97 protein-coding genes and 10 pseudogenes (1 of these 107 running past the window's edge) are annotated in these 115,343 nt (G+C 63.4%); 63 read left to right on the forward strand and 44 right to left on the reverse strand.

Features of this window, described 5'->3' with window-relative positions:
* The 8 genes and pseudogenes from Y900_RS28425 to Y900_RS28455 all read left to right on the forward strand — a co-directional run.
* Window positions 1-289, forward strand: a pseudogene (locus tag Y900_RS28425) (ArsR/SmtB family transcription factor); the annotation flags it as partial.
* Window positions 286-930 carry a cation efflux transmembrane domain-containing protein gene (locus Y900_RS28430; RefSeq protein WP_036349152.1) on the forward strand — a complete coding sequence of 215 codons (645 nt, stop codon included), beginning with the start codon at window positions 286-288 and terminating at the stop codon, window positions 928-930. The pseudogene Y900_RS28425 and the gene Y900_RS28430, both read left to right, overlap by 4 nt.
* A gap of 203 nt (window positions 931-1,133) precedes the next feature.
* A pseudogene (locus Y900_RS33855) lies at window positions 1,134-1,832 on the forward strand (IS256 family transposase); the annotation flags it as partial.
* 101 nt (window positions 1,833-1,933) lie between these two features.
* Window positions 1,934-2,409, forward strand: a pseudogene (locus Y900_RS33860) (transposase).
* A gap of 39 nt (window positions 2,410-2,448) precedes the next feature.
* Window positions 2,449-2,997, forward strand: coding sequence for a cadmium resistance transporter (locus tag Y900_RS28440; RefSeq protein ID WP_036349154.1), 549 nt, complete (start codon window positions 2,449-2,451; stop codon window positions 2,995-2,997).
* 661 nt (window positions 2,998-3,658) lie between these two features.
* Window positions 3,659-3,844 (forward strand): transposase, encoded by a 186-nt coding sequence (locus Y900_RS31370; RefSeq protein ID WP_109751301.1) that lies wholly within the window; start codon window positions 3,659-3,661, stop codon window positions 3,842-3,844.
* A 102-nt stretch (window positions 3,845-3,946) separates the two neighbouring features.
* Window positions 3,947-4,880, forward strand: a pseudogene (locus Y900_RS28450) (IS3 family transposase).
* A 65-nt stretch (window positions 4,881-4,945) separates the two neighbouring features.
* Window positions 4,946-6,136, forward strand: a complete 1,191-nt coding sequence (locus tag Y900_RS28455; protein ID WP_051660563.1) for an IS110 family RNA-guided transposase — start codon at window positions 4,946-4,948, stop codon at window positions 6,134-6,136.
* A 189-nt stretch (window positions 6,137-6,325) separates the two neighbouring features.
* Here Y900_RS28455 and Y900_RS28460 read toward each other — a convergent pair.
* The 4 genes from Y900_RS28460 to Y900_RS28470 all read right to left on the reverse strand — a co-directional run bounded on the left by Y900_RS28460 (window position 6,326) and on the right by Y900_RS28470 (window position 10,358).
* A protein-coding gene (locus Y900_RS28460; RefSeq protein WP_085977995.1) for an IS3 family transposase occupies window positions 6,326-7,554 on the reverse strand; the annotation gives its coding sequence in 2 pieces (ribosomal slippage) (window positions 6,326-7,242 and window positions 7,242-7,554; 1,230 coding nt in all).
* Window positions 7,529-7,774, reverse strand: a complete 246-nt coding sequence (locus tag Y900_RS32830) for a hypothetical protein (protein ID WP_192827624.1) — start codon at window positions 7,772-7,774, stop codon at window positions 7,529-7,531. The genes Y900_RS28460 and Y900_RS32830 overlap by 26 nt, the downstream gene beginning before the upstream one ends.
* 485 nt (window positions 7,775-8,259) lie before the next feature.
* Window positions 8,260-8,880: a copper resistance protein CopC gene (locus tag Y900_RS31375; protein WP_081845432.1), complete on the reverse strand. Its 621-nt coding sequence runs from the start codon at window positions 8,878-8,880 to the stop codon at window positions 8,260-8,262.
* A 287-nt stretch (window positions 8,881-9,167) separates the two neighbouring features.
* The gene (locus Y900_RS28470) at window positions 9,168-10,358 is read right to left on the reverse strand and encodes a L,D-transpeptidase (protein WP_272945588.1); all 1,191 of its coding nucleotides are present in this window, start codon (window positions 10,356-10,358) and stop codon (window positions 9,168-9,170) included.
* Window positions 10,359-10,768: 410 nt separating this feature from the next.
* Between Y900_RS28470 and ripB the strand changes: the two genes are divergently transcribed.
* Entirely contained in the window at window positions 10,769-11,461 is a 693-nt protein-coding gene (gene ripB, locus Y900_RS28475; RefSeq protein ID WP_036349158.1) for an NlpC/P60 family peptidoglycan endopeptidase RipB, read from the forward strand.
* A 15-nt stretch (window positions 11,462-11,476) separates the two neighbouring features.
* Here the strand turns inward: ripB and Y900_RS28480 are convergent.
* Window positions 11,477-12,135, reverse strand: a pseudogene (locus tag Y900_RS28480) (DsbA family protein).
* 242 nt (window positions 12,136-12,377) lie between these two features.
* Between Y900_RS28480 and Y900_RS28485 the strand changes: the two are divergent.
* Window positions 12,378-12,755 (forward strand): ArsR/SmtB family transcription factor, encoded by a 378-nt coding sequence (locus Y900_RS28485; protein WP_036349467.1) that lies wholly within the window; start codon window positions 12,378-12,380, stop codon window positions 12,753-12,755.
* Window positions 12,748-14,874, forward strand: coding sequence for a heavy metal translocating P-type ATPase (locus tag Y900_RS28490; protein WP_051660564.1), 2,127 nt, complete (start codon window positions 12,748-12,750; stop codon window positions 14,872-14,874). Before Y900_RS28485 ends, Y900_RS28490 begins: the two co-directional genes overlap by 8 nt.
* A gap of 126 nt (window positions 14,875-15,000) precedes the next feature.
* Here Y900_RS28490 and Y900_RS28495 read toward each other — a convergent pair whose 3' ends face one another.
* The 4 genes from Y900_RS28495 to Y900_RS33295 all read right to left on the reverse strand — a co-directional run bounded on the left by Y900_RS28495 (window position 15,001) and on the right by Y900_RS33295 (window position 17,795).
* On the reverse strand, window positions 15,001-15,345 hold the full coding sequence (locus Y900_RS28495; protein ID WP_036349160.1) for a DUF3703 domain-containing protein: 345 nt from the start codon (window positions 15,343-15,345) through the stop codon (window positions 15,001-15,003).
* A gap of 368 nt (window positions 15,346-15,713) precedes the next feature.
* On the reverse strand, window positions 15,714-16,658 hold the full coding sequence (locus Y900_RS28500) for a M56 family metallopeptidase (RefSeq protein WP_036349162.1): 945 nt from the start codon (window positions 16,656-16,658) through the stop codon (window positions 15,714-15,716).
* Window positions 16,655-17,038 carry a BlaI/MecI/CopY family transcriptional regulator gene (locus tag Y900_RS28505; protein ID WP_036349165.1) on the reverse strand — a complete coding sequence of 128 codons (384 nt, stop codon included), beginning with the start codon at window positions 17,036-17,038 and terminating at the stop codon, window positions 16,655-16,657. Before Y900_RS28505 ends, Y900_RS28500 begins: the two co-directional genes overlap by 4 nt.
* 112 nt (window positions 17,039-17,150) lie before the next feature.
* Window positions 17,151-17,795, reverse strand: coding sequence for a M23 family metallopeptidase (locus Y900_RS33295; protein WP_237752793.1), 645 nt, complete (start codon window positions 17,793-17,795; stop codon window positions 17,151-17,153).
* A gap of 823 nt (window positions 17,796-18,618) precedes the next feature.
* Here Y900_RS33295 and ctaD point away from each other — a divergent pair.
* From ctaD to Y900_RS28525, 3 genes are all read left to right on the forward strand, one after another.
* Window positions 18,619-20,331 (forward strand): aa3-type cytochrome oxidase subunit I, encoded by a 1,713-nt coding sequence (ctaD, locus tag Y900_RS28515; RefSeq protein ID WP_036349475.1) that lies wholly within the window; start codon window positions 18,619-18,621, stop codon window positions 20,329-20,331.
* Between the two features lie 208 nt (window positions 20,332-20,539).
* A complete protein-coding gene (locus Y900_RS28520; RefSeq protein WP_237752794.1) occupies window positions 20,540-23,095 on the forward strand; it encodes a heavy metal translocating P-type ATPase in 2,556 nt (851 codons plus the stop codon).
* 198 nt (window positions 23,096-23,293) lie between these two features.
* The gene (locus tag Y900_RS28525) at window positions 23,294-23,506 is read left to right on the forward strand and encodes a hypothetical protein (RefSeq protein WP_131536352.1); all 213 of its coding nucleotides are present in this window, start codon (window positions 23,294-23,296) and stop codon (window positions 23,504-23,506) included.
* 117 nt (window positions 23,507-23,623) lie between these two features.
* On the opposite strand, the gene Y900_RS28530 is transcribed toward Y900_RS28525, so the two are convergent.
* The 7 genes from Y900_RS28530 to Y900_RS30635 form a co-directional block, all read right to left on the reverse strand.
* A complete protein-coding gene (locus Y900_RS28530; RefSeq protein ID WP_131536354.1) occupies window positions 23,624-24,097 on the reverse strand; it encodes a hypothetical protein in 474 nt (157 codons plus the stop codon).
* A gap of 333 nt (window positions 24,098-24,430) precedes the next feature.
* Complete coding sequence (locus tag Y900_RS33300) at window positions 24,431-24,598, reverse strand: ATP-binding protein (RefSeq protein ID WP_081845433.1); 168 nt, start codon at window positions 24,596-24,598, stop codon at window positions 24,431-24,433.
* Between the two features lie 243 nt (window positions 24,599-24,841).
* A complete protein-coding gene (locus Y900_RS28535; RefSeq protein WP_036349173.1) occupies window positions 24,842-25,114 on the reverse strand; it encodes a hypothetical protein in 273 nt (90 codons plus the stop codon).
* 240 nt (window positions 25,115-25,354) lie between these two features.
* Window positions 25,355-26,395, reverse strand: a complete 1,041-nt coding sequence (locus tag Y900_RS28540) for a tyrosine-type recombinase/integrase (protein ID WP_036349174.1) — start codon at window positions 26,393-26,395, stop codon at window positions 25,355-25,357.
* Window positions 26,396-26,577: 182 nt separating this feature from the next.
* Window positions 26,578-27,498: a tetratricopeptide repeat protein gene (locus tag Y900_RS28545; RefSeq protein WP_036349175.1), complete on the reverse strand. Its 921-nt coding sequence runs from the start codon at window positions 27,496-27,498 to the stop codon at window positions 26,578-26,580.
* A 39-nt stretch (window positions 27,499-27,537) separates the two neighbouring features.
* Window positions 27,538-28,743: a tetratricopeptide repeat protein gene (locus Y900_RS31385; RefSeq protein ID WP_157838300.1), complete on the reverse strand. Its 1,206-nt coding sequence runs from the start codon at window positions 28,741-28,743 to the stop codon at window positions 27,538-27,540.
* A complete protein-coding gene (locus Y900_RS30635; protein WP_192827625.1) occupies window positions 28,740-30,698 on the reverse strand; it encodes an alpha/beta fold hydrolase in 1,959 nt (652 codons plus the stop codon). Before Y900_RS30635 ends, Y900_RS31385 begins: the two co-directional genes overlap by 4 nt.
* A gap of 123 nt (window positions 30,699-30,821) precedes the next feature.
* On the opposite strand from Y900_RS30635, the gene Y900_RS28560 reads away from it, so the two are divergent.
* The 8 genes from Y900_RS28560 (at window position 30,822) to Y900_RS28595 (ending at window position 39,929) form a co-directional block, all read left to right on the forward strand.
* Entirely contained in the window at window positions 30,822-31,979 is a 1,158-nt protein-coding gene (locus Y900_RS28560) for an AAA family ATPase (RefSeq protein ID WP_081845435.1), read from the forward strand.
* Between the two features lie 56 nt (window positions 31,980-32,035).
* A complete protein-coding gene (locus Y900_RS28565; RefSeq protein ID WP_131536358.1) occupies window positions 32,036-34,354 on the forward strand; it encodes a S8 family peptidase in 2,319 nt (772 codons plus the stop codon).
* Between the two features lie 14 nt (window positions 34,355-34,368).
* Window positions 34,369-35,340: a hypothetical protein gene (locus tag Y900_RS33305; RefSeq protein WP_036349181.1), complete on the forward strand. Its 972-nt coding sequence runs from the start codon at window positions 34,369-34,371 to the stop codon at window positions 35,338-35,340.
* A gap of 193 nt (window positions 35,341-35,533) precedes the next feature.
* On the forward strand, window positions 35,534-36,235 hold the full coding sequence (locus Y900_RS28575; protein WP_237752795.1) for a hypothetical protein: 702 nt from the start codon (window positions 35,534-35,536) through the stop codon (window positions 36,233-36,235).
* A 136-nt stretch (window positions 36,236-36,371) separates the two neighbouring features.
* A complete protein-coding gene (locus tag Y900_RS33310) occupies window positions 36,372-37,274 on the forward strand; it encodes an ImmA/IrrE family metallo-endopeptidase (RefSeq protein WP_237752796.1) in 903 nt (300 codons plus the stop codon).
* Between the two features lie 107 nt (window positions 37,275-37,381).
* Complete coding sequence (locus Y900_RS31405; RefSeq protein ID WP_081845436.1) at window positions 37,382-38,029, forward strand: multiubiquitin domain-containing protein; 648 nt, start codon at window positions 37,382-37,384, stop codon at window positions 38,027-38,029.
* Window positions 38,026-38,427, forward strand: a complete 402-nt coding sequence (locus Y900_RS28590) for a hypothetical protein (RefSeq protein WP_109751293.1) — start codon at window positions 38,026-38,028, stop codon at window positions 38,425-38,427. The genes Y900_RS31405 and Y900_RS28590 overlap by 4 nt, the downstream gene beginning before the upstream one ends.
* A 14-nt stretch (window positions 38,428-38,441) precedes the next feature.
* Window positions 38,442-39,929 (forward strand): ThiF family adenylyltransferase, encoded by a 1,488-nt coding sequence (locus Y900_RS28595; protein WP_237752797.1) that lies wholly within the window; start codon window positions 38,442-38,444, stop codon window positions 39,927-39,929.
* A 367-nt stretch (window positions 39,930-40,296) separates the two neighbouring features.
* Here Y900_RS28595 and Y900_RS28600 read toward each other — a convergent pair whose 3' ends face one another.
* A complete protein-coding gene (locus Y900_RS28600) occupies window positions 40,297-41,430 on the reverse strand; it encodes a hypothetical protein (protein ID WP_036349192.1) in 1,134 nt (377 codons plus the stop codon).
* Window positions 41,427-42,710 carry a hypothetical protein gene (locus Y900_RS28605; protein ID WP_051660572.1) on the reverse strand — a complete coding sequence of 428 codons (1,284 nt, stop codon included), beginning with the start codon at window positions 42,708-42,710 and terminating at the stop codon, window positions 41,427-41,429. Before Y900_RS28605 ends, Y900_RS28600 begins: the two co-directional genes overlap by 4 nt.
* 1,674 nt (window positions 42,711-44,384) lie before the next feature.
* On the opposite strand from Y900_RS28605, the gene Y900_RS33315 reads away from it, so the two are divergent.
* A complete protein-coding gene (locus Y900_RS33315; RefSeq protein ID WP_237752798.1) occupies window positions 44,385-44,738 on the forward strand; it encodes a hypothetical protein in 354 nt (117 codons plus the stop codon).
* 226 nt (window positions 44,739-44,964) lie between these two features.
* Here the strand turns inward: Y900_RS33315 and Y900_RS28615 are convergent, their stop codons facing one another.
* Complete coding sequence (locus Y900_RS28615; protein ID WP_036349198.1) at window positions 44,965-45,429, reverse strand: SRPBCC family protein; 465 nt, start codon at window positions 45,427-45,429, stop codon at window positions 44,965-44,967.
* 712 nt (window positions 45,430-46,141) lie between these two features.
* On the opposite strand from Y900_RS28615, the gene Y900_RS28620 reads away from it, so the two are divergent.
* Entirely contained in the window at window positions 46,142-47,461 is a 1,320-nt protein-coding gene (locus Y900_RS28620; protein ID WP_013472279.1) for an IS256 family transposase, read from the forward strand.
* A protein-coding gene (locus tag Y900_RS28630; protein WP_420329855.1) for an IS3 family transposase occupies window positions 47,458-48,656 on the forward strand; the annotation gives its coding sequence in 2 pieces (ribosomal slippage) (window positions 47,458-47,746 and window positions 47,746-48,656; 1,200 coding nt in all). The genes Y900_RS28620 and Y900_RS28630 overlap by 4 nt, the downstream gene beginning before the upstream one ends.
* Window positions 48,657-48,687: 31 nt before the next feature.
* Here the strand turns inward: Y900_RS28630 and istA are convergent.
* Window positions 48,688-49,428: pseudogene (istA, locus tag Y900_RS28635) on the reverse strand (IS21 family transposase); the annotation flags it as partial.
* A 186-nt stretch (window positions 49,429-49,614) separates the two neighbouring features.
* Between istA and Y900_RS28640 the strand changes: the two are divergent.
* From Y900_RS28640 to Y900_RS28710, 14 genes are all read left to right on the forward strand, one after another.
* On the forward strand, window positions 49,615-50,895 hold the full coding sequence (locus tag Y900_RS28640) for an IS256 family transposase (RefSeq protein WP_036348825.1): 1,281 nt from the start codon (window positions 49,615-49,617) through the stop codon (window positions 50,893-50,895).
* A 217-nt stretch (window positions 50,896-51,112) separates the two neighbouring features.
* Window positions 51,113-51,622, forward strand: coding sequence for an aromatic-ring-hydroxylating dioxygenase subunit beta (locus tag Y900_RS28645; RefSeq protein WP_011777800.1), 510 nt, complete (start codon window positions 51,113-51,115; stop codon window positions 51,620-51,622).
* Between the two features lie 122 nt (window positions 51,623-51,744).
* Window positions 51,745-53,517 carry an FAD-binding protein gene (locus Y900_RS28650; protein WP_011559041.1) on the forward strand — a complete coding sequence of 591 codons (1,773 nt, stop codon included), beginning with the start codon at window positions 51,745-51,747 and terminating at the stop codon, window positions 53,515-53,517.
* Window positions 53,514-53,804: a 4Fe-4S dicluster domain-containing protein gene (locus Y900_RS28655; protein ID WP_011559042.1), complete on the forward strand. Its 291-nt coding sequence runs from the start codon at window positions 53,514-53,516 to the stop codon at window positions 53,802-53,804. The genes Y900_RS28650 and Y900_RS28655 overlap by 4 nt, the downstream gene beginning before the upstream one ends.
* Before the next feature lie 195 nt (window positions 53,805-53,999).
* Window positions 54,000-55,460 carry an aldehyde dehydrogenase family protein gene (locus Y900_RS28660; RefSeq protein ID WP_011855464.1) on the forward strand — a complete coding sequence of 487 codons (1,461 nt, stop codon included), beginning with the start codon at window positions 54,000-54,002 and terminating at the stop codon, window positions 55,458-55,460.
* A 557-nt stretch (window positions 55,461-56,017) separates the two neighbouring features.
* On the forward strand, window positions 56,018-56,527 hold the full coding sequence (locus tag Y900_RS28665) for an aromatic-ring-hydroxylating dioxygenase subunit beta (protein WP_011891542.1): 510 nt from the start codon (window positions 56,018-56,020) through the stop codon (window positions 56,525-56,527).
* A gap of 62 nt (window positions 56,528-56,589) precedes the next feature.
* A complete protein-coding gene (locus Y900_RS28670) occupies window positions 56,590-57,966 on the forward strand; it encodes an aromatic ring-hydroxylating dioxygenase subunit alpha (protein ID WP_011855462.1) in 1,377 nt (458 codons plus the stop codon).
* 19 nt (window positions 57,967-57,985) lie between these two features.
* Window positions 57,986-58,813 (forward strand): SDR family NAD(P)-dependent oxidoreductase, encoded by an 828-nt coding sequence (locus Y900_RS28675; protein WP_036349220.1) that lies wholly within the window; start codon window positions 57,986-57,988, stop codon window positions 58,811-58,813.
* A gap of 57 nt (window positions 58,814-58,870) precedes the next feature.
* A complete protein-coding gene (locus Y900_RS28680; protein WP_011559050.1) occupies window positions 58,871-59,896 on the forward strand; it encodes a 2,3-butanediol dehydrogenase in 1,026 nt (341 codons plus the stop codon).
* Window positions 59,893-60,996 (forward strand): beta propeller repeat protein, encoded by a 1,104-nt coding sequence (locus Y900_RS28685; protein WP_225933555.1) that lies wholly within the window; start codon window positions 59,893-59,895, stop codon window positions 60,994-60,996. Before Y900_RS28680 ends, Y900_RS28685 begins: the two co-directional genes overlap by 4 nt.
* Entirely contained in the window at window positions 60,993-62,174 is a 1,182-nt protein-coding gene (locus Y900_RS28690; RefSeq protein WP_011777805.1) for an aromatic ring-hydroxylating oxygenase subunit alpha, read from the forward strand. The genes Y900_RS28685 and Y900_RS28690 overlap by 4 nt, the downstream gene beginning before the upstream one ends.
* Window positions 62,168-62,665, forward strand: coding sequence for an aromatic-ring-hydroxylating dioxygenase subunit beta (locus Y900_RS28695; protein WP_036349222.1), 498 nt, complete (start codon window positions 62,168-62,170; stop codon window positions 62,663-62,665). The genes Y900_RS28690 and Y900_RS28695 overlap by 7 nt, the downstream gene beginning before the upstream one ends.
* A gap of 377 nt (window positions 62,666-63,042) precedes the next feature.
* Window positions 63,043-64,167 (forward strand): epoxide hydrolase family protein, encoded by a 1,125-nt coding sequence (locus tag Y900_RS28700; protein ID WP_036349499.1) that lies wholly within the window; start codon window positions 63,043-63,045, stop codon window positions 64,165-64,167.
* Between the two features lie 74 nt (window positions 64,168-64,241).
* A protein-coding gene (locus Y900_RS28710) for an IS3 family transposase (protein ID WP_085977995.1) occupies window positions 64,242-65,470 on the forward strand; the annotation gives its coding sequence in 2 pieces (ribosomal slippage) (window positions 64,242-64,554 and window positions 64,554-65,470; 1,230 coding nt in all).
* Here Y900_RS28710 and Y900_RS28715 read toward each other — a convergent pair.
* From Y900_RS28715 to Y900_RS28725, 3 genes are all read right to left on the reverse strand, one after another.
* Window positions 65,425-66,561, reverse strand: a complete 1,137-nt coding sequence (locus tag Y900_RS28715) for an FAD-dependent oxidoreductase (RefSeq protein ID WP_131536360.1) — start codon at window positions 66,559-66,561, stop codon at window positions 65,425-65,427. The genes Y900_RS28710 and Y900_RS28715 overlap by 46 nt on opposite strands.
* 82 nt (window positions 66,562-66,643) lie before the next feature.
* Window positions 66,644-67,183 (reverse strand): nitroreductase/quinone reductase family protein, encoded by a 540-nt coding sequence (locus Y900_RS28720; protein ID WP_081845437.1) that lies wholly within the window; start codon window positions 67,181-67,183, stop codon window positions 66,644-66,646.
* 33 nt (window positions 67,184-67,216) lie between these two features.
* Complete coding sequence (locus Y900_RS28725) at window positions 67,217-68,035, reverse strand: maleylpyruvate isomerase N-terminal domain-containing protein (protein WP_036349225.1); 819 nt, start codon at window positions 68,033-68,035, stop codon at window positions 67,217-67,219.
* A gap of 61 nt (window positions 68,036-68,096) precedes the next feature.
* Between Y900_RS28725 and Y900_RS28730 the strand changes: the two genes are divergently transcribed.
* From Y900_RS28730 to Y900_RS28750, 6 genes and pseudogenes are all read left to right on the forward strand, one after another.
* The gene (locus Y900_RS28730) at window positions 68,097-68,720 is read left to right on the forward strand and encodes a PadR family transcriptional regulator (protein ID WP_036349227.1); all 624 of its coding nucleotides are present in this window, start codon (window positions 68,097-68,099) and stop codon (window positions 68,718-68,720) included.
* A gap of 364 nt (window positions 68,721-69,084) precedes the next feature.
* Window positions 69,085-69,780, forward strand: a complete 696-nt coding sequence (locus Y900_RS28735) for a GAF and ANTAR domain-containing protein (RefSeq protein WP_237752800.1) — start codon at window positions 69,085-69,087, stop codon at window positions 69,778-69,780.
* A 121-nt stretch (window positions 69,781-69,901) separates the two neighbouring features.
* Window positions 69,902-70,038: pseudogene (locus tag Y900_RS31970) on the forward strand (IS256 family transposase); the annotation flags it as partial.
* Window positions 70,039-70,908: 870 nt separating this feature from the next.
* On the forward strand, window positions 70,909-72,144 hold the full coding sequence (locus Y900_RS28740) for an IS256 family transposase (protein WP_036341372.1): 1,236 nt from the start codon (window positions 70,909-70,911) through the stop codon (window positions 72,142-72,144).
* Window positions 72,145-72,246: 102 nt separating this feature from the next.
* Complete coding sequence (locus Y900_RS28745; RefSeq protein ID WP_036349230.1) at window positions 72,247-72,834, forward strand: TetR/AcrR family transcriptional regulator; 588 nt, start codon at window positions 72,247-72,249, stop codon at window positions 72,832-72,834.
* 238 nt (window positions 72,835-73,072) lie between these two features.
* Window positions 73,073-73,288, forward strand: a complete 216-nt coding sequence (locus tag Y900_RS28750) for a hypothetical protein (protein ID WP_036349232.1) — start codon at window positions 73,073-73,075, stop codon at window positions 73,286-73,288.
* Window positions 73,289-73,544: 256 nt separating this feature from the next.
* On the opposite strand, the gene Y900_RS28755 is transcribed toward Y900_RS28750, so the two are convergent.
* The 7 genes and pseudogenes from Y900_RS28755 to Y900_RS28780 all read right to left on the reverse strand — a co-directional run bounded on the left by Y900_RS28755 (window position 73,545) and on the right by Y900_RS28780 (window position 79,787).
* Window positions 73,545-73,820: a hypothetical protein gene (locus tag Y900_RS28755; protein ID WP_051660575.1), complete on the reverse strand. Its 276-nt coding sequence runs from the start codon at window positions 73,818-73,820 to the stop codon at window positions 73,545-73,547.
* 465 nt (window positions 73,821-74,285) lie between these two features.
* Window positions 74,286-74,771, reverse strand: a complete 486-nt coding sequence (locus Y900_RS28760; RefSeq protein WP_051660576.1) for a CAP domain-containing protein — start codon at window positions 74,769-74,771, stop codon at window positions 74,286-74,288.
* Between the two features lie 11 nt (window positions 74,772-74,782).
* Window positions 74,783-75,136 (reverse strand): DUF732 domain-containing protein, encoded by a 354-nt coding sequence (locus tag Y900_RS28765; protein ID WP_036349519.1) that lies wholly within the window; start codon window positions 75,134-75,136, stop codon window positions 74,783-74,785.
* Between the two features lie 119 nt (window positions 75,137-75,255).
* Window positions 75,256-75,824: pseudogene (locus tag Y900_RS31415) on the reverse strand (transposase family protein); the annotation flags it as partial.
* A gap of 122 nt (window positions 75,825-75,946) precedes the next feature.
* Window positions 75,947-78,850 carry an MMPL/RND family transporter gene (locus Y900_RS28770; RefSeq protein WP_036349233.1) on the reverse strand — a complete coding sequence of 968 codons (2,904 nt, stop codon included), beginning with the start codon at window positions 78,848-78,850 and terminating at the stop codon, window positions 75,947-75,949.
* Complete coding sequence (locus tag Y900_RS28775; protein WP_051660577.1) at window positions 78,847-79,287, reverse strand: MmpS family transport accessory protein; 441 nt, start codon at window positions 79,285-79,287, stop codon at window positions 78,847-78,849. The genes Y900_RS28770 and Y900_RS28775 overlap by 4 nt, the downstream gene beginning before the upstream one ends.
* 14 nt (window positions 79,288-79,301) lie before the next feature.
* Complete coding sequence (locus Y900_RS28780; protein WP_036349235.1) at window positions 79,302-79,787, reverse strand: MarR family winged helix-turn-helix transcriptional regulator; 486 nt, start codon at window positions 79,785-79,787, stop codon at window positions 79,302-79,304.
* 1,355 nt (window positions 79,788-81,142) lie between these two features.
* Between Y900_RS28780 and Y900_RS28785 the strand changes: the two genes are divergently transcribed.
* Window positions 81,143-81,874 carry a TetR/AcrR family transcriptional regulator gene (locus Y900_RS28785; RefSeq protein WP_051660613.1) on the forward strand — a complete coding sequence of 244 codons (732 nt, stop codon included), beginning with the start codon at window positions 81,143-81,145 and terminating at the stop codon, window positions 81,872-81,874.
* Here the strand turns inward: Y900_RS28785 and Y900_RS33320 are convergent.
* Together Y900_RS33320 and Y900_RS28790 are read right to left on the reverse strand one after the other, a co-directional pair.
* A pseudogene (locus Y900_RS33320) lies at window positions 81,822-82,167 on the reverse strand (relaxase domain-containing protein); the annotation flags it as partial. The gene Y900_RS28785 and the pseudogene Y900_RS33320 sit on opposite strands and share 53 nt — an antisense overlap.
* 131 nt (window positions 82,168-82,298) lie before the next feature.
* Entirely contained in the window at window positions 82,299-84,008 is a 1,710-nt protein-coding gene (locus Y900_RS28790) for a diguanylate cyclase domain-containing protein (RefSeq protein ID WP_109751296.1), read from the reverse strand.
* Between the two features lie 952 nt (window positions 84,009-84,960).
* On the opposite strand from Y900_RS28790, the gene Y900_RS28795 reads away from it, so the two are divergent.
* The gene (locus tag Y900_RS28795) at window positions 84,961-85,404 is read left to right on the forward strand and encodes a nuclear transport factor 2 family protein (RefSeq protein ID WP_036349237.1); all 444 of its coding nucleotides are present in this window, start codon (window positions 84,961-84,963) and stop codon (window positions 85,402-85,404) included.
* A gap of 690 nt (window positions 85,405-86,094) precedes the next feature.
* Here the strand turns inward: Y900_RS28795 and Y900_RS28800 are convergent.
* Entirely contained in the window at window positions 86,095-86,736 is a 642-nt protein-coding gene (locus Y900_RS28800; RefSeq protein WP_079481877.1) for a cadmium resistance transporter, read from the reverse strand.
* Between the two features lie 138 nt (window positions 86,737-86,874).
* Window positions 86,875-87,264 carry a heavy metal-responsive transcriptional regulator gene (locus Y900_RS28805; RefSeq protein ID WP_005148625.1) on the reverse strand — a complete coding sequence of 130 codons (390 nt, stop codon included), beginning with the start codon at window positions 87,262-87,264 and terminating at the stop codon, window positions 86,875-86,877.
* Between the two features lie 56 nt (window positions 87,265-87,320).
* Between Y900_RS28805 and merA the strand changes: the two genes are divergently transcribed.
* From merA to Y900_RS28830, 5 genes are read left to right on the forward strand one after another with little or no spacing between them, the layout of a single operon-like run.
* The gene (gene merA / locus Y900_RS28810) at window positions 87,321-88,724 is read left to right on the forward strand and encodes a mercury(II) reductase (RefSeq protein WP_005148655.1); all 1,404 of its coding nucleotides are present in this window, start codon (window positions 87,321-87,323) and stop codon (window positions 88,722-88,724) included.
* Window positions 88,725-88,750: 26 nt separating this feature from the next.
* Window positions 88,751-89,392, forward strand: a complete 642-nt coding sequence (gene merB, locus Y900_RS28815) for an organomercurial lyase MerB (protein WP_005148656.1) — start codon at window positions 88,751-88,753, stop codon at window positions 89,390-89,392.
* 32 nt (window positions 89,393-89,424) lie between these two features.
* Window positions 89,425-89,715, forward strand: coding sequence for a mercuric ion transporter MerT (locus Y900_RS28820; RefSeq protein ID WP_005148657.1), 291 nt, complete (start codon window positions 89,425-89,427; stop codon window positions 89,713-89,715).
* On the forward strand, window positions 89,708-90,262 hold the full coding sequence (locus tag Y900_RS28825; RefSeq protein ID WP_005148658.1) for a TlpA family protein disulfide reductase: 555 nt from the start codon (window positions 89,708-89,710) through the stop codon (window positions 90,260-90,262). The genes Y900_RS28820 and Y900_RS28825 overlap by 8 nt, the downstream gene beginning before the upstream one ends.
* Window positions 90,259-91,107 (forward strand): cytochrome c biogenesis CcdA family protein, encoded by an 849-nt coding sequence (locus Y900_RS28830; RefSeq protein WP_024444598.1) that lies wholly within the window; start codon window positions 90,259-90,261, stop codon window positions 91,105-91,107. Before Y900_RS28825 ends, Y900_RS28830 begins: the two co-directional genes overlap by 4 nt.
* Window positions 91,108-91,243: 136 nt before the next feature.
* On the opposite strand, the gene Y900_RS33325 is transcribed toward Y900_RS28830, so the two are convergent.
* From Y900_RS33325 to Y900_RS28855, 5 genes and pseudogenes are all read right to left on the reverse strand, one after another.
* A complete protein-coding gene (locus tag Y900_RS33325; RefSeq protein WP_225503056.1) occupies window positions 91,244-91,675 on the reverse strand; it encodes a hypothetical protein in 432 nt (143 codons plus the stop codon).
* Window positions 91,676-92,087: 412 nt separating this feature from the next.
* Window positions 92,088-93,015 (reverse strand): annotated as a pseudogene (locus Y900_RS33865) (ATP/GTP-binding protein).
* Complete coding sequence (locus Y900_RS28845; RefSeq protein WP_005148662.1) at window positions 93,003-94,967, reverse strand: TnsB C-terminal domain-containing protein; 1,965 nt, start codon at window positions 94,965-94,967, stop codon at window positions 93,003-93,005. The pseudogene Y900_RS33865 and the gene Y900_RS28845 overlap by 13 nt, the downstream one beginning before the upstream one ends.
* 123 nt (window positions 94,968-95,090) lie before the next feature.
* On the reverse strand, window positions 95,091-95,831 hold the full coding sequence (locus Y900_RS28850; RefSeq protein ID WP_011894084.1) for a TnsA-like heteromeric transposase endonuclease subunit: 741 nt from the start codon (window positions 95,829-95,831) through the stop codon (window positions 95,091-95,093).
* Window positions 95,832-95,993: 162 nt separating this feature from the next.
* A complete protein-coding gene (locus tag Y900_RS28855; protein ID WP_051660579.1) occupies window positions 95,994-96,713 on the reverse strand; it encodes an IS110 family transposase in 720 nt (239 codons plus the stop codon).
* A gap of 129 nt (window positions 96,714-96,842) precedes the next feature.
* Here Y900_RS28855 and Y900_RS28860 point away from each other — a divergent pair, with 129 nt between their 5' ends.
* A complete protein-coding gene (locus Y900_RS28860) occupies window positions 96,843-98,162 on the forward strand; it encodes an IS256 family transposase (protein WP_013472279.1) in 1,320 nt (439 codons plus the stop codon).
* Here Y900_RS28860 and Y900_RS31440 read toward each other — a convergent pair.
* Together Y900_RS31440 and Y900_RS32590 are read right to left on the reverse strand one after the other, a co-directional pair.
* On the reverse strand, window positions 98,124-98,570 hold the full coding sequence (locus Y900_RS31440; protein ID WP_081845443.1) for an IS110 family transposase: 447 nt from the start codon (window positions 98,568-98,570) through the stop codon (window positions 98,124-98,126). The two genes, Y900_RS28860 and Y900_RS31440, sit on opposite strands and share 39 nt — an antisense overlap.
* Window positions 98,571-99,427: 857 nt before the next feature.
* Window positions 99,428-99,628 carry a hypothetical protein gene (locus Y900_RS32590; protein ID WP_157838301.1) on the reverse strand — a complete coding sequence of 67 codons (201 nt, stop codon included), beginning with the start codon at window positions 99,626-99,628 and terminating at the stop codon, window positions 99,428-99,430.
* Window positions 99,629-99,717: 89 nt separating this feature from the next.
* On the opposite strand from Y900_RS32590, the gene Y900_RS28875 reads away from it, so the two are divergent.
* The 6 genes from Y900_RS28875 (at window position 99,718) to Y900_RS28900 (ending at window position 105,545) form a co-directional block, all read left to right on the forward strand.
* Window positions 99,718-100,029, forward strand: coding sequence for a hypothetical protein (locus tag Y900_RS28875; protein WP_036349252.1), 312 nt, complete (start codon window positions 99,718-99,720; stop codon window positions 100,027-100,029).
* A 208-nt stretch (window positions 100,030-100,237) separates the two neighbouring features.
* On the forward strand, window positions 100,238-103,219 hold the full coding sequence (locus Y900_RS28880; RefSeq protein ID WP_081845445.1) for a DEAD/DEAH box helicase: 2,982 nt from the start codon (window positions 100,238-100,240) through the stop codon (window positions 103,217-103,219).
* A 131-nt stretch (window positions 103,220-103,350) separates the two neighbouring features.
* Entirely contained in the window at window positions 103,351-104,340 is a 990-nt protein-coding gene (locus Y900_RS31975) for a hypothetical protein (protein WP_109751297.1), read from the forward strand.
* A 75-nt stretch (window positions 104,341-104,415) separates the two neighbouring features.
* Window positions 104,416-104,667, forward strand: coding sequence for a type II toxin-antitoxin system ParD family antitoxin (locus Y900_RS28890; protein ID WP_036349254.1), 252 nt, complete (start codon window positions 104,416-104,418; stop codon window positions 104,665-104,667).
* Window positions 104,664-104,960 (forward strand): type II toxin-antitoxin system RelE/ParE family toxin, encoded by a 297-nt coding sequence (locus Y900_RS28895; RefSeq protein ID WP_036349256.1) that lies wholly within the window; start codon window positions 104,664-104,666, stop codon window positions 104,958-104,960. Before Y900_RS28890 ends, Y900_RS28895 begins: the two co-directional genes overlap by 4 nt.
* A gap of 351 nt (window positions 104,961-105,311) precedes the next feature.
* Window positions 105,312-105,545 (forward strand): hypothetical protein, encoded by a 234-nt coding sequence (locus Y900_RS28900; protein WP_237752803.1) that lies wholly within the window; start codon window positions 105,312-105,314, stop codon window positions 105,543-105,545.
* Between the two features lie 330 nt (window positions 105,546-105,875).
* Here the strand turns inward: Y900_RS28900 and Y900_RS32255 are convergent, their stop codons facing one another.
* Complete coding sequence (locus Y900_RS32255; RefSeq protein WP_131536368.1) at window positions 105,876-106,925, reverse strand: hypothetical protein; 1,050 nt, start codon at window positions 106,923-106,925, stop codon at window positions 105,876-105,878.
* A gap of 367 nt (window positions 106,926-107,292) precedes the next feature.
* Between Y900_RS32255 and Y900_RS28910 the strand changes: the two genes are divergently transcribed.
* From Y900_RS28910 to Y900_RS28925, 4 genes are all read left to right on the forward strand, one after another.
* On the forward strand, window positions 107,293-108,858 hold the full coding sequence (locus Y900_RS28910; RefSeq protein ID WP_081845446.1) for a PPE domain-containing protein: 1,566 nt from the start codon (window positions 107,293-107,295) through the stop codon (window positions 108,856-108,858).
* A gap of 312 nt (window positions 108,859-109,170) precedes the next feature.
* Window positions 109,171-109,962: a hypothetical protein gene (locus Y900_RS28915; RefSeq protein WP_131536370.1), complete on the forward strand. Its 792-nt coding sequence runs from the start codon at window positions 109,171-109,173 to the stop codon at window positions 109,960-109,962.
* A gap of 148 nt (window positions 109,963-110,110) precedes the next feature.
* Window positions 110,111-111,496 (forward strand): hypothetical protein, encoded by a 1,386-nt coding sequence (locus Y900_RS28920; RefSeq protein WP_036349263.1) that lies wholly within the window; start codon window positions 110,111-110,113, stop codon window positions 111,494-111,496.
* Window positions 111,497-111,568: 72 nt separating this feature from the next.
* A complete protein-coding gene (locus Y900_RS28925) occupies window positions 111,569-113,077 on the forward strand; it encodes a serine/threonine-protein kinase (RefSeq protein ID WP_081845465.1) in 1,509 nt (502 codons plus the stop codon).
* On the opposite strand, the gene Y900_RS28930 is transcribed toward Y900_RS28925, so the two are convergent.
* Both Y900_RS28930 and Y900_RS28935 read right to left on the reverse strand, forming a co-directional pair.
* Window positions 113,074-113,709: a hypothetical protein gene (locus Y900_RS28930; RefSeq protein WP_051660581.1), complete on the reverse strand. Its 636-nt coding sequence runs from the start codon at window positions 113,707-113,709 to the stop codon at window positions 113,074-113,076. The two genes, Y900_RS28925 and Y900_RS28930, sit on opposite strands and share 4 nt — an antisense overlap.
* A gap of 540 nt (window positions 113,710-114,249) precedes the next feature.
* Window positions 114,250-115,343, reverse strand: the final stretch of a protein-coding gene (locus Y900_RS28935; protein ID WP_051660582.1) for a helicase-like domain-containing protein. 4,324 nt of this gene lie beyond the right edge of the window; the window shows 1,094 of its 5,418 coding nt (coding positions 4,325-5,418); the start codon falls outside the window, past its right edge; it ends in the stop codon at window positions 114,250-114,252.

The following is a 115,343-nucleotide window of genomic DNA, read 5'->3' on the forward strand; positions in this document are numbered from 1 at the left end:
CCCACCCGCCTGGCCATTGTGCGCAGACTGGCCGCTGGCCCGCGCGCGTCGTCGAGCTGGTGCAAGCGGTGGGGTTGGCTCAGTCCACCGTCTCCAAACACCTTGCCTGCCTGCGGGAGTGCGGTCTGGTGGACTCCGCGCCGGTCGGCGGGCCTCGCTGTTTCGGCTCACGCAGCCCGCACTGATCGACGTACTGGCCTCGGCCCAGATCGTGCTGGACGCCACGGGCGAGGCCGTGGCCGTCTGCCCGACCTACGGCATCGACGGCTGCGCCAACGAAACGCCATGACCAACATCAGCGGCGCACCCACGGACGCTGAAATCACGCGGCTCACCCGCAAGGCCCTACGCCTAGCGCGATTCACCATCGCCTACAATGTCGCCGAAGGCGTCATCGCTGTAACAGCCGGACTGGTCGCTGGACTCATATCGGTCATCGGATTCGGATTCGACTCGGCCATCGAGTCCCTCACCGCGATCTTGGTCGCCCTGCGCCTGTCCGCCCGCCTGCGCCACGGGGTCGCTGATGAACGTAAAGAACGTCAAACCCTGCGGCTCGTCGCCATCTCGTTCTTCATCCTCGCCGCCTACGTCACCATGGAAGGCATCCGCAACATCACGACCGGCGAGAGGCCACACAGCTCCCCACTGGCGCTTATCCTGCTTGTGGCATCGCTCATCGTGATGCCCGTCTTGGCGGCAGCGAAAAAGCGCATCGGGCTAGCCCTGCACGACAACCTCGTCCTGGCTGACGCCGCCCAGACCAAAATCTGCGTACTGCTCAGCATTTCCACCCTGCTCGGCGTGGGCCTATTCGAACTCACCGGAGCCGCGTGGCTCGATCCGGCAGCTGGGTTCGTCATCGCTGCCTTCGCCATCCACGAAGGCCGCGAAGCGTGGCACGGCGAACTGGTCTGCGACGACGACTAACCCTGTCACATCGACAACTACCGCAGTGCGCCACTATCGACGATTCACCGCCAGCACAAACGCGAGAGGCGCAGCCAGTGGACTGGACGCTAACTGGAAAGGCTGCGTCGATATTCGCCGTCACCAACATCGACGGGACTGTGGATCTAACGGTGTTTCCGGCACTGACACGCTGAGTGATGCTCGGCGAGAAAGGTGCCGTGATGACGACACTGGACGATGTGGCGAAGAAGAAGGCGGCTGAGCAGTCCGAAGGCCAGAAGGCTGCGGTCGAACTGGTCCGATTGGCCCAGGAGCAGGGCTTGTCGCTGACCGGGCCCGACGGGCTGCTCAAGCAGTTGACCAAGACGGTCCTCGAGACCGCGCTCAATGAGGAGATGACCGAGCACCTCGGCTATGAGAAACACGACCCGCCCGAGACGGGGTCGGGCAACATCCGCAACGGCACCCGCACCAAGACGGTGCTGACCGACACCACCGGCCCGGTCGAACTTGACGTGCCGCGCGATCGGGCATCGACCTTCGAGCCTCAGATCGTCAAGAAACGCCAACGTCGCCTGAACGGCGTGGACGAGGTCGTGCTGTCGCTGTACGCGAAGGGCTTGACCACCGGTGAGATCTCGGCGCACTTCGCCGAGATCTACGGGGCGTCGGTATCCAAAGAGACGATCAGCCGCATCACCGACAAGGTGCTTGAGGAGATGAACGACTGGTCGGTGCGACCGCTGGATGAAACCTACGCCGCGATCTTCATCGACGCGATCGTGGTCAAGGTCCGCGACGGCCAAGTCGCCAACCGGCCGTTCTACGCTGCCATCGGGGTCACCCTGGCCGGGGACGCGACATCCTCGGCTTGTGGGCCGGCACGCGCGGGGAGGGCCGCCAAGTTCTGGATGAGCGTGCTCACCGACCTACGCAACCGCGGCATCAAGGACACCTTCTTCGTCGTCTGCGACGGCTCAAGGACTGCCGAGGTGGTGGGCAATGTGTGCCGCAGGCGATCGTGCAGACGTGCATCATTCATCTGCTGCGCAACACTTTTCGGCTCACGTCCCGCAAGTACTGGGACGAGATCAAGGGCGACGTCAAGCCGATCTACACTGCGGTCAACGCGACCGCGGCTCGGGCGGCGTTCGACGAGCTGGCCGAGAAATGGGGCAGCGCTACCCGGCAGTGATCCGGCTCTGGGACAACGCCTGGGCGGAGTTCATTCCGTTCCTGGACTACGACGTGGAGATCCGGCGAGTGATCTGCTCGACGAACGCGATCGAGTCGCTCAACGCCCGCTACCGCCGCGCGATCAAGGCCCGCGGACACTTCCCCTCCGAGCAGGCGGCGCTCAAGTGCCTGTATCTGGTGACCCGATCACTGGACCCGACCGGTGTCGGCAGGGCACGATGGACGATGCGGTGGAAACCTGCCCTCAATGCGTTCGCGATCACCTTCGCCGACCGATTCCCGGCAGCCGAAACCTACTGATGAAAAACGCCGGAAACACCGTTAGCGAGATAGACCCACATCGACGACATAGTCGTGTTGGCGGTGTTCTTTGGCCAAGCAGGGCCGTCACGCGCAGCGGCAATTCGAGTCGTGTTGGGACAGTACGTCGGCTTCGCTGCGATCCTCGCCGTTTCCGTGGCCGGCGCACTAGGGGCTGAGCTTCTGCCAAGAGCAGCGATTCCGTATCTCGGGCTGCTTCCATTGCTGCTGGGGGTCCGTGCCGCATGGAAACTATGGCGTGAGCACGGCGAAGAGGACAACCCAAGGGACGCTTCGCCGACCGACAAGGCTGGCGTCATGCAAATCGCCACCGTCACCTTCGCCAACGGCGGCGACAACATAGGCGTCTACGTGCCAGTGTTCTCGGTGACAAGTTTCAGCGGCATGACTGGTTACGTCAGTGTCTTCTTGATTGGAGTGGCGTTCTGGTGCCTGGCCGGCTGGTACTTCGCTAGACACCCCGCTGTCGCACGGATACTCACCCGCTGGGGCCATTTCATTCTGCCGGTCGTGCTCATCGGCATAGGCCTGGTGATTCTCATCGAAGGAGGCGCATTCGGTCTGTGAGGGGGTGGAGGGTGGCCCCTCTGCGCAGCCATGTCACGCCTCGTACGGCCAGCGTCTTCTCTCTCTCCGGCGCGTGTGCGTCCGCAATCCGTCCGCAGTAGCTTCTGTGACGCTCTCAATTCGTCAACGTCGCCAACCCGTTGAACTGCTATTTCTAACGTTCCCAACGCGCCCGACGGTGACAAACCTCCAAGTCGTCTCGTTCGCATCGAGAAGGTCATAGTCCGGTCCGGAATGGTGGCGGCGGCTGGTCTGGCCTTTGCCTTCCGGACACCACCGCCGCCGACGACGAGAAGAAGATGTCCGGTCTCAGTCATGTTGTCATCCGCCATCAGGGATAGTGTCAAGTCGACTGAGACAATCGCGGTCCTGTCGGTCTCAATGAAGTTGTCCTTAAGTTCGTAGGTGCAGTTACTGCGTGTTGTTACGTTGTGCTGTGACCCGAGTGGGTCGGGTGAGGCTGTGATTGTTGTTGCCGGCCTTTGGTGCGGCTTGAAATGACTGGCCGCCCGGCCTGCTTGGACTTCCTCGGGCTGCTGATTGAGATCTGCGATGTGATCGCTTGTTTAAGGAAACGCTGGCGGGGTTGTCCGTGTGGTTTGTGTTGGCAGACAAGTGAGGTTCCCCCGGGAGCGTGGAGGCATCCACAATAGGGGTCGAGATGCCAGAGAAACGCAAGAAGTACGACCGGGCGTTCCGTGAGGGCGCGGTGCGGATCGTGCACGAGACAGGGAAGCCGATCGCGGCGATCGCGCGGGAGCTCGGGGTCAACGAGGGGCACCCTCGGGAACTGGGTGACCCGGGACCGCGAGGCCCGGGAGGGGCGCGGGGAGTTGACCCGCGATGACATGGACGAGCTCAAGCGCCTGCGCAGCGAGAACGCCGAGCTGCGGATGGAGCGCGATGTCCTCAAGCGATCCGTGGTCCTGTGGGTGAAGGAGGCGACGAAGTGAGCGTGGCACGCTTTGTCGCTGACCAGAGGACCAAATACCGAGTGCCCCATACGTTTACCTGTGCGCTGCTGGGAATCAGTGTGTCGTGGTTCTACAAGTGGCTGGCCCGCGCCGGCGACCCTGATGGGGTGCACACCGACTCTGATCGGCGACGCGCCGCCCTCGACGAGGCGGTCCACACGGCCTTCAACACAGCCAAGGGGTTGCATGGTTCGCCGCGGCTGGCGGCCGATCTGCGCGATCTGGGCTGGACGGTGTCGGAGAAGACGGTGGCCGACTCGATGCGCCGTCAGCACCTGGTGGCACGTAAGAAGCGGCGCCGAGGAGGCTGCACTCGGACTGACAAGACCGCACCGAAGTTCCCCGACCTGCTCAAACGCAACTTCACCGCCGCTAGGCCGAACCAGAAATGGGTAGGCGATATGACCGAGATCCCGACTGCTTCCGGGAAGCTGTATCTGGCCACGGTGATCGATTTGTACAGCCGGCGGTTGCTCGGGGCGGCCACCAGTACCCGCGCGGATGCCGGGTTGGCGTGTGCGGCCGTCCAGATGGCCGTGGCCACCCGGGGAGGCCCGCAGGCCATCTGGCGCGACGAGGAGGCCCAGCGGGTCATCTTCCACACCGACCGTGGCGCCACCTACACCGCCAAGGCGTTTCGGCGGCTGTGTGCCACACTCCGGGATCCGGCAGTCGATGGGACGAGTGGGATCGTGTTTCGACAACGCCGCCGCCGAAGCGTTCTTCTCCTCGCTGGAGTGGGAAGTCCTGTCCCGCAACACATTCAGTGATACCATCCAAGCGCGGGCCGTCGTCATCGACTGGTGCTACACGTTCTACAACCACCAACGCCGACACAGCGCCGCCGACGGGCTCTCACCCGTCAACTACGAGATCAGGGAACAACAACCGAAGCCGCAAGCGGCTTAAGAAACCCTCCACGATCTCGGGGGAACCACACAAGCGAAAAGGATTGCGATGGCGACAGACCGGTTGTGGCTGGTGTGGATGTCGGCAAGGAGCAGCATTGGGTGTGCGTGGTCGACGGCAGCGGGGCAGTGGTGCTGTCCCGCAAGCTGTCCAATGATGAGGATCCGATCCGTGCCCTGGTCGCAGAGATCGATGCTTTGGCTGATCAGGTGTGCTGGACAGTGGATCTGAGCACGGTCTATGCCGCGTTGCTGTTGACGGTGCTTGCCGATGCCGGCAAGACGGTTCGGTACTTGGCTGGCCGCGCGGTGTGGCAGGCATCGGGGACCTACCGTGGCGGGGAAGCCAAGACCGACGCCAAAGACGCCCGGGTCATCGCCGATCAATCTCGGATGCGCGGGCAGGATCTACCGGTATTGCATCCTGACGACGACCTGATTGCCGAACTGCGGATGTTGACCGCGCACCGCGCTGATCTGGTGGCCGATCGCACACGCACGATCAACCGGCTTCACCAACAGCTGGTCGCTCTATGTCCGGCGCTCGAACGCGTCGCCCAACTCCGCTCAGACCGAGGCTGGGTCGTGCTGCTGGCGCGCTATCAGAGGCCCAAAGCCATTCGGCAAAGCGGTGTTTCACGCCTGAGCCGGATGCTAACCGATGCAGGTGTTCGAAACGCAGCCATGATCGCCTCGGCTGCGGTGGCTGCTGCCAAGACGCAAATGGTCCGACTGCCCGGTGAAGGCGTGGCCGCCGGGCTGGTCGCCGACCTGGCGAAGGAGGTGATCGCCCTCGATGAGCGCATCAAGACCACCGACGCCGACATCGAGGACCGATTTCGCCGCCATCCGCTCGCCGAAGTGATCACCAGCATGCCCGGTATGGGATTCCGTCTGGGCGCGGAATTCCTGGCCGCGGTCGGTGATCCCGCTTTGATCGGCTCGGCCGACCAACTGGCCGCCTGGGCCGGGCTGGCGCCGGTGTCGCGAGACTCCGGTAAACGCACCGGACGACTACACACCCCGCACCGATACAGCCGTCGGTTGCGGCGCGTGATGTACATGTCGGCGTTGACCGCAGCCCGCTGCGACCCCGACTCGCGGGCCTACTACCAGCGCAAACGACAACAAGGAAAACGGCCGATCCCGGCCACGATCTGCCTCGCTCGCCGCCGCACCAACGTGCTCTACGCACTCATCCGAGACAACCGCAGCTGGCAACCAGAATCACCCCAAATCGCGCCTACGGCAGCTTGACACAGACATTGAGAGTCATTTCCGTAATGGCCAAGCTCAGTGCACCGGAATCGGAATTCATTCTTCCGCGCGAGTTGAGCGATCGGACGTATCAACCGAACGTGGGCGCTGTCAGCCCGCATCTTTGTCGGTATCGAGCAACGACAGCTGATGGGCCTTGCCCCCATGTAGTGGACACGGGATTTGTGGTTATGCGGCTTCGGGCAGCGTAGCCGGTGTCAGGTTCCTTTCGTAGGTCGCGGGGCTGGAATGACGGCAGTAGGAGTGCCGTCGTGTGGTGTTGTAGCGGGCCAGCCACCGAAAGACCTCACGGCGGCAGATCGCCGCGTCCGGCCAGCAGGCACGGTCTTGCAGAATCTCGCGCTTGAGGGCGGCGTTGAACGATTCGGCCAACGCGTTATCGGCACTTGACCCCACCGCACCCATCGACTGGACGACCCCCAGATCGCGGCAGAGATTCGCGAAATCCCGTGAGGTGTACTGACTTCCATGATCTGCATGGAATATTGCACCAGCCAGTGAACCCCGCAGTGCAGCAGCGGCTTTGAGCGCATCGATGACCAGTTCGGTGCGCATGTGATCGGCGATCGCCCACCCGGCGACCCGCCGTGAACAGCAGTCGATCACGGTGGCCAGGTACAGGTTGGCGCCGGTCGCCAATGGCAAGTAGGTGATGTCGCCGACGTAACGGGTGTTGACCTGCGCGGCGGTGAAATCGCGTTTGAGCAGGTCGGGGACCTTCTGGTTCGCCGGGTCCGCCACGGTCGTCTTGACCCGACGTCGGCGTCGATAACCGGCGATCCCGGCGCCGCGCATCACCCGAGCCACCCGCTTGTGGTTGACCCGCTGCCCCTCGGGCGCACCGTCGTTGAGCTCGGCGGTGATCCGCGGCGCCCCGTAGGTGTTGTCCTCGTCGTGGACGGCGCGGATACGCTCGGCCAGCGCCTCGTCAGCAGCCCGACGGGCCGCTCGTCCGTCAGCACCGGCCAACCACGCGTAGAACGACGAACGCGCAACCTCGACGACTGCGCAGAGCCACTTCACCTCGAAGGCGTGCAGGTGGTCGGCGACAAACTGAAAGCGGCTCACCAGTTCGTCTCCCCGGCGAAATATTTGGCCGCCGACCGCAAGATGTCACGCTCGGTGGACAACCGCGCCTCGGTGGCGCGTAACGCCTTGACCTCACTGCGGAGGCGGGCCAGCTCCTGCTCAGGGCTCTCGGCCCCTAGCACAGGCTCGGCCACTACGACACCGCGGCGGTGCCGAATCGGCACCCCGGCCGACTTGCACCACGCCGAGAGCGTGGCCTCGCTGACACCGAGCTCGGCAGCGATCTGGGCGATCGTCGCGCCCTCGGTGTCCCGGTAGAGCGCGACCGCGTCACGCTTGAACTCATCGGGGTAATTTTTCCTTGCCATCGGGTTGGATCATCTCGCTTCCCCCAGCACATTCCTGGGATTGAGCGTGTCCAACACACGGGGTCAAGTCCCGATCGGGGTTGCGCGCCCAATAGATCGGCGTCCCTGGTCCGCTGCGATCGGTGCGGCGTCTTGACAGCTCGTCGATGCTGAATCCGAATTCGTCGCCGAACAAGACCGCCACGCGCACGATCATGTCGACCTCCGCTTCCACCCGCACGCGATTGAGAATGTCGGGATCGCTGATCTACCAAGCTGGCTCGACATCCGTCCCGTTGTCGAGTACGGCCTGGAAAGTGACGGATTGGCCGATGTCGTATTCGACGAGTGTTAGTCCATCGGGGCCAGTCCGCGTGTTGACGGCTTGGAGGAGCCCCGTCCAGTCGCACTCAACAAGCTCGCATTCGTGGACCGCCAGCCAAAGCCCAGGTCTTCGAACTGCGGTTCCAGATCCGCTTGAAAGATTGACATCTGAGCCGCTGCCCTACATATTTCTTGTGTTGGCGATGATGTAGTCACAGAGTTGTCGGTGCTTGACATCATTCGGCTCTGTCGAGGTCAGAAAGGCCATGTCGCTGGGCCCGTCAACCACCGCGTAATGCAAGGGGTTCACCCGCCGCGGTCACCTTCGGTCACGATCAACCCGCCTCCCTGGGTAGTTCGAAGCTGTGGCTCCTATCCCTGACTCGACGCCGAGCTGAGCGTCTAGTCAGCGGGCGGCTTCTTCGGCTCGTGATCCGGAATTGCCATGCTGGTGGACTCCGATTCGCTGAGTGTCGTACGGGCTCGTCGCCGCCGCCACGCTTGCCATAGTGCGATGGCGCCACCCAATGCGAGGCCGGCGCCACCTGCTGCGAGGATCGATGTCTTGGTGTCGGAGCCGGCCGCCGCCGGTGATTGTGGGGCAGAAGTAGTTGTCGGCGCGGCGCCGGACGTCGTGATCGGAGGTTGTGACCCAGCGGGAGGGCCGGCAATCGTGAATGTGTAGGAACCAGAAACCGGGTGCCCATCTGCTGAGACCACGCGGTAGCCAACGGTGTAAACGCCGCTCGTGGGGCGATCTGACCCGACGGTTGCGGAAATACGGGGCCCCTCGACTCGGGGCGGTCCAACTATCCAATTGCGACCGTCTGCGCTGTTGACGACGACGGTTGCGAACGTTGGTTTGATGTCTTCGTTGAAGGTCAAGGTGATGACGCTCGGAGGCGTCGACACTGTGCTATCAGCGGAAGGGTCGGAGCTCACCAGCCCGGTGTGGGCCGAGGCAATCCCATTGCCTAGCCACCAAAGGGTCAGCGCCATCACGGTTGTGGCGAACGTGCGCATCAATTTTCACCGTCCTGTTCTTGCTCGCGCCCGGCTGGCTGTTGGCGGCGCGCTCCGAGTGTATGTTTCGACGTGTTGGGGATGGCGGGGCGGCCGTCGTGCACAGCTGTAGCACTCATCTGCTGCCCATGGTGCCGCGGCCATTCGGCCTAAATACGGCTGAAGGATTCAAAAATATTGGGGAAGTGAACCTTTCGCTTTGCGTTCGAGCCCGCCAAGAATCTATCGCCACGCCCTGTTTGAGTGTCGCGGCGGGGGATGAGTTCATGGAAGCCGGTTGGTCGGCGCTACAGCGCGGCATTACCGGCACTCCATTGGTCCCACGGAACATTCCAGTCGCCGAGCCCGTCGGTCCCTGGCAACGTCGGTCCCACGGTGTTGATGACTTCGACGACATCGCCACGTTTTGTCGTGTCGTAGAACCATTTCGCGTTTTCTGGGCTGACGTTGAGGCAGCCGTGACTGACGTTATTTCGTCCCTGGCTTCCGACGGACCACGGTGCGGAGTGAACGTAGATTCCGCTATAGGACATCTGAGTGGCCCAGTTTACTTCTGTCCGGTACCCGTCCGGTGAGTTGACCGGTACCCCATAGGTCGAGGAATCCATGACGAGCGTGGGGTACCGATCACCGATGATGTAAGTTCCGTTGTCAGTCGGGGTCTTGTTCTTGCCCATTGAGATGGGCATCGTCTTGACCACGGAACCATTCACGCGCACGGTCATCGTCTTGGTGGCGTCGTCGGCAGTCGCAATGACCTCGTCGCCGATCGTGAAGCGAGTCGAGACGTCGTCCTGTCCAAATAGGCCGCCGCCGAAATCGGCGCCGTACGCTTTGACCTGGACGCTGACTGTGGTTCCGGGTTTCCAGTATTGCGCTGGGCGCCAGCGTACTTCGCGGTCGTTCAGCCAGTAGAAGGCTCCGTCGATTGGAGGGTTTGTCGTGATACTGATCGACCGCTGGGCGGCGAGTCGATCAGAAATGTTTTCGTCGAACCGCACTGCGATCGGCTGGCCGACTCCCACAACACTTCCGTCGTTTGGCGACACGTAGGGCATCGTGAGGTTCTGCGGTGAATGTGTCTGGAAGGTGGCGGTTTTCTGTGCCACACCGCTGAGACCCAGCGCCTCAGCGTTCAAGGTGTACGTCCGGTTGTATCCCAGCGGTTCCGTGGATCGCCAGGTCACACCATCGGAGCTCAGTTCGCCGTTCACGACGCGGCCTCGGTCGTTGATCAACGCAACCGGCCCGAGGACGCCGCTCGCTGCGCTGACCGTTATGGGCGACTCGACTGAAACGCCAACTGCACCTTCGCTGACCGACATTTTTAGGCTCGGAACGAGCAGATCGCTGTAGGGGGTGCCTTTTTCCACGATTGCGCCGAGTTGTGATGGCGTAGAGGGCGCCGGACCGCAGGCGCTCACCCCGACGATGGCGGTGATGCCCACTGCCAGCACGAGCCGCGCTGTCCGCCACATGTCTCTGCGTCGCGTAATAGCTGCGGCGCGGATCCGCGTCATGTAATCCATCCTGCCGGTTGCCGTACGTGTTGCCACCCCCATCTTACGTATCAACTACGTAAGAGGTGGGTGGCAGGCTGCCTTCCCGAGATGGCGGTGGTATTGCGTTGCCGGCTCGCGATGGCACGCTTCGCGTGGTGCTTTGCTTCGAACCGACGCGCTGGTGATACCGATTGTTACTCAAGTGATACGACGGGCCGGTGTGAACCCTCGATGTCCGCTGTTACGGTTCGTCAAATACGTAGCAACTAAGTACTGCGTATGACCGTAACACCGCTCGGGTGATGCGGAGATCCGCCTAAACGGCGGACAGTGGCGACGGCGCAATGGCGCGGGTGTCTGTCTAGCGGCAAGGACGGTGAAGATCAATGTTCTACCGGCGAATCGGACGTGTGCTTTGCCTCCTGCTGGCTGTGATCGCTCTGCAAGCCACAGCCTCGGCCGAAGCGAATCCCGGGATCGACACCTGGGATCCCTTACTTCCCCGAGTCGCCAGTGCAGGCGCGCCCGGCGACCCGCTTGCTGTCGCGAACGCATCCCTTCGGGCCGGCACGCTGGCCGCCCAGACAACGATGGACCTCGGTCGGGCGTTCCTTCAGAGCTTGGGGCTAGCGAGTTCCGACGTTGCCGCGCCCACTGGCCTGAACCGTGTCTCTGGAGCACAAGCGATCGAATACGTCATCCGTCGCGCTGGTAGCCAAATCGGAGTTCCTTATTCGTGGGGTGGAGGCAACCTGACCGGTCCTAGCGCCGGGATTGATTCCGGCGCCAACACGATCGGCTTCGACTGCTCAGGCCTCACCCGATATGCCTATGCGGGTGTGGGCATATTGCTCCCGCGGTGGTCGGGTGACCAGTACAACGCTGGCCGCAAAGTTCCTCCGTCGCAGGCAAAAAGAGGCGACCTGTTGTTTTGGGGTCCGGGAGGTAGTCAGCATGAAGCGATCTACCTCGGCGGCGGACAGATGCTTGAGGCTCAACAGACAGGCGTGCCGGTCAAAGTCTCCCCAGTAAGGATGGCGGGGATGACGCCCTATGTTGCTCGGGTCATTGAAGGGTGATCGGCACGGCGTGCGCTACCGCTGCAGCGCCTGATCGATCGCGCTCGACAAGTCGGAGTAGCTCTTGTACTTCAAGCGCTTGCCGTCCAGGAACATGGTTGGCGTTCCGTCGACGCCAAGTGCTTTGCCGTCGGCAACGTCTTGATTGATTCGCGCGACAGTGGCGGGATCGTTGTAGGCTGCATCGAATTTCGTCATATCGAGGCCTAGTTCGGTGGCAAAACCCCGGAATGTCGCGTCTGCTGGCGTCTTCTGTTCTCCCCATTGGCTTTGCGTCTCATACATCTTCTTGTACATCGGCTCGAATTTGCCTTGCTGGGCTGCTGATTCGACTGCGCGAGCGGCTCGTTCGGCGTTGAAGTGGGCTGGGATCGGGAAGTAGCGGACAACGAAGTTGACCCGGTCCCCGTACTGCGACCGCAGCTGCTCGACGAGCGGGAACGCTGCCCGGCATGCTTCCATTCGAAATCGAGGAACTCCACAAAAGTGACGTCGCTGCTCGGAACTGTATTGAGGCGATGACTGTTATCGCGAACCAACTGACCGGCATCCCCGGACTGAGCCTCCGCCACCGCGGGGGCCTGCCGGTCGCGAACCGAGAGGTAGACCCCGACCCCGAGGATGACGGTGATGACCGTGAAAGTAGTCAGCAGAATTCGTGTAAGAGGAGCCATGGGGTTTGTCTTTCACCTACGTAGCCGGGCCTTGCACCCTCACGACAACGACGGTCTGCGAGAGATGCTCAATTGGGGATCGTGCTACGACTATATACGTAGTAAGGCCGTAGGTGGCTCACATCGACTCGAAGCAGATGTGGGGACGGAGGCGCGACCTGGCAGGCAGGGTGAGTCAATAGCCACTTCCTCGGCCGCCGATCGCGGGCTCTTCTCATATCAACATCCGTTAGTGTGTTGTGGTGACTGATCAGCCGATCGACAGCTGCGATCTCCTCTGTCTCGATCTCCCGCACGCCGAAGCCATTCGCGCCACGCTGCCACCCCCGCCGCGGATCGAGGCCGCCGCGGCCGCCGCTCGGGGGCTCGGTGACCCGACCCGCGTGATGATCGCCACGGCGCTGAGCACCGGCGACGAACTCTGCGTGTGCGACATGGCGTGGGTGGTGGGACTGGCGCAGAACCTCGTGTCCCACCACCTGCGCCAGCTCAAGATCGCCGGCATGGTGTCCTCGCGCCGTAGCGGCAAGCTGGTGATGTACAGCCTCACCGAACGCGGCCGCCGACTTATCGGCGCGGTCCTCGATGTGACGACCGATCAAGAGGTCGATCATGTCTGACGCATGCTGCGGACCCGAAACCGGGGAACCCGAGGCTGGGCCGGAACGACTCTGGCAGGTTCGCGAGCTCCAGCTCGCCGCTATCGCCGCAGTGCTGTTGATCATCGGCTGGCTGATCGGACGAACCGGCTATCACCCCTTCGCGGTGGCGTTGGAGCTCATCGCGGCCGGGACCGCCGCGTATACGTTTGTGCCCGACGCGTTGTGCAATCTGCGGCACGGCCACATCAACGTCGGCACGCTGATGACCATCGCGGCAATCGGCGCGGTGGCCCTGGGTCAGTTCCCTGAGGCGGCTCTGCTCGGAATCCTGTTCTCCATAGCCGAGGGTCTGGAGCATTACGCTGTCACCCGGACTCGGCGAGGGCTGCGGGCTCTGCTCACGCTTGTACCGCCGACCGTCTCGGTGATCCGCGGCGGAACCGAATTCACCGTGGCGCCAGACGAATTGGCGTTGGGCGATGTCATGGTGCTGCGGCCCGGTGAACGTGCAGCCACCGACGGGACGATCACCACGGGGCGGACCAGCCTGGATCTGTCGGCGATCACCGGCGAGTCCGTGCCGGTCGAAGCCGGGCCTGGCAGCGATGTGCACGCTGGTGCTATCAACGGCGGTGGCGCCGTCGAAGTCGAGGTCACCGCGCTGGCTGCCGATAGCTCGCTGGCCCGCATCGTGCATATCGTCGAAGAGGCTCAGGAGCGCAAAGGCGCTGGCCAGCGGCTGGCCGACCGCGTAGCCAAACCGCTCGTCCCGGCGATCATGATCCTTGCGGCGGTCATCGCCGGGTTCGGTGCGCTGTTCGGGGATCCGATGCTCTGGCTGGAGCGCGCGCTCGTGGTGCTGGTGGCTGCCTCGCCGTGTGCCCTGGCTATCGCGGTCCCGCTGACGGTCGTAGCCGCCATCGGCGCCGCCAGTCGTCAAGGCGCCCTGGTCAAGGGCGGTGCAGCGGTCGAGGCGCTGGGCCGCATTAAGGTGATCGCCCTGGACAAGACCGGCACGCTGACCGGCAACAAGCCGCAGGTTGTCGAGGTTGTCACTGTCGACGGGGAGACCGAGGTCGACGCGCTGCAGACCGCTGCCGCACTCGAGGTTCGCAGCGAACACCCGCTGGCCCAAGCCATCGTGTCCGCGACCAGCGAGGTGGCACCGGCCAGCGACGTCACCGCAGTGGCCGGTCACGGTATCGAAGGCCAGCTCGGGGACGTCGCAGTGCGTCTCGGCAAGCCCAGTTGGGTGCCGCCGGGCCCGCTTGCCGTCGACGTGACTCGCATGCAGGCCGCCGGTGCAACCGTGGTGGTCCTGGAGCGGGCTGGCGTCGTTCGGGCCGCGATCGCGGTGCGCGACGAACTGCGCCCCGAGGCGCCCGAATCGATTCGGCTGCTGCGCCAAATCGGCGTCGACGTGGCCATGCTCACCGGGGATAACAAGCTGACCGCCGACGCACTCGCCGAGGAGGCCGGTATCACCACCGTGCACTCGGAGTTGCTGCCCGAGGACAAGGCTCGACTGCTGCCTGAGCTGTCCGGTGGGCGGCCCATCGCCATGGTCGGCGACGGCGTCAACGACGCCCCGGCCTTGGCTACCGCCGACATCGGCATCGCGATGGGTGCAATGGGCACTGATGTCGCCATCGAAACCGCCGACGTGGCACTTATGGGTGAGGATCTGCGACACCTGCCCCAGGTGCTGTCGTACGCCCGCCGCGCCCGCCGCATCATGGTGCAGAACATCGGGTTCTCGATGCTGATCATCGCCTCGCTGATCCCGTTGGCTGCGTTCGGCGTGCTCGGCCTGGCCGCCGTCGTGTTCGTGCATGAGATGGCCGAAGTCCTGGTCATCCTGAACGCGATACGGGCCGCGCGCACCCGGCCACTGCCCGGTCTGACGGCTGCACCCGCGCCGACGTCGGCGGTGCATCACGTCGACATCGGCGCACCGCCGGCGCCAGTCGATGCGTGCTGCGCCCTTCCCATCGCGCCCGAGGTGACATCTCGACCGGAACGTCGGAGGCAACCCGTTCTGCTAACCCAAGCCGACGACGAATGCTCCTGCTGCGCACCGGACTCCGACACCGAACTCGACATGAACCAAGCTCAAGAACAAGAGCAGCATCGGTGACCTCGGCCTGCGCCAAAGCGGCTGGGACGCGCCATTTCAACCTGATGGGCGGGTTGGTGTTCTCGACGCTGCACGCAACGACATAGGCACTAATTTCGTCGCACTGTCGTCGAGCACTCTCGGCGATTATTCAACGACGACCAGCACAGCGAGATCGACCGGAATTGGCATTGGCGTCATCAGGCCAGCGCCGACCCGCCCGGTGTTGCCCACCGGGTAGCGCCCAGTTATCGATCCCGGCGCCGCCACGATGAGCCGAACGAGTTGGCCGAGGGCTTCGCGCCGATCACGTTGTCGTAGAGCGAGAGTGAGCATCGCCGCATGATTTTGAGTGTGCAGCCACGGATCTGGTTGGGACAAGATGTGGGCACGTTCGAGGTGCTGCCACCTGAGCGGGGGATTGGCCGCGTCCTTTGCCGCGGCCATCTCGCGGCGGTATCCCTCTCGAGCCCCAGGATGAAGACGGGTCATGACAAATCCCGTCGCAGCCGACGAGTGCAGCGCGGTCGACTGGCGTCCGATGAGATACGAGTTGGGGACCTTCGGCGTCCAGGCTCTTGGGCCTTCACGCACGACGCAGCGCCGAAGGCTGACGGCAGGTTGTTACGCAGCTGGTCTGCGACTAATAGGTCTAGCCGCCCGGGAAAACTGGCGGTCGCTGCCACGGCCATGCAGTCATTCTAACGGACATTGATTCGTTAGAATGTGGCTTTCTTGATGAGTGCACCACCATCGTTCATAGTCACTACGAAGATCAGTGATGCAGGCGGCACGAGATGGTAGGCAGCTACTTTTTAGCTGCGACGTAGGTGTCGACCCACACAACAAAGCTCAGCGAGTTACGCAAAGCAGGCCAAGGCACCGGAAAGCGACAGGGCGACGATAGTCGTCGGTATCGCAGCCATTGCCGCGAGAGCGCCACTCAGCGTTACGCGCGCCCAAAGCTGCGCAAATCCGATCTGCGGAGCGCTGAGACGTTCTGCTCGGACGAGTACGGCGACACTTGCTGCGGCCAAGCCGTGCATAGGTGCAGACGCACCTGCCAATGTGAGCAACCCCGCAAGCAGCGGTTGCCGCCCATGGCGTTGCGCCGCAGCATCATCCGCACACATCTCTAGTAGGAGCGAAATCTGCGTCGCGGCGCTACTGAGGAGCCTGACGCGGGGGAGAGCGGCGGCGAGACCGCGCACCGCAGCGACCACATATGCGTGCCGGCCTCCGAGATGAGCACGCTCGTGAGCGACGACGGCGGCTAGCTGGGTTCCGTCGAGAGCCGCAAGTGCAGCTGTCGTGACGACGATCGCTGGCGGGCGTCCTGTGACGCAATACGCGGCGGCTTCGGCCGCGTCGATGATGACGACATCACCGCCGTCCGACTTGCCGACTAAACGGACGGCGTCCGCGTGCGCAAATGTGTGGGCGCGCATACGTCCTAGGGCGCGGGCCAGTCGGGCACAGGTGAGGACCAAGCAAGCACTGAGGATGGTGACTGCGGCTGTCGCGACCATCCTGGCGGCCCAGCCGCTATGGCCGAGAAGGATCGCTTGCAGCCGGTCAAAGCATGACGCGAGCAATGCATCGGGGCTAACCCAGTGTCCGGCCCCTTCAATCAGCAGCAATACCGTTGCAACGACGGAACATCCGAGGACGGTAATTATTGCTGTCAGCCACGCGGCGATCCCCAGGCGCGGAGCGTGACCGTTGGAGGTCATTGAAGTCAGCAGTCTCGGACCCGCGGATAAGGCAATCATCACGTAGAGCAAGAGGGCGCCGGCGACGGTCATCGTCTGGACCTTCGTGACAGGCGTCGTAACGCGGCGCGCAGATCGGCGGACTCTTCGGCGTCGATCTGCGCGACGAAATGACTCAGTACGGCCTCTGAGCTTCCGCCCCCGTTGAGGGCTTCGAGCATCAAGCGGGCGCTGTGCTCCTCGCGAGTCAACGTCGGGCGGTAGCGATACGCCTTCCCGTCACGTGTCCGGGACAGCCAGCCCTTGCCGTGCAGATTGTCCATCGTGGACATGACCGTTGTGTAGGCGATTTTGCGTTCTGTGCTGAGCGCGTCAAATATCTCGCGGACCGCCGTGTCAGAGTCGGGGTCACGGTTCCACAGTCGATCCATGATCGCTGCCTCAAGTTCTCCAAAGCCACGTACGCGCGCGATGATCCGACCTCCTGAATTAGTCCGTAGATAGCTTACGGTGTCCGGCAGTCAACTCGGGCGTCGAGAGAGCCCTGCGAAGAGGTGGGCTAATCCCGGGGCCCAGCAGGACTGGCTACGCGCTGGTCACGCCCCGTTCGCTCAGCCACGACATGGGGTCCGTCTTGTCCGATCCATTGATATGCACTTCAAAGTGCAGATGCGGACCCGTCGAATTGCCACGGTTCCCCATTGTCGCGATTGGATCACCGGCGAAAACGCGATCGCCAACCTGCACGGTGGCGGTATCAATATGGCCGTACAGCGTGACTGTGCCGTTTGCATCGCGGATCTTGACCCACATGCCGAACCCCGGCGTTGGCCCGGCGGCGATTACCACCCCATCCGAAGCGGCATATATCGGCGTACCGATCGCGTTGGCGATGTCGAGTCCGCCGTGCAGGGTTCCCCAACGGTTGCCGAACTCTGATGTCAAGATGCCGCGGGTGGGGAACACGAACGGTGGGCGCCGCAGTCGGGCTTCGCGCGCGGCTCGCTCGTCGGCGAACGCGACGCCACGGGAGAGTTCCTCTCGGTGGATCGTCGAGTCCGCAGTGTTGCTGACGGCGACGATTTGGACACCACTAGCTTCCTGAGTCTGGGGAGGTTGCGAATTGCGAGCGGAGGCTGAGGCACTCGCCGCAGCTGCCTGTGCTCCTGAGGTGTTGCCTGCGATATTTATTGCCGCAGCGACTGCCCCTGCGGCGACGGCAGTTGCCACCAACGTCCCGCGGAATGCTGCTTCGCGACCCGCTGTGACGTGTTTGCGATGTCTGCCGGCCGCCGATCGATGCTGATGAGCCGGCGTATCCGCATCGCCGGCCCGTATGGATCTGAGGACGGGATTTGGCTTGGGCATGGGTGCTGCATGACGAGTGCTTCGTGGCGGCAGCAGGAAGAGCGGCCATTCGCGGAATAGGTCGCTTGTGTCGTCGAGTTCAGGTGACGCGAGGACAGCGATGTCGGTGGCGAACGGGTTTAAATCTCTTATCGGAGAGGATATTACGTCGAACCTGATGACGGGGAAGACGTCGGTGACCTCAGTGTCACATCGGCGTTTTCGACGCGCAATGGGCTGCCCTGCGCGGAGGTGTGACACCAACTCGAGAGGTCCTTACCGTTACCAGTCTGTTATTTGGTTGACGAGACGCTAACGGAATGAACACCTTTGGGCAAGCGATAATGTGGTCGTTGTTACCCAGGTGACGGTCTGATGCAGAGCTCGTCGCTCGGCCACTCGTGAGACGGCACGACCGGGATCTGCGCCACGAGCGCGATCCGCGGTTTGCTGTACGAACGTAGTAGATACGTGTGAAGATCCCGAGACCCGTCGGGCCGTCGACGGTGCCCGCGCGGATTGGGGGGCCGGGGCGGGTGCGAATAGTCTGCACCCGCCCCAGCGGGGACACCGCAATTGGGGGTATTGCGGGTTGGCGGCTGTCGCCAACAACTACCTAGCATAGTACGTAGCTACTACGTAGTGTACGCTTCGAGCCGGGACGGTCGAACGATCGCTGCGGTCGACGCTTGTGGCAGGAGGACTGGTGGTAACGGAAGCGCTGCCGATCGGACAATTACGGGCGCGCCGCCCATTTCCGGCTCGAATGGCCTCCAAGGGCAATCTGATCTACAAGCTGGTGACCACCACCGATCACAAGCTGATCGGCATGATGTACTGCGTCGCCTGCTTCATCTTCTTCTTTCTCGGCGGATTGATGGCGCTGTTCATGCGTGCCGAGCTAACCGTGCCGGGTATGCAGTTCCTGTCGAACGAGCAGTACAACCAGTTGTTTACGATGCATGGCACGGTGATGTTGCTGTTCTATGCGACGCCGATCGTGTTCGGGTTCGCGAACCTGGTTCTGCCGCTGCAGATCGGAGCGCCGGATGTGGCCTTTCCCCGGCTGAACGCATTGTCGTTCTGGCTGTTCTTATTTGGGGCGCTAATTGCGCTGGCCGGCTTCATTACTCCCGGTGGCGCGGCCGACTTCGGCTGGACTGCTTACACCCCACTGTCGAGCGCCATCAATACCCCGGGTGCGGGTGCCGATCTGTGGATTCTGGGGCTGATCGTCGGTGGTCTGGGCACCATTCTGGGCGCGGTCAACATGGTGACGACGGTGGTCTGCATGCGCGCCCCCGGCATGACGATGTTCCGGATGCCGATCTTCACCTGGAACATCTTCGTGACGTCGATCCTGGTGCTGGTGGCCTTCCCGCTGCTGACCGCCGCCCTGTTTGCGTTAGCTGCCGACCGTCACCTTGGCGCACACATTTTCGACCCCGCCAACGGTGGGGCGATCTTGTGGCAGCACCTGTTCTGGTTCTTCGGGCACCCCGAGGTGTACATCATCGCGCTGCCGTTCTTCGGCATCGTCTCGGAGATCTTCCCGGTGTTCTCGCGCAAGCCGATCTTCGGCTACACCACACTGATCTACGCCACGATCAGCATCGCGGCGCTGTCGGTGGCGGTGTGGGCGCACCACATGTACGTCACGGGCGCGGTGCTGCTGCCGTTCTTCAGCTTCATGACGTTCCTGATCGCGGTGCCCACCGGCATCAAGTTCTTCAACTGGATCGGCACGATGTGGAAGGGCCGGCTCACATTCGAGACACCGATGCTGTTCTCCATCGGCTTCCTGGTGACGTTCCTGCTCGGTGGTCTGTCGGGTGTGCTGCTGGCCAGCCCGCCGATCGACTTCCAGGTCAGCGATACCTATTTCGTGGTGGCGCACTTCCACTACGTGTTGTTCGGCACGATCGTGTTTGCGACCTACGCCGGGATCTACTTCTGGTTCCCGAAGATGACGGGCCGGCTGCTCGACGAGCGACTGGGCAAGCTGCACTTTTGGCTGACGTTCATCGGCTTCCACACCACGTTCCTGGTGCAGCACTGGCTGGGCAATGAGGGCATGCCGCGCCGCTACGCCGACTACCTGCCGTCGGACGGCTTCGAGACGCTGAATATCGTCTCGACGATCGGGGCGTTCATCCTGGGTGTGTCGGTGCTGCCGTTCGCCTGGAACGTCTTCAAGAGCTGGCGCTACGGCGAGGTCGTCGCCGTCGACGATCCGTGGGGCTACGGCAACTCGCTGGAGTGGGCCACCTCGTGCCCGCCGCCGCGGCACAACTTCACCGAGCTGCCCCGGATCCGTTCGGAGCGGCCCGCTTTCGAGCTGCATTACCCGCACATGATCGGGCGGATGCGCCGCGAAGCTCACGTCGGGCGTTTACATGATCCGGGCAACGGCAACTGACGCGCTCCCATGGAAGCGGCATATGAAGGCGGTCCTCGCGAGGCCATTCTCGGTGCGACAGGTCGTTCGTGCTGTTGTCGAGCGAACCGGTGGAGAGTGCCCCGATGACGCTGGGGCACTGGCTGTTTCACATCGGCGCGTCGTCAGTGTCGGGGGCCCTCGCCGAGGGGTTGACCCTAAGCATGTATATATGCGTATAATTGCATTTATGACCGAGCGGGACGACATTGATCGCGGGCGCAACGCCAACGGACAGCCAGCGCACCAGACGCTGGCGCTGGAGCTTGTCGACTTGTTGCCGGGGAGCGATGATCGCTGCGCTGAGCGATTAACGCACGAACTGGCTGAAAACACGGTCGTCGACAAGGTGCATGTCATCGACCGAGACACGCTCAAGCCGCGCCTGTGTGTTCACTACGACGCGGATGCCGTGACGGCGTCAGAAATTCAACGGCATGCGCTGCAGGCGGCGCAGACCATCAACACCGAGTACGGCCACCTTCGTTGGGCGATGGTTGAGACGGAGGGTGTAGCCCCAGCGCAATCAGCCGCCCTCATCGACCGGCTGTCCTCCACGCCCGGTGTTGTGGCCGCGGTCGTCACCCGTGATTCAGTCGAGGTGGAATTCCAACGAACGCGAGTGACCGCTCAGGAACTCGTTGACATCATCGCTGCCGGGCCCGCACCGACACCGCCTGCGTCAAGCGCCACCGCGTTCGACGACCGCCATGCCGGGAAAGCGGACGACCACTCGGAACACGAGCATAGCCACGGCGGAATCTTCGGGGAGCGAAGCGAACTCATCTTTGCAGGACTTGCTGGAGCATTGTTATTGGTCGGGTGGCTGCTGGCCACATTCACCGATACGCCGCGCCCTGCTGAGTTGGTTGTTTATTCTGCGGCATTCTTCTTCGGGGCCTTCTTCACGGTTCAGGAGGCGTTCGCCAGCATCCGACAGGGACGCTTCGAGATCGACTTCTTGATGCTGATCTCCGCGGCCGGCGCGGCTGCACTTGGTGAAGTTCCCGAAGGCGCTCTGCTGCTCTTCTTATTCAGCGTAGGTCACGCGCTCGAGGGCTACGCGATGGGCCGAGCCCGCCGGGCCATCGAGGCCCTCGGGGAGCTTGCCCCGAAGACGGCATTAGTCCGACGTGATGGCACGGGCGAGACCGTGGAGGTGCCTGTGGCCGACCTCCGCATCGGTGACATCGTCGTCGTACGCCCCAACATGCGCCTCGCCGCAGACGGCTTTGTCGTTGCCGGTTCCAGCAGTGTCGATCAGGCCCCAGTGACTGGTGAGAGTGTTCCCGTCGACAAGAAACCGGTACCGGACATCGCGGCGGCTGCCGCGACGCCTGACCTCGTCGACTCGTCGGCTCGGGTGTTCGCCGGAACCATCAATGGTGCTGGTGCCCTTGAGATTCAGGTGACGCGTCTGGCCGAGGACTCCACGCTGGCCCGAGTGGTCAGACTGGTCGCCGAAGCGCAGACCAAGACAACGTCGGCACAGCGATTCACCGACCGGTTCCAACGGATCTTTGTGCCGGCGGTGCTGGTGGGCGTCTTCCTACTGCTGTTCACGGGAGTCGTCGTCGACGAGCCTTTCACGGCAACGCTCTACCGCGCGCTTGCGGTTCTCGTTGCCGCTAGTCCCTGCGCATTGGCGATTGCGACACCGAGTGCTGTGCTTTCGGGCGTCGCCCGCGCTGCGCGGGCCGGCATATTGATGAAGGGCGGGGCGGCACTTGAGGCGCTGAGCCGCGTTGACGTGCTGGCGTTCGACAAGACCGGAACCCTCACCCAGGGCCGACCGCGGATCGCGGATGTCATTGTGGCCGAGGGTGTCGACGAAGTCGAGCTGCTCACAATCGCAGTGGCGGTAGAGGAACAAAGCGATCATCCATTGGCGGCTGCCATCGTCCGCGATGGCCGCGAACGCCTAGCCGGGGCAACGACACCGAAGGCGACCGACGTACGCGCGCTGAGCGGCCTCGGCGTCGTCGCAACCGTCGACGGGGTAGAGGTTCGTATCGGAAAGAGCGAGCTCTTCCTTGATGCGGATCCGCCGCCTACATCCCTCGCGGCGCGGATCGACGGACTTAAGAACGCCGGTCGAACGACCATGCTCGTGCGGGCAGGCGAGCGCTGGCTGGGCGTGATCGGCCTGATGGACGTGCCACGCCCGGAGGCGTCAGAAGTCATCCAACGCCTGCGCGGACTCGGGATCCGCGACACCATCATGTTGTCCGGCGACAATCAGCAGGTGGCCGACGCAGTCGCGGCAGACGTCGGCGTTTCCTACGCTCGTGGCAACCTCATGCCCGAGGACAAAGTGTCCGAGATCGCCGCGCTGGAGGAGCAGCTCGGGCGGGTGGGCATGGTTGGCGATGGTGTCAATGATGCGCCCGCGATGGCGCGGGCAAGCGTGGGAATCGCAATGGGCGCAGCCGGATCCGACGTGGCATTGGAGACCGCCGATGTCGCCTTGATGGCAGACGATCTCAAAGCGCTGCCTTTCGCGGTACACCTCAGTCGGCGCTCCTCACGAATCATCAAACAGAATCTGTGGGCAAGCCTCGGCATCGTCGCGGTTCTGATCCCAGCCACGGTAATGGGCCTCGGAATCGGGCCCGCGGTCCTCATCCACGAGGGATCCACGCTGATCGTCGTCGCTAACGCGCTCCGGCTACTCGGACTACCCATGTTGTCGATTACATCCGCCGGGCAGAGCGTTGAGACTTCGGGACGATCGCCGAACTCCTAAGCCTGACGAGCGAATTTGAGGATATCGGTGATAGAACGCGGGTTGCCGACGTTGGCGAGATCACCTCTCTCGGTCTTGCGAGTCGTTCGCCACAGGAAATCGGTTGATTCGCGAGCGTTGTCGACACTGGACAAGATGAGATGTCGAGCCGATGATCACCTGAGGTAGTCAACTCCACCAAGATCGGAGCAGACTCGAATGAACACGATCCCAGGAATGACATATGCCGGTGCGGCCCTCGGTGTGGCAACCGCGGCCTGGTTCGTCGTCGGTTTTGACAGCCATCCCGATGGCGTCGGCCAATCACTCCAGTACTTGAGCGGTTTCTTCGCCCTGGCGATCGCGACCCTGGCCATAAGCGCTACAGTCGTTGCAGTCTGTGGCGGCTGGATCGCCGACTTCGAGGAGTGACCAACTATCGCGGCGCGTCACCGGCCCGCCCTCGCGGGCAATTGCGTTGGGGCATCATGTGGCGCGCAGCGATTGCTCTAACAGGCGGCGCGGCAGAGCCTCTCGGCTTCTTGCGCATCACTTTTGCGGTGGCATCGGAGATGGCGATGGCGGCGGTGATGATAGCGACGTTCTGGGGCAGAGCGGGTCTACCCAGTCGCTGATCAATTTGTCGTTGGCGTCCGCTTCGGGATCGCCCTTCTGCATGCCGATCGTGGTGACGAAGTGCTCGATAGCGGCCTTCACCGAGTCCGGGGGACCGTACTTTTCCATCACGTCCGCAGCCGCCCGCGCAGCATCGGGCTGTTTGGACAGCATCAGGTCGAGGTAGCCGGTGGCGACATCTGAGCACGCATCAGCGCCGAGCGGATCAGACGGTGGTGGTGGCGTCGCCGACGAAGGTGACACGGAGGGAGGTGATGACGATGCCCGTGAAGCCGGTGATGGCGTCTCCGTCGACGATGAGTTCGGACCAGATTTATCGCTGGAACAGCTCACCGCGATCGTCACCGCGACAATAGTTCCCGCGATCATGATTCCGTTCAACCGCATGCACATTCTCCCTCACATCAGCGAAACAAGCAGGAGCCGCCACTCGCCACGACGGTGCCGAAATCAATGGTTGTGTCGCTTTGTCGGACGCACATCAGAAAACAGCGAAACCCGTTACAAGCGAGTCCTTTAGCCGCAGGCTCACGCGAGCACGCACTTGAAAGCCCACGACCACCGCTGCACCTACCACGATCTACTTAGATAGTACATAGATGATGGCGCTTGGTACACGCCAATCTCTGCTAAACCTTGAGAAATTGGGTTGATGTGCGCCTCAGAATAATTGGCGCAATCGAGGTGCATGGTGGCGTTGCTTTTGATCTCTCCACCATCTCAGCCGCCGGATAGGCTTGGCTGAACCTGCGCGACGGCTTGACATCCTTGGACTGGGAGTTCCACTCGGAACTCGGTACGGCCCGGTTCGGACTCGACCTCTACTTTGCCGTTGTGGGCATTGATGATTGACGCGACGATTGCCAGTCCTAGGCCGGAGCTGTTCATAGCGCTCGATCGTGCTCGGTCTACGCGTACCAGCCTGCCGGAATAGGGCGGGCAGGATTTCGGAGGGGATTCCCGGTCCGTCGTCGATGACCGTGAGCTCTACGGCGTAGGGGAAATGCCGGATAGCGGTAGTGACCGTCACGCCGCCGAAGTGCGCTTCGTCGAGGACGCGCTGCTGCTGTCCCAACTGGAAGAGGCGCAGGATGGCAGACCAACGATCGGAAGCTCAACAAGTTTCTCTGGTTACATCTCGTCGTCGAGACTGGTCAGATCCTCGGCTAGACGCAGGTTCAGATCGATATCCGCGACGGCGGCACTCCAATCGCCGCCGTGAGCTGCTCCGAATCCCTCCAGAGACAGACCAACGAGATACGAGACCGCCTCTTGCAGGTTCGGATCTTTCATTGCGTCGTCTAGCGCCTGCTGGAAGCGGCTTTGCTCCATCTCATGTGCGAGCGAACTCAACAAGCGAAACGCCAGTGCGCGCCGCTCGTAGTCGTTCGGCAGCTCGGTCACGTCATTCCTAACGGATCGTTGCGCGCCGGCATTACGCCGCGACTTGCCAATCCTGTCAGGCCGCGAGCCATGAACGGTGCTGACAGGATGACGCAGTAGTAGTTGTTGTTGGCCGTCCGACTGTTCAGGCATCACGATCTGCGGAACCTGCTGTTGTCCAGGCCCTTTGGCCCCTGCCCACGGCAAGCCAGACACACAGCGGGGTCCCGGGGGCGGCTGTGTGGGGGAGCGGGGTATTCGTCACGTGGCGGGTGTGGGGTTATTTGTGTGGGGTGGTTCGAGGAGCCCGTAGAGGGGGTTTTGGGCTGCCGCTGCGCGGATCTCGGCGCCGGCGGCGGTGACGTAGCGTTGTGAGGTGGCCATGGATTCGTGGCCGAGCAGCTTCATGAGTTGGTAGACGTTGACGCCGCTGTTGGCGAGTTCGGTGGCGAAGCTGTGCCTTAGTCCATGGGTGAGGGCTCCCCGAGCTCTGTCGCTGTCGACGCCAGCGCGGCGGAATGCTCGCAGGATTCGGTATTGCAGTGTGCCGCGGGTGATCCGGTTGCCGTCGGGCCCGACGAACAACGGCGCGGATGGCGCCCACCAGCTTAGGCGGCCCCCTCGGGCCGAACGCCGCTTGACCGTGGCGGGGAACCTGGTCGCGCGACTATCTAGGTAGTCCTCGAGAACCTCGACCAGCGCGGCTTCGATAGGCAGATAGCGGTCTTTGCCGCCTTTGCCGCGGACGTGGATGATCGCGGTGTTGTTATCGGCGGGTCGGACGTCGCCGATGTTCGCGCGGAGAAGTTCGTCGGCGCGAAGCCCCGCGAGTAGAGAGGTCAGGATGATCGCCTTATCGCGGGCCACCCAGTCGCTGGCGCGGTGCTCGCGGTCTTCGCTAAGAGTATCGAGCAGCCGTTTGAGCGTGTTCGGCGCAAGGCTTTTCGGCAGTGTCTTGGCGATCTTGGGTCGGCCCACCATCGGCATCGGATTAGCGGGAATGAGTTCGCAGGTGAAGAGGAAGGCGCACAATACGTTCCAGGTCGACCAGCACCGCTGGATCGAGGCCGCCTCGTGAGTTTGGGCGTACTGCGCGAATGCACCGCGCATGCTTGCAGTTGTTATGTCGCTCAACGCCATTGCTGGCAGGTCGCTGCCGCTTCCGGCGATGAGCGCGGCGATGGCGTCGAAGTCCTGGCGGTAGGCCTTCATCGTGTGTGCTGACGGTTTGCGGGTGCCACGGTCGGCCAGAAACGCCGCGAACCACTCGGGGCGCCCGCGGGGTTCCCCGACACCTTCCATACCGTTAGCCTAGCTTAGTTCGTGGATAACGAATGTTATCCATGAAGCTCGCGTGTCGTCTGCAGGCCGAGCGGGGAAGTGCCCTTCAGCCGGGTTGGGCGTGCAGGGAACGATCGCTTCAGCGGCTTCCGTCTAGCCGTTCGGCGCGAAGGGGAGTGGTGGATCGTCTCAGGCTGGGTCACTTAGGTGTCAGGTATGCCCGGCGTCTGGGCGACAGTTTCCTGAATGCCTGTGATCGATCTGCTGATGGAATTCTGGAACTCATAAGCCTCGGCAAGGTTTTCCTGGGAGGAGACGGTGTCGGGGTGGTCGGGGCCCAGCAGTCGGGTGCGGTCTGCGAGGACACTCTTGAACAGTTCGATGGCGTGCTGTGTTCTGTGCGCCGAGCGATGCACGGCCGCCAGGTTGTGTCGCGCGGTCAGTGTGTCAGGGTGCTCAGCGCCCAGCACTCGGCTCGTATCGGCGACGACTGCTTCGATGAGTGCCCTTGCCTGTTCCAGCTTTCCGGCTTCGCGGTAGGCTCCGGCGACGTTGTTGCGACTGCGCAGAGTTCCTGGGTGGTCAGGGCCAAGTACGTTCGCACGGTCGGCGGCGATCGATGCGAACAGCGGGATAGCCTCATCTGCCTTCCCGGCCGCCATGTAGGCGCCGGCGAGATTGTTGCGGCTTCGAAGAGTAGCGGGATGAGTTCTGCCGAGAATTCGTGTGCGGCCGGCGAGGACAGATTCGAAAAGGCTCGCGGCGTGGTCGAGGTGACCGGCAGATTGATGGGCGTAGGCAAGGTTGTTGACGGAGGCCAAGGTCCGGGGATGATTACTGCCCAGTAGCTGCTGGTGTTCCTCTGCGTTCGACTCGAACAGGGCAATTGCGACATCGAGCTGACCCGCTGATTCGTACGCGTAGGCGAGGGTGTTGCGGGCGGCGATAGTGTCCAGGTGGTGGGTGCCGAGTAGCCGTTCCGTATCCTTAACGAGGCGCTGCCCGAGTTCTATTGCTCGGGTGGCATTTTCGGCCTCGAGTAGATGCCGTACCGCCCAATGGCGAGCGGCCAGCGCCCTCTTGATCAGCTCGCTCGACACGACATCATCCGCGTTCGGCAGCACCGTGCGAAGGATGATGACCCCGAGGCGTTGGCGACACGGTCAATTCAGCGCATCCTCGGCTAGGGCGAGGTTCTCCCGAATGGTCTCAATCAGGGGGTGATCAGAACCTAGCGCCCGCTCGGTGTCGGCAAGCGTCGACAAGAACATGGGGACCGCTTTGGCCGGGGCTTTTGCCAGCCGGTAGGCGTTAGCGACGTTGTGCCGAGTGCGGAGGGTGTGCGGATGGGCGGGTCCCAGGACCTGGGCGCGGATACCGACAAGTGGTTCCAGTATCGCGATGGCCTCGTCCAACCGACTCGCCGCTTGATAAGCGACGGCTACGTTGTTGCGCGAAGTCAGGGTATCGGGGTGTCTGTCGCCAAGCACCCGCTCGCGGACAACGAGCAGCGTCTCGTTGGCTGTAATGGCCTCGTCGAGACGACCAGCCGTTAAGTAGCCGAGCGCGAGGTTATTCCACGTTATGAGGGTGTCGGGATGATCACTGCCGAGCACGCGGATCCGATCAGCGAGGACATCTTCGTACAACGAGATGGCCTCATCGACGCGGCCCGCGGATTCGTAGACGTAGGCCAGGTTGTTTCGGGTGGCGAGGGTGTCGGGGTGGTCGAATCCGATTACTGACCGCTGGTCGGTGACGACCTTTTCGAACTCGGTCACTGCCGCGTCGATCATGCCGGCGGATTCATGCGCGCTTGCGAGATTGTTACGGGATATGAGTGTGTCGGGATGGCTGGCACCGAGAAGCCGTGTTCGGTCGGCGATCACCGCCTCGTACATGGCGATCGCATCGCTTAGTCGGCCGGCCGATTCGAGCGCATCAGCGAGATTGTTGCGCGTTGTCAGGGTATCGGGGTGATCGCCACCGAGCACGCGGATACGCCCGGAAAGGACAGCCTCGTACATGGCGATCGCCTCGTCGGAGCGGCCCGCAGCCTCCAGGGCGTCAGCGAGGTTGTTACGGTATGCCAGCCTACTCGGATCGTCACCTCCCAAGACGCGCTGAGAGTCATCGACTACCGATTCGTGGAGTGAAATCGCGTCGTCCGAGCGTCCTGCTAATTCGTACGCCCGCGCGAGATCGCTTCGGGAACTGAGGCTTTGGGGATGATCGACGCCTAGGAGTCGGGCAGTATCAGCAGCGACCCGCTCGCCAAGACTGATAGCGCTGGTCAGATCGACCGCACCGATCAGCTGGCGGACGGCCCATTGCCGAGCCGAAAGCGCACGCTGAGAAGCTGCGGTCACGACACGTCGTCTTCCTGCAGTGCCTCCCAGAGCGCTTCGGCGTGAGACACAAGCCACGAGCCCTCGTTCCTGCGGCTCCAAGCCTCAGACGAGTCAAACAGCTCAGGTTCGATCAAGTCCAAGACACCGGACGCAAGGGAAGAAAAAGTCCCATCTGCGCGATACCGTTCCCAGAGCACCCGCGCCATAAGTCGGTGCATGATCACCGCGTCACCGCTGAAAGACCACGACAACACCGAGCCGTCAACGCATTTGGCTAACGCATCGTCTATGGCTCCGGTTGAGGCGTGAGTGAAATCTGAGATGCCCCGCAGAAGAGTTCGGGGTACACCTTCGGGCGACAAAAGGGCAATGGTTCCGATGACGGTACTGCATATGCCACCCGGGTCGGAGGACACCACCGCATCGACGTTCATCATCAAAGCGGCCGCGATCGAACGCGGGTAGCCGCCTCCTTCGCGGCGGGGCATGATCTCGACGACCGTCCGTTCTTGCAGCAATGCGAAGTAAGCACCGTAGTCGAGCCGTCGCGCCTTGATGGTCGCGGCGGCCGACGAAAGGGCGAGCGGCAGGTGGCCGAGTTCTTCGGCGATGCGCGACGCGCCCGCCTGGTCATCGAGCCCAGTTCGCTGAGTCAAGTAGCCGATTGACTCTTCCGGGGTGTATTCGCTCACGTCGATCGGCGTTCCAAGCTCGGTGAATGACCGGCTCGTACTGGTGATGACCACGCGGGTGCCAACTGGTGGAATGTACTTCTTCAATTCATCGGGATCGGTGGCGTTGTCGAAGACCAGCAAAGCGTCACCGACGCGTCTGCTCGCCAGGTGTTCGGTCAACCGCCGGGCTGATTCGGCTGAATCTCCTTTGGGGTCTGCGACATTGAGCCGTTCTGCGATCCGAGCTAGTCCGGTGACCATCTCGCCTACCGTTTCGGCGTTCACCCAGCCCACGACACCGCAGCCCTCGACGATTTTCGACCGGGCATAGGCGGCGGCAAGTTGCGTCTTCCCGACGCCACGCATACCGGTCAAGGCACACACGACGGCGATCGGATTCCGATCCAGGGACTGCGAGAGCCGAGTGAGTGTGTTCCTTGTGATGAATGCCGGTGGCAGTCCAGGAATCTCACCTACGACGACCTGATGTGACGTCGCTTGTCGCGAGGCTGGGGGATGGCGGGAACTGAGGTCAAGTTGGCCTCTCTCGACGTCCACCGCCTCGCCGTCGGGGGTCACCTCAGTGGGTGGGAGCGACTTCCGCACAGCATCGACGAGGATGTTCCGTACAACGGTGGCGACGGCGCTTGTGGGGTTGGTAGCAGAAAGAATTGTGCTGTGGTCTCCGGGGAGCGCCCGCGGCTCGGCGAAGGGTCCTCTGGCCGAGGCCACCGGCACAACGCCGTCTTCGAGGCCGTAGAAGACGTGGAACGGTATCCGGCAGAATCTATCTGAATCGTACGGCGCGTTCACTATCTGATTGAGCACCCGTGCTTGGGCTGCTTTGACTGGTTCGGAGTTTGGCCGCAATTGCAGCTCTTGCACGTTGCGTGAGCGCAAGATAGTCCGCCGCGTGGACATCATGAAGTCTGAACCATCGTTGGGGCAGGCCAGTAGGACCACAGCGCGTATGCGGCGTAAATCGTGTCCGCGCCCGTCGTCGAGCATGCGTGCAAGGAAGCGCTGTATGACAAGGCCGCCTTGGCTATGGCCGACCAGCACCAGCTCGTCGTGTTCGCGGCACTGGTGTTCCAAGAATGTCCGCAGCCAGTCTGCCAGCGCGTCCAGGTCTGGGCGGCGCCTCATGCGATTGACAACGACCTTCTTGGAGCTGTACTCGAATTTCGGGAACGCGTATCTCTCGCCGACGTCCGGCAGTTGTTGCAGCTGAGTCAGCAGTGGTTGCCATACGTCTTGGGAGGAGAAGATGCCGTGTATGAAGACCGCGGCTGAGCCCACGAGCATCTCCTCCGACGAGACGGTGTCTGACGTGGATAACATGCTATCGGGCGTGGTTAGGGTTGCGCTGCGCTGCGAGTTCACGAGATTCCGGGGAGCCGAAATAGTCGGCAGTTATCGGAAATGTCGCCGATCCACGCTAACGTGGTAAACGTGGCGCCATCCAAGTCGACGATTTACCAGGGCGATGACGGGCTCGAGCGAGCCCTCGTGGATCTGGTCCGAGTGGGCGCGCGTGGCCACGCCGCAGGTGTTCGTCAGCTTGCCGGACGCCTAATGCGGGCCGTTCCATCGTCGGTGCCCGACGCGGACGCATTTCGTGTGGCGCTACACGACGCTCTATCGGCGGCAGCGCCCACAGCGGGGCTCCGGTTCGACAGCGGAGCGATCCCGGCGGATGCCGAAGGGACACATTCGTTGGCCCACGTCGACGCGATCCCGAGCGGCGACGAACTGGTCGTCGATGACGCTGTGGCGGCGCAACTACACGAGATTGTGACAGAGCGTGAGCGTCGCGCTGAGCTGGCACGAGCGGGCGTCGCGGTGAGCCGGACCGTGTTGTTTTGGGGCCCACCGGGTGTGGGCAAGACCCTCGCCGCCCGTTGGATCGCGCAGCGGCTCGAATTGCCGTTGGTGACACTGGATCTCGCTGCGGTCGTCTCCAGCTACCTGGGCAGTTCCGGCCGTAACATCCGATCGGTACTGCAGTTCGCAAAGTCGGGCCCGTGCGTACTTCTGCTCGATGAATTCGACGCGGTCGCGAAGCGCCGCGACGACGACACCGACATCGGCGAGTTGAAGCGCATTGTCAACGTGATCCTTGTCGAGCTGGATCGATGGCCGGAGACGAGTCTGTTGGTCGCCGCAACGAACCATCCCCAGTTGCTCGATGAAGCCGTCGATCGCCGCTTCGATCGCATCATCGAATTTGCGCTCCCCGGCGGCGCTGAACGGCGCACACTGCTGGCCAACCTGAAATGCAGGGACGTCTCGGCAGAGGTAGTGGACGTGGCCGCAACAATCTGGGAAGGACACAGTCACGCGGTCATTCTGCGTTTCTGGGATCTCTGCAGGCGCAGGGCAATTCTCAACAATCGGACTATGGAGGACGTCGTAGTGACAGAACTCGTCACGCAGTTTCCGACCAGCGATGCGCGTAACCAGGTCTGGCAAGTTGCACACGATCGGCTAGGGATGTCGAATCGGAGCATCGCAACTCTCGCCGGCGTCAGCCACCCCACCGTTGCCAGCGGTATCCGGCAAGCCACGGAAGCGCTGTGACGACCCCGGGTTCGACAGCCGGAGTCGCCCGCCGGCTGTTGCTCAATGGTGAAGCGATGCGATTCGAGGTCGAGCCCGCCCCAACGGGTGGTGGACCGAAGTACAACCCATTCACTTCTGAACAAGCTCGGGAGTGGCTACTCCCGCAGATCCGTTCCACGCGTGCCGGATTGCGAGAATTGCCTGACGAGCTGCGGGCCGTGGACCGCATCTACATCGAAGCCAAGCTCTTCCCGAATTATCTTGCTCCGACGTACTATCCGGAAGCTCTGCTCGGATACATCGGTGCGGTCCCAGTGGGTTCAAGGTCGGACGCCAGCATCCTGCGCACAGCGGCGCAAGCTCGGCCGAGCGGGACCCGCCGACTCATCCTTGCAGTCGATGACACAGCACTCGAGCGGCTCGAATCACTTGTCGATGCCCCGGGCCCTGGCCGCAGCGCCCAGCAGGCGTTCGAACAGATTCGACGCCTCGAGGAAGTCGCCTCGCCTGCGGTGAGTTCCGTTCTGCGCGTGGATCCCGAGCAGAGTATCGGCGAGCAAGTGAGCTCTCTCTATGAGGCAGTGCTGCACCCGCGCGCTGTGCGGTCCGGCGAGCCCGTAGCGATCGACGCTGCAACGCTGGATCGCTGGGTATCGCTGGTGGAATCATACGGCGGTACCGTGCACGGCGACTTTCTTCGTACCGTCGGGGGATTGACTTTCGTCCCAGTGCGGGTGGCGGACGCGGATGCACCGCAATTAGCGAGGTTCAACCCGCTACGGGCGCTGCGACCGATGCCCGCTATCCGACCGCGGCCTCGGTTCGGGTTGCGCAGTGCGAGCCGGATTCGGCCCCCCACTGTTCCGGACCCCATTGCTGACGTCACGACTGTGGCGGTATTCGACGGCGGCGTCCGCGATCCGGATCAGCTTGGGCTGTTCCCAATTCCGGTGATCGATCTGACGCCGGAGCCGATCGAGGCCGACGATGTTGATCATGGCACCGGTGTTACCGGCGCCGTACTTTACGGACTGTTGCGCTCAGGTGATCAGGCGGCGCAGCCACCTCTGCCCGTGGAGAGCTTTCGGGTCATGCCACCGCCGTATGACCCGGGGGACCTCGATGGGTACTGGATCCTTGACCAGATCAAGGACATTCTGACCGAGGGTCGGCACAAGCTGGTCAATTTGAGTCTGGGACCGACTCTAGCTGTCGAGGACGACAACGAGCCGAACCGGTGGACCGCAGAACTGGATCAATTGGCGTGGGAGCGCGACATCGTCTTCGTGGTCGCGGCTGGAAATGACGGAAACCAAGATCGCGATACTGGGCTACATCGAGTGCAAGTGCCAGCCGACATGGCCAACGCGATTTCGGTCGGTGCTTGCGATGTGCCCGCTCCCGATCGGCCGTGGACGCGCGCACCCTACTCATCAATGGGTCCCGGACGCCCCGGAAATCGGACCCAGCCGCTGGGCGTTCAGTTCGGCGGAGTGGATGACCGGATGTTCGACGTCTTGTGTGCCGACGGAACGTTTTTGGAGGCGACGGGCACGAGCTTTGCCGCGCCGGTCGTCACTCACGCACTTGCGGACCTCACAACGCGGCTACCTCGGGTGAACAGCAGCGTACTTCGAGCGTTCCCAGTGCATTTCGCCGAACGCCATCGCGCCTTCAAGAAGCGGCAGGACGAGTTCGGCTTTGGGCGGCTGCCTTTGTCGTTCGCCGACGCGATGGAATGCACCCCGGACCAAGTGCACGTGCTGTTCGTCGATGAGATCGCGCGTGGAGACATCGTGGGCTACCAATTGCCGCTGCCCCGATACTTCACTGGACCGGCAAAGATGTCGGTCACCCTTGCCTATGCCTCACCCGTGGAGCCGACCCAGCCCACCGAGTACACCTCTGCCTCGCTCGAACTGACATTGCGTCCGCACCGCAACATGTTTCGATTTTCTCCGCCGACGGGATCCGACGAGCCAGCCAGGGAAATCGACCTCGCCTCGTCCGAGGCGCGAACCCTGTTGATGGAGGGATGGAAAGCCGGTCAGGAACCGGTCGCCAAAACCCTCACGAACACAACAAGTTTGAATGAGGCAGATCTGCGCGACTCGGGCAAGTGGGAAACGTTGCGACATTACAGAGTCAATTTCACCGCGGGCGAACTCGATAGCGCGAGGCTGGAGGTGCGCTATGTCGCCCGCCGAGCGGGAGCTTTGGACGGTTCGCCGACCGAGGTGCCTTTTGCCATGCTCGTCTCGGTGTCAGACTCTGGCGGGAACGGCACGTTGTACGACGACATTGCCGCGCAATTTACTGCCTTGCGGCCGGTCCAGCGGGTCGCCGCGGGGCGGGTCCGGCTGCGCGGAGCCCAGCAGAACACTTGGTACTAGGTGGAGCGATAGGAATGAGCGCGACGCACATTCGGGACGAAGCGCTAGCACTCGGATACCTCGGCAATGCAGCCTTGGCGATGATGCGCAGCGTGTTCCGTGAGCAGATGCCGCGATTTCCTGCCCTCGACGAGGCCGATGAAGTCGATGACTTGGTGAACGAATTTTTCGAAGCAAAGGGTGCCGGCTATGCGAATGCGGTCACCGCGGTTCCCGACGATGCGGCTGCCTACCGTCTCACCGGCAAATGGGTCAAGCACTGGCTGGTCGACCGAGTTCGTAAGCGCCCGTGGGGAGCACTACGAAACCGGCTCGAAAAACGTCTGGAACGCTCAGATCTCTTCTCGCCATCGGCGCTGGCACATCACTGGATCCTCACGAATGGCGACGATATTGATCTGCTGGTCGCGCCCGATGAACTGCGCTCTATCGCGGCCGGCGCGCCGGTCGAGTTGGCCCAGTTGAGGGGCGATGGCCCCGTGCCATTGGGTCGCCCGGGGCAACTGGAGGAGATGTTACGGCGGGTTCTGGCCGCGGCCGGCCGACTCCATATCACCGACCTCACCGATATCTGCGCCGACCGGTTCCCATCCTTGTTAGACGCAAATGATGCCTTCGACGTGACGCCCGAGATTGATTGGGAGGTCATTGAAGAGACAGTGTCTGGTCCTGATAGCGCTGCGATTGCCGAGACGCAACTCAGTCACGAACACGTTGCCGCCCAACTGATGTCGACGTTGACCGCCCGGGACCGCACAGTGATCCGATTCCTTAACGACCCACGTGGACTCGCGAACGAACTTGGCGTGGGCCGCAGCAGCGCCTACAGCCTAGTTGCCACGCTTCGGGCACGTCTGATCGAGATTGCCGGTGATGCCGAGCGAGGCCGCGAGGTCGTTGCGGCTCTGGTCAGTCTGGTGCTGGACGATGGAGCCGTTGTCCCGTCAGTAGATGACATGACTATGGAGGGTTCGAATGTCGTCTGAGTCGTCCGAGCGCTGGTTAGAACTCGCGCGACGTGCCCCGATTGGCCCGAAGCGCGGCGGGCTTCTGCGCAGCTCCAGCACAACCGACGACGTTTCAGCGGGCCAACTGCGTCAGGCGTGCTGGGGTGAGTCGACCGTCGTCCTCCTCGTCGTGAGTGTCGACGACACTTCTGCGCGAGCCCACGCTGTTCCCGTGTCTCTGGAGGCCGGCGTAGAAGACAAGGCGACTGTGATCGTGGAAGCCGACGCCAGCCCGCTATATGGACCCATTGCGATTTGGCCAGACGCAGCAGCCGAGATTCCGTTTGGAGTGCTGGACACGATTATCGCGTCAATCCCTCGTTCGTTACTCGAAATCATCACCGGCGCAACAACAAATCCTGGCACAAAGGAAGGGCTGCGTAGAGGAAAATTCGACCCGCCGCTCGGGTCGGGAGCGGCGATGGCGATCGACGAGCTCTTCGATGCTTTCGAGGCGCTCCAGGCAGCACCGGGGCTGCGCATCAGTGATTCGGTGAAATCGGTTGCACAACTTGATATTCCGCTACCAACCATCGTGACTACGTTGCACGTTACTCAGGCTCGTGCCATGGCCATTCGCATAGGGAAGGAATCGCTGACGCGCGACGAAGCCCAACAGCTCGCTGCGGCAGCCGGTCTCGCCGTCGACGATGTCCTTGCCGCCGTCGCGCCACTACCGAAGGATCTCGCGCGCGAACTGCAAGAGCCGCGCTGGCGCCCGCACATCCGACAGCGCGCGGTCGATGGAGACGAAGATGCAGCGCGAACACAGTTTGGCTACGAGGCCTACCAGCTCGCCGCGCGAGAAACCGGCCAAGGACGGCAACAATGGAGACAACGCCTGGAAGCGATAATCGCAGCAGAAGGCAGTTAGGCCCGTGCCGCGAACATTCGACGCCGTGCCTGCCCAAGTCGACGCAATGGTGCGTGTGTGGGAAGCGCGGGGCGGCAGTCGAGATGATTTGACGCGTGATGCGTTTGCTGCGCTCGAAGGTCGAGGTGACCTCACTGTGCTGAGTGTGCCAGAGTTCGTGCCTCACGATTCCCAACGGGGCTGTTCCGTCGCCGGTGGGTATCGATGGGATCCGCCGACGCTGATCGTGACGCAGTCGATGTCATGGCGGCGCCAGCAATTCACGCTGCTACACGAACTCGGCCACCACATCCAGAAGACCGACATCGCCCTCGGCACTGCAATCGTCGAGCACCGTGAGCCTGAGGCGTTCGAGGATGCGAGCTGCGATGCGTTTGCCGCACGCATGTTGCTTCCCGATGATCTCGTCGAGGCGCACATCCACGGTTCTGGGCCCACGGTCAGTACCGCAACTGGGTTGTTCGCGGCCTCCAATGCCTCCCGGGCGGCGATTTGCGTCCGCCTCGTCGGACGGCTCCGATCAGCTGGGGTGGTCGCCGTGCTCGACGGCGATGGCATCGTCACCTTCGCGGCCGCGTGCGGCGGATTGTTTCCGCCCGCACGCGGTAGCGATCAGTGCGCCAACCTGCTTGTCCAGGCGGCGATGCGTGCGGATCGAGACGGTCGTGTGGTCACGCGCGACGACGCAAAGATCTGGTACCGCGGTGGCCACACCTCCGACCTGCTCTACGGCCAAGCGGCTTGGGCAGGAGATCGGCTGTTCCTGACGATGGTCTCCTACGGGGCGCCGTGGCTGACGTTCTCACCGCCCCGAGATAGCACGGCCGACCAGGCTCCCGACGCCTGGGATGAATGCGAACACTGTCACCAGGAGTTTGTTGCAGAGGGTGTCTGCGGCGGCTGCGAGCATCCCCGCTGCCCGTCAGGTCACTGCGGCTGCACCGCCAACACCGAACAGACCTGCACAGAGTGTTTCTTATGCAAGCACCCCAGCCAATTCGACACTGGCTCCACGGTGTGCCGGGATTGCGCGAGCTGACAACGGGCTCCACGCTCAGGGTGTTCTGGACGATTTCGACGTTGTCCCGTCTCTAACTGTTGAACAGGCGAATGCCTGCATCCAGGAAGAGTGGAAAGGAGCCCGCTGTGGCGCCCCAGGACAATATCCAGATCTACATCGACGGTGAACCAATCACAGTCAAGCACCGGCGCCTTACCGGCGCCCAGCTCGTCGCTCTCGTCACGCCGCCCGCCGACCACGTGTGGCTCGATATCGCCGACGCGCAAGATGAGTCGATCGCCCCGACCGAGGTCGTGGCCATCGAGGAAAACATCCGCTTCTACACCGACCGCCCGCGCACCATCTACATCGACAAGATCCCGTACCAGGTGCGCACCGCCGTGCTCACCGAAACGCAGTTGCGGGATTTGCCTACTCCGCCGATCGCCGACGACTACGGCATCTGGAAGGACATTCCCGATGACCTCGATGATCCGATCAAGGCCGGCGAGATCGTCCACATCGTTGACGGGGACCGCTTCTTCACAAAGGCGCTGCCGAAGAGAGAGCTGCACGTCATCGTCAACCGAAAGCACACGGTGACCCTTCACGGCGCTCGCCAGACCGGCATGTCGATCAAGGAGGCCGCCATCGCCCAAGATGTGCCGATCCAGCTGGACTTCCTGCTGTCCCGCAAGACCAGCGCAAAATTCGACCAGGTCGGTGACGACGAGCAGATCCGGGTCCACGATGGCGACGAGTTCCGCGCCGTCGACGGGGATGACAACTCGTGACGACCACGCCAATCAGCTCGGCCGTCACGGGCGCGGTTCAAGAGGTCCAAGAGACGTTCGCCGAATCCGCCGTCACCGTCACCGCCACCGGTGACGGTGGCGCGTGGGTGGTCATCGACCCGATCCCGCTCAGCTCCACCTACGCACAGGACAGCTCCTGGATCGCCTTCCTCATCACGTTCGCCTACCCGGAGGCAGACGTTTATCCGCATTTCGTGCGACCTGACTTGAAGCGCACTGACGGCGCGGCCCTTGGTGAGGGGTTCTCGCCCACGACGTGGGGCCCGGCGGGGGAGCCGGGAATGCAGCTGTCTCGGAGAAGTAATCGGCTCAACCCTGCCGTCGACACGGCCGCGACCAAAGTCCTGAAGGTGCTCAAATGGCTCAACGAACGGTAGATGCGCCTTGGTCGGTGGTGATCACCGCCGGGCAGTGGGCTGTGCTGCGGGATCATCTATTTCGTGGTGACGGTGACGAGCACGGCGCCGTGCTGCGATGCGGTATAGCGCGAAGCGCGCGCGGCACCAGACTGCTGGTTCGCGATGTGGTGGTTGCCGTGGACGGTGTCGACTACGTCGAGGGAACCCGCGGTTACCGGAAGCTCGCCGCGGGCTTCGTTGCCGATGCGATCGACGCCTGCGCACAACAGGGGTTGGCCTACCTCGCGGTGCACAACCACGGGGGTCGCGACCGAGTAGCCTTCTCAGGCACTGACATGGCGTCCCACGAACGTGGCTATCCGGCGCTGCTCGATATCAACGGCGGCGTCCCGGTAGGAGCGTTGGTGTTCGCCGAGAGTGCCGTTGCTGGCGATATCTGGACGAGCGACGGGCAGCGTCACGCTCTCACCCACCTGCGCGTGATGGGTAGACCGCAGCTCACTATTACCCCCGAGCCCGTCCCAGCCCAAGTTGCAGATTCGACCTACGATCGTCAAACGCGGGTCTTCGGCGATCGCGGTCAGGCGCTTCTTGGGCAATCGAAGGTTGCTGTCGTCGGGCTCGGCGGGGCTGGATCGCTTATCGCTGAATACCTCGCCCGCCTCGGGGTCGGGCATCTGGTGTTCATCGACCCCGACCGGCTCGACCCGACGAATCTTCCGAGGGTCGTCGGTGCTCGCCGACTTGACGCGATGTCCTGGCTTCGGGGCAGCACGCGACCGCAGTGGATGCGAGAGCTCGGAGCCCGCATCGCAACACCAAAGGTGAAAATCGCCGCGCGAGTTGCTCGCCAAGCCTCTCGTAGCGTCCGGATCTCCGCGGTGGCGCGCTCGGTGGTCGACGCTGACGTTGCGGCGCTGCTGACCGACTGCGATCATATTTTCCTTGCCGCAGACTCGGCGCTCGCCCGCCGCGTCGTCAACTCCATAACTCATCAGTACCTGATCCCGAATACTCAAGTCGGCGCTAAGGTTTCGGTCGTCGATGGCCAGGTCGCCGACATTTTCTCCGTGTCGCGGATGAGCAACCCGGGAAGCGGCTGCCTGCAGTGCAATGGTCTGATCCCCGCCTGGCGTTTGACCGAGGAAGCCACAGGGGAAGTCCAACGCCGCCGTCAGCGCTATATCGTAGATGAGAACATCCATGCCCCGAGCGTGATCTCACTCAACGCGGTCGCCGCAGCCAGAGCAGTCGACGACTGGCTCATGATGGTTGGGGGCCTGGTAGATCCGGCCGCCGGAGCCGATCATTGGGTCGAATACCACCCTCTCACCGACGACGTCGTCGAACTCCGTCCTGCAAAGTCACCGGGCTGCTTGCACTGTGGCTCAACGCGTTTCGCGATCGGCGACGGCGCGCCGTTGCTGGCACGAGGGGGCGAACCTATGCGGAGGGCTGAACGGCTAGGCTACGGTCTGAGCTCGGGTAGTTCGGGGTCTCGCCCTATTCGATCGACGTGATCCGACACGCGTTCTGGCGCTGGCGAAGTTCGACGACTGGGGTTCCGCGTCTCGACTCAAATTACTTTTGATCGAGGCCCGCCGCCCAGGTTGGCCGCTACGACCGAGAGTGGGAGCAACCGTCCTCAGTCGGCTGGCAGTTCGTTGGAGCGGGATGCTCCGTCGCTGTGCGAACAACTGGGTGCTGTGCGCAATTCACCCGATTGCCGGTGCGCTCCCTACTCAGCGACGCATGCACCTCGACTCGTCGGGTGGAGGGAGCTGTTTGTTGTCATCTGAGTGACAACCAGTGTCCATGTCCGTCGTCCGCACGGTACATGCTTCATTGGGCGAGCCGGGGAACGAAGCTTCTTAATAGACCAGCGCTTCAATCAATGGGCAGCGGGGGCTGTTCCCCGTTCGTGGTTTGGCTCTGCGCAAAGATATCGCGGGCGAAGGCTCGGAAGTCGGGATCAAGGCGGGCCACGGTGACAAGGAACCCGCACACGTCGGCCAGTAGCTTCGCCGCGAACGGATCGGCTGCCTGGCCGAAGGCATCCACAACGTTTGCTTGTTCCTTGGCCAGTGTGGCCTCGGCGGCCCACTCGGCATAGCGGAGTTCATCAGTCATCACGTTGGGCCGGCGGAGGTGACGCGTGAGGAGATCGAGCAAGCGTGGATACCAGGGTGGAAGAACACCATCGTCGGTGTCCTTCTCAGCGTCGGGAGGAGCGTATTTTGCTAGGGCTGCCGCAAGCGCTTTCTTTTCCCTCAAGGCAATCTGCCCGCCGAAGAGATACTGCTGCAGTGCGGTGTTTGGATCCGAGATATGCACGGCGCGTACATATCTCGCGGCGTGCGCCAGTGAGAGTGTGTATAGCCAGGCGCAGTCGACGAATAGGGCGCGGTGCGCCGGCTCGTCAGGACGAAGGTGCTTGGCCGCCGTTGCGAGGTGGGCCACGACCTGGAGCAAGTTCCGATGTTCGTCGTAGACCCAGTAGTCGAATTGTCGGTATTCGACCAGTTTTTCGATTCTGCGGTCGAGGCTGGTCATCGCTTTCATGGCCGCAGCGACGCGACCTTCGTCGAATAGCAACGCGAGCGGGCCGCTATCAAGCGGCATGTTCGTGGGGTGATACTCCTCCAGACGGGCGAGGTCGGTCGGTTCCAACACCGAAATCTGCAGGCGTGCTGCCAGCTGCCGGGCGGCCGCAACGACACCTCCCGAGCGGACCATCCAAGCGTCGTCTGCGGAGAAGAAATCTGACACGCCGCGGACCCAAAACATCCGTTCAGTGGAGCCGCGTTGTGACGTCTTGCAGTCGGAGATCACGGTCCGCAGCGCGAAGCCGGGTGCGACAACGATGCCCAATACGTCCAAGTCCGTGAACGTCTCGTGCTGCGCGCCCTTGCGAGTCGTTGGCACGTGAGCCCGCAGTGGAACATCGACGCGCGTGGTGAAGCCCATGCGCCACAGCAGCCGCCGTGAGGCCACCTTCAGGCCAAGGTCAAGCTCCGTCACAACGCCGACCTTCCCATAGCCGCGTCCATGATGCTGCGGTACTCACCAGCGCTCAGGGTGGTCTTGCGCCGTCGTTTGGCGACGGTTTGCAGTGGTGCTTCGTAGGTCGAACTTGATGACAGTAGCCCGCGAGCGTCGTCGTCGCCCGCACGCGCCTCGAGCTGCTCTCCGAATGTGAGGAGGTCTCGGGCCAGGCGCACGGCGGCGAGGTTGTCTTCGGTGGCGATCAGCTGCGGCGCAACCCAGTTCCCTGATGGGACGAAGTCGACGATCTGCATCCGGTACAGGAGTTGGTACTGGCGCTGGTGCGAGCTGTGAGGACGAAGACGGTGATTGCGGTTGGGGTCCAATAGGGCGGTGAGCACCGCCGCCGGGTACTTCGTGCTGGTCGCCCCGCCGAAATGCTCCCCGCAGCGCACACAAGCCAGGACGGCTAGAGCCTTGTCTAACACCGGTTTCCGCACGGTCAGCAAGCTGGCATCGGGGACATAGGGCACTGCGGCGAATGGTTGATCGTGCCCACCAGGTGTTTGGACCGATGGAGCAAGAATGAATCCGCGGGCGATCGCGTCGGCAAGGGCGGGATGTTGGTCTGCATCCAGCGGCAAACCCTGGTGAGCACGCACCGCTTGAAGCTCCTCGGCGAATCGGCCAGACCCGTGTTGTTCCATCAGCGTGGCAAGTAGCTCTGGGTTCTCGAAGCCGAAGAACGGCGAGTACAGGATCTCACCCTCGATCAGATCGATGCTCTTGACGAGTTGGGAGGCCTTGCCCAGCTCCAGAAGGCGCGGGATGTCACTGCGGTCGAGCCCGAGTGTCGCCTCCAGCGATTCCGCCGGCACCGGACTGGTCGCTAACCTGTCGACGATCGCGACCATCTGTTGTTCTAGCGTGCTGGGCGACCCGGCTCGCCAGGTGCCGCCGAGGCGGTCGTAGAGATCCTCATAGATCGGCACGGTCTCGTTGAACGAGACGATCTTCTGCCCGCTGCGATGTACGTTGCTGACCATGTCGGCGCGCTCGAGCGCATCGACAACATCCCGAAAGGCGTACGGGCTCACGTCGAGTTGCTCGGCAACGATGGTCTTGAGCGACTCCGCGTCCGCGATGATGTCTTGACCGCGGATCAGCGAGGCCAGACTCGCAGCCATGCCGATGAGACGGGTATCGGACAGGGGCGCCAGCGTCGAGCTATTCGGATCGACGTTGCGCAGCCCGGCATGGACGTCACCGCACCGCAGTCCCGCTTTGAAGTCTGCGAGCGAATCCTGTGAATGCACTGTACAAGCTTACCCACCCCCGGCGGGGTGGGGCCGATCATGTGCTGTTGACGCAGCCCAGCTTCGTCGATCAACCACCAGCCCCGACTGTGCCCTCGTTACACAGCTACGCACGCTACGCCGATTGATGTGTACTTCGCCGAACCCGGACATGTGGGAAACTCACTTCATGAATAATGAAGATATCCTTGAAAGGTGACTAACTATCTTGGGGCGCAGGACAATTGATGTTTGTGAACCGTCACTGCTGCGAAAGTAGCCGCCGCGTACCGATGGACGGGCTTGTCGAAACCTGAGTGAATCCCCCGGCGGGGGAGCGGCCGATACTGATTGGCGCACCGCCACTCCCAGTGGAACCAACGACTAACGATCGGGAGCCAGTGAGGTCGCGGAGATGAACTGGAACCGCCAGATCCGCTGAGAATCAACAACCAATCCGGGGTCAGCCCCATTCAGTGCGATTACAGCCAGATGCGTTGAGGCCAAACAGATCGGACAGCGCTAAGTAGTTTCGTAGTGAGTGAGAACGACATGGTTGACGGCAGCACTACTAGAAAAAAGTTGACGATGAGTGGAAATCACCAGGGGCATATCTGATTCCAGCATCACCTGACATAAGGTCTACCATGCGTTAGTTGATCTAACTAGCTGTCACAGCCTGCGTTCAGCCGTTGCTCAACCTCTCGGGAACCGCAGCATCCGGGACTCTCGCACAGTGGATCCCCACCGCCGGCGATACGAAAACCGAAATCCTGGCCAGCGCCCAGACGCACTGCGCCGTTGAACGGCCAGGGGAAGCTCATCAACCAAGCCGTCATGAATACAGACCCCGGGGTGTTCTTAGCAGAGGCGGATGGACTCGTCCACCCACAACCTGACTCAGTCTATTTCATGGATAATGTAGATTATCCATGAAAATAGAGGAACCTGTTGCTGCACAGCGCGCTATTGGCGCACACTTCCGTCACAGTGACGTATTTACCGCCTACGATCCCAATCCTGCTCCGAGCACGACGTTCTGGACGACTTCGTCGTGGGCGCCATGCACGGCCTCCAGGTGACTGAGGATGTCCGACTTTCGAGGCGGTGCAAACTGGTGTGCCGTTAGCATCGCCGGTTCGGCTAACGCCTTACATGCCGGCGGCGCCGAACTGTCCATAATCTCTGTTATCGGTTAGCGCACCTAATTAGCTGGCCGGCCGTCGATCCCAATGTACATGTTGTGCCTGCGTCCGTGGACTTGCGTCGATTGCAGCGTTTCAGTGCATTTGAAATACAAGTCGCGCGCGCCCCGGCGCATAGCTTGTGCTGCCCGATACCACTTCGGGCCAACGAATTCCGCATCTAGCCGATTACACACCTCGCGTGGTCTGACGGTCCGTTCAACGGCCGCGGCCGTAGTATGGAGTCATTACGTCACTGTGACAAAATTCGAGGGCGCCACCGTTGCGCGATGGTGACCAGCCGCGACGCCGAAACCCGGGTGTTTTCAACAAGACTGAACAAGTCGAAGCTACGGGAAGGAGTATCCGAAATGGCCGCACCACAGTGCGGGTGTGCGTCTAGGTCGAACGTCGGCAGCAAAACCAGGCTGTCATCCCAGAGATCGTCCCAGTGGTGGGTGCGTAAGTATTTGACCTTGTTCAAGTCGAAGATCCCAACGTCGGAGTGGCCGTGTCGACCTCTGACGAATGCTGTGTGGCCCTGCTCCAACAGGGTGATCATCTGCTCACGACTACAGCTGCCCGTGTCGCCATCCAGGTGATACTTGACTGCAACGATGTCTCGGTAATCGGTACTGGCGGCTGGAGTCGAGTATCGGGCGATAATTTGATACTGCACAGCAATTACCTCGTCCTTGCAGGCCTGCATTGCATCGAGCGAGTAGAAACGTTAGCTGATAACGCTGATGGTTGCACGATGGGGGTTGGTATCCCCGGCATCGAAGTCTTTGAGTCCATTGACGAGTGGCGAAGCCTTGTCGCATCTGATCATGTGGTGAATGTGACTGCTGAACAGCAGACCTGAAGTGACTGGCCCAACGACTTGCCGTTGCCCACCCCACGTTGCGCCCAACCAGGTCACTCGAACTATTAATGAAGGGTCCGGGCGCGTTGATGGTCGACCAATCCGCGACTTGATCCCGATGTTGTAGAAAAAACCCCCGCAACCGGCTGCCTCAGCTCTCCGTGCACTGGTCAACGGATCCCGGCCCACTCCCCCGGGCCAAGATACCTAGGGGCTGGGATTGGCGTCAGGAGTGTCTGGTGCTGGCCCATGCGTCGACGTGTTCAGGTAGCCTTTCGCGATGTCGACTCAGCATCCGCTGGTACGCCTTCGATGCAAGAGCGTCGACCACCCGGCCGAGAGTGCCGCCGAACAGTGCCTCCCCGGTGACCTGACAGGTGTAGCGGGTACCGCCAGGAACCTCTTCAAGAATGTCGCACGTGGCGAACGGAAATCTCGACTGGGTCGATTCGAATTCCATTCGGCGAGGGAGGACGACGCGGGTGAATACGCCGACCCAGTCGTAGGTGATGCCGAATAGTCGCGCCTTGCCGTACCACCGGTCCCCCGCCTGGTAAGGCGGCTCCTTATCAGCATAAGTGGCCAGCAGGCCGGGTAGGACATGTGAAATGTTGTCCGGGTTAATGATGTAGTCCCAGACCACATGAACGGGATGTGTGATGAACACTGACGCGGTGGTGCCGTGTGCCATGGCCTACGGTACGACGAACTCAGGCTCGCAGGTGTGTGCACTAAGGAAGCTAGGCAGAAAGACCCATGGCTCTGCCGCCCAGGGGAATTGTTCCAGAGAAACGAGACGGCTCAGGTCGTGTTCCTCACATGTCTTTGGCGTAGGCGTGGCGCTTGAGGCTGACTGCGGCGACTTGAACTGCTACCTCTGGGCGCAGCAGTCTGGTGGTGGGGTCGATAAGACCTACGGCTCGTGCGAGTCGTTGCGCCACCACGGGGTTCGTGCGGGCCGCGGCTTGGACTCGCTTAACGTATTTGTTGGCGATGCGGATAGATAGTGGCCGGGTGCCGGCTATTTCGGGCAAGCTGAGGTCGGCGCCCGTTGCTAGCTTCCAGGCGTTGCTTATCGGTTTAGCGGTGCGTTGGAAGTAGCGTCGCTGCAGGTGAGCAGGGGACTTGACCCCGTGTGTTGGACACGCTCAATCCCAGGAATGTGCTGGGGGAAGCGAGATGATCCAACCCGATGGCAAGGAAAAATTACCCCGATGAGTTCAAGCGTGACGCGGTCGCGCTCTACCGGGACACCGAGGGCGCGACGAGAGCAATGATCAGAACCTGTGGATGAGCCTCGGTGAGGGGGCGTGAAAGTGGGCGCACCTTCCCGAGGATGATCTGAATATCCGAAGGTCCGATCATGAGCCGGCGTTGGCGCGCTGGTTCGGGAAGGTACGCCCATGCTCACCGTAGTTCACGATGCCATCGAGGCCAACGAAAGCACTGGCGGTGCTGGTCGGTCGTTGTTGGACGAGATCGTCCGCGACGGCGCCCGTCAGATGCTGGCCGCCGCGTTGAAGGCTGAGGTCGCCGCCTACGTGGCCCAGTTCGCCGATCAGCTCGATGAGAAGGGGCATCGGCTGGTGGTCCGCAACGGCTATCACCAGGCCCGCGAGGTGCTGACGGCAGCCGGGGCAGTTGAGGTGAAAGCACCGCGAGTCAACGACAAACGCGTCGACCCCGACACCGGTGAACGGAAACGGTTCTCCTCGGCGATCCTGCCGGCCTGGGCACGCAAGTCACCGCAGATGAGCGAAGTGCTGCCGCTGCTGTACCTGCACGGGCTGTCCACCAGCGACTTCACCCCCGCTCTGGAGCAGTTCCTGGGCTCGGGTGCCGGGCTCTCGGCCACCACGATCACCCGGCTGACCAGCCAGTGGCAGGACGAGGCCCGCGCGTTTGCCGCCCGGGACCTGTCGGGCACCGACTACGTCTACCTGTGGGTCGACGGCATCCACCTCAAGGTCCGCCTGGACCAGGAAAAGCTGTGTCTGCTGGTGATGCTCGGCGTGCGCGCGGACGGCCGCAAAGAGCTCGTGGCGATCACCGACGGCTACCGGGAATCGACCGAGTCGTGGGCTGATCTGCTGCGCGACTGTAAACGACGCGGCATGACCGCACCCGTGCTCGCCGTCGGCGATGGCGCACTCGGCTTCTGGAAAGCGGTACGCGAGGTGTTCCCGGCCACCAAAGAACAGCGGTGCTGGTTTCATAAGCAAGCCAATGTGCTTGCCGCCCTGCCGAAATCAGCGCACGCGTCGGCGTTGTCGGCGCTCAAGGAGATCTACAACGCCGAGGATATCGACAAGGCCCAGTTCGCGGTCAAGGCCTTCACGGTCGACTTCGGGGCCAAGTACCCCAAGGCGGTCGCCAAGATCACCGACGATCTGGACACCCTACTGGAGTTCTACCACTATCCCGCCGAGCACTGGATCCACCTACGCACGACAAATCCGATCGAAAGCACCTTTGCCACAGTACGTTTGAGAACCAAGGTCACCAAGGGGCCGGGATCACGTGCGGCTGGTCTGGCCATGGCCTACAAGCTCATCGACGCCGCCGCGGCCCGCTGGCGTGCCGTCAACGCACCACACCTGGTCGCCCTGGTCCGCGCCGGCGCGGTCTTCCACAAGGGCAAACTGCTCGAACGCCCCACCGAAATCACCCCACCGACACCGCCCTCAGACGGCGATCAGCAAGCCGGAACGGAGGTCGCCTGAAACACGCCGATCCACAGGTATTGACAATTCCTCGCGCGACGATCGCCCAGATCGCTGCCGAGCTCGGTGTCAGCGAGGCCACGCTCTCGGCGTGGTGCAAGTCGGCCGGGGTGCCGATTCGGCACCGCCGCGGTGTCGTAGTGGCCGAGCCTGTGCCAGGGGCCGAGAGCCCTGAGCAGGAGCTGGCCCGCCTCCGCAGTGAGGTCAAGGCGTTACGCGCCACCGAGGCGCGGTTGTCCACCGAGCGTGACATCTTGCGGTCGGCGGCCAAATATTTCGCCGGGGAGACGAACTGGTGAGCCGCTTTCAGTTTGTCGCCGACCACCTGCACGCCTTCGAGGTGAAGTGGCTCTGCGCAGTCGTCGAGGTTGCGCGTTCGTCGTTCTACGCGTGGTTGGCCGGTGCTGACGGACGAGCGGCCCGTCGGGCTGCTGACGAGGCGCTGGCCGAGCGTATCCGCGCCGTCCACGACGAGGACAACACCTACGGGGCGCCGCGGATCACCGCCGAGCTCAACGACGGTGCGCCCGAGGGGCAGCGGGTCAACCACAAGCGGGTGGCTCGGGTGATGCGCGGCGCCGGGATCGCCGGTTATCGACGCCGACGTCGGGTCAAGACGACCGTGGCGGACCCGGCGAACCAGAAGGTCCCCGACCTGCTCAAACGCGATTTCACCGCCGCGCAGGTCAACACCCGTTACGTCGGCGACATCACCTACTTGCCATTGGCGACCGGCGCCAACCTGTACCTGGCCACCGTGATCGACTGCTGTTCACGGCGGGTCGCCGGGTGGGCGATCGCCGATCACATGCGCACCGAACTGGTCATCGATGCGCTCAAAGCCGCTGCTGCACTGCGGGGTTCACTGGCTGGTGCAATATTCCATGCAGATCATGGAAGTCAGTACACCTCACGGGATTTCGCGAATCTCTGCCGCGATCTGGGGGTCGTCCAGTCGATGGGTGCGGTGGGGTCAAGTGCCGATAACGCGTTGGCCGAATCGTTCAACGCCGCCCTCAAGCGCGAGATTCTGCAAGACCGTGCCTGCTGGCCGAACGCGGCGATCTGCCGCCGTGAGGTCTTTCGGTGGCTGGCCCGCTACAACACCACACGACGGCACTCCTACTGCCGTCATTCCAGCCCCGCGACCTACGAAAGGAACCTGACACCGGCTACGCTGCCCGAAGCCGCATAACCGCAAATCCCGTGTCCACTACATGGGGGCAAGGCCCAAACGACCGCTCGAAATAGTCGTGGGCCCGCTCAATGATGCCCTTGTGTTCGGGCTCGGCTGGCTTGAGGACCACCACCTTGGTGCCCAATACCCCACGGAATGCTTGGCAGTCGCGGGTCAATTCGATTCGGCCACCACGATTTCGTCCGATCGCGCCTTCACCGTCCCAGACCAGAGTGCGCGGCACCGCGCCCAACGCTGCGATCAACTGCCACCAGCCGGCGAACAGATCCTCCGCCCGCCGCGAGGGCAGCAGGATCGCCGAGAGCCACCGCGAATAGCCCAGCACCATCGTCAGCACCGGCAACTGCGTCGGCGTCCGCGTCTGCCCGTACCCGACTGGGATCGTCGTCGGCGGGAACCACAGATCACACTGCGCGATATCGCCGGGGTCATAACTGGTGCGTCCGGCCGGATCCGGCGGCAAATACGCCGGACGCAGCTCCCGGACCCGCTCACTGAACACCGTCATCCCACGCGTCCAACCGACCCGCTCGGCGATCACCGTCGCCGGCATCGTCGGCGTCTTCTTCAGTTCGACACGGATCGCGTCCTCAAACGCATCCACCGCAGACCCCGCCGGTTTGCGCTCATACTTCGGCGGCCCCTCCGAGGCCAGCGCCGCCCGCACCGTGTTCCTTGAGATCCCCAACGTCCTGGCAATCATCTTGATCGGCAAACCCTCCGCTCGATGCAACCTGCGGATCTCAGCCCAGTCCTCCACTGACAACAACTCCCTTCTCCTCTCGGCTCGTAAGCCGAGAATCAGACGAAGGGGGTCAAAATTCGGGCGTTGACACGGGGTCAGTTTTCACACGACGCCGACACAGATCGGTTGTGCAGCATCGTCGGGACTGTGGATCTAACGGTGTTTCCGGCACTGACACGCTGAGTGATGCTCGGCGAGAAAGGTGCCGTGATGACGACACTGGACGATGTGGCGAAGAAGAAGGCGGCTGAGCAGTCCGAAGGCCAGAAGGCTGCGGTCGAACTGGTCCGATTGGCCCAGGAGCAGGGCTTGTCGCTGACCGGGCCCGACGGGCTGCTCAAGCAGTTGACCAAGACGGTCCTCGAGACCGCGCTCAATGAGGAGATGACCGAGCACCTCGGCTATGAGAAACACGACCCGCCCGAGACGGGGTCGGGCAACATCCGCAACGGCACCCGCACCAAGACGGTGCTGACCGACACCACCGGCCCGGTCGAACTTGACGTGCCGCGCGATCGGGCATCGACCTTCGAGCCTCAGATCGTCAAGAAACGCCAACGTCGCCTGAACGGCGTGGACGAGGTCGTGCTGTCGCTGTACGCGAAGGGCTTGACCACCGGTGAGATCTCGGCGCACTTCGCCGAGATCTACGGGGCGTCGGTATCCAAAGAGACGATCAGCCGCATCACCGACAAGGTGCTTGAGGAGATGAACGACTGGTCGGTGCGACCGCTGGATGAAACCTACGCCGCGATCTTCATCGACGCGATCGTGGTCAAGGTCCGCGACGGCCAAGTCGCCAACCGGCCGTTCTACGCTGCCATCGGGGTCACCCTGGCCGGGGAACGCGACATCCTCGGCTTGTGGGCCGGCACCGGCGGGGAGGGCGCCAAGTTCTGGATGAGCGTGCTCACCGACCTACGCAACCGCGGCATCAAGGACACCTTCTTCGTCGTCTGCGACGGGCTCAAGGGACTGCCCGAGGTGGTGGGCAATGTGTGGCCGCAGGCGATCGTGCAGACGTGCATCATTCATCTGCTGCGCAACACTTTTCGGCTCACGTCCCGCAAGTACTGGGACGAGATCAAGGGCGACGTCAAGCCGATCTACACTGCGGTCAACGCGACCGCGGCTCGGGCGGCGTTCGACGAGCTGGCCGAGAAATGGGGGCAGCGCTACCCGGCAGTGATCCGGCTCTGGGACAACGCCTGGGCGGAGTTCATTCCGTTCCTGGACTACGACGTGGAGATCCGGCGAGTGATCTGCTCGACGAACGCGATCGAGTCGCTCAACGCCCGCTACCGCCGCGCGATCAAGGCCCGCGGACACTTCCCCTCCGAGCAGGCGGCGCTCAAGTGCCTGTATCTGGTGACCCGATCACTGGACCCGACCGGTGTCGGCAGGGCACGATGGACGATGCGGTGGAAACCTGCCCTCAATGCGTTCGCGATCACCTTCGCCGACCGATTCCCGGCAGCCGAAACCTACTGATGAAAAACGCCGGAAACACCGTTAGCGAGATAGACCCGCATCGTCAATCGGTTGTGCAGCATCGTCATTAGTTGCGCGCCGTTTTGGCCGTGGTTCATTCGGAGATGTTGTCTTGACGGGCCGGTGTGACGTATCTAGCATTCTCTACAGCGGAGGATGCATCTGTTCAGCAGAATAGAGAGTGAGTGTTGATGGTCTGGTCGAGGAGTTCGGTGTGATGAACGCGGTCGCGGTCGATCGGGATACCCGTGAGGCTGTCGAGGCGTTCATGTTCCGGGAGGCGGAGCTACTCGATGGGGGGCAGTTCCGAGAATGGTTGGGTCTGCTCGACCCTGACATCCGGTATGTGGTTCCGGTGCGCACCACCCGTGAGGATTCCGCGGGTTGGGTGGGCGCGATCGCGCACTGGAACGACGACTACACGGGTTTGGAGATGCGGGTCCTCCGGGGCGAGACGGACTTCTCGTGGGCGGAGTCACCTCGGTCGCGGACCCGGCACTTCGTGTCCAACATCCGCACGACTGCCGGACCGGAGGCTGATGAGTTGACCGTGCGCTCAAATCTCTTGTTCTTCCGCAGCCGCGGAGACAGCGGCCGGTGGGAGTTGCTCTCGGCCGAACGCGTCGACGTGTTGCGCCGCACCGACGATTCGCTGCGGCTCGCTCGGCGCGAGGTGTTACTCGATCACTCGACGTTGCCTATCGACAACCTGTCGGTAGTCCTGTAGGGCCAGCTCCGTTCACCACCTCCGCGTGGATATCTCCGATTCCAGAAAGGGTCCAACCATATGACCACCGAAACAACCGAGACGGACTTGATCGAGATGTTGGTGAAGGCGTGACTGGCGTTATGGGTGACCTGGATGTGTCGGTCCAAGAATGCGACGTCTTGGTAGTGGGTGGGGGAATTGGCGGAGTGCGGGCAGCACTACGGGCCGCGGAGTTGGGGTCGTCGGTGATTCTGGTGGAGAAAGCGGTGGTGTCTCGGGCAGGGCCGATGACGTATGTCCACAGCCAATACGCCCCTGATCACCGGGTGCAGGGTGAGGAGATGACGGAGTGGGCGCGCGAGTTCGTGGTGGGCAGCAATTATTTGGCCGATCAGGATTGGGTGCAGCAGTACATAGCCGAGGCCTATGACAGGGTTAACGAGCAGATCGAGTGGGGTGTGCCCTATTCCACTCATGAGGATGGGTCGCTGAAGTATGTGACGGTCCGCGGCCACAACCTTGGCACGACGCTGGGTGTGGATGGTCGCGTGTGTATGGAGATCCTCAAGGAGAGGATGAAAGCGGCGGGGGTGCGACTGTTCGAGCGGGTCGATGTGATTGATCTGCTGACCACCGACGGGTGTCGGCCCACCGCTGGTGCGGTGTGTGGTGCGGTGGGGGTAAATGTTGTCACTGGCCAGTGTCATGTCTTCACGGCGGGCAGCGTCATCCTCAACACCGGCCCTTGGTACCCCAAGCTGCATTACGCGTTCGCCGACCATTGCAGCGGGGAAGGTCATGTGGCGGCCTGGCGAGTGGGTGCTGAGTTCGCCGGCATGGAATTCGGCCAGTTCGCTGCCTGGAGTTACTTCAATCGGTCATTCTTCACACCGGGTCAAGCCAAGATTCAGGGGATCGGTGGCAAGTTCTGCAACGCGGCGGGCGAGTACTTCATGGACCGCTATGACCCGATCTGGGGCGATAAGGGCGGGTTGTTCACCATCGCGCGCGCGATCATGACCGAGATGGTCGAGGGCCGAGGGCCGTGCTATCTCGACTTGCGTCACGTACCACAGGCGGATCTAGAGGTGCTGTATGAAGTGTCTCCGACGGTGCGGCGCGCCTTTACCGAGTTTGAGGTCGATCCCTCCACTGACCTGCTGGAGGTGACCCCGTTCATCGTGCTCGGCACGAGCAGCACCAGCGGTCCCACGATCGACCTGGACGGAGCCACCACAGTGCCCGGCCTGTACGCGGCCGGGTATGGCACGGCGTGTCCGCATTTGATGTCGGGAATTTCTGGCAGCGGGATCTCGAGCTTCTCGGCTGTTGCGGGGTACCGGGCGGGCACTGCGGCGGCGGCGCGCGGCGGTCACGCGGTAGCGCGCAGTGTGTGGGAGAACCAGGCACAGGAGAGCTTCGCGGAGTATTTCGCGCCGATGCGTCGGCTGCGGCAGGTCCGGCCGGTGGATGTGTGGAAAGCCATCGGCGAGGCGACGGCCAATCCGGCATTCGCATTGTTTAAGTCGGAGGCACGGATCGATTCAGCGCTCGCTGAGCTGTACCGGATCCGGGATCGGGTACTGCGTTACGTTTTCGCGCCGGACTATCAAGAACTTAAGAAGGCGCATGAGGTGCGCGCATACCTGACGTTGGCGATCATCACCTGTGAGGCGATGAAGCGGCGCACCGAAAGTCGCGGGGAGCTGTTTCGTATCGACTACCCCTACGCCGACAACGATGAGTGGCTGAAGTGGCTGCTCGTGCGCCGGGGCAGCGGCGGTGAATTCGATCTGCAGTTCAGCGAACGCGACCTGCCGATCCAGTCGTGGCCGGTGCAGGCCCCGCCCGGCCGCCATCCAAGTCCATATACCGTGCCGCAAGGCTACCGTGAGGAGGCGGCGGTTCAGTGATCGAAAGCATCGACGAAACAACGTGCGACGGGTGCAACGTCTGCATCGACAGCTGCCCAACCGGGGTGATCCGGCTGGTGGAGGGCGACGAACCGTGGGCCACGACCAAGTGGCGAGCCAAGATCATCTACCCCAACGACTGTCATTCCTGTCGGTTGTGCGCAATCGATTGCCACGTGGACGCGATCGTTGTCAGCCACGCACTGGTGATCCCCGACCCCTTCCTCCCGGGCGTAGAGCCCCTCGACGGCAGCCGCGACGCTCCGCCCGACGAAAAGAAAACTTGATGTCCATCGGAATAGCGCGAGTCGGGCGTGTTCGGTGTCGGCAAGGTCCCGGCTGCGGGGTCAGGCGATGATGGCCGCCCGATGCGGCCGGCGCCGGATTCGGCACTTATCTGGCGGTCGCCGGGCGATCCTTCGATGACCCAGACATGGCTCCTACAAATCCACCGTTCCCCGCAGGAAAGTTAGGACTTCGGCATGATCAACGCAAACCTCATCATCGACGGACGTGAGGAAACGTCCGACCGGACGATCGACGTCGTCAGCCCGGCTGATATCCGGGTACTGCTCGGTTCGGTCCCAGACGCCGCACCCGGGCAGGTCGACGAAGCGGTCGCAGCGGCTGCAATGGCGTTCCCAGAATGGTCATCGCGGCCCCTGGAAGAACGCCAGGGAGCACTACTTGCCGCTGCAGGCACGATCCACGACATGATCGAGGAATATGCGCCGATCCTGAGCCGGGAGAACGGAAAGATCCTCGAAGAGTCGCACGTCGACCTCGAATTCGCGTCGGGCATTTGCGGCTACACCGCAGGCATTTCGGCTGAAATCCTTGCAGACCAACAGATTCGCGACACCGGGGGCACGACCCTCATCCGCCGCCGCCCAATCGGGCCGGTGGCCGCCATCACGCCGTGGAACTTCCCGGTGGTCCTGGCATTCATGAAGCTGGCGCCCGCGCTCGTCGCCGGCAACACAGTCGTCTTGAAGCCGGCGGCAAACTCCCCGTTGGTTCTCGCCGAAGTCGTCCGAGCCCTCCAACAGCACTTCCCTCCGGGCGTGCTCAACATGGTCACCGGAGGCGACGCGGTCGGAGAAGCACTCGTCGCTCACCCGAGAATTCGCAAGATTGGTTTCACCGGCGGCATCGATACCGGGCGCAAAGTTATGGCCGCGGCCGCGCGCGACATCAAGCGGGTGACGCTCGAGCTGGGCGGAAACGACCCCGCGATCCTCCTCGACGACGTCGACCTCTCGCCCGAGACTATGCGGCAGATCGTAAAAGGCGCGTTCGGGACCACCGGCCAGGTGTGCTTCGGTCTGAAACGTATCTACGTGCCGACCCGCATCCACGACCGCTTCGTGGAAGCGTTCTCAGCCGCCGTGGATGAAATCGTCGTCGGGCCCGGCGACGACCCCCGAGTCACCATGGGGCCGCTGAACAACGCTCAGCAGAAGAACCTCGTCGAGAAGATCGTGGACGACGCGCGCTCGAGCGGCGCGACCGTCACCACCCTCGGCCAGCGGCTCGATTCGGCGGCCTGGGACCACGGCCACTTCATGATGCCCAGCGTGGTCACTGCGGCTGATCCCCGCCTCGCAATCGTCGAAGAGGAACAGTTCGGCCCGGTAGTGCCCGTGCTGAAATACGACGAACTCGACGACGTGATCCGGCTCGTGAATCAATCGCAATACGGGCTTGCCGCCTCGATCTGGACGTCAGATGAAGAGCGGGCGTTCCTGCTCGGCCGTCGGTTCGACACCGGCTCCGTCTTCATCAACAGCCACACCTTCACCTCCCTCGACCCCCGCGCACCCTTCGGCGGGGCGAAAGCGAGCGGCTTGGGACGCGAATTCTCTCCAGCCAGCCTGGATTCCTACACCGAATTACAAACAATCAGCCGTCGCATCGGGCCGCCAGGCCCTCCGCTGTCCTGAGTCCGGCGGGGAGCCTGACCAACACATAAGCGTCACGGTCGTAGATCAGCGACGACGACGCGGCGGGTATCGATGCATAGGGATAACTCCGCCGACGGTGTGAAGGCGTGGCGGCGCGTGCTTCGGCAGGGATGCCCCCATTAATGATCCATTCCGGCCCAACGTTCGCGGCGATTCGACCCTCCTAACGTAGAGACCGCCAATAGACGTGCGTGTGCTGCCACGCCTCGACGAGGAACACACCGGCAGCGCTCTCACCGACTGTGCGCACATTGCAAGGGCCGCCGCCGCTGTCAAGCCGCTGGCAAGGCGACGACGACCGAGCGATGCCTCTGGTCGTCGTCTATGGGTTCGCTGGCTGTCGACGACGTGTGCCGTGGGGCTGGTTCTGGGAGCGCCGTGGGGCTTGCTGTGGGAGCCGTTTTGGTCATGGTCCATTCGGAGATGTTGTCTTGACGGCCCGGTGAGACGTAGCTTACATTCTCTACAGCGGAGGACGCATCTGTTCAGCAGAATGTCGAGTCAGTGTTGATGGTCTGGTCGAGGAGTTCGGTGTGATGAACGCGGTTGCGGTCGATCAGGATACCCGTGAGGCCGTCGAGGAGTTCATGTTCCGGGAGGCGGAGCTCCTCGATGGGGGCCAGTTCCGGGAATGGTTGGGTCTGCTTGACCCCGACATCCGCTATGTGGTTCCGGTGCGCACCACGAGGGAGGACTCCGCAGGTTGGGTGGGCGCGATCGCGCACTGGAACGACGACTACACGGGCTTGGAGATGCGGGTCCTGCGCGGCGAGACGGACTTCTCGTGGGCGGAGTCACCTCGGTCGCGGACCCGGCACTTCGTGTCCAACATCCGCACGACTGCCGGACCGGGGACTGAAGAGTTGACCGTGCGCTCAAATCTGTTGTTCTTCCGCAGCCGCGGAGACAGCGGCCGCTGGGAGTTGCTCTCGGCCGAACGCGTCGACGTGTTGCGCCGCACCGACGATTCGCTGCGGCTGGCTCGGCGCGAGGTGCTGCTCGACCACTCGACGTTGCCCATCGACAACCTGTCGGTAGTCCTGTAGGGCCAGCTCCCCTCACCGCCTTCCTCCTTGGCTATCGCCTACTCCAGAAAGGGTCTGACCACATGACCACCGAAACAACCGAAACCACCGGCACAGCTGACGCGACCGATCCCTACCTGCGGCGCGCGCTGCGCGACGTAGCGGACGGGCTCAAGGTCGGGCGCTTACCGGCCCGCGTCGTCAGCGATCCCGCGCTACACACGATCGAGATGGAGCGGATCTTCGGGCGCGCCTGGGTGTTTCTCGGACACGAGTCGGAGTTGGCCAAGTCCGGCGACTTCGTCGTGCGGCACATCGGGGCCGATTCGGTGATCGTTTGCCGGGACAACTCCGGCCGCATCCAGGCGCTGTCCAATTCTTGTCGCCACCGTGGTGCGCTCGTGTGCCGCGCTGAGATGGGAAACACCGCGCACTTCCAATGCCCGTACCACGGCTGGGTGTACAGCAACACCGGAGAGCTCGTCGGCGTGCCGGCGATGACGGAGGCCTATCCCGGCGGCTTCGACAAGTCGCAGTGGGGATTACGTCACATCCCCCATGTCGACTCGTACGCCGGATTCATCTTCGGCAGCGTCGATCCGAAGGCGCCGAGCCTGACCGACTACCTCGGCGACACGACGTTCTACCTCGACCTCATTGCGAAGAAGACAGCGGGCGGTCTGGAGGTGATAGGGGCACCGCATCGATGGGTGATGTCAGCGAACTGGAAGACAGCCGCCGACAATTTTGTCGGCGACTCCTACCACACCCTCTTTGCTCACCGCTCGATGGTCGAGCTAGGCATGGCGCCCGGTGACCCAAACTTCGCGAGCGCACCAGCGGAAATCTCGCTGCAGAACGGCCACGGCGTCGGCGTACTCGGCTTTCCGCCCACGCTCGCCGATTTTCCCGAGTACGAGGGATACCCCGACGAAGTCGTCGACCAGATGGCGACGTCCTACCCGTCGCCGGTACACAAGGACCTGATGCGACGCTCATCCTTTATTCACGGCACCGTGTTCCCGAATTTGTCGTTCATCAACGTGACCCTCGCGCAGGACCACATGTCGCCCCCTACCCCCTTCATCACGTTCCGGGTATGGCATCCGCTCTCCCATGATCGGATGGAGATCCTCTCCTGGTTCCTGGTCGAACGCGATGCTCCGGAATGGTTGCGCGATGCGTCCCAGGCGTCCTACGTCAACAACTTCGGCCCAGGTGGGGTTTTCGAACAGGACGACGCCGAGGCATGGAAGGCCATCACCGAATCTGTCCAGGGCCCGTTCGCCGGTGAAGGCCTGCTGAACTACGAAATGGGCATGGACTTGACTCCGCTCACCGACTGGCCAGGGCCGGGAGAGGCCCTCCCGAGCGGGTACGCCGAGCAGAATCAGCGGCGGTTTTGGGGGAGATGGCTGGAATACATGGGTCAGCCTCCCGCATTCGGCGGGCGTGCTTGATGAAGCTTCTGCCCAGGCTATGCGCGAAGTGCGCCCGTTCACCAATCGGCGCCGCGTGAGTGCCGTGACGGCGGGGGACCGCCGGGTCGCAATTGTCACTGCCGCCGCCGCGGGAATCGGTAAGGCGATCGCCCTGCGGTGGTGCCGCGAAGGTGGGTGCTGTGTCATGGCCGACACCGACGGCGAGGGCCTCGATGCGGCCGTGCATGAATTGGCCGAGTCCGGCGCGGCGGTTTGCGGCGTCGCCGGCGACGTTTGCCTCAGCGATGTTGCCAACAGTGTCGTCGAACGGGCGCTGACCGAGTTCGGGCGGCTCGACACACTGTTCAACGTCGTCGGCGGGAGCCTGGCTCGCAACGTGGAGGAGATCAGCGAGGAGCAGTGGCGCAGCCAGATCGACCTGAACCTCGGCAGTGTCTTTCAGATGTCCAAACCCGTCATCCCACTCCTGCGCCAGGGTGGCGGCGGGTCGATCGTCAACGTCGCGTCGACGGCCGGGATCCTCGCCGAGAACAGGTGCTCCGCCTACAGCGCAAGCAAAGGCGGGGTCGTGCTGCTCACGAAGAACATGGCCCTCGACTTCGCCCGCGACAACATCCGCGTGAACGCGATCGCCCCCGGGGGCACCCGCACGCCGAGGATCGAACGGTTCCTGGCCGAGCACCCCGAACACGCCTCGATGATGGTGGACCTCTGCGCGATGCAGCGTTTCGCAGGACCAGACGAGATCGCGGCGCCGGCTGTGTTTCTTGCCTCGCCCGAGGCGTCCTACATCACCGGTGCCGTACTGCCGGTCGACGGAGGCATGACCGCCGGCGTCACTTTCCGGGCGTTCGAGGCGGTATGAGCATGATCCCCAACCGCTGGAATCTACACCGGACCCACGAAAGCACCGCGAGCTGAGATGGAAGCGATCGTTCTCAACGGCACCAACGACGTCGGTCTGACGTCGGTGCCAGACCCGGCGCCGCAGGACGGTGAGGTCATCATCGAAGTGGCGGCGACAGGGCTGTGTGGAACTGACCTCCACGAGTATGTCGCGGGGCCCACCTTCTCGCAGCCGCCGGTGGTGCTCGGTCACGAGGTCTCGGGCCGGATCGTGGAGGTCGGAGCGGGCGTCGACCAATCCCGCATCGGGGAGGGCGCCGCGGTGATCCCGATGGATTTCTGCGGGAGCTGCCACTACTGCCACCGGTCGCTCTACCACTTGTGCCAGCGCCCAGGATGGATCGGCTTCACCCGAAACGGAGGCCTCGCGAACTACGTCGCAGTGCCCTCTCGGCTCGCAGTCCGAGTGCCGGACGTGGTGGACCTCGAGGAGGCGGCGCTGACCGAGCCGACGGCGGTGGCGTTCCACGCGGTGCGGCGAGCGGAACTGCTCCTCGGCGAAACGGTGATGGTCCTCGGTGCCGGGGCACTCGGGCTCACCGTGATCCAGTGCGCACGCGCGGCCGGAGCTGCGCGAATCTTCGTCACGGAACCAAGCGGCGTGCGGGCCAGCCTGGCGCGCGACCTCGGCGCCACGTTGGTGCTCGATCCGCATGACCCCGGGACCACCGCGTGCATCCTGGAGGAGACCCGCGGTGTAGGGGTGGACGTGGTCTTCCATGTGGCGGGCAGCGCGGAGGCGTTCACACAGGGCCTGGACTGCCTCCGCAAACAGGGCCGTTTCATGGAGATGTCGTCGTGGGCCGGCGCGGCCTCGCTCGATGTCAACCGCCATCTGCTCAAGGAGATTCAGCTCCGGATGGTTTTCGGTTACGACATGTTCGACGATTTCCCGGCCGTTCTCGCCCTGATCGCCGACGGAAAACTCGCGCTCGCGCCGCAAATCACCGCTCGAGTCCCGCTGGACCGCGCCGTCAAGGAGGGATTGGGCGGGCTATTGGAGGGCCGGGAGGGTCTGGTCAAGGTGCTGGTGAAGCCGTGAGTGAGGGAGACTTGATGGTCGTCGCCGCGACAAGCCGCGGTGTATTCACCGTGTCCGGCGACGGCAAGGCCCGGGCCTGGCCCGAGTTGCCGGGGCAGGTCATGGCCATGGCTGTCCAGGACGAGCGCGTCGCCGTCGCCGTCCACAAGCACGGCGTGTTTCTCGCCACCGCGGGCGCAGACCACTGGACTGACCTCGGCGATGGCCTCGCCCACCGCGACGTGCGCGCGCTGGCGTTCGATCCGCACACGCCCAACGCGCTCTACGCCGGAACAGAACCAGCGCACTTGCTGCGGTGGCAAGACGGGATCTGGGCCGAGTGTGGAAACGTCCTCGGCGTACCCGAAGCGAAAAGGTGGAGCTTCCCCATCCGCCCGGGAATCGCGCACGTCCGTACCATCGCCGTGCACCCACTAGAAGCTGACGTCGTCTACGTCGGCATTGAAGTTGGATCCCTCCTGATCACCCGGGACCGGGGACAGACGTGGGAGGAGATCGATGGCCTCGGTCACGACATCCACCGCGTGGTCCTGCACCCGGAAGCTCCCGACCGGCTCATCGTCACCACCGGCCAAGACACCAAGCCTTACCGCGGCGGCAAGGGCATTTACCGCAGCACCGACCGCGGATCGAGCTGGGTGCAGTCCAACAACGGACTTGGCGAGCGCAACTACACCGAAGACGCGATCGTGGTGCATCCCGCCGACCCCGACGTGGTGTTCCTCGCCGCGGCCGACGGCATCCCACCGAAGTGGGCTGCAGTGCGCCGGCTGGTGATGGGCGCGATCAACGGCAACGTCTATTTCTTGTCGCCGTCCAAACTGCGCCGACGCCGCGGCGCCGACGTGGGATTCTTCCGCAGCAACGACGGTGGCGCCTCCTGGGTACGGCTGAATAGCGAGGACGACCGCGGCCTGTTCGACATGGTCTGGGCGCTGGAAGGCGAGCTCACTGAAGGCGGCGAGCTGCTGCTGTACCACGGCACCACGGCGGGTGGGCTTTACGTGTCGGAAGACGAGGGCCACACCTGGAAGTGCCTGGCCGACGGCCTGGGCGCGATCACCCACATCGCGACGCCGAAGAAGGGAACAGCGCAGTGAAGCTTGGACCGACGATGGAGTTCGACCACATACAGCCGGCGATCCGGAAACGGTTCACCTCTGCAGCGGACATCCCCAAAGAGGTGTTCAGCGACCCCGACGTCTACCGGGAAGAGCTCACCCGCATCTTCTATGGCCCCTACTGGCATCCGATCGCGCACCGGGCCGAGCTGGCCGAGCGCAACGCCTTCCGGACGAGATGGCTGGCCGACGTGCCGCTGCTGATGGTGCGAGACGGCGATGACCGCATCCGCGTGTTCGTCAACTCCTGCGCCCATCGGGGAACGCTACTGGAACAGCGCCGGTGCGGGGTGGCGGAGCGATTCGAGTGTCCGTATCACCGGTGGATCTTCAACAATGACGGCCGTTTCGCCGGCGCGCCCCGCCGCATGCAGTTTCGCCCGGACTTTCGCGAGGAGGACTACGGCCTCCGGGAGCTGCACGTAGTCGAGGCGTGGGGTTTGATCTTCGTCAGCATGGCTGCGCAGCCGCCGCCGTTCGACGATTATCTCGGCGATAGCGCGGATCCGTTGCGCGACTGCATGGTCGATGACGGGGACTTGACGTTGCTGGGCTACCAGACGGTGGTGTTTCAGAGTAATTGGAAAACCTACATCGACAACGATCCCTATCACGCGCCGCTGCTGCACAGCGCGTTCAAACTGCTCAACTGGCAGGGCGGCAGCGGAAACGTGCTGGTCAGCGAGCCCTATGGGCACATGTCGATTCTGTACGATGCGCAACCCTACGTGGACAACGGTTTCCTGGCTGACCCGAGTGTGGTCACGCGGATGGGGGATGACAGCCGAGCCCGCGTGATTGCGTTACGGCCGGTTACCGGGATCGTGCGTCACGTCGACACAATCAACATCCGGTACGCCCGCCCGCTGGGGGTTGATCGTACCGAGGTGCGATACACGTTCTTCGGCCATGCCAGTGACTCCGAGGACTTCGCACGCCACCGAGTCCGCCAGTCGTCAAACCTGCTGGGGCCGAGCGGCTTCATCAGTATCGAGGACGCCGCCGTCTACAACCGCGTGCAGGCGACCGCGCGTGACGGCGGCTATCAGCGCTTTGTCGCCGGCGTCGGCCGACCATTGTCGGAGTCGTCGCAGAACGACGAGGTCGCCAATACCGGCTGGTGGGCGCACTACCAGGAGGTGATGGAGTTTTGCTGACATCGAGCGTCGAAGATCGGCGGGCACGTGCCGCGTACCTGGTGGACGAACTGCTGGGAGCCTACGCCCGCGCAGTCGACGATCAAGACTTCACCGCGTGGCTTGCCCTGTTCGCGACGGAATGTGCCTACGAGGTGCGCGCGATGGAGAACGTCCGTGAGGGGCTGCCGCTGGCGTACATGATGGACGATTGCCGGCAACGGCTGGCCGACCGCGCGAAGATGATCCAGGAGGTCTGGGCGGGCACGGTCGAACCCTACGACACCCGCCACTTTCAGCAGCGTACGGCGATGCGTGAGCTCGGCGAAGACCGCTGGGAGGTACGGTCCAACGTCCTCGTCACCTACACCGGCGCCTCCGGCGAGCCGGGGATTCTGGTCAGCGGCTACAGCGAAGACGTCGTCGTCCTTGACGATGAAACCGCGCTGTTTCAGCAGAAATTCGTGGTGGTGGACAACACTCCGCCGCGCTATCTCGTGTACCCCGTTTGACTCGTCGACCGAAGGAGTGGATTAGATAATGACTGCCGTTGCGTTGATGTCGCCCGAGTGGGCACGCGCGTACCGCGACCTGTGGAACGACTCGGCCGAGATCCGGCAGGGTGCCAAAGAATTGAGCATGCTGATCGAATGGCGAGTACAGGACGCCAACGACCATGGTGTTCGTCGACCAAACCACCACTGTGGGCAAAGACGCGCCGACAGAGACCGACTCCGTAGTCCAGGTCAGCCTCGACAAGGTCGGATCCCACTGGTTGATATCGGGTTTCGAGCCGAAATGAGCACCATCCAAACTTCAGGGTCGGCTGGTGGCCCCCGAGTCCGCCGATAGCAGCGTGTGAGGAGTGACCTTGAGTGCCGTGCGCGCAGTGAGACCATTTAGCATCCACGTCGCCGATGACGTTCTCGACGATCTACGAACGCGTCTTTCGCGGACCCGTTGGCCGGAAGCCGAATGTGTACCGGACTGGACCCAGGGCATCCCGCTCGGGTACACCCGCGAACTGGCCGCCTATTGGGCCGACGGATACGACTGGCGGTCCCGTGAAGCCGCCCTCAACCGATTCGATCAGTTCGTCGTCGAAATCCACGGCGTGGACATCCATTTCATCCACCAGCGATCTCCGCACCAAGAGGCTTTTCCGCTGGTGATCACCCACGGCTGGCCCGGCTCGATCGTGGAGTTTCACAACGTGATCGAGCCGCTGACCAACCCGACTGCCCACGGGGGACGGGCCGAGGACGCCTTCCACGTGGTGTGCCCGGCGCTTCCGGGCTACGGCTTCTCCGGCAAGCCCACCAACGCCGGCTGGGGTGTCGGGAAGATCGCGCAGGCCTGGGAGACGCTCATGCTGCGCCTTGGCTACCAGCGCTACGGCGCCCAGGGCGGCGACTGGGGCGCAGCGATCACCACACAAATGGGCCGCAACCGCGGCCACTGCGCCGCCATCCATCTGAATATGCCGATCGCTTACCCTCCAGCGGGCGGCATCACCGATCCGACCGAGGAAGAACAGCTGGCCCTGGCCGCCCTGACGACTTATCAGCGTTGGGAGACAGGCTATTCCGAGCAGCAGTCCACCCGGCCTCAGACCGTCGGCTACGGACTGGCCGATTCGCCGGTCGGCCAGATGGCCTGGATCGTCGAGAAATTCGCAGCGTGGATGGACTGCGACGGCCATCCCGAGAACGTGCTCAGCCGCGATGAGCTCCTCGACAACGTCATGATGTACTGGGCTACCAATAGTGGCTCCTCCTCGGCCCGGTTGTACTGGGAGAGCTTCAAGACCCTGGACGCGACAACTCGTGTGGAATTGCCCACTGGTATTGCTGCCTTCCCCAAGGAGGTCCTGCGCGCACCGCGAAGTTGGTGCGAACCGATCTACAACATCACCCATTGGACGACCATGCCGCGCGGCGGGCACTTCGCCGCTCTGGAACAACCGAGGCTCTTCGTCGACGACATCCGCGCATTCTTCGAATCCGTGCGGTGATGGGGACTTGACCCCGTGTGTTGGACACGCTCAATCCCAGGAATGTGCTGGGGGAAGCGAGATGATCCAACCCGATGGCAAGGAAAAATTACCCCGATGAGTTCAAGCGTGACGCGGTCGCGCTCTACCGGGACACCGAGGGCGCGACGATCGCCCAGATCGCTGCCGAGCTCGGTGTCAGCGAGGCCACGCTCTCGGCGTGGTGCAAGTCGGCCGGGGTGCCGATTCGGCACCGCCGCGGTGTCGTAGTGGCCGAGCCTGTGCTAGGGGCCGAGAGCCCTGAGCAGGAGCTGGCCCGCCTCCGCAGTGAGGTCAAGGCGTTACGCGCCACCGAGGCGCGGTTGTCCACCGAGCGTGACATCTTGCGGTCGGCGGCCAAATATTTCGCCGGGGAGACGAACTGGTGAGCCGCTTTCAGTTTGTCGCCGACCACCTGCACGCCTTCGAGGTGAAGTGGCTCTGCGCAGTCGTCGAGGTTGCGCGTTCGTCGTTCTACGCGTGGTTGGCCGGTGCTGACGGACGAGCGGCCCGTCGGGCTGCTGACGAGGCGCTGGCCGAGCGTATCCGCGCCGTCCACGACGAGGACAACACCTACGGGGCGCCGCGGATCACCGCCGAGCTCAACGACGGTGCGCCCGAGGGGCAGCGGGTCAACCACAAGCGGGTGGCTCGGGTGATGCGCGGCGCCGGGATCGCCGGTTATCGACGCCGACGTCGGGTCAAGACGACCGTGGCGGACCCGGCGAACCAGAAGGTCCCCGACCTGCTCAAACGCGATTTCACCGCCGCGCAGGTCAACACCCGTTACGTCGGCGACATCACCTACTTGCCATTGGCGACCGGCGCCAACCTGTACCTGGCCACCGTGATCGACTGCTGTTCACGGCGGGTCGCCGGGTGGGCGATCGCCGATCACATGCGCACCGAACTGGTCATCGATGCGCTCAAAGCCGCTGCTGCACTGCGGGGTTCACTGGCTGGTGCAATATTCCATGCAGATCATGGAAGTCAGTACACCTCACGGGATTTCGCGAATCTCTGCCGCGATCTGGGGGTCGTCCAGTCGATGGGTGCGGTGGGGTCAAGTGCCGATAACGCGTTGGCCGAATCGTTCAACGCCGCCCTCAAGCGCGAGATTCTGCAAGACCGTGCCTGCTGGCCGGACGCGGCGATCTGCCGCCGTGAGGTCTTTCGGTGGCTGGCCCGCTACAACACCACACGACGGCACTCCTACTGCCGTCATTCCAGCCCCGCGACCTACGAAAGGAACCTGACACCGGCTACGCTGCCCGAAGCCGCATAACCACAAATCCCGTGTCCACTACATGGGGGCAAGGCCCCAGATCCCTGACGAAGGCATTGTTGCAACAGTTCAGCTTCCATTGCAGCGACCGTCATTCCTTGGGCGTAGATGGGATTGAGGCTGCAGATCGCATCGCCTATCGCCAGCAATCCTGTCGGCCACCGTTTCATTTTGTCGTAGCGACGCCAGCGCGTCGCAGGCATCCGATGCTGAGCTCCCTCTCCGATCACCTCGCTCCTCCGAAGCGCGGCTACCACGTGCATAGGAGCGAACTTTTCGATGAAGGCCAGCATTTCGCTCAGTCCTTTGGGGGGTTCTACCCCCGCCAGTCCAGACACGGTGAACATCCAAGTGTTGTCCTCGTTAGCGAATAGAGCCATGCCAGTGGGTCGCCCGGGCACAGGGCCTATGACGACGGCGAGTTCGCGCAGTGCCCCAGGCGGGATCCGCACCGGAAAACTTGAATACATAAGTCGCACATCTAGGCTGTCCTCGACAGGACGACCGTAGCCAAGACTGTCTAGTAACGCAGGGGTGCGGCCAGCTCGGCCCATCGCATCGACAACCAAGTCGGCTTCGACGATCTCGTCGGCTCCATCCACGACTGCCTCGCGATCACGTCGGCGGAGGACTGCGCCCGAGATATGATCGCGGTCCGTGACTAGTTCGACGATGTCATGGGCGTCGCGTAGCTCGATGTTGTTGATGCGGCGGACGCGTTGCCGCACACAACCTTCCAACAGCGGCCTGCTTGGCAACACAAATTGGAAATCGTCGAAGCACCCCGAGGCGGGCAATGGGTGCCCACCGTTATTCAAGTAGACCTTCGATAGGTCTCCGTCGAAACGGGGTGCACCAGCCCGTATCAGTTCATCGGTGAACCCGGGAAATAGGTCCTCAAGGATCGAAGAACCCCGACTCCACAGCAGGTGGACATGGCGGTCCTGCGGCACACCCCGCCGATTCGAAATCGTAGAGGGTAATGCGTCACGCTCGGCGACGACCACCCTATCGAAGAAGTCGGCGAGCACGCGGGCGGCCAGAAGTCCGGCCACGCTGCCGCCAAGAACCAGCGCGTGCTTCTCACCCATTGCGAACATCACCTCACCTGCGATCCGAACCCCCGCGACCACGGGGCGAGGCGACACGTAACTTGCGGCAACACTGAGCTTTTCACGTCTGCGTATCGACCGGCTCGAAGACAAATACGTGACGTGTGCCGCTTCGTTGCATGTAGGTGTCGTGAGCGGGCCACATTGCGGCGAGCTTGGGCATGTTGCGCGCGACTTCTTGCTCTGTGGCCGGTCGGGAAAGGTAGCTGGCACTGACGCCGTTGATCTCGATGCGCGCCTTCGGGTCGGCGAGGAGGTTTCTTAGCCAGCTGGATGGTGCGTCGAGCCCGAAGTTCTCGCATACCGCGACCAGAGTGTTGCTGTCCCGCACAAAGTACACCGGAACGGTTCGCTCTTTGCCGCTTCGTCTTCCCCTCGTGGTGAGCAACATCGTCGGCATCTGGGGGCCGCCCAGCGACAGTCGGCCACAGCTGGCACGGATCAATGCCCGGTCGGCGCGTGAACCGGCGTGTTTCATGAACACGGCGAACCAGCGGTAGTGGCCGACGCGCCGCATGACACGGAGATACAGCAGGTACAGGTCATGGGTCGTCGCGTCCCTAGGCTGGTCTGGTGCGGCGTGGCCGTCGCGCGTCGCCATCACATTCGCTCCTCTCTCGGGATGTCCTCGGGGCTATGCGGGTTCAAAGCAGGATTGCAGCTGGAGCGCCTTCCACGGCCGTCGTCCGCCTGCGATGCGGAGACCGTGGAGCGCGGCAGTGAAGGGTCCGATGCGTTGGAGCAGCAGCCTGACCATCGTCGACGCCGGCGCCTTGATAACAGCGTCGGGCCGATCTTGTGGTCGACGTGGCCGCGATTCTGCGATGCCATCGTGCACATGCACCACATAGGGTCGGGCATCCGGGATCTGTAGAGCCAGGCAGATGTTGGTCGTGGGGGTAACCGCCGCACTGAGGTATGCGGGCGCGACCTCCAGCCCCTCGCGAAGCAGCAACAGCATGTCGCGTTCCCGAACCTCCCACGGCGTATCGACGGATCGTGCGATGTCCTCTCCGTGCAAGATCAAGTCGAAAAGCCAGTTGATCTGCGTGACCACTCCAGAAACCACGGCACCGCAATGAAACTCAGCCACATAGTCATCCGGTAGGCCGTCAAAGAAGGCGTCCATGACCGGTTCGAGCGCCGAAAGTCGGTCAAGCAGTTCGGGGACGGGCGCCATCGCCGCCATCATCTCCTCCTGGTTGATCTGATCGAGTTCGCGTGGATAGTGGGCACGGCGGAAGTCCCGCCCCTCGGCGAGGGCCTCATAACGGCGCGCCACGCAGAGCACATGCGCGATGACCTGATGCACGCTCCAGTCCAACCCTCGTCGCCGAGCCTGCGGGTCCGCCGATCGCGTCAACCGATAGAACCGTTGCCGCGCCTCATTGATGCGTTCCCGCAGCTCGTCGCGGCTGGTGTCGACGAATGCGATAGATCCGGCGTCGTTCATCCCGCACCCCCATACTCCACTATGGAGCTTAAAGTACTCCAGAACGGAGTAATGTCAACATGTGACCTCGAAGCCGACCACCACGTCGTTCGCGCTGCTCGGTCTGTTAGGCATCAAGCCGTGGACTGCCTACGAAATCGTGGCGCAGATCAAGCGCGGCATGTACTTCTTCTGGCCGCGGTCGGATGCCCATCTGTACGCGGAGCTGAAACGACTCGTCGAACGTGAGCATGCCACCGCCGAGGTTGTCGACGGCCGCCGTAAACAGGCCACGCGCTACGCCATTACCCCGCAAGGCCGTGCCGCGCTGAAAGACTGGTTCGGCAGCGAGCCGGCGGCGCCGCTGCTCGAAGTGGAAGGGTTCCTCAGACTGTTCCTCGGAGACCAGGCCACCAAGGAGGAGCTGCGCTCGGCTCTGGAAGCCACGGCGCGCCATGCTCGCGAGCTGCATGCCAAAGGCGCAACGCTCATCGAGGAACTACTCGATACCGGCGGCCCTTTCCCGCAACGCCTTCACCTCATCGAACGTCAGTCCACGTTCCTCGACGGCTTCTACCGCAACCTCATCGAATGGTGCGAACAGTCAATAATCGAGATCGAGCAGTGGCCCGACACCCGCAACGTCGGCCTCACACCAAGGGGACGCACCCAATGGGAACGGATACTCGCTGAACCCGAGCCCTAGACGTACTGACCACAGACGCGCTAAGCGGCTTGAGCGTAGCAACCGAACCGTGGCAGACCTGCGTGGTCAAAGTTGATCTCGAACCAGAGATTTGAGGTCAATCAGATCTTTTCTCAGGCGCTAATGTGAACGTTTTCACGACGGGCTGTCGGCTCTGGTCGAAAAGTGATCAGGTAGTTCCGGAGCAGGCCACTCAGTATTCAGCCGGAGCCGACACGGGCCCGGTGTCCGGGCGCGATGAGGTCAGGGCCTTGTTCGCCGGGGAGGTTGTGGATCCTGATGGTGCGCGGCCATAGTTCGCCTGGCTGGCCGCGTGCGGAAATACTTACTCGATGTTGACATTCGCGGATGAGAACGGCGAACGGTGAGTCATCGCTACGACGAGCTGATCGTTGACGCGATGCGCACGCTGGCAGGGGCGGGCAGTGAAGGTAGTCCGATCGGTTCGAGTCTTGCCGAGCTGACCGCTACCGCTGTTTCGCTCATCGATCGGGTGGACTGCGCAGATGTGTTGATGATCAGCGGCGGTACCTTTGAGTCGATCAGCGCGACGCGACCGGTTGCGCGTGAGCTGGACCAGGTGCAGCAACAAACGGGTGCCGGCCCGTGTCTGGATGCCGCCGACCGAGATGTCATGGTCCGCTGCAGTGACTTAGCAAACGACGACCGATGGCCTGAGTATGCCGAGCATGCACAAGCGGTCGGTGTTTTCAGTGTGATGTCATTTCGGCTGTTCACCCAGGGCAGTGACAGCGGCGCACTGAATCTCCTCGGATTCCGACCGCGAACGTTTACTGATGAAGAGGAAGCACTTGGCGCCATGCTGGCCACTCAGGCGGCCCTGCTCATTCTGGCCGCCGACCGGCAGCGGCAATTCGATTCGGCCTTGGCCAGCCGCGACATCATCGGTCAGGCGAAGGGCGTCATCATGGAACGCTTCGACGTCGATGCGATACAGGCCTTCGCATTGCTCACAAAGCTGTCCCAAGAAACGAATACACCCCTCAGAGTGATCGCTGAGCGTCTCGTCGAGCGCAAGCCCAACGGTCTCAGCCGGTGATCTGCCACCGCCTGCCCAAATGTCTGATGCGCGAACGTATTTCGGGGCCACATCGCTGATGGCGCTCATGTCTCATGGCTGAGCTACCACGGTCACACGACTAGCCGCGGCTGTACAGTGGCTCAAGTGCCTCTATCTGGTCACCCGATCACTGGACCGAACTGGTGCCGGCAGGCACGATGGACGATGCGGTAGAAACCCGCCCTGAATGCGTTCGCGATCACCTTCGCCGACCGATTCCCAGCAGCCGAAACCTAATGATGAAAACCGCCGGAAACACCGTTAGCGAGATACTCCCGCCCTGCCTCGGGTCACCGTGGTGCAACAGGGTGCCGTTATTGCCAGGTCAGCATGTCGAGCAGTCGCAGGTCGGTGATGCGATCGAGGTGGGCGCCGAGGGTGCCCTGGTCGGCGAGGGCGGCGCGCAGGCGCGGGAGTGCATCGGACTGACTCGGTGTTGTCGATCAGGTCGTCACGAATAGCCGCCCAATACGCGACTTTGCGATATTTCAGCCGTGGGTAGCGGCTGGCCGCTTGTTTGGCGCGCTCTCGGTAGACCGCGGTCACTTTCGAGTCGAGGATAGGGATAGCGGCGGGGGCGCTTCACATGAAGTACCTTGCTGATTTTCGATCGCGCGACATCGGCGGGTGCATCCTCCGCGAAGTGTCTTAGAACGCCTCAAGCTGGTCGTAGAGGTCGCCTCGTATGTGAGGTTCTGCGCGACGCAGATCGGCGTCGCGAGGCGGCCACGGCGCGGTCGTTGCCCGATCGACGAACCAGCGGAGCTCTTTGTGGGAGATGCGCGAATTGAGCGCGCGTGCGGACCACCTCGTCATCGGTGAGCCGCGTCGGGTCGCCGGGCCCGGGCAAGTCGTAGGTGGTGATGGTGGAAGCTGGGTAGAGCTTCAGGGCGCTGGCGCAGTCGGAGATGGAGAGCTGCCGACCCGCGATGACAATAGGTACCGAGGGGGCCATTGGCCGACGATAACGGGTTGCGTCCAGCAGAGTGGTGTACGAGTCGGACCTGATTAGCGGTACCGGCGTGTCGTAGCCGAGTGATTGAAGGTCATCGCGTGATTCTTCGAGGGACCGTCCAAAGTCACTCGAGCAAAGAAGGAACACACGCGATGACCACTGTCCACGATATCGACCTGCAGCAGGTCCTGACCGAGCGACTCACCGCCGCTCATCCCGACGTGCTGCGCGAGCTGCTGTCGATGTTCATCCACACCCTGATGGGTGCCGAGGCCGACGCACTGTGCGGCGCCGGCTACGGCGAGCGCAGCGGGGAGCGAACCAACCACCGCAACGGCTACCGCCACCGTGACTTCGACACGCGGGCAGGCACATTGGACATCGCCATCCCGAAACTGCGGCAGGGCTCCTACTTCCCCGATTGGCTGCTGGAACGACGCAAACGCGCCGAGCGGGCCCTGACCACGGTGGTGGCCACCTGCTACCTGCTGGGCGTCTCGACGCGGCGGATGGACAAACTGGTCGGCACGCTGGGCATCTCCGGGCTGTCGAAATCGCAGGTCTCGGTGATGGCCAAGGAACTCGACACCGCCGTGGAGGCGTTCCGCACGCGGCCACTCGATGCCGGGCCGTACACGTTCGTCGCGGCCGATGCCCTGGTCCTCAAGGTCCGCGAGGGCGGTCGCGTGGTCAACGTGCATGCGCTGATCGCGACCGGTGTGAACGCCGAGGGTTACCGCGAGATCCTCGGCATCGACGTCACCACGGCCGAGGACGGGGCGGGCTGGTTGGCGTTCTGGCGATCGCTGACCGCCCGCGGCCTATCCGGGGTCAAACTGGTCACCTCCGACGCGCACGCGGGGCTGGTGGCCGCGATCGGCGCCACCGTGCCTGGCGCGGCCTGGCAGCGCTGCCGTACGCACTACGCCACCAACCTGATGGCCATCACCCCGAAGTCGTCGTGGCCGTGGGTGCGCACGCTACTGCATTCGGTGTATGACCAGCCGGACGCTGATTCCGTTGCTGCGCAATATGATCGGATCATCGACGCGCTCGCCGACAAGCTCCCCAAGGTCGCCGAGCACTTGGAGAATGCTCGCGCGGACCTGCTGGCGTTCACCGCGTTCCCCAAGCAGATCTGGCGCCAAATCTGGTCCAACAACCCCCAGGAACGGCTGAACAAGGAGATCCGCCGTCGCACCGACGTCGTCGGCATCTTCCCCGACCGGGGCGCCCTGATCCGCCTCGTCGGTGCCGTCCTGGCCGAACAGCACGACGAATGGGCCGAATCCCGGCGCTACCTCGGCCTGGACGTCCTCAGCAAATCACAAGCCGTCCAGAACTCACCGACAGAACAGGAGGCCACCACAGAGGCGCTCACCGCCTGAACCATCAACTCGAAGAATCACCCGACGACGTCGTACACCACGTCCCTGGACTTGACCCGATAACGTGCGGCAAGTACGACGAGGGTAGGAGAAGCTGGGAACGTGACGTCAGCAGATCCACGCGGCAGACGGCGAGCAGCGATCATCCAGGCCGCCCTGGAGGTGTTCGCGTCGCGCGGCTGTGCTGATGCGACGTTTCAGACTATCGCCCAGACCGCAGGGGTCTCTGTGGGTGCCATCCAGCATCATTTCGGCTCCAAGGAACGCCTGATTGAAGCAGTGGACACCCATGTACTGCAGACGATCGGCGTGGTGATGTCACAACCCGAGCCCGCCGGGCCGGCCGAGGTTGGCCAGCGTGTCCGGGTGCTGTTCGATGCCCACCTGCCCGTGCTGGATTACGTGGCCCGCCAGTTGGTCGACGACGGCCCCATGGGTCGTGTGGTGTTCGATGCGATGGCCGCCGGCGGTGTGCAACGCTGGGAGCACCTCGCCGAGAGCGGAGCCACACCCGAGGGGCTCGACACAGAGTGGGCTGGCCTCAATCCGCTGGTCCTGGTCTTAGGCGCCATCATTTTCCGCCGACACCTCGACCGGCGCTTTCCTGAGGGATTCGCCACCGACAGTCAACTCAGCCGCTGGGAACGGGCGATGAACATGCTCATCAGCCAGGGCCAGCTCAAACACTGAAAGCTATCGCGGCAGCTCGAAACCAAACAATATGGCCATTTGGTATCGTGAGCCCTCATGGTCGCGGGGCCGCCCCTCGGGCATCACAAGGACGGCCAGGTCTGGGTGTGTCAGTGGCAGTCACAGTTCCGGGCGGTCGGGCATCGTATCGGCCGCCGGCGCGAATAGCGCCAGACCCGATCGATCGCTTACCCGCAGTCCTTCACCGTAACGCCGCTTCCGTCACCGTCAACTCGTCATGGACTCCTCCGCCATGAACGTCGCCCGCGACACCGCGCTGCTGACCTACGACCCCGGCCCCGCCCAGCTCGCCCACCGGATCGCCCGCGATCATGGTCTGCCGGCCACAAGCTGCCGTCGCAGCCATGATCACCGACCAGATTCCCCGAATAGTCTGCAGCACAGCAACACCAGCACCAGCACCACACCGTCGGGACTACCGGCACGCGGCTAGCGCGCGTAACCAGATCTGACCACAACCACATCGGAAAATCGGTGAAGTTCTATGGACGTCGACAACCTCAACGATTACCTATGCGCCACACAAGCCGGCGAACGGACTTTCACCGACACCGCCAACGACCTACTTCCCTACCACCCCGACCTGGTCAGCGCACCCCAATTCCGACGGAGTTACCGTCGATCGCTACGCGTGACGCCCGCTACCCGTGAACGGAAGTGAGCCGCCCTGGCCCAGCGGCGCGTGACCGTCAGTGAACGGAGATCGGCTGGATCGTTCCGTCGGGCCGATATTCGACCAAGCGCCCGTCGTCGGTTAGCGCGATAGGCGTCATTCCTCGCGCCGCCAGAACGTCGCCGTAATTGCACCCGGCGAGGCGGCTACGCACAGCACCACCGATAGCAGCATTAAAGAGCTTGCCCTCGTCATCGGAGAGAGTCGACAGCGCCAACTTGCCCCGCAAAGCCCGGCGCAGCCGACGGTCAGTGACGGGGCACGGATTTTCGAGTTTCTTGTTCTTGGCCATCACACACCCTCATCAGACAACCGAATCTTACCTCCAACGAGGTCGAGCATCCGACAGGAAGACAGAGGCCAGACCAGCCGCCGCCGCCATGCCGGACCGGACTCTGACTTTCTTGATGCGAACGAGACGACTTGGGTATCTGTCGATGTTGATCGACTGAGGAAAGTTAAGAAACCAGCAGGTACTAAGCTTGCCATGATGGCGGGTTGAAGGAGGACCACTGCCGCGCGCCGCGTTGCTGCAGTGGAGGCAGCCGCGAGCGGCAAGGGTCGCACGCGCGAGCGTAGGTTCGCGATTCCTCTATGATTCAGCGCGAGCGTGACCTGCCACGATGCACGGTGTCCCATACTGTGGGGTGGGAATCCGTCCGAGAGTTTCGTCACTTTGCTGCGCTGAGCGCGACTTCTGTGGTGTCTCGACCCACGGCGACGGACGGCAGTTCAGCGTCTTTCGGTCCGGCACCGTTCAGGCCGGCTGGCCGTAGACCGCCACCAATACCGAGCGGTCCAGGCTGTTGACTGACCAGACGCCGATCGCGGTGTTGGCGCAGTCCGACATGATCGCGAAGTCGGCAGGGTCGTGGTACCACTGGTTGATGACGTCGAGGTTGTTGATCGCCAGGGCGGGGTTGATGGCCACTGTCTGGCTGACGGTTCCCTTGAAACCGGCTGCGGCAGCACGGCTGGCAGGCGTGGAGCCGTCTGATCCGAGATCGCCGTCCAAGGCTCGGTCATTGAGAACGTCGTTAGCGTGCCACTCGGCGGCTTGGGTCAGGGCGGGGTTCTTCTTGATGTCGCCGGTGCACCCTGCCTGGTGTTGCACGGTATAGACGTTGGCGACCACACCGTTGTTGAGGCGGGTGTTGTCGGCGTGCGCGGCCGGCGCACCGGCAGCAGCAAGTAGAGTCGCTGCGCCAGCCGCCGTCGCTGCGTGAATAGCTCTGTGTACCACAGGATTCCTCACTATGCGGGCGGGACGTAGCCCGCCGCGGACTGGCGCAGTTGCCAGATCGCGGCGGGGCATAGCTCCTGGGCGGATTGGCTGATCAGATAGGACGCCTGGAACTCGTCAGTGGTTGAGAAGTCGGACTTGATGGTGTTAACCAACTGGCCATATCTGACGCCGGAATTGATCTGATCGCAAACGCCGTGGCCGTAGGCCAGCGCGGCGTCGGCATTGGGGAAGTTGTAGCCCGGTCGGACAGTGACGTTGATCAGGTAGCCGATGTTGTCCGCGTGGGCCGGATCCGCGGTGGTGAGCGCGCCCAGTGCTGCCAACGTACCGGCAATCAGCAGGCGCGGTGCGCGGGTAAGCATTCCCATATTGGTTTGAGTCCCATATGCGGTCGGCGAATGTGGGGATACGTGCAATATACATCCACACAACCGGGTCGTGATTACGAAGCGACGACTGGAGCGACTTCTATGTGGTCTCACGCCAGCCGGGAGTACCCGTCGATCGTAGTGTGCAAAAAGTGATAGCCGCGAACGGGCTGGTGGTAGGCATTGAACACTCCGCTGCTTTATCGATGTTGGAGTTATGGCCGCCGACCATGCGTCCGAGCATCCGCCATCCACCGCCCGCGGGGATCTTGCCCACCTTTTGACATCGACGTGCGCCAGGTCTCCACAAGACTGCGATTCGATGCGCCGGATCACCCGCCCGTCGGACGATCCAGCCAGCGCAGTCTGGCCAGCCCGTAGCGGGTCAGTACCCGGTGCACAGTAGAGGGGTGAAGGCCCAACAAGTAGCCGATGCGGGCCGCCCCCAGCGTCGCAGCATCCGGACTTTGATGATGCGACGTTCCGTACGCGTGGGCGTGCGACCTGGCGAGTGGTGATGCGAGGATCGACCAACCATTCGTGCCCCGCCGTGATCCCGATACCGCCCGGCTCCGCGCCGTGCCGTGGTGGCCGAGACCTGGAATCGTTCTGCAGCTCGGCGCGCGGACCAGCCATCGTCAACGACGCAACGAGCCAGCTTTAAGCGACCAGTTTCTGACAGCGGGGCATTACGTGGACCACGAAGACCTCCGGGGTGAGTGGGTTCCTAGACAGCTCGCACTTCACTCGGAGTCTTCGTTATGTCACCACGCCACGCCGCACCTAACGTCCGTGGTCAGTACGTTAGGTCTGTGCGGGCAGCGCGGCGGTGTCCACGTCGTCGCCGGCCCGCCGTCGCGGCTGCGGGGGCAGGAAGTGGTAGTTGCCTCGCGGATAGACCACCTGCGGCCACCAGAACCACCGGCCGAGCATCGTCGCGATCGAGGGCATCAGCAGCGACCGCACGATGAAGGTGTCGATCAGCAGGCCGATCGCGATCGTCGAACCCATCTGGGCCAGCACGACCAGCTTGCTGAACATCATGCCCGCCATCGTGGCGGCGAACACCAGACCGGCTGACGTCACCACCCCGCCGGTGCCCGCCATCGAGCGGATGATGCCCGTCTTCAGGCCGGCGTGGATCTCGTCCTTGAACCGGGAGACCAGCAGCAGGTTGTAGTCGGAGCCGACCGCCAACAGGATGATGACCGACATCAGCATGACCAGCCACTGCACCTGGATCCCGAACAGGTCCTGCCACAGCAGTACCGAGATACCGAACGACGCGGCGATCGAGCTGCCCGCCGTACCGACGATCACCAGTGCGGCGACTACGCTTCGGGTCAGGATCAGCATGATCATGAAGATCAGCGTCAGCGACGACACGACGGCGATCAGAAGGTCGTAGCGTGCGCCGTCGGACATGTCCTTGTAGGTTGCCGCGACGCCACCGAGATGGATCTTGGCGTTCGACAGCGACGACATCTTCAGCGCCTCTTGGGCGGCCTTGCGTTCCGAGTCGACGCGGGCGATGCCGTCCACTGTCGCCGGGTCGCCCTCGTGGGTGATGAACATGCGGGTCGACTTGCCGTCCGGGGAGAGGAACATTTTCAGGCCGCGTTCGAAGTCCGGGTTCTGGAAGGCCTCCGGCGGCAGGAAGAACAGGTCGTCGTTCTTGGCCTGGTCGAAACTCTCGCCCATCGCCAGTGCGGTGTCGTTGGTCGCCTGCATCTGGTCCAGCAGGGCCTTCTGCGAGTTGTACGACGCGAGTGCCAGGTCGCGGCTGACCTTCATCGACGCGATCGTCTGTGGGAGCAGCGCCGTCAGTTGCGGCGCGAGCGACGCCAGCTGATCGGTATTGCCTTGCACGCCTTCGGTTTTGTCGGTTACCTCGTCGATTCCGTCGAGGGAGTCGAACAGCGACCGGGCCGCGGCGCACAGCGGAATGTCGTAGCAGTGCGGTTCCCAGTAGAAGTAGTTCCGCATCGGCCGGAACTGGTCGTCGAAGTTCGCGATGTTGTCGCGCAGCGCTTTGGTGGTCTCCAGCAGATCCTGCGACCTGGCTGCCGAGTCCTGGGTGAGCTGCGTCTGCTTCAGCGACAGCTGGTACTGCTTTTCCAGGATGTCGATGGAAACATTCATCGAATCAACGGTTTTCAGCTGGTTGTCGAGCTGGTCCCGCTGGAACGGCAGGTTCATGTTGGTGGTCTGGCCCGCCACCGAAGTCTGGAACGGAATCGAGCTGTGCTGGATCGGGATGCCCAGCGGCCGGGTGATGCTCTGCACCATCGCAATGCCCTCGGTGTGCATGACGTTGCTGGCGATCTTGTTCAGCACCAGCATGTCCGCGGGATTACGCATGTCGTGGTCGGCCTCCACCATCAGGATGTCGGGGTTCATCCGGGCCTGCGTGAAGTGCCGGTCAGCGGCGGCGAAGCCCTGGTTCACCGGGGCTTCATTGGGAAGGTAGTAGCGGTCGTTGTAGGCGGGCTTGTAGCCGGGGATTGCCACGATGCCGATGAGGACCACGAACAGGCTGGCGACGAAAATCGGTGCGGGCCAGCGGACCACGGCGGTACCAACGCGCCGCCAAAAGCGGCTCTGCGGCGGTCGCTTCGACTCGTATAGACCGACGCGGCTGCCCAGGAAGAGCACGGCAGGGCCGAGCGTGACCGCGATCGCCACGATCACGAGCATGCCGATCGCGACGGGCGCGCCCATGGTGGTGAAGTACGGCAGTCGCGCGAAGGACAGGCAGTACGTCGCTCCGGCGATTGTCAGGCCGGAACCCACGATGACGGGGGCCACGGATTTGAAGGTGGCGTAATAGGACTCGTCCCGGTCCAGCCCCATGCCGCGGTCTTCGCGATATCGGCCGAAGATGAAGATGCCGTAGTCGGTGGCGGCCGCGATCGCCAACATCGTGAGGATGTTGCCGGCGAATGTCGTCAACCCAAAGGCGCCGTGCAGAGCCAGAATCGACACCACACCGCGGGCGGTCAACAACCCGAGGAAGGTCAGGAACAGCTGGATCAGCGTGGTCCGGATCGATCGGTAGACGATGAGCAGCATGCCCGCGATCGCGGCCAGGGTGATCAGGGTAATCATGGCGAGGCTGGCGTTACCGATGACGTGGAGGTCGTCGGTCAGCGCTGCCGGACCGGCGACGTAGGCCTGCACGCCGGGCGGGGCCGGGGTCTCCTTGATCACCTTGCGGACCTCGTCGACACCTTCGTTGGCCAGCGTCTGGCCCTGTTCGCCGGCAAGGTTCAGCATCACGTAAGCGGCCTTGCCATCGGCACTTTGGGCACCGGCGGCCGTCAGCGTGTCACCCCAGAAGTCTTGGATGTGCTGGATGTGCTCGGGATCCTGTTCCAGCTTGCGGATGATCTGGTCGTAGTACTGGTGCGCGTCCGGGCCGAGGGGCTTCTGGCCCTCGATCACGACCATGATCGTGCTGTTGGAGTTGAACTCTTTGAAGTTGGCGCCCATCAACTTCATCGCCTTCATCGACGGCGCATCTTCGGGCGCCATTGGGGCCGAGTGCATCTCGCCGACGACCTCGAGCTGGGGCGCGACGACGTTGACCAGAACGGCGATCGCGATCCAGAACAGCACGATCGGCAGCGCCAGGATGCGCAACAGGTGCGGGAGGACCGGACGCTTCGGCTTGCTGGCGGGTTCGGGCGCGGTGACGGTGTGGGTCATGCTGACTTCACCAGGCAGTAGGTCTGGGCGTTGACGCCATCGGCCGATTGCTCCTCACGGACGGTTCCGTTCACAGTGACGCGGCATCCAATCTGGTCGCCGTCGGTCCGCGCCATGAGACTGGCGCTGACAGCCGGCAAGGTTGTCGACAAGGTGACCGACCACGGCAGCGATGCGGTGATCGTGTGCACTTTGGCTTCCGGGTCGAAATAGCTGATCTGGGCGGTGGTGCCGGGTGCACCGTAGACGTCGTAGACCATGACCTTGGGGTTGAACTGGACGATCTCGATGCCAGCACCCGATCCGGCGTTGAGGTCCTGGGATCCGAACATCCTGTGCAGACGCGAAACGACCAGTCCCGAGACCGCAAGCACGACGATCAGAATCAACGGGACCCAAATGCGTTTCAGCACACGTCCCACCGGAATTGCTTTCACCCCAACACCTTCCGTCAATCGACGGGCCGCGGTGCGGCCGTCTCCGCCGCACAGTCAGCGTTGGCCATGAGCCGGCCGATGAGCGGCAACGCCACTCGTGCCGACAGCCACAACGCCGCCTGCTCTTCGGCCGTCAGCGTCGTCATCAACGCCGCCAAGCGTTCCCGGCGCATGCGCTTCCGCTCATCGAGCAATGCCTGCCCCTGGACGGTGCTGGCGATCAGGCACGCCCGGCCGTCATCGGGGTCGGGCAACCGGGTCACCAGCCCCGCGCGTTCGAGCCGTTGGACCAGCTGCGTCATCGACGGCTGGCTGCCACCTTCCTTGCTAGCCAGCGTGGTCAACCGGATCGGTCCTTCACGACACACCCGATTCATCGTGAATGCTGCGGACGCGCTCAGGTCAGCGCGATCGCTGAGGAACCGGATCGTCAGATCCATCGCCTGATCCAGAACCTCCCCGACGCAGTCGACTCCCTCGGCAGCCGTGCCTTCTTCCACGATAGATATATATCACGTGCTCTATATAGTCACAATCGGAATTCGCTCGAGGTTAAGCACAAGCTGAGGGCGCGGCTCCTTAGGCGATTCTCGGCATTACTAGCGGTCCCCCGCAGTGCTCGTTGCGCCATGGCGGTGACAAGTTGCGGTTGTCGCGTCGCCCCGCGTCCCGTGCGTCTCGATTGAGAACGCGACTTCCAAGTGCGGGGCTAGCCTCGCAGCACGAAGGGTCCGTGCCCTGCAGATGACCCCAGTCGACGCTGTCATATCCCCTTGTTGCTCAGCGACGAGCACTACGATCGTGTCCCGCGCCGGCGTCAGAACCCCGGCTGCGTCAAGCTCACCGACACGTCCAAAGTGTCAGCCGCCTTGCGCGGTGCGCTCGCCGACTTAAACTCCGTCTGATCGCAAGGCGTGCCGCGCGGCTCAATGGATAACCGGCGTTATCCACCAACGCTCTCCAGCGACGGCCGTGGAACGAAATACGATGCGTCACATGCTTATCTGTGGATAACAGCAGATGTCCATAAATATCTGGCGTCATGGGGCCGTGCCCAGATCAGGCCCCGCCGCAACCTCCGCAGCAGGCCTGCCCTACTGGTTCAGCGAGTTCCTGGCTGACCGGGCGGTGCGCAAACCCTCGCCGCACAACCGCCGCACGGATCGCGGACCTGCGGGCCACCGCGGTCAACAGGGACAACTTGCGCGCGGCGTTCGCCGCCTACGCCGACACCCAGCATCGGACAAGACCTGTATGCCGGGGTGTCTGAGCTGGAACCCCGGACCTGTGGCATTTTCGCGGGACGACAATCGATTTGGTCGGCACCTCATTCCGGATGACGCGTGCCCGCGAAGACGATGCACACCAATCGACTACGACCCGTCGATAGGTACCGAAAGGCCGGCCTGGTGTCGTACGAGCCCGCAAACTGATGTCGAGTGGATGTTCTTCCGGCCGGTGCGATTGGGCGGTCCTGACGGCAGTTGTACGTATCTGCTGTGCGTCTGTAGTCCGGGGACGAATGCTAGGACTCCTCGCTGTTGGCCGAGCCGTACAGCGGGGGGTGTGGCATCTGAGTTAGTCCCCGGCCACACGAAGAGGACTGGGAAGTCGAAGTACTCGCCTTTCCTGGCACAGGGTTGTTGATCAATACTAACGGGCCAAGCTAGCTTGGCGTGATCAAGACGGTGCTCAACGCTCGGGCGAGCACCGCGGATTGGGATTGCGCATAATGGCGGCGTAGTGGTGCTCCAAGATGCACTGAAATGGCAGTTAACGTCTGCTAGTACGGCGCATTAATCAGTTTCCGGATCGAGTCAATCCGTTTCGAGCGGTGCTCGTTACACTGGGCTGGGTGACTGGTCCAACAGCGACTCCCCGCCGGCTGCGGGTGGATGCCGCACGCAACCGCCAGCGAGTCATGGACGCGGCGCGTCAACTGTTCGCCGAGCGTGGACTCAAACCAAACCTCAACGACGTAGCGCACCGGGCGGGTCTGGGAGTGGGGACTGTGTACCGGCGGTTCGCCACGAAGGACGAGTTGATCGAGGCGATTTTCGTCGATGGGCTCGATCAGCTGACCGCGCTCGCAGAGGAAGGACTCCGCCACGACGATCCCTGGGAGGGATTCGTCTGGTTCGTCCAGCGCATGTGCGAGATCACGGCAACGGATCGAGGATTTCGAGAAATTGCTGTTAGCAAGGTATTTGCGAGTGCTCGCGTGAGTGCCGCGAAGGAACGCTTGGGGCCCCCGCTAGCCCAACTTGTCGAGAACGCCCAGTCGGACGGGCGTCTGTGGCCCGACTTCTCCTCCACGGACATGCCCATCATCACCTTGCTTGCCGGAATGGTCAGCGACTTCGCCGGAGATGTCAATCCCGATCTGTGGCGGCGATACGTCGGCCTCCTTCTGGACGGCATGCGATGCCATCCGAGCCAGGACCCCTTAGTTGTCGACGCACTGGGCGAGCATGGCCTCGACGCAGCGATGGGCACGGGGAGCCCGCAGGTGCGTAGCATGGCGGCTCATCGCCCCAAGCCAGCTCCTCCGGTTTGGCGGGATGCGTGGCTTTTTGCGCCACCGTGAGGTGCGCCGCACTCAACGGCCCGTACACCGAGACCAGATTGTGCGCGGGCCATTCCCGCAATTGCGACGAGCGACGCGACCACGCCCTGATGTCGTCGCGACAAAATCCTGCGATCTCGGTCGACGCCGATAGGATCCCAACGACTGGGGCAACTCGCGGCGCAACGTGGTCTGATAGATGACCACGCGCGGGCCCCGTGATACGGCGACGTCCAGTCGGTTGACACCAACACGCCGTCGTCGCGGGCTTGCCGGTTCGGCACGATCACATGGGTATGCAGATGCGAATCCCCTGACCCCCACACTGCCAGGCGAGGTCTCCACGTCGGACATCGCCGATGACGCTACTTACCTGACACACGGGTGAAGCGTCAACCGCGGCGGTTCGGGCGCGCGGAACCTCAAGTACGACGCGTGGTGGTACTCAGAGCGGTCCCTCATCAGGCCACTGTTCCTCATCTCGGTTCGAGACCCGGTTGCGTTTCTTGGCGCGGTACATGGCTCGGTCGGCCACCCGCAGGATGTCTATGGCGCTGCGTCGCTCGTCGGGCCCCACCAATGCGCTGCCAATGCTGCCGCAGATGCGTACCTCCGCTCCCTGCAGATTCACCGGTGCCGACAGTAAGGTGTGAAGGGAGTGTTCCTGTCGGTCGACGTCGGTGTGGGTGAGATCGCCGAATAGCAGGATGACGAATTCGTCACCTCCCCAGCGGCCGACCATATCTTCGGGATCTATGGCGTCGCGAAGTCGCTGGGCGGCGAGGCACAGTACATCGTCGCCGGCGGCGTGGCCCATGGTGTCGTTGATGGTCTTGAGGTTGTCTAGATCGAAGAAGAGCACCGCGCCTAGGCGTCGACCGTTGCTGGGGTGATTCAGTGCGGTGATGCGGGACAGGATATGGGCACGGTTGGGCAGCCCAGTCAACGCATCATGCGTGGCCTGGTGGGCGAGATGTTGATTCGCCACGTGTTGGTCGGTGATGTCGTGGATGGTAATGACCACCGAGGAATGGTGGGGATCGGAGGGCTCCAATAGCCGACAACTTCCCGATAGCCACACCCGGTGCCCATCGATGCGGTCGAAACCCAGGATGCGGCCGGTGAGCGGGACACCCGTCTTCAGCGTCTGGGCGATCGGGTGCTCATCACCGAGGAGTCGTCGCCCGTCGGGCTCATAGAGGGGGATGTCGGCAGCGCGGTCCACCTGGTATTCGTCGAGGAGCACGTCGAACCTGGTGCCTAGAATACTTTCGGCGGCGGCGTTAACCGTTTCGTCGCGGCCGTCGGCGCCGAGGATGATGATTCCGGCGTCTATTGATGCCACCACGGTTTGAAGGTGCTGTTCAGCACGGCGCAGCGCGGTGAGGTCCGCGCAAGCCACGACATAGCCGGTGTCCATCGCCGCGGCAGACACCCGCACGGTCAGGCCCGTTCCGTCCGCGGCATGGTGGAGCGTCTGCACGACACCCCCGGCAGCGATCGCCGTTGGGTCCAACGGGGCCCCGACGGCCTCGCTCACGGGGCGACCCACCACCTCCGCTGCGGTTCGACCGTATATGCTCGCGGCGGCGGGATTCCAGCTGGTGACGACGCCGGCTGCGGTAGTGGCAATGAGTGCGTCGCTGACATGGTGGTGCATTAGTGCGGCCTGGTAGCGCAAATCGTCGGCAGTCCGCTGAGTCGTCACTTCGTCGAAAATGACTTGAAACGCGGGCCGTCCCAGCCATCGGATCCGCACCGCCACCGCAATCGCCTCGATGGCAGCGCCATCGAGGCGCAGCACGACACCAGCTGATGGAGCAGAGGCATCACCATGCCTTCGCATTGCAGAGATGTGTGCCCGAATCCCGTCGAGCGCGTCTGAGTGAACAAGCTCAGCCAGGGAGCGACCCACCAGCTGAACGTCCGATTCCGCCTTCATCCAGACCACGAATGCAGTATTGACATATAAGAGCACTTCGCCGTCATGCACGCACACCGGGCTAAGGCTGCGTTCAGCTAACTGCCGATAACCCCGCTCGTAGGCGCACGCGGGCTGATGCCAGCAATCACCCTCCCAGACGCAGGCGCCACCGTCGCTCTGCGCACTGCAGTCGCGCCCACCACGATTCAATTGAATATGTTCAGTGCTCACCCAGACCCCGTCTCGACCGTTGATGCTACTACACCGTGCCGTGACGCGTCGCCCGTGGCGTTAGGCTGCGGCTACTTCGGCAGGGGCAGATGGGTCCGACATCAACTCGTGCCTCACCATGAGAGGTTACGACTGGCTGAGCTTCTTGGGCGGGTACCGACCCACAGCTCGCTGCGCCAGCGGGTCGGATGGATTTCGGTGAGCGTCAGTGGGAATCTCGCGAGCGGCACGTCTCTCGCGGGAGCGCCGGCTAACTCGATGACGAGCTCCTGGACGACGAGATTCCCAGTAATGCGGCAGGACGGCAACGTCGAGGCATCAATGTTTCGGGCCAGCACGAGCTGCTGGAGCTGTGGGGGTGGGTTCTATGCTGCCGTATCGCCGCCCCACTTAAGAGACGTGCCAATCGGCGTGGGAACGCTTCACTGGTCTTGTCGAGGTCGACGATCGGGCCGATCTGGCGCGCAACTGGTTGCTTGCCCATCTGGTCGACGGGTGTCAAGCTCGCCACCGATACGTTCGTCGTGCAGAAGGTCTTCGATGTTGGCCCCTTACTAGAGCCCCACGGTGAGGGACGCCGTGGCGCTCTGCGTGGACGAAAAAGCGGGATGCGGCCTCGGACCGATCCCAACCAGTGTCGGCGACGGTGCCGGGGCCTGAACGGGGCAGCGACGTTGCGGGCCCCTCGGCGCCGATCTTGTTCGGGAACACCAGGAACTCTCGTCGTAATGACGGAATGCAACGAGCCGATGACTCCTTCCGGCCGGCAGGTCCAGCGCTGCGCACAAGTTAGAGTTGCGGCGTACAAGTTAGAGTTCATGTGGCGAACGCAGTCACGACTGATCCTCACCGGGCCCGCACCGAAGTTGCACAGGGCTCGGGATTCTTCTAGTTGTGGCCGGCCCAGCCTTCGTCGTCAAATCGGGGGTGTGCCCCTTAAGAGAGGACAGTCGTGAACGACTATGAAGCAATCAGACGCGTTATCGCGTTGCACGCTCAGCTACTTGACGAGCGTCGATGGTCCGAACTTGCGGCGTTGTTCAGCCCGGATGGTGTGCTGCCGTGGAATGGAAACACTTTTAGGGGGCGAAAGGAGATCATCGAGGGGCTGCCAGGGACGCAACCAGCGACCCCGCACAGGATCAAACATTTCGTATACGCACCGGTAATCGAGATCGATGGAAACGATGCCAGAGCCTGGAGCGATGTGATCGTGTCGCTGGTACCCAAAGAGGGCTCCGCCGAGATGTCGTTTGTAGGGCGCTATCACGATCACCTTCGTCGTGAAAATGGATGCTGGCGACTGCTCAAGCACATCACGGTGAAAACCGGCGACGCCCTGCCCGACGATGAACGGTTGCCGTCAGGGCTTTATGCCGACGACCAGACTCGCTGAGGGTAAACGGCGACACTCACCCGGCGTGACCGAAGTTCCACGGGACACGGACCGCACCGATACCCGTCTGGTGATCCGATAAACAGCGGCATCGGTTGTCGCGCACAGGGTATCGTCAACTCAACGCCGCCCTGCACCCCTCGCAATGACCCAGTCGCGCATACACCCACCCGCCGGGGAGTTGCTGGCTCGCCGAAAAGCCGGCGGCGACGGGCGGGATGGAAGCACTACGGATCCTCAGCCGTCGGCTCTCAGACGTCGTCTATCGAGCCATCCTTGTCCGTTCTCATTGAATCTGGGGCACATTTACTAGTCTGACCTGCATTGCCCCAGATTGGATGAGAATTTCGATCGCGACGTTTCTCATTGAATCTGGGGCTACCCTGCTTCCGCGCCCGGCTGCGAGCGCAGCAGGGTAGCCGGAATGGTCTCCTGTCGATTCCGTTGGCTCGGGTACGTCTTCGGTATAACTACTGTGATCGTGTCTCTCGTGACACACGATCATGATTCTGTGGTGCGCTCGCTCGTGTTGGTAGTTCGGGTGCCGGCTGCGGCCTTTGAGCACCTTGGCCACCGCCCGTTTTAGATTGTCATAGCGGATACGGGCCGGGACATCACCAAAGTGGTTGAACGCCAACACATGCCGATGCAGGAGCGCCTCCTGGCCCTGAGTGGTGAAGTTGCTCCGAGCTAGAGGGCGAACGCTCCGCCTTTGATGAGGATGAGGGCCCCGATTGTGATCAGTGCAACGGGCAGAACGATGTGGCCCCAGCGTGAGAGTGCTTTGGCGATGATCGGGTGGGAGGCGAAATATCGGCCGGCCGCGCACCAGATGGCCACACCGATGAGGAACACGATGATGTAAACACCGATGGTGGCGATCGTTGAGACGGCGAAGATCGGAACGTACACGCCGATGTTGTCGCCGCCGTTGGCGAAGGTGATGACTGCGACCTGCCAGGTGCCAGGCGTCAACAGTGTTGCGGGATCATCGGTCGGCGCCGGTTGGGTGCGGCGATCCCGCCAGGCCAGCCATGCCGCCCGCAGCCCCAACACGATGGGCAGCAGCCCGAAGTACGGCAGTGCGGCTGGAGGAAGCAGCGTGGCACCCAGGAGTGCGCCGCCGACCGAAACTGCCAAGATGGCGGTGAAGCCGAGGTACTGACCGGCGGTCACTCGGATGGCTGCGCCACGATGACCGGGCGCCTGGCCGAACATCACCGCGAGGACCACGATGTCGTCGATATTGGTGATGGCGAAGGTGGCGATCGCCTGAACGAGTGTGGCTGGGCTCAGCACGGCCAATGCGACCAGCTTCGAGTGAAATCCCACCGCATCGGGTGAGCCTACTGCTCAGCAGGCCCCGCGCTCCCGCGCACCAACGACCTCCAGTGGGGCGGAAATTCATGACGACTGCCGGGGTCAACGGACTTGACGAAATACATGCCTCCGGTGCCACGGAGGTGGCTCCTAGAGGTATCGACATACGTCATCGGCGCTGCATGATTCCGGGTCGACGCTTTCGGCGCCCTGCCGCAGCCGGGCGATGGTCTCGCGCAGTGCCACCAGTGCGCTGATCTGCTCGTCGAGGTCGGTCAGTCGGATGTCGAGCAGGTCGCGCACGTGCGTGCACGGCGCGTGGCCGCTGTCACGGATGTCGAGGATCTGCCGAATCTGGGCGAGGCTGAACCCGGCGGCCTGTCCCCGTCGGATGAAGCCGACCCGGGCGATCGTGTCGGCGGCATAGTCGCGATACCCCGCCGGGGAACGTTCGGCGGGCGGGAGCAGGCCTTCGTCTTCGTAGTAGCGCAGCGTCGCGGTGGTGGCCCCGGTCGCCTCGGCGAGCTTCCCGATTCTCACGATGTCTCCTCAGAACACTTGACCTTCAAGCCTACTTGAAGGTCAAGGATGGGTGCATGAGTCAGGGATTGGACCTCGCGGTCATCGGTTCCGGCGGCGCGGCGATGGCCGCGGCGATCCGCGCTACCGCGCTCGGCAAGTCCGTCGTCATGATCGAGCGCGGCATCTTCGGTGGCACGTGTGTCAACACCGGCTGCGTGCCGTCAAAGGCCCTGATCGCAGCGGCCGAGGCCCGGCATACCGCAGCCGACACTGCCCGGTTCCCGGGGATCGCCACCACGGCCGGCCCGGTGGACATGGCGGCCCTGATCGCCGGCACGCACGATCTGGTGGAGTCGCTGCGCTCAGAGAAGTACCTCAACGTGGCCGAATCGTATGGCTGGCAGCGCATTCAGGGCCAAGCGCGGTTCGCCGGAACCCCGGACGCGCCCGTCATCGAGGTCGGCGATGCCACCATCGAGGCCGAGCACTACCTGATCGCCACCGGCGCGAACCCAGTCATCCCGCCCGCATTCGAGGGCGTCGCCTACCTGACCTCGACCACCGCGATGGAAGTCACCGAGGTCCCGGAGTCGCTGCTGGTGATCGGCGGCGGCTACGTCGCGTTGGAGCAGGCGCAACTGTTCGCCCGGCTCGGGTCAACGGTGACGGTGCTGGTCCGCTCCACGCTGGCATCGAAGGAAGAGCCGGAAGTCGGCATGGCGCTGCTGGAGGTGTTCGCCGACGACGGCATCCGGGTGGTGCGCCGCGCCACGGTGAGCGAGGTCGAGCAGGCCGACGATCAGGTCACGGTCACCGCGACCATCACCGGCGGAACGCAGCAGTTCCGTGCCGCGAAAGTCCTCGTCGCCACCGGCCGCCGTCCGAACACCGACGGCCTGAATCTCGAAGCGGTGCAGGTCAAAACCGGCGAGAACAACGAGGTCGTGGTGAGCGACGGGCTGCAGTCGTCGAACCCACGGATCTGGGCGGCCGGCGACGTGACCGGGCACCGCGAGTTCGTCTACGTCGCCGCCCATCACGGCGCGATGGTCGCCGACAACATCTTCACCGACGCCGGCCGCAGGGTCGACTACCGCCATCTGCCCCGCGTGACGTTCACCAGCCCCGCGGTCGGTGCGGCCGGGACGACCGAGGCCGAGCTCCTCGCCGCCGGGACACGGTGCGACTGCCGGGTGCTGCCGCTAAAACATGTGCCGCGTGCGGTGGTCAACCGAGACACCCGCGGTTTCATCAAACTCGTCGCCGACGCCGGCACCGGCCGCATCCACGGCATCACCGCCGTCGCCAAGGATGCTGGCGAGATCGCCGCCGCCGCGGTCTACATCCTCGACGCCGCGATGACCGTCGACCAGGTCGCCGGGTCCTGGGCCCCGTATCTGACCATGGCCGAAGGCATCAAAATCGCCGCCCAGTCCTTCAGCGCCGATATGTCCCGACTGTCCTGCTGCGCATCCTGACGCATGGCTCACTCGAAAGGTTCCTGATGCCCAATTTCCTTGACCGCCTGACCATTCCGGAAGAGTCCGGGCTCGACCCGACGATGCTGGTGCCGTTGCTGCGGCTGCTCGCCGCCGGCGAGCCGGTCACCGTGGAGGCGCTCGCCGCGGCCGTCGGCCTCCCGGTTGACGAGGTGACCCGGCGTCTGGCCGCGGTACCCGACACCGAATACGACGAGCAGGGCCGCATCGTCGGCCAGGGCCTGACCCTGCGCCCGACCCGCCACCGATTCACCGTGGCCGGCCAAGAGCTCTACACCTGGTGCGCCCTGGACACCCTCATCTTTCCCACCATCCTGGACCGGCCCGCCAGCATCGAATCCGAATCACCCGTCAGCGGGCACCCGATCAGGGTCTCGGTCGGCGAAAACGGTGTCACCAGCGTGCAGCCCGAGACCGCGGTGGTCTCGCTGGTCAACCCCGACGACCTCACCTCGATCCGGTCCTCATTCTGCAACCAGGTGCACTACTTCACCTGCGCGCAGGACGCCGCGCCGTGGCTCGCCGAGCACCCCGAAGGTCAGATCGTCAGCGTCGCTGAGGCCCACCAACTCGGCGCAGCCCTGACCACACAAATCCTTACCCAGCTCCATACCCCGCCAACTGCCCACCCCGGCTGCTGCAGCTGACCAGCCGCACCCAACCTGATGAGGAGAAATCAATGAATCAACGTCCACGAAGAAATCCCGTGCTGCTGGGTGCGGCAGCGGTGCTGGTGACGGCCCTGTGTTGCGCCGCGCCAGTCCTGATCGCCGGCGGCGCGCTCGCCGCCGTGTGTGGACTGCTCGAGAATCCATGGGTCATCGGGGCAGCCGTCGCGCTGCTGCTGGCGGCTGTGGTCGCCTTCGCCCGCCGCGGTCAACGCGGCGATCACTGCTGTCCCGCCGACAGCCATTCACCCGCGACGCACACGCTCGACGACCTGACGAAAGGAAGCATCGACAATGTCTGAAACGCGTTCGTTTACACCCCACAGGTGGGCGGGCGTTACGGCTGTGATGCTGGCAGCGGGCGCGCTGACCGCGTGCGGCCAATCGGCCACAACCAGCAATCCGACCTCACCGCCACACGCCAACGCCACAACCCAGGCGACGGCGGCGACACTGACCACGGTGGACGGCAAAACCGTCGAACTGCCCGCTGCCGCCCCGACCGCGATCCTGTTCTTCTCCTACGGGTGCGGCGAATGCGTCGGCGGCGGTAAATCCCTGGCCGCTGCTCGGGCGGCCGTGGAGAAAGCCGGAGGCAGCGCCAAGTTCCTAGCCGTCGACATCGTCCCCACCGAGAAACCCGCCGATGTTCGCCACTTCCTGGACCAGATCGGCGGCACCAGCCTGCCCGCGGTCGTCGATACTAACGGGGCCCTGACCAGCCGCTACCAGGTGACCGCGCCGACCACCGCCCTCGTCATCGACCCGTCCGGGCAGATCAGCTACCGCGGCCACGCCCCGTCCCAGGATCAGATCCTGGCCGCCCTCGGCAGCAGCGCCGCACGGTGAACCTGCTCGCGCTCGCGTTTACCGCTGGCATGCTCGCCCCGGTCAACCCCTGCGGGTTCGCGCTGCTACCGGCGTGGATCACCGGCACCATCGCCACCGGCGGCACCGATGCGGTGCTCGTGCGGCTGGCCCGGGCACTGCGCACCGGGGCCGTCCTGACCATCGGGTTCACCGGCACCCTCACCCTCGCCGGTATCGCGATCAGTGCCGGTGCCCGGACCCTGGTGACGGCTGCTCCCTGGCTCGGGATCACGATCGGGCTCACCCTGGCCATCTTGGGCGGCTTCATGCTCACCGGCCGCACCATCGGTCTGCGTATGCCTGCCCGGACGCGTCATCGGCCGGACTCCCCAACAGCCGGTGGTGTGCTCGCGGCCGGAATCGGCTACGCCCTGGCGTCACTGTCCTGCACCTTCGGGGTACTGCTCGCGGTGATCGCCCAGGCCCAGGCCACCAGCGGATGGGGCGGTCTGCTGGCAGTGTTCACCGCATACACAGCCGGTGCCGCCACCATCTTGATGCTGGTCAGCGTCGGCACCGCCATCGCCGGCACGGCCCTGACCCGGCATCTGGGTATCCTCGCCCGCCACGGGACCCGCGTCACCGCCGTTGTCCTCATCGCCACCGGCGCCTACCTCGCGTGGTACTGGCTGCCCGCGGCCACCGGGCACACCGCCAGCGGCGGCAACCTGCTCACCGGCTGGTCGGCCACCGCGACCGGATGGCTGCAGGACCACGCCCTCCCGGCCAGCGTCATTGCCGCCTTCGCTGTGGTGGTCAGCGCGGTGGCCGCGTGCTGGACCACCCACCGCCGGCCAATCACCGGCAAGCAGCGCCGCCGGTGATGATTCACCGGCCGATACACCCAGCCAGATACCACTGTCCCTAACGATTAGAAAGCCGATAGATACAACCGTCGGACACAGTCAGATGCACACCACAAGTGCCTTACTGATAAGGCACATTCAAGACTGCCGACCCCTAAGCGCGACACGCCAGTTCTGCGCCGTCTGAGCGTGTCGTCAATACGGCAGTGGCGAATAGGCGTCGGTACTGCGCCCATTGCTCGACGGGGGTGGCGTCGGCATGGTGGGCGCCGGTGCGTTCGTTGATGCGGTCGAGCAGTAGCGTCGGCCAGGCGGGTTCCGTTGGCGTCCTGGGCTGTTCAACCCGAGGGCGAGCTGTGAGCAATGTTGCGGCTACGGCGATCACATCGGGGTAGGCCACCACGTGCGCTTCTAGGCCATTCTGCAGAATCCCCGCCGCCACGTGACGCTCTGCGTGAGCCCAGAAGACCAGGATGTGGCGGGCGTCGCCCAAGGCGTCATGAAGGTCGACCTCTGAATACTGACGGGCCAAGCGCCGATGCGTGCGCCCGGCACTGAGCACCGTGGGCCGGTCACGAAGATCCACCTGGTCGTCAAGAACGCGCGTTGGTGAACCGATCCAGCGTCGGTGACGGTGGCATACGGAGACATGTGCAGGCAGGTAGCAGTAGACGGGTTCGTGTATTCCCTTGCGTGCCATACATCTTTGACACAAAGGGCGGCGGAGATATTGCTTGAGCGCGGTGGGGTCGCCAGCAAGCCCGCAGAGACGGGACCGGATTACCTGCTCAGGTTGGCCGCTGACGACGGCCAACCAGTCCGGTCGCGGCCGGGCTGCGCATGATTCGGCGACATGGCCGCGCAGTGTGGAGACGCCGATATGGTTGGCGCGGGCCAGCCTGTCGATGTAGGACGATACGGCTTCCCAACGGAACGGTGCGATCGTTCGCGGGAGCCGCTGGCGTGGTCCGCGCGGCCACGGCCTGACAGTTGCCACGTCAGCTGGCCGTGCGGGCCGCGGCCGTGTGGGCGGCGTAGTCGATCAAAATATCGTCCATGGCCTCGCGGGTGATGTGCTCGGTGCCGTCGAGCATCGCTTGGATTGCTGAAGCCCGGATCAAGTGGGCCAGGCTGCCGATCATCCCGCCGGTGCGGCGGTGCAGGTAACGGGCCTGGGCGACAAGGCTTCCCGGTTCGTGTCGATGCAGACGCGCGTGCCGGTGAACAACAGCCCCGAGCGTTCCACTTCGATCCCGGCGTAAACGAATGTCGCAGGCAGATGCTCGGTGAAGTATTTGAGGTGGTCGGACAGTTCTTCGCCGGCGCGGGTGTCGAGGTTGAGGTTGTGGATTTCATCGACCACCACGATGTCGGTACGGGCATCGATGAGCACCTGGCACACGGCATCGGAAATATCGGTCACGTTCATCCGCTGATTGAGCGTGGGAAGCCCCAGAAACCTTGCGAACTCCATCGCCTGTTGACATTGCTCAACCAGCGCGAGATCGGGGCCCGGCGCGGGCTGATCATCTCCGGCGGGGCAGCGACGGGGAAAACCCTTGCGGGGCGACCCTTTCGGCGGGGCCGTCACATACACCACCGGAATCCGGGCTCTCATCGCCGGGAAACCGTGCACGGGTGCGCAATTCGCTGAAACCGACCCATGATCGCCAACAGCCGGCCCTGATGGGTGATCGCTTCGATCGCCGACGTGGTGACCACCACCAGCTCCGAATGATGCGCAACCCGGGCCTCGTTGTAGGCCGTCCGCTCGTCCTCACCGAGGCTGGCCCACTCGTCGTCGGCGAGCAACGTGAACTCCGGCGGATCGGCATCAACAAAACGCCGCCAGCCCTCCAGCGTCGTGGTCGGCTGGCGGCGATCCTCTAACTGACCCACCGCCGCAATCTCGGTCACAGTCGCCACGTTTGGGCCTCCTTGCGTGCATCAAACACCGGCAGGGGTATGACCTCCGCCATCTCGCCGTCATCGTCGAAAGTCTCGTTGTCGGCGGCCCGTTCCGACGGTGACGGGCCATGATGTTCGGATGATTCCGTCGGGTCCGGCCAGTCCCGGCCGGCGCTCGCGGCGCTGGTCCGTCCAGTCACTCGGCGCTCGGCTTTCGTCTGCTGCTGCGGCCCAGCGGCGGCGCGGTCCAGCAAGTCCTCCGCGATGGCCGCAATCTCCGCTTCCTGGGTCTTCTGGGCCCCTCTGCGGTCGGCTACGGAGCGGGCGTGGCGCCACAGTGTCTCGCCGAACGGCACCGGCGAGGACCGAAGGTGCGTCCACGTCGCGGCCAGCCATCCGTCTTCGTGGTGATTGCGCACCCAAATCCTCGACACGTCATACGGGTCGTAGTGCACTTCCCACTGTCCGTTACGGGCATCGACCCCGGAATGCTGGCGCCGGTATGGGTTGAGCGCCTTGGCGTCATAGGTGCGATGGTTGATCCGGACCCCGTAACTGTTGATTGTGCGCCACTGCACGGGAAGCAATTCGATATAGTCGTCGGCGTCCAGTGGGACCGGTACATAGCCAGCCACCTCAACGAGGGCAGTGTATTTCTCGTTGGGAGACAACGCTTTCCCCGGCGTCACCGGATCCCGCAGGCCATCGTGGGGGCGGTTCTGCCACACCGCGATGATCCACTCGTCCAGCAGCGCCTGCAGCTCAATCATCGACCACACCGCGTCGTCCTCGGCGTTTTTCCCACGCCGCTCCACCGATGAACCGACGTAACCGGCCACGTACTGTGCGAACAGGGTGCCCACCGACTGCAATGTCCGCTCGATCTTCGGCTTATCGGTCGGGCAGTCGGGATGAGCCGGCTGCAGATTGATCCCCAATGTGCAGCACGCTTGCCGAAATGTTTGGGACAGATACGCTTTCCCGTGATCGCAGACGATCGTCTCGGGAGCGATCACCGGCCTGGCCGCAGCATCGGCCAGGCGCTGATCGACACTGGTCAGGCTGTGGTGCGGAAGTACCGACCGGGACATCCGCAGCGCATCGGCCCATCCCGGGCGCATCGGTTCGGGCGTCAATGCCCGCGCCAAGAGCAGTGACGCGTCCACTGCTTTGGTCGTCGGTCGCAGCACCGCGGCCGGGATGGACCGCGTAGCGTTGTCGACCATCGCAGTCAGCTCGACTCGGTCTACCATGCCGTCATCGAGCACTACCCGTACATCCAGAAGGGTTGAATCGATTTCCACCATCTCGCCGGGGCGCACCACGGTGATCGACCCGAATGGGCCATCGGGCTGCTTGGACAGCGATCGCCGCGTCCGTGCTGACCCGAACGTGTGCCGTCCTTCCGCGAGGCGCTTGACCAGCCGGTAGAAGGTGGGCTGCGACGGCATCGCGGGCGCGTCGTCGGCACCATAGGTGGCCACCAGCGTCTTGGCGACCCGCCGTTGCAGACGCTGCACCGTTCCCGTTGACAGGTCGGTCTCGCCCTCGATCGCATCCCGCACCGCGGCGACGACACGGTCGTCCACACGGCCGAATACCGCGCGCCGCCGATTATGGCGCCCGTCAACCACTCCCAGGAGCCCGTCCCGTTCGTAGGCAAATCGGCGACGCTGCAACGCATTCCGACTCACGTCGTGGCCGGCGGCACGCAGCTCGTCCAACTTGGCCAGCTCACGCTGCCGCAGAGATCGTTTCGCCGTGTCGAACTCTGGGCGGGGACGAATGCCCGCGGCCGTCCCAGGCGGGCGGCCGCTGAGGATCTCCACGATGTGGCGCTCCCACCACCGTGCTTGCTCGACGGCTGCCTCGGGAATGCCAGCCAGCATTTCCTCAGAACACAGTGGCGGTCGCGACCCCGACACCAATTCCAATGCCGGATCAACCATCAGCTGCGAGAGCGGCACCACAATCTGCTCGCCGACAGCGTCAACCAGTCGAGCTGATCCGCCCGACAGGGTTACGACGGTGAAAACACCTGCTGATAAACGGATTTCGTCTCCCTCTCGGACGACACCCGTTCGCACGTCAGGTCACCACCCGGTCCCGAGGCCAATCGCCGTGTCGTCGCCAAGTGCCGCTCCTTGCAGATCGGCAACTAAACGGCCGTGCCAGAGCAGATGAAACAGTACGGGCAGCACCACCAAAGGAGTCCCGACCGCGTGCACACCAGCCATCAACGGACGGACCCGAGCGAAGACCTCCGCCAGTTGATCAGCCAAACCGATCTTCAATACTCGCGGATGCCGATAACCCGACAACCAACGTAGATTCGCCCGCAGCACTGGATCGAGGGAACCGACACGCAGGTAATCCCAACCGACCATCGCGCACGTGGCGGCAGACCGATCGAACACGTCCCGATCAGCGTCAGAGATCCGGTCGTCCTCACGAACGTCGACTACGACGACAGATCCATCGCGGCGCCGCACGAAGTAGTCAGGAGCATGCCGCGTGCCGTCACGCCAATGAATCCAAAATGGTTGCGACAGAACACCAACAACATCCGGATCGGCATCCAACGCCATCAACTGGTCACGTTCTACCCAGGACTCGTGACCTACATGTGCGCCGGTTGTGGCGAACCACCACAGCCCGGGAAAGTTACGCTGACCTCGAAACGAGGGGAAATTCCGCACTGGTGAACAGTCCAACTCAAACCGGGTTGCAGCACATCGGTCCAGCGATTGCCGCGTGCATCCCTCGCGGGTGTTGAACTCCAAGTCCACTGCACTCGCTACACCTGGCCCAGCCGAAACAGCCGACGTCAGCACACATAAACGCTAAGCCTCGTGCCCCAGATTCAATGAGAAAGACACGCACTTACCCCAGATTCAATGAGAATGCCCCAGAATCAATGAGAACGGACAGGTGGGCCGGCTGGGTGGGCCACGCTCTCGAATTGCATGGCCAAAAGCAGCACCGCCAGTAATTCGTCACTGTGACGGATTACTGGCGGTGCGACCCCGCCAAACTTTCGCATCCGTTTCGCTGGAGAGCATCGGCGCGATGAGGCAGTTGTAGACATGGCGGCTGATGCGCCGTTTCACACAACGGATTGCTTGAGCGTGGCGATTACCCTCGGCTACTCGGCGTCGGTAGTAGTCCTCCCCCAGGCCGCCCTTCCGGATCTGAGACATCGCGATGGTGTGTAGCGCCCGGTTAAGTTGACGATTGCCCGATGTCGCACGCCGCATTCGGCCTTGGGACTCGCCGGACCATTCCGGTATGGGAGCCACGCCCGCATATCGTGCGAAGTGTGCTTCGCTTCGGAAGCGGTCCACGTTGGCTGCTTCACCGAGGATTTTGGCCGCGGTGAGTGGTCCGCATCCGTTGATGGCGAGCAGCCGCGGCGATGTAGGCGACACCACTCTGCGGATGCGGCGCTCTACGGTGTCGATCTGCACAGTCAGCGCCGCGATCTCGTTAATCTCCTCGCGGGCGAGGTCGGCGACTAGACCCACATGGGGCTCGAGTAACGCCCGAGCGCGACTTTGATGGCTGGGCTGCCTCAAGAGAAGTTTTCCCATGGGCTCAGTGGGGTCTAGTTCGTGGATTCGCATCAATGCCCGCTGTGTGGTGGCGGTACGAAAGACGACCAGATCGTCGCGGCGGTTGACGAGAAGCTTTAGCTCCCTTGAGTACTTGTCGAGCAATGATCAGAACCTGTGGATGAGCCTCGGTGAGGGGGCGTGAAAGTGGGCGCACCTTCCCGAGGATGATCTGAATATCCGAAGGTCCGATCATGAGCCGGCGTTGGCGCGCTGGTTCGGGAAGGTACGCCCATGCTCACCGTAGTTCACGATGCCATCGAGGCCAACGAAAGCACTGGCGGTGCTGGTCGGTCGTTGTTGGACGAGATCGTCCGCGACGGCGCCCGTCAGATGCTGGCCGCCGCGTTGAAGGCTGAGGTCGCCGCCTACGTGGCCCAGTTCGCCGATCAGCTCGATGAGAAGGGGCATCGGCTGGTGGTCCGCAACGGCTATCACCAGGCCCGCGAGGTGCTGACGGCAGCCGGGGCAGTTGAGGTGAAAGCACCGCGAGTCAACGACAAACGCGTCGACCCCGACACCGGTGAACGGAAACGGTTCTCCTCGGCGATCCTGCCGGCCTGGGCACGCAAGTCACCGCAGATGAGCGAAGTGCTGCCGCTGCTGTACCTGCACGGGCTGTCCACCAGCGACTTCACCCCCGCTCTGGAGCAGTTCCTGGGCTCGGGTGCCGGGCTCTCGGCCACCACGATCACCCGGCTGACCAGCCAGTGGCAGGACGAGGCCCGCGCGTTTGCCGCCCGGGACCTGTCGGGCACCGACTACGTCTACCTGTGGGTCGACGGCATCCACCTCAAGGTCCGCCTGGACCAGGAAAAGCTGTGTCTGCTGGTGATGCTCGGCGTGCGCGCGGACGGCCGCAAAGAGCTCGTGGCGATCACCGACGGCTACCGGGAATCGACCGAGTCGTGGGCTGATCTGCTGCGCGACTGTAAACGACGCGGCATGACCGCACCCGTGCTCGCCGTCGGCGATGGCGCACTCGGCTTCTGGAAAGCGGTACGCGAGGTGTTCCCGGCCACCAAAGAACAGCGGTGCTGGTTTCATAAGCAAGCCAATGTGCTTGCCGCCCTGCCGAAATCAGCGCACGCGTCGGCGTTGTCGGCGCTCAAGGAGATCTACAACGCCGAGGATATCGACAAGGCCCAGTTCGCGGTCAAGGCCTTCACGGTCGACTTCGGGGCCAAGTACCCCAAGGCGGTCGCCAAGATCACCGACGATCTGGACACCCTACTGGAGTTCTACCACTATCCCGCCGAGCACTGGATCCACCTACGCACGACAAATCCGATCGAAAGCACCTTTGCCACAGTACGTTTGAGAACCAAGGTCACCAAGGGGCCGGGATCACGTGCGGCTGGTCTGGCCATGGCCTACAAGCTCATCGACGCCGCCGCGGCCCGCTGGCGTGCCGTCAACGCACCACACCTGGTCGCCCTGGTCCGCGCCGGCGCGGTCTTCCACAAGGGCAAACTGCTCGAACGCCCCACCGAAATCACCCCACCGACACCGCCCTCAGACGGCGATCAGCAAGCCGGAACGGAGGTCGCCTGAAACACGCCGATCCACAGGTATTGACAATTCCTCGTACTTGTCATGGCATGCCACAGGCAGGTTGGGCTCGCGCAGCACCGCTCGCGCGACGGCGAGAGCGTCAATAGGGTCGGACTTGCCCCAGGTTCGTGCCGACGCCCGGTGGCGTGCGGTGAGCTTGCTCGGAACACGCACAACGGCCTCGCCTGCATCCATAAGGTCGGCTTCCAAACGTCGCGTCAAGCCACGAACGTCCTCGATACCCCAGAGTCGGGTGCCAGGGCAGGACACCCGCGCCCATTGCAGCAACGCCAGATGTCCGGCTGTAGTTGCTTCGACTGTCTTCGAGGCTAATTTGCGGCCGTTTGCATCGGATGCGACGGCGGTGTGTGAGCGTCGATGTGCGTCGACTCCCAGGACGAATTCCACCCGATATCAACACCTTTCTCAAAGGAGGCGAACCGGACCCCGACAGGGCAGACCACTACTGAGCCAACCGCAGATGCGGCGGCATTCGCTGGTTGAGCCACAGCGTCGAGGCCCGGCGCGCTGGGCGAACCCATGCCTCCACCGAGCATCCGGGCAGACTTCTATTGAGCCAATCGGCCGCACTAGCACCAGCTAACGACAGTCGGTGAATAGAGCCACGTCCGCTCGAAGAGACGCTCTGACCGTAGGTCGAATGCCGGGTTCTCGCAACGGGACCCGCAAACCACGGAACTCGACTTCGAGCGGACCCGTCCCGCCCAGACGCGCCGGCGTGGGACGCCAGATGGTCGAGTGTTCCCGCGTGCCTGGGCTTCCGACTCAGGGCACTTGTAGCATCACACGTCGGCAGTACCATCGATTTCGTGGGATGGACCGACCTCCCAGGAACCGGACGAGATCAACGACGGCTGTCAGTTGCCGCCGCGCTCCGGGACGAATTCTCCGACGTAGTGGCGCTTGATGCGAGCATCGCGAAAGGCCGGGCTTATCTCGCGGTTCGAGCGCCGGACGGCCAGGTTCGCCCGCTCTTCCTGCTCCTGTACAGAGAACGCGACGGCACGGTCATGTGGAAAGACCTCTCCGTGGCCGAGTCCCCCCGCGCTGGCCCCCGAGTAGCGGAAGCACTGACTACCTGGGAGGAGTGAGCGCTCGCTCTTCTGTTTGCCAACTACATACTGGTACTGGGGCAGTAAAGCAGTGATGCGGAAATACTGCTTTACAGTAAGACGGCGGACGTGCATAATTGCGGTATGGCTTTTCACGGTTTTGTGGCGGTTCAGGCTCGAGGGGTCGTGGCGCTACCTGCAGACGTTCGGCGTCGGCTGCATCTGGATGAGTCGGGCGCACAGGTTGAGATCACCGAGCGTGAAGACGGTGTCCTGGAGCTTCGGCCAGCCCTCCCGATCCCCGCTGATCAGCGCTGGTTCTGGCAGGAACGCTGGCAGCAGCGCGAAAAGGAAGTCGACGACCACGTTGCGGCTGGGCGCGTCACTGTTCATGACAGCGGCGAATCCCTTGCAGCGCACTTGGATCGGCTCGACGCCGAGTCCCGCTCGGACGACGCGGCGGCTGAGGTCTCGCCGTCGTCGTGAAGTTCGAAACGACCCCGTCGTTCGACGGCGATGTTCGACGGCTCAAGCCCGAGCATCGTGCTGCGTTTCTTAACGTGGTGAAGACGAAGTTCATCGCGGCGTGCGACGCCTACGCTGCGGATCCCGCTACCCCGTGGCCGCGGGCACTGCGGGTGAAGTCTGTGCAGAGCGCACCCGGGGTCTTGGAGATGACGTGGTCGTTTTCTAGCCCGGACGGTCGCGCGACGTTCGAGTTCGTCACCGTCGATGGCGAATTGCGTTGCCGATGGCGGCGCGTCGGTGATCACGACGTCTTTAAGTCGCCGTGATGGATACCATGAGTTCGGCCGGAGAATGCTACGTGGCGAATAGGTTGCCGCCCAACGGATTCGGCACGCGAACGCGTGCCGGGATAGTGAACGGCTTACGCCATATTGGTGGCGGTGCGGGGATGACCGGTGGTCGGGAAAGGCACGGGTGAAGCGGGTCATGCTCGGTCCGGGTACTGCGACTCCCCAAAGCCTGAGGTGACCAATCATGTTGACACTGCGCGATTATCAGGCCGCCGCGGTGGCCGCTGTCGATCGCATGGACGCCCGCGCTCAGGTCGTCGCAGGATGCGGCACCGGCAAGACCCTCATGGCGGTTCACTCGGTGGCCAAGCTGCTCGCCGGCCAGCCGGGATCGGTCGTGCTGACGTTTCCGACCCTGGGGCTGCTGGAGCAGACGTATCAGGTGTGGCGTGCTGAGGCGCCGTTTCCGTTCTCGGCGTTGGCTGTGTGCTCCCAACACATCGTCGATACGGAAGACATCGTCAGTAAGGAGCTCTCTGTAGAGAGCACCACTTCGGCCGAGAATCTTGCCCAGTGGCTTGCCGCGACCAGCGGGGTGCGTGTGGTGTTCGCGACCTACCAGTCGGTCAGCGTACTTACTGCCGCTCATGCCATCTTCGGTGCAGCGCCCTTTACGGTGATGGTGTGCGATGAAGCTCATCGCACGGCGGGTCGTCGCGGCAAGCCGTTCTCGGCGGTGCTCGACGACCGCAAGATCCCCGCCGAGCATCGGCTGTTCTTCACCGCGACCCCGAAGGTCCACGAGGGTGCCGAGCGAACGCATAGCCGCGCGGTGGCCTCGATGGATAATCCTGACCTCTACGGCCCGCGTGTGTACACCTTGTCCACCCGAGAGGCCATCGACCGCGGCATTCTGGCGCCCTTCAAAGTCGCGGTGATCGCGGTCGCCGATTCCACGGTCGCCTCCGCGCTCAAGGATTTGCGGCTCATTCGGTTAGCCGCCGGCCAGCAAGACAGCGTCCGCGCCGATCATGTGGCCGCTGCCATCGCCTTGACTCACGCGGCCCGCGACTACCAGCTCTCCAGCGTGTTGGCGTTCCACAACACGATCGCCGCGAGCAAGGACTTCGCCGCAACGTTCACCCAGACCCACGCACTGCTGCGGGCCCGCGGCCTGGATGACCAGCGGGCCGCAGGCATCACCCATATCGACGGCTCGTCGTCGCTGCGTGAGCGCAAGGCCGCCGCCGACGACATCCTTGGACGCCGCCTCCCCGACCGCTGGAATATCGTCACCAACGCCAGATGCATCACCGAAGGCATCGACATACCGGCCCTCGACGCGGTGTTCTTCGCCGAGCCGCGGTCCTCCGATGTCGACGTCGCCCAGGCCGTCGGCCGTGCCATCCGCAAAAACCCCCACCACGACCGTCCATCGCTGATCGTGCTCGCCCTCACCGTGGACGACAGTCTCGACGCCGAAAGTGCCCTCAGCGTAAGCCAATTCAAAAAGGCTCGGCAGGTGCTGGCCGCTTTGCAGCGCCACGATCCCACCATCGCCGCTGACCTCGCTCGGCTACGCGAGGTGCTTACTGATCCTCTCGACGACGCTGGCCCAGACACCTCGACCGACCTCATCGACATCGTCATCCCGACCGACCTTCCGCCCCGGCTCATCGAGCAGTTTCTGCGCGCTTTCAGCATCCACGCCGTGGAATCGCTCGCCCAGCGGTTCGAAGAGAATTTCGCTGCACTCGTTGACTACGCCGACGAACACGGCCACGCCCGTCCCCCGAGCGACTACCTCACCCCCGGAGGGAAAGCGTTGGGTAGGTGGGTCAACGATCAGCGAAAGATGTACAAGCGCAATCGCATGCCGGCATCGCGGATACAGCGGTTCGAAGCGCTACCGGGATGGGCGTGGGACACCCTCGACGCCCGTTGGGAATCGGCGTTTGCAGAGTTGGCTGCCTACGCCGAGGAATATGGGCACCCCCACCCGCCGCGCATGACGCACCGAGCCCTCAATCAGTGGGTTACCACGCAACGCCGACCGCACGTGCGCCAGCGCTTAACCGAGGTCCGCCGCAAACGGCTCGAAGATCTCCCTGGCTGGTCCTGGGAACCCCGCCAATCCCGCGTCTGGGACACCAACTTCGAGGCACTAGCGGCCTACGCTGCGGCGCACGGCAACGCCATCCCACCGGCTGACTACGTCACCGACAGCGGGATAGCCCTCGGCGAGTGGGCGCACGAAATTCGCAGCCCCGCCCGACGCGCCAAACTTTCCGCGAGTAACCGAGCCCGCCTCGAATCGCTGCCGGGGTGGTCGTGGCGGGCACCGCGTTCATCGAGGGCAGCTCCGACGCGCCAGCGCAACAGCTGGGAGGAAAACTTCGCCGCACTGGCGGCCTACGCCGCCGAGCACGGCCACACCTCGCCGCCCAGAACCGCTCCTGACAACGGCGTCGGCCGTTTGAGTAAGTGGGCGTCGTTGCAGCGCGTCAGATACCACCGCGGGCGCCTCAGCCCGGCCTACGCCGCACGCCTTGAATCACTGCCAGGCTGGGCCTGGAGCGCAGCAGAGGCCCGCTGGGAACAGAACTTCACCGCCCTGGCCGCCTACGCCGCCATCCACGGCCACACTGACCCGCCACCGACCCTTCTCTCTGATAGCGGTGACGCCGTCTCAGAGTGGGTGCGCAGGATGCGCAAAGTAGCTCGCGCCGGCCGCCTCGACTCCGCCCGTGCCGCCCGCTTGGAGGCCCTCCCCGGATGGTCGACGGCACCGCGACGCGGCGAAAAGAGAGGATGGGACCCGAACTTCGATGAGCTGCTTGCCTACGTCGCTGAGCACGCACACGCCAGCCCGCCGCAGTCCTACCGCACACCCGCCGGCACAGCGCTGGGAGTCTGGGTGTCCAACCAACGCAAGGAGTACCGAAACGGATCGATGGCTCGCAATGAGCCCCACCGTATTGCTCGCCTCGAATCGCTCCCGGGCTGGCGCTGGAACACCTTTGACGCTCTGTGGGAGAACGGCTTTAGTGAGCTGCAGCGCTACGCCACAGAGCATGGGACTGCCACGCCGGTGAAAGCATACGTGGCGGCCTCTGGGCACAAACTCGGTCAGTGGGCCCAGGACCAGCGCCGCAACTATCGCCGCGGCCAACTGGCCGAGCATCGCGCGCAGCGCCTAGAAACGCTCCCTGGGTGGCGGTGGTAGTGACCGCACACGCGGTATAGCTGTTGCGCGAAATCACAGCGGCAGGCAAGTACTGCATGGCCTCACCTTCGAGGTGGTCGTAGCGTGGAGGTGTGCACCATGACGGCCCGCCCCAGACACCTCTACGCCTAGTGAGCAGTGCGCGTGACCGTGCCATCGCACCGGATGCCGAACTGACCGATGCACATCTGACCATCGCGGACGTCGCCAAAGCGTGCGGGCTTCCGCAGCCGGTGATCGCTCAGCTCGTTCCCCGCACGTGGACCGATGTCGGCTGGATGTATACCGAGGCCCAAGCTCAAAAGGCAATCGAGATCGCCGCATCAGAAGCCGCGCGGCGTACCAGCGAGCAGTCATCGACGCAGGACCGCCCGCCAGCCGCGAGGCATGCGAAACCGACGATCGCCACCACCGATCTGACCACGTTCCTGCGTGACTACGTTCCTGAGAGCACCGGCGCCGTACAGGCTATCCCCAGCGCCGCCGTTGATTTCGGCGCCGCCCGCATGCATTTCGAGAGCGCAGACAGTTGGTCCACGCTCTCGGCATGCATGGAGTGGCGCGCCGAGATTCGCCTGTCATCCCTTGACGCCCACGCCCACGCCCCCGAGGTCGTCACCGGGAGCGTGCAGTTCCTCATCGTGCGCGCTGGGCACGAAAGCCCTCGGGAGGTGCTGCCGCTATTCGGACCACGCGCGGCCGCGTTCGATGAGCTCTTCGACAACGAGTGGCTCCTTCCCGAGCTCGATGAAGACGACGACTTCACCGGCGGGATGCCCATCAGCACGGTGCTGCTGGTGTTGGACGCGGCGCTAGATCCCCGTGTGCCGGCCGGGTCGCTACTCAGAGCGTGGGCAGTGGCCGAGACCATCTTCACGATGTTGCCCACGACCAGCGGGCTCGTCGTGATGCCACCGGCACCGGCGGCGACTGGCAAGGCCACCCGTCGACTTCTTTCCAGCGAGGACATCGATCAAGACTGGGTCCGTGTCGGATGCCGGCCCTTGCCCGGACGGCCCCGTTTCCACGGCCAGGCCACGGCCTATGTCCACCTCGACCACGCTCGCGACGCCCTGGCCTGTGTGCGAGACAGCACCGTTTCGATCCCACTCGAGGAGTAGGGAGTAGGACCCTCTGCACACCTAAGGGCACGCGCCTCAAGGTGTGCGATACCAAATTTTGGTATCGTCGCAAAGGTGGGTAAGAACACCTCGTTCAGCCTCGATGATCACTTCACGGCGTTCATCAATGATGAGGTCGCCTCGGGCCGGTACGGCTCAGCAAGCGATGTGGTGCGCGCCGCGCTGCGGCTGCTCCAGGATCGGGAGACGCGTCTAGGCGCGCTGCGTCAAGCGCTAGTCACGGGGGAAAACAGTGGTGAATCAACACCGTTCGATTTCGATGAGTTCGTGACGCGCCAGCGCGCCCGGCGACCGAACCAGCGGTGAGTCGCTATGTGCTCCCCCCTGCCGCCCGTATTGACCTGGAGCACATCTGGGACTACACCAGGCAACGATGGAGCGACGACCAAGCTGAGCGCTACACCCGAGAGCTTCAGCGGGCGACCGAACTCGTGGCCGACAACCCTCTCATCGGCCGCCCCTGTGATGAGGTCCGCGCCGGCTATCGCCAGCACGCCGTAGGCTCGCACACCCTCTACTACCGAGTGGCTGACGCCGATCTGATCGACATCGTGCGGATACTGCACAAGCGCATGGACGTCGACGCACACCTCGACTGAAGGCCGCGGCCTGAGATCGACCCCAAAAAAGCGTGAAGACGGTGTCCTGGAGCTTCGGCCAGCCCTTCCGATCCCCGCTGATCAGCGTTGGTTCTGGCAGGAACGCTGGCAGCAGCGCGAAAAGGAAGTCGACGACCACGTCGCGGCTGGGCGTATCACCGTCCACGACAGCGGTGATCCTTTGCGGCACACTTGGATCGGCTCGATGCCGAGGCCAGTTCCAGCGAGGCGGCGGCTGAGGCTCCGCCGTCGTTATGAAGTTCGAGACGACCCCAACCTTTGACAACGACCCCGGCCTTTGACAACTAAGTGCGACGGCTCAAGCCCGAGCACCGTGCTGCGTTCCTCAACGTGGCGAAGACGAAGTTCATCGCGGCGTGCAATGCCTACGCCGCGGATCCGGCGACCCCGTGGCCGCGGACACTGCGCGTGGAGTCTGTGCAGAGCGCCCCCGGGGTTCTGGAGATGACGTGGTCATTTTCTAGCCCTGACGGTCGCGCGACGTTCGAGTTGGTGACCGTCGATGGCGAACTGCGTTGCCGGTGGCGGCGCGTCGGTGATCACGACGTCTTTCAGTTGCCGTAGATGGATACCATGACTCCGGCCGGAGAATTCACGTGGCGAATGCACCGCGCCCCAAGGGGTTTGGCCCGCGACTGCGCGTCGGGACGGTGCATGGCTTGAACCATGTTGGCGGCAGTGCGGCTGGCCGGTAATCGTGAAACGCACGGGTGAAGCGGGTTATGTTCGATCTGGGCACTGTGAATCCTCGGACTGGCCGCGCCTCGTGCACAGCGTCTGCTAGCCCTGCCGGGGTGGCGCTGGTAGCGACCGTGGTTGGCTCCGGTGGCATCTCGAAGTTACCAGCCGCGCCTTGGCGTTGCGTCGCTCGGCCAACCATCGGTTGCTGACTTGCTAGTCCTGGGGGTCCGGAGGCGGCTGAGGTTGGACGCGGTAGGTGCCGATGGTGGTGCCGTTGGTGGCGTCGCCTCGCGGGTACGCCCTGACCCGGATTTCCTTGCCGGACCGGTCCCTGCGGACGTGTCCCCGAACGTTGTGCAGCGGCGATACCTTCGGGGCCCGGGTGCGGTGAGTAGGTGACTGTGTGGTTGCCACGTCGATCAGGGCGGTGCGTACGTCGGTCTGTGGCTCCGCCGGTACCCGGTACTGGCGGGGCCTGACTTCCTCCCGCGTCGCGTGCGGTTGGTTGAGGTAGGCCAGGACATCGTAAACTTGGGTGAAGGCGGCCTGCTGGTGGGAGATCCGACGGGTCCAGACTTGGTTGGCAAACTCGTCGCGTCCTGCGAAAATACCTGTGGGATCGAGCATTACGATGTCTGGCTGGTCGAAAAAGCTGATCGTCTTTTTGCCCGAGATGACCAACCATACCGCCAGGCAGTTGGTGGCGGTGGGGGTGACGTAGGCACCGACTCGGTAATGCTGCGTGCGCCATTCGATCCAAGTCTTGTCGAAGGGTGGGAACAGCACAGCGCGTGCGGGGCGAGGGACAACGTCGCTTTCAATAGTGAACGGGGTGGCGGACAAAAACGTTGATCGCAGTCCGACAAGACGTTGGATGGTTGCAGCCTCGGACCCTTCGCGGGGTTTGAACCTAGGCGTTAGTTTGGCTGGTTTGGTGCCGGCCTCGACGATAGCGAGGACCGGGAAAAGATCCGGATCCGTTCGCCTGGTGGATAATTCAGGAAGCGGTGTCACTACATCGGTTGGGTCGGGTCGAATCTCGGGGGGTCGGGCCTCAAGTAGCCGATCTGCGTGGACCCGATCGTGCAGGCGTTTCGCCTTCGCGTATAGATCCCGGTCTGTTCTGTTGGTCAGTTCGGTGGGGCGCAGCTCGTTGACCATCGCGTCCAGGCGCCCAACGTATTCATCAGACAAGCGACCTCCGCGGTCCACGATGTCGCGCAAACCGTCAAGCGAGATTTTCAATTGTTGCTGGCGGGTCATCAGACGGAGGTGTCGGGCCGGCTGTCGTGAGCGCCGGGGCGGTTGCGGTGCATCGGCGTCCACCTGGCTGGCATCCCCTCTGACAGCACCCGGTGTGCGGCCCGGTCACAGTTTACGAGTTGGTGATGCGTCCGTGGCCCCCTCCGAGCTAAATCGTAGGTTCGGGTCCGCAGCGCCGAGCGTGGACTGTCGCCAGACGAACGAGACTGATTTGCTGTTGGGAAGTGAACTCGGCGATCGTTGCACAGAGAGCGCCGTTCAGCGGCGGCAATTTCTGGTGCGCTGAAGTGTCGTGATGCGTTGCTACAGTAGGTCCACCACTTGACGGATCCATTGTCATTGCGGATGCAAGAAAGGAGCGGTTGTCGTGACGATCACGTTCGATGCGACACGGTTGAGCTCTGCTGCAAATCAGCTGTCTAACAACGCGAACGGCTATCCCCCAGCCGTTGCGGAGCCGCCGGGCGCCGATATGACCTCTGCATCGGCAGTGGCGCAGCTCAACGCAGCGTCCGCGGCCTTGTCTGCGGTGCTGTCGCATGGCTCAGCGGTGCGTGAGGTCGGTGCCGTCGCGTTGGCGGGGACGGCAACGCTGTTGCAGGCGCAAGACGACGCCAACGCCGCGGGGATCAGTACGGGAGTAGCGCCCAACCAGGTTGGCGGAGCGGCTGCGATTCCCAACGTTCCCCCGCCGAACGTGCCGACTATCTCTGAGTTGCCCGCAGCCTTGGCCCCTTTGCCCGGGGAGTCACATTCACACGCCCTCTACACCGGCCCCGGCTCAGCCAGCCTGCATGCGTTCGCCGACCAGTGGGAGCAGACAGCTGCAGATCTTCGTGAGTCGGCAACATCGACGATGCAGGTTGCCGAGGCGGTCGATGCCAGTTGGCAGGACGGTCGACAGCGTGCGGGCGCCAACACTCGTCGCCACGGCGAATGGCTTTCGGAGATGAGTGAGCACGCCAGCACTTTGGTCACCCACGCGCGAACAGTCGCCCAGAGTTTCGAGATAGCCAAACAGAACACGCCCAGTCCGCATGAATTCACGCTCGCGCGCCGAGATCTGCAGCAGGCAATGGCGCGGTTCGAGGCCAGCCGCGGCGCCAACGTCTTAGAAGTTCAGCAGAAGAGTCAGATCCTCGCGCACAAGCAGGCTGAAGCCACCGCAGCGGCGGCGAACTATCACTCGTCGACTACCAGCGGAAGCCTCTCTGGCCTAAGCAGCCAAATCAAGACGGCGCCTCCCATCGCGGCCGGCGGCAACCTGGTTCAGGCCCTGGACGCACCTCTGGCACCACCGCCGCGCCCGGAGCCCTATTTCGATCCGCGCAATCCGTTCGTAGGCGACGAGCGGTTCGGACAGTGGGTCAATGTTGTGCCCCCTCCCTATACCGGCGATACGCCCCCGGCGCCGTGGACGGGGCACCGCTCGATGGAGGACTTCCCCGGCAAGGAGCCTGCCGGTCCGTCCGGCTTTTACGTTCCCGGCGGAAAGACGTGGGTCGACGACAATGCCCCGCCCATGGCATATCTGCAGGAGCAGTACCGTTTCCGCATCTCCGGGCAGGACTACACCCCGTTTACTCGTATGGTGAACGGTCATCAGCAGCAGTGGGTGCAATACACCTACGAGGCGCAGAAATTCACGCAACTCAACATTGCAGGGGATGCCTGGGCGTCCACCGACCCCGATGAGATTGCCCGAACCCCGGGCGGGGTCATGACCGGTGGCCTGGCCGGCATCACGCCGCCACCGAACATTGGGAGTTGGGAACCAATTTCGTTGCCGCAGATCACCTCGCTATCTGACGCCAATCCCTCGGTCACGTACTACATTCCTAACGGATGCGGCGGCCAATTCACGTTCAGTGGCGGCGTGCCCGCAGGTATCCAACCGCCGCCCGTCATTCCCCGCATGATCGCCGGCGGTTAGGCGAGTCGCGGATTTTTTCGTGTGTGGCGTCGCCCGAACCGTTGCACCGTCAGCAGCGCGAAACCCCCGCCCTCGCCGCAATGAGCACACGCCACGACGGACCGCCCGTAAGCCACGAAGTCCGTATTGCACTGTTGCCCATCTCTGTGCGGCGCCATTCCGGCCGCCGCGCCGCGCCCACACGCGCACAAAACGACCCACCGCCGGACCTATTCCACTAGCGTTCCCCCCATGCGCGATGGCGAAGGGCGCACCGGCTTGGTCCGACGAATCCTATGGGGCCAAAGCGCACGAAAGACGAAGGTGGACAACGTGACTGACCGGTCCGGCGAACAGGCATCAGCTGGCGCTCACCGAGGCCCCCATCCCCTGCTGACCTTCGCTGCGTCCATCATCGTTGCGCTAGCTGGCGGCGGCCTGGCCGGCGCAGTGACGTCCTACTTCCAGAATCAGGAGAAGATCACCGCAGATCGTCAGCAGTCCATCGACGAGTTTCGGCGCGCCCAGCAGCGGGACCAGTATTCGGCGATCCTGCAGCAAGCAACGCGACTTGCCAATGCCGCCGACTTCTCCATCTCCGCCGCCGCAGCCGGAATGCTGTCATTCTCCCCGACGCTGTCGGACAAGAACATCTACTCGCCTCCTGACACTAAGAGTGACCCCAGCACCGGCCCATTCACGGGCCCCCAATACTCGGGCGGCCCCTTCACTGCGACCGAGTACTACGCCCAAAACTTCGGCATCAGCAACACCAACCACTACAACAATCCGTACAGCGGCGGCTCGTGGCAGGATGCCTACACCGCGCTCGATCAAGCAATCTCCAACGCTGCTATCGCGGCTAACACCAAGACCCTCGACTACGCCCGGGCCCTGCGGGACAAGTACCGTGACAACTACTTTCAGAGGGTGATGCAAAATATCGAGTCCATCCGCAGAAGCTACCCCGACCCAAAGCCCGACCCGACCGTCCTCGCAAACGCCTTAGTGGGTGTACCTAAGGCAACCCCGACGCTGGCCGAGCTAGTGCTCCTCAACAAGACAGTTGACGAACTAACCGCAGGGTTTACCACCTCCGCGGCGTCGGACCTCCATTTGAATTGACCCACCCCCAGCCGACACCGAGTGCTTGGACGCGGCGCTCGGGGCCGACTCCCATTTCGGGAGTGAGACCCCCGCTGACGCCAAACCGAACGTACTAACGCGCACAAACATGTGCGATGTTGGGACGTGTTAGCTGTAGGGTGTGCGCATGGGTTCGGGCACTCCAAACACACCAGCCTTCGCCAACTTCTTGCAGGAGACGCGCGACTACTTTCGGTTCAGCCAACAGAAGGTCGCCGACGCGGGCGGCCCTCACCGCCAGCTGCAGGCCGCCCTGGAAAAGGGCGAGGAGCCCGAAGCGAGCTCCGGGGTGCTGCTCATGTTCGATCAGGCCTATGGCTGGCCACGCGGATACACCCAGGCGGTTGCCGAACTCGGGGTGTATCAGCAGACGTTCGATCAGCCACCGGCCTTGGCCGGCGACGAGCACGACCGTAGGGCTTTTTTGGACTATCGCGGCCAACCCGAGCACACCGTCGGGCATGCGACCAAGACGTTCGCCGCGCTGTACCGCAACGCCGACCATGATTCACGGACAGGAGCAGCGTATCTGGGCTTCTTTTCCGACACAGGTCAGCCGTGCTACCTCGACGGTCCAGTGTTGACGAACGTGGGCTTCAATGTCCTCTATCCCATGCTGCTGTCCCGCCACGGAATCACGACGATCGACATCCATGTCACCGACGACGAAACACTGGACAAGCTACGTTTTCTGACCTCTGGAGAGATGGCTGAGGGCGTCGGACACAACAAGGTGCACTGGTACCGGATCGGCACCAACCGCTCAGCCCTGGGCTCTGCATCGACGATCGCCATCGACCCCCTCGCTGGGATCACCACGCTCAGCGCTGCCAAACTACTGGCGGCAGAGCTGCTGCGGCTCCGTCCGCATGTGCCCACGACACCATTGCAAGCCGGCTACACCTTCCTTGCCGTGGTCGCCTTCGGCGAAGACACCTTCACCACCTTGACGGAGCTAAAACGTCAAGGCACAGACCTCAAGGCGCGAGAATTCGCCGCCCGATTCGCCGAGTTTTGGGAGAAGTTCTACGACCCTCAAGCAGGGCCCGACGTCGCCGAGCCCGACCGGTACGCCTGCGATCTTCTCAGCGGTGTCATGTTCGCCCGGAGCAACGGGATGGAGATGAGCATCGGCGACTACAGCGGGCGACAATACCCGCGGTATGACTTCGCGCGCACCGTCAGCCAGGGTTCACTGATGGCGTCCGACCGCCCCCCGGCGATCATCATCTACGACGGGCACCATGCTCCAGAGCTACCCACAGTTCAGTCCCTGCAATGGCCGACAACTGCGCTCACCTTCTACAAGGTCGACCTCGGATCGACCGGAGTCCCCCACCCCAGCGTGGGCAACTACCCCTACATGCGAGTAGGAATCACCTCTGCCGACGATCGAGCGGTCGTCGCTCACCGCGACCCAAAGACCGTGGGAACGCTGACGAATTACGTTGGCGGTCAGGCCATCTACTGCACCGGAAATAGCGCGCACCGCGTGTGGATTCCCGAGCGATAACAGCGGACATGCACAGGGATCGCTACGTTTCACGTCCAATGGTGGGCAACACCGCCGGTGGGAGGTTTGCAGGTGAGTGAACCTGAGTCGGTGCCCGATCGGCCTGAGGAAATTGGCGGCTACCGCATCGACCGCGTTTTGGGTCGAGGCGGTATGAGCGTGGTCTATCTAGGCTGGCATCCGACGTTCGGTCAGTGGGCGGCGCTCAAGGTGCTCCCCCAGGCGCTGGCTGGTAATCCCGCGGTTCGCGCTCGCTTCGAGCAGGAGGGTGAGACTACTGCTCGGCTGGCGCATCCGAACGTCGTGGCGATTTACGCGCGCGGCGAGACGCAGGACGGTCAGTTGTGGATTGCGATGCAGTACGTCGAGGGCACCACTGCCGAGGCCGCGGTCCAGGACGGTGCCATGACCCCTGCCCGTGCCCTGGGAGTGATCAGCGAGGTGGCCGAGGTCCTGGATTACGCCCACAGGTGCGGGGTTGTTCATCAGGACGTCAAGCCGTCCAACATCTTGCTCGGTGAGCGTTCCGACGGCCGCGAGAGGATTGTGCTGGCCGACTTCGGAGCAGCCGTGATCCTGTCGACGACGGCTGAGCGCGAGCCTGGCGGCGCGCTCGTGGCGAGTTTTGCCTACACCGCACCGGAAGTGATTACCGGTGAGACCGCGATCGACGGGCGCGCCGATGTGTATTCCTTGGCGTGCACGTTCTTTCGGCTCGTGACCGGCTCGGTCCCGTTTCCTGGGCATTCCACGGCCGCGGCCATGGCCAACGCCCATGTGGAGCAGGCCGCCCCGCCGATATCAGAGCTCGCGCCCTGGGCCCCTGCGGCCCTCGACGAGGTGGTGTCCAAGGCGCTGGCCAAACGTCCCGAGGATCGCTACGCCACAGCCGGTGAGTTCGCGGCGGCGGCTACGCGAGCGTTGAGCCCCTCCCCCCGTCCATCACCGACTCCCCCGACTCTGCCCCCGCGTGTCTCAGTGACACCGGCCCCATTCAGCAGTCCGGTTCGCCGGGTGTCCAGGCGGTCGATGATCGTGGCCGGCGCGGCGGTGGCTGTTCTCCTCGCAGCGGTACTGGTCTGGCTGACCGTGTCCGGCTCCGACGACGACGTGGTGGCGGCGGGGCCTGCCCCGACGACGCGCACCTCAGCGCCGCCACCGCGGAAGATCGTGCTGCCCAATGGATATCTACCCGGAGTGTGTACCCCGGGTGAACCCACCGACCCTGGCACCGAGGTCATCATGAGCTGCGGGCCTAACCAAGATCCTGGCGGCCCGATCTCAGGGACGTATTCGTTGGCGCGCGACGCATCAGCACTGCAGGCGACGCTGGCGCGGGTCATCGCCACCGCAACAACCGTCGTGTGTCCGGGCAACATGCAGTCCCCTGGGCCGTGGCGTCGACTCGCCGATCCTGCCACGCCGAAAGGCACACTCTTTTGCGGCATCGCCGCCGATGGACGGCCGCTGATCGCCTGGACGTTTGACCCGGACCGGTTTCTGGCTGTGGTCGAATCGGTGCCGACGCCTGATGGAGCGGCGCTCAATAACCTCTATGCATGGTGGGCGTCGCACTCTTAGTGGGAATGTCCAGCGCCAATTGCTGGTTGCGACGCCAACGCGGGCGCCTGCTGTTGACCTGAGAGCAGGGGGTGCAAGCGGATGTCGTTGACCCAGGCCGGTCCGTGTAGAGCTCGAGCAGACCACAGCGCGATCGCCACGGTGGCCGGGCCCGCCAGCTGAAGCGGTACGCACCGCTCACCGTAGGCGAAGGTCACTGTGCGCGAAGGCAAGTCAGGATAGAACTCGCTGACGTAGCCGAACCAGAAGTCGATGAACGTGCCGTCGGAGCGACTGCACATCAGCCTCTCGTCGGTGACGATGACCGTGCAGGGGTGCTGTTCGCGCCACTGCGGGACCTCATCACGCTCGGCTTGCTTGCGGCGTCGACTGTTGGTGATCCCTTGCGCCGCGAGCATTCCGGCCATCAGTAGCGGGCTACCCATGACGAAGGTCGAGGATCGCTGGTAGCTTCCGTCGCCGGCCACAAGCCGGCTGGAGATCGCGGTAGTGCAGAGCCGGGCGTGCTCGTCGGGGCCCAAGATTGGGCCGTACACGGCGATCGACGGGGCCGGTCGACCGGAGGCCAACGCCACCGCGCACCCCCGGGCATACTCCCACCACGGGTCGCGGACAACGAGTTCTACGCTCATCTGATCATCACCATCCCAGCCGTCGAGCGATCTGAATAGCGGGAGACTAGCGCCGGGGTACGACAAGCTGTGGCGGCGTCACGGGCAGCGTCCACGTCGCGGGAGAATGCTCGATGAACATCAGAGGCAGGGGGGGAAAGCCGTCCGGCCCGTGACGCCGCTCCCACGCTAACACCGCGCCGGGACAGTTTTTGGCGATCTCGACGCCAGCGATCGAGGCGCCGACGTGAACGGTCCGAGAACGTGGCGCGGTGTTCACGCCCGCTGCCTTCACTCCCCCGAACCGGGGCGATGGTGGTCGCTCTGGCGAGGCGCACGAGCGCTGCTGCTGACACTTCCATGCCCTCTCCCCCATCGCAGTTCGATCCCACGGTCACATCTCGGTGTAAGGCCGGCGTCGGAGCTGCTAGATCGACGACCTTGATCATCGATGGTACACCCATTGCATTATCAGATGTTCTCGTGTTGCATGATTTGACTTTTTCAGCCATGTCGATCCGGGCCGCTCTGTCGGGAGTGCGGTGCTTGCGGGCGTCCGGGTCAGAGGCTGCGCTCATCGGTATCGTTGCCGCGTTCACGCTGCCGGTCGTGATCGTGAGCGTGTCGCTCCATTCGGTATTCGGATGCGCGGTGGCGTTCGACGAGGCGTTGGGCGGCGCGGTAGCTCTCGGGGTCGACGAGGCCGGCGTCGGCGATCAGCGCGGGCGTGGGGTTGATGTGCAGTGTCCACCCAGGTTGGCGTCCCGCTTCGAGCAGGCGGTCCCGTGCTGCCGCCGATGCCGCTTGTGCTGCCTCGCTTTGGGCTTCCAAGCGGAGTTGCGCGGTGAGGGTGTCGAGTTCGAGGCGTTTGTCGGCCAGTTCCTCGGCGTGCTCGAAATCCCCGAGGCTGGTGCTGTCGTAGTCGTCGAGTTCGCTTTGGAGGGTGGCTGCTCGCCGTTGCAGTCGCGTGTTGAAGTGGGGAATGTCCTTGTAGGCGTTCTCCATTCGCTGTAGTAGGCCGCGCGCCTTGGTGATGTGGCTGGTTCCCTCGGCTCTGGGCACTGTGGCGAATAGGTCGGCTTCCTCGATGCCGACGGTGGTTGAGGGCACGTCGAAGGTGAGTTGCAATTCCCCTTTGAGGTAGCTGCGCCGCGCGGTGATGCTGATTCCGTTGACGGCGGCATCCAGGGGCCGGGTGGTGAAACTGGACTTGTCTCGGAGCGCGGCGTAGGCCTCGCGGCAGGCCGCGGCGAAGGGGACTGCCGCCTCGCTGCGTTCGGCGAAGGGCCGGCCGGCCACGGTCACGGTGGGTGCTTGGTCTGCGTGAGCGCTGATCGTCTCTACCGCCGGGGCCAGGGTGGCGAGTTCTTCGTGTGTTCGCGTGAGTTCGCGTTCGGTGTCTTGGCGTTGGTGGCGGCGCCGTGTCTCGGCGTCGCGGTGGGCGGATTCGAGCGCGGAGAGTCGTTTGACGTCGTCGGCGAGTTGGACCTGCTTGATGTAGCGGGGGTCTCCGGTGGCGATGGCTTTGGTTTCGGCGGCGGCATCGGAGATGTCTCCTCCCCCGAGGTCTTCGATTTCGTCGATGTCGACTTCGCCGCGTTTGATCTGTTCGATGAAGCGGGCTTTGGCTTCGACCTTCTGCCACATCACCGTGT

The sequence above is a fragment of the Mycolicibacterium aromaticivorans JS19b1 = JCM 16368 genome, from assembly GCF_000559085.1.
Classification (GTDB): domain Bacteria; phylum Actinomycetota; class Actinomycetes; order Mycobacteriales; family Mycobacteriaceae; genus Mycobacterium; species Mycobacterium aromaticivorans.

What these genes read in the sequence shown, in the direction of transcription:
- Y900_RS28665 (WP_011891542.1), top strand. Translation starts at nt 56,018, where the DNA reads ATGAACGCGGTTGCGGTCGATCAGGATACCCGTGAGGCCGTCGAGGAG.
- Y900_RS28470 (WP_272945588.1), bottom strand. Translation starts at nt 10,358, where the DNA reads ATGTGGCGGACAGCGCGGCTCGTGCTGGCAGTGGGCATCACCGCCATC.
- Y900_RS28640 (WP_036348825.1), top strand. Translation starts at nt 49,615, where the DNA reads ATGACGACACTGGACGATGTGGCGAAGAAGAAGGCGGCTGAGCAGTCC.
- Y900_RS32590 (WP_157838301.1), bottom strand. Translation starts at nt 99,628, where the DNA reads ATGAACAGTGACGCGCCCAGCCGCAACGTGGTCGTCGACTTCCTTTTC.
- Y900_RS32255 (WP_131536368.1), bottom strand. Translation starts at nt 106,925, where the DNA reads ATGACCCGCCAGCAACAATTGAAAATCTCGCTTGACGGTTTGCGCGAC.
- Y900_RS28430 (WP_036349152.1), top strand. Translation starts at nt 286, where the DNA reads ATGACCAACATCAGCGGCGCACCCACGGACGCTGAAATCACGCGGCTC.
- Y900_RS33305 (WP_036349181.1), top strand. Translation starts at nt 34,369, where the DNA reads ATGAGCGCGACGCACATTCGGGACGAAGCGCTAGCACTCGGATACCTC.
- Y900_RS28820 (WP_005148657.1), top strand. Translation starts at nt 89,425, where the DNA reads ATGAATCAACGTCCACGAAGAAATCCCGTGCTGCTGGGTGCGGCAGCG.
- Y900_RS28860 (WP_013472279.1), top strand. Translation starts at nt 96,843, where the DNA reads ATGCTCACCGTAGTTCACGATGCCATCGAGGCCAACGAAAGCACTGGC.
- Y900_RS28920 (WP_036349263.1), top strand. Translation starts at nt 110,111, where the DNA reads ATGGGTTCGGGCACTCCAAACACACCAGCCTTCGCCAACTTCTTGCAG.
- Y900_RS28500 (WP_036349162.1), bottom strand. Translation starts at nt 16,658, where the DNA reads ATGACCGTCGCCGGCGCCCTCTTGCTCTACGTGATGATTGCCTTATCC.
- Y900_RS28680 (WP_011559050.1), top strand. Translation starts at nt 58,871, where the DNA reads ATGGAAGCGATCGTTCTCAACGGCACCAACGACGTCGGTCTGACGTCG.
- Y900_RS28930 (WP_051660581.1), bottom strand. Translation starts at nt 113,709, where the DNA reads ATGAGCGTAGAACTCGTTGTCCGCGACCCGTGGTGGGAGTATGCCCGG.
- Y900_RS28615 (WP_036349198.1), bottom strand. Translation starts at nt 45,429, where the DNA reads ATGGCACACGGCACCACCGCGTCAGTGTTCATCACACATCCCGTTCAT.
- Y900_RS31375 (WP_081845432.1), bottom strand. Translation starts at nt 8,880, where the DNA reads ATGCGCACGTTCGCCACAACCGTGATGGCGCTGACCCTTTGGTGGCTA.
- Y900_RS28765 (WP_036349519.1), bottom strand. Translation starts at nt 75,136, where the DNA reads ATGCTTACCCGCGCACCGCGCCTGCTGATTGCCGGTACGTTGGCAGCA.
- Y900_RS28755 (WP_051660575.1), bottom strand. Translation starts at nt 73,820, where the DNA reads ATGGCCAAGAACAAGAAACTCGAAAATCCGTGCCCCGTCACTGACCGT.
- Y900_RS28565 (WP_131536358.1), top strand. Translation starts at nt 32,036, where the DNA reads ATGCGATTCGAGGTCGAGCCCGCCCCAACGGGTGGTGGACCGAAGTAC.
- Y900_RS28880 (WP_081845445.1), top strand. Translation starts at nt 100,238, where the DNA reads ATGTTGACACTGCGCGATTATCAGGCCGCCGCGGTGGCCGCTGTCGAT.
- Y900_RS28715 (WP_131536360.1), bottom strand. Translation starts at nt 66,561, where the DNA reads ATGGGTGAGAAGCACGCGCTGGTTCTTGGCGGCAGCGTGGCCGGACTT.
- Y900_RS28825 (WP_005148658.1), top strand. Translation starts at nt 89,708, where the DNA reads ATGTCTGAAACGCGTTCGTTTACACCCCACAGGTGGGCGGGCGTTACG.
- Y900_RS31370 (WP_109751301.1), top strand. Translation starts at nt 3,659, where the DNA reads ATGCCAGAGAAACGCAAGAAGTACGACCGGGCGTTCCGTGAGGGCGCG.
- Y900_RS28645 (WP_011777800.1), top strand. Translation starts at nt 51,113, where the DNA reads ATGAACGCGGTCGCGGTCGATCGGGATACCCGTGAGGCTGTCGAGGCG.
- Y900_RS28650 (WP_011559041.1), top strand. Translation starts at nt 51,745, where the DNA reads ATGGGTGACCTGGATGTGTCGGTCCAAGAATGCGACGTCTTGGTAGTG.
- Y900_RS28675 (WP_036349220.1), top strand. Translation starts at nt 57,986, where the DNA reads ATGCGCGAAGTGCGCCCGTTCACCAATCGGCGCCGCGTGAGTGCCGTG.
- Y900_RS28770 (WP_036349233.1), bottom strand. Translation starts at nt 78,850, where the DNA reads ATGACCCACACCGTCACCGCGCCCGAACCCGCCAGCAAGCCGAAGCGT.
- Y900_RS28620 (WP_013472279.1), top strand. Translation starts at nt 46,142, where the DNA reads ATGCTCACCGTAGTTCACGATGCCATCGAGGCCAACGAAAGCACTGGC.
- merB (WP_005148656.1), top strand. Translation starts at nt 88,751, where the DNA reads ATGCCCAATTTCCTTGACCGCCTGACCATTCCGGAAGAGTCCGGGCTC.
- ripB (WP_036349158.1), top strand. Translation starts at nt 10,769, where the DNA reads ATGTTCTACCGGCGAATCGGACGTGTGCTTTGCCTCCTGCTGGCTGTG.
- Y900_RS28520 (WP_237752794.1), top strand. Translation starts at nt 20,540, where the DNA reads ATGACCGAGCGGGACGACATTGATCGCGGGCGCAACGCCAACGGACAG.
- Y900_RS28560 (WP_081845435.1), top strand. Translation starts at nt 30,822, where the DNA reads ATGTCGCCGATCCACGCTAACGTGGTAAACGTGGCGCCATCCAAGTCG.
- Y900_RS28750 (WP_036349232.1), top strand. Translation starts at nt 73,073, where the DNA reads ATGGACTCCTCCGCCATGAACGTCGCCCGCGACACCGCGCTGCTGACC.
- Y900_RS33300 (WP_081845433.1), bottom strand. Translation starts at nt 24,598, where the DNA reads ATGAACAGCTCCGGCCTAGGACTGGCAATCGTCGCGTCAATCATCAAT.
- Y900_RS28525 (WP_131536352.1), top strand. Translation starts at nt 23,294, where the DNA reads ATGAACACGATCCCAGGAATGACATATGCCGGTGCGGCCCTCGGTGTG.
- Y900_RS28490 (WP_051660564.1), top strand. Translation starts at nt 12,748, where the DNA reads ATGTCTGACGCATGCTGCGGACCCGAAACCGGGGAACCCGAGGCTGGG.
- Y900_RS28725 (WP_036349225.1), bottom strand. Translation starts at nt 68,035, where the DNA reads ATGAACGACGCCGGATCTATCGCATTCGTCGACACCAGCCGCGACGAG.
- merA (WP_005148655.1), top strand. Translation starts at nt 87,321, where the DNA reads ATGAGTCAGGGATTGGACCTCGCGGTCATCGGTTCCGGCGGCGCGGCG.
- Y900_RS28540 (WP_036349174.1), bottom strand. Translation starts at nt 26,395, where the DNA reads ATGGAAGGTGTCGGGGAACCCCGCGGGCGCCCCGAGTGGTTCGCGGCG.
- Y900_RS28740 (WP_036341372.1), top strand. Translation starts at nt 70,909, where the DNA reads ATGACCACTGTCCACGATATCGACCTGCAGCAGGTCCTGACCGAGCGA.
- Y900_RS28660 (WP_011855464.1), top strand. Translation starts at nt 54,000, where the DNA reads ATGATCAACGCAAACCTCATCATCGACGGACGTGAGGAAACGTCCGAC.
- Y900_RS28530 (WP_131536354.1), bottom strand. Translation starts at nt 24,097, where the DNA reads ATGCGGTTGAACGGAATCATGATCGCGGGAACTATTGTCGCGGTGACG.
- Y900_RS28495 (WP_036349160.1), bottom strand. Translation starts at nt 15,345, where the DNA reads ATGACCCGTCTTCATCCTGGGGCTCGAGAGGGATACCGCCGCGAGATG.
- Y900_RS28670 (WP_011855462.1), top strand. Translation starts at nt 56,590, where the DNA reads ATGACCACCGAAACAACCGAAACCACCGGCACAGCTGACGCGACCGAT.
- Y900_RS28720 (WP_081845437.1), bottom strand. Translation starts at nt 67,183, where the DNA reads ATGGCGACGCGCGACGGCCACGCCGCACCAGACCAGCCTAGGGACGCG.